Annotated in this window: 87 protein-coding genes, 3 pseudogenes and 2 riboswitches (1 of these 92 only partly in view); of the genes and pseudogenes, 26 read left to right on the forward strand and 64 right to left on the reverse strand. The window is 38.1% G+C overall.

The annotated features are described in order from the left end of the window. A protein-coding gene (cysI, locus tag ACIQXU_RS12210) for an assimilatory sulfite reductase (NADPH) hemoprotein subunit (RefSeq protein ID WP_402989602.1) crosses the window boundary here: on the reverse strand, positions 1 to 1622 show its 5' portion. Its footprint begins 109 nt before the window's first position; the window shows 1622 of its 1731 coding nt (coding positions 1-1622); its start codon is at positions 1620 to 1622; the stop codon falls past the left edge of the window. A gap of 27 nt (positions 1623 to 1649) precedes the next feature. Further along, the gene (locus ACIQXU_RS12215; RefSeq protein WP_402989605.1) at positions 1650 to 3461 is read right to left on the reverse strand and encodes an assimilatory sulfite reductase (NADPH) flavoprotein subunit; all 1812 of its coding nucleotides are present in this window, start codon (positions 3459 to 3461) and stop codon (positions 1650 to 1652) included. A 235-nt stretch (positions 3462 to 3696) separates the two neighbouring features. On the opposite strand from ACIQXU_RS12215, the gene ACIQXU_RS12220 reads away from it, so the two are divergent. Then, entirely contained in the window at positions 3697 to 4590 is an 894-nt protein-coding gene (locus tag ACIQXU_RS12220; RefSeq protein ID WP_402989607.1) for a LysR family transcriptional regulator, read from the forward strand. Between the two features lie 154 nt (positions 4591 to 4744). Then, positions 4745 to 5935: an oxalate decarboxylase family bicupin gene (locus tag ACIQXU_RS12225; protein WP_402872514.1), complete on the forward strand. Its 1191-nt coding sequence runs from the start codon at positions 4745 to 4747 to the stop codon at positions 5933 to 5935. A gap of 249 nt (positions 5936 to 6184) precedes the next feature. On the opposite strand, the gene ACIQXU_RS12230 is transcribed toward ACIQXU_RS12225, so the two are convergent. Further along, positions 6185 to 6844: a YybS family protein gene (locus ACIQXU_RS12230; protein WP_402989610.1), complete on the reverse strand. Its 660-nt coding sequence runs from the start codon at positions 6842 to 6844 to the stop codon at positions 6185 to 6187. 236 nt (positions 6845 to 7080) lie between these two features. Here ACIQXU_RS12230 and ACIQXU_RS12235 point away from each other — a divergent pair, with 236 nt between their 5' ends. Then, positions 7081 to 8496 (forward strand): PQQ-dependent sugar dehydrogenase, encoded by a 1416-nt coding sequence (locus tag ACIQXU_RS12235; protein WP_402989612.1) that lies wholly within the window; start codon positions 7081 to 7083, stop codon positions 8494 to 8496. An 84-nt stretch (positions 8497 to 8580) separates the two neighbouring features. After that, positions 8581 to 9061, forward strand: a pseudogene (locus ACIQXU_RS12240) (DinB family protein). Positions 9062 to 9458: 397 nt separating this feature from the next. Here ACIQXU_RS12240 and ACIQXU_RS12245 read toward each other — a convergent pair. Next, positions 9459 to 9791 carry a winged helix-turn-helix transcriptional regulator gene (locus tag ACIQXU_RS12245; RefSeq protein ID WP_402989615.1) on the reverse strand — a complete coding sequence of 111 codons (333 nt, stop codon included), beginning with the start codon at positions 9789 to 9791 and terminating at the stop codon, positions 9459 to 9461. 262 nt (positions 9792 to 10053) lie between these two features. Here ACIQXU_RS12245 and ACIQXU_RS12250 point away from each other — a divergent pair, with 262 nt between their 5' ends. Continuing rightward, the gene (locus tag ACIQXU_RS12250; RefSeq protein WP_402989818.1) at positions 10054 to 10488 is read left to right on the forward strand and encodes an SDR family NAD(P)-dependent oxidoreductase; all 435 of its coding nucleotides are present in this window, start codon (positions 10054 to 10056) and stop codon (positions 10486 to 10488) included. Between the two features lie 471 nt (positions 10489 to 10959). On the opposite strand, the gene ACIQXU_RS12255 is transcribed toward ACIQXU_RS12250, so the two are convergent. The 5 genes from ACIQXU_RS12255 to ACIQXU_RS12275 all read right to left on the reverse strand — a co-directional run bounded on the left by ACIQXU_RS12255 (position 10960) and on the right by ACIQXU_RS12275 (position 17763). Then, a complete protein-coding gene (locus ACIQXU_RS12255; RefSeq protein WP_402989618.1) occupies positions 10960 to 13284 on the reverse strand; it encodes a histidine kinase in 2325 nt (774 codons plus the stop codon). 61 nt (positions 13285 to 13345) lie between these two features. Further along, on the reverse strand, positions 13346 to 13903 hold the full coding sequence (gene kdpC, locus ACIQXU_RS12260) for a potassium-transporting ATPase subunit KdpC (RefSeq protein WP_402989621.1): 558 nt from the start codon (positions 13901 to 13903) through the stop codon (positions 13346 to 13348). 24 nt (positions 13904 to 13927) lie between these two features. After that, on the reverse strand, positions 13928 to 15967 hold the full coding sequence (kdpB, locus tag ACIQXU_RS12265) for a potassium-transporting ATPase subunit KdpB (protein ID WP_402989624.1): 2040 nt from the start codon (positions 15965 to 15967) through the stop codon (positions 13928 to 13930). A 22-nt stretch (positions 15968 to 15989) separates the two neighbouring features. After that, positions 15990 to 17663 carry a potassium-transporting ATPase subunit KdpA gene (kdpA, locus tag ACIQXU_RS12270; RefSeq protein ID WP_402989627.1) on the reverse strand — a complete coding sequence of 558 codons (1674 nt, stop codon included), beginning with the start codon at positions 17661 to 17663 and terminating at the stop codon, positions 15990 to 15992. Between the two features lie 25 nt (positions 17664 to 17688). Further along, positions 17689 to 17763 carry a potassium-transporting ATPase subunit F gene (locus ACIQXU_RS12275; RefSeq protein WP_402873169.1) on the reverse strand — a complete coding sequence of 25 codons (75 nt, stop codon included), beginning with the start codon at positions 17761 to 17763 and terminating at the stop codon, positions 17689 to 17691. 493 nt (positions 17764 to 18256) lie between these two features. Beyond that, positions 18257 to 18397, reverse strand: a riboswitch (cyclic di-AMP (ydaO/yuaA leader). Positions 18398 to 18643: 246 nt separating this feature from the next. On the opposite strand from ACIQXU_RS12275, the gene ACIQXU_RS12280 reads away from it, so the two are divergent. After that, positions 18644 to 19021: a Na-translocating system protein MpsC family protein gene (locus ACIQXU_RS12280; protein ID WP_402989630.1), complete on the forward strand. Its 378-nt coding sequence runs from the start codon at positions 18644 to 18646 to the stop codon at positions 19019 to 19021. 290 nt (positions 19022 to 19311) lie between these two features. On the opposite strand, the gene ACIQXU_RS12285 is transcribed toward ACIQXU_RS12280, so the two are convergent. After that, positions 19312 to 20505: a NupC/NupG family nucleoside CNT transporter gene (locus ACIQXU_RS12285; RefSeq protein WP_402989635.1), complete on the reverse strand. Its 1194-nt coding sequence runs from the start codon at positions 20503 to 20505 to the stop codon at positions 19312 to 19314. 188 nt (positions 20506 to 20693) lie between these two features. Beyond that, positions 20694 to 20795: riboswitch (purine riboswitch) on the reverse strand. Between the two features lie 471 nt (positions 20796 to 21266). Here ACIQXU_RS12285 and ACIQXU_RS12290 point away from each other — a divergent pair. Beyond that, positions 21267 to 22451: a C40 family peptidase gene (locus ACIQXU_RS12290; RefSeq protein WP_402989639.1), complete on the forward strand. Its 1185-nt coding sequence runs from the start codon at positions 21267 to 21269 to the stop codon at positions 22449 to 22451. Positions 22452 to 22753: 302 nt separating this feature from the next. Next, positions 22754 to 23674, forward strand: a complete 921-nt coding sequence (locus ACIQXU_RS12295; RefSeq protein ID WP_402989642.1) for an HNH endonuclease — start codon at positions 22754 to 22756, stop codon at positions 23672 to 23674. Between the two features lie 346 nt (positions 23675 to 24020). On the opposite strand, the gene ACIQXU_RS12300 is transcribed toward ACIQXU_RS12295, so the two are convergent. The 12 genes from ACIQXU_RS12300 to ACIQXU_RS12355 form a co-directional block, all read right to left on the reverse strand. Further along, positions 24021 to 24911, reverse strand: coding sequence for a R2-like ligand-binding oxidase (locus ACIQXU_RS12300; protein WP_402989645.1), 891 nt, complete (start codon positions 24909 to 24911; stop codon positions 24021 to 24023). 28 nt (positions 24912 to 24939) lie between these two features. After that, positions 24940 to 26478 carry a class I adenylate-forming enzyme family protein gene (locus tag ACIQXU_RS12305; protein ID WP_402989647.1) on the reverse strand — a complete coding sequence of 513 codons (1539 nt, stop codon included), beginning with the start codon at positions 26476 to 26478 and terminating at the stop codon, positions 24940 to 24942. Positions 26479 to 27014: 536 nt separating this feature from the next. Continuing rightward, positions 27015 to 27923 carry a DMT family transporter gene (locus tag ACIQXU_RS12310; protein ID WP_402989650.1) on the reverse strand — a complete coding sequence of 303 codons (909 nt, stop codon included), beginning with the start codon at positions 27921 to 27923 and terminating at the stop codon, positions 27015 to 27017. Between the two features lie 38 nt (positions 27924 to 27961). Beyond that, the gene (locus ACIQXU_RS12315; protein WP_402989653.1) at positions 27962 to 28717 is read right to left on the reverse strand and encodes an IclR family transcriptional regulator; all 756 of its coding nucleotides are present in this window, start codon (positions 28715 to 28717) and stop codon (positions 27962 to 27964) included. Positions 28718 to 28885: 168 nt separating this feature from the next. Beyond that, positions 28886 to 29872 carry a 5-oxoprolinase subunit C family protein gene (locus tag ACIQXU_RS12320; protein ID WP_402989656.1) on the reverse strand — a complete coding sequence of 329 codons (987 nt, stop codon included), beginning with the start codon at positions 29870 to 29872 and terminating at the stop codon, positions 28886 to 28888. Then, complete coding sequence (gene pxpB / locus ACIQXU_RS12325; RefSeq protein WP_402989659.1) at positions 29869 to 30627, reverse strand: 5-oxoprolinase subunit PxpB; 759 nt, start codon at positions 30625 to 30627, stop codon at positions 29869 to 29871. The genes ACIQXU_RS12320 and pxpB overlap by 4 nt, the downstream gene beginning before the upstream one ends. A 22-nt stretch (positions 30628 to 30649) precedes the next feature. Continuing rightward, positions 30650 to 31441, reverse strand: coding sequence for a putative hydro-lyase (locus ACIQXU_RS12330; RefSeq protein WP_402989662.1), 792 nt, complete (start codon positions 31439 to 31441; stop codon positions 30650 to 30652). Positions 31442 to 31489: 48 nt separating this feature from the next. After that, positions 31490 to 32629, reverse strand: a complete 1140-nt coding sequence (locus tag ACIQXU_RS12335) for an NRAMP family divalent metal transporter (RefSeq protein WP_402873167.1) — start codon at positions 32627 to 32629, stop codon at positions 31490 to 31492. Between the two features lie 114 nt (positions 32630 to 32743). After that, entirely contained in the window at positions 32744 to 33502 is a 759-nt protein-coding gene (pxpA, locus tag ACIQXU_RS12340) for a 5-oxoprolinase subunit PxpA (RefSeq protein WP_402989665.1), read from the reverse strand. 508 nt (positions 33503 to 34010) lie between these two features. Beyond that, positions 34011 to 34799 (reverse strand): ABC transporter permease, encoded by a 789-nt coding sequence (locus ACIQXU_RS12345; RefSeq protein WP_402989667.1) that lies wholly within the window; start codon positions 34797 to 34799, stop codon positions 34011 to 34013. Then, entirely contained in the window at positions 34796 to 35701 is a 906-nt protein-coding gene (locus tag ACIQXU_RS12350) for an ABC transporter ATP-binding protein (protein ID WP_402989668.1), read from the reverse strand. Before ACIQXU_RS12350 ends, ACIQXU_RS12345 begins: the two co-directional genes overlap by 4 nt. Beyond that, the gene (locus ACIQXU_RS12355) at positions 35698 to 35937 is read right to left on the reverse strand and encodes a PLD nuclease N-terminal domain-containing protein (protein WP_402989670.1); all 240 of its coding nucleotides are present in this window, start codon (positions 35935 to 35937) and stop codon (positions 35698 to 35700) included. Before ACIQXU_RS12355 ends, ACIQXU_RS12350 begins: the two co-directional genes overlap by 4 nt. Before the next feature lie 146 nt (positions 35938 to 36083). Here ACIQXU_RS12355 and ACIQXU_RS12360 point away from each other — a divergent pair, with 146 nt between their 5' ends. After that, positions 36084 to 36623 (forward strand): helix-turn-helix domain-containing protein, encoded by a 540-nt coding sequence (locus ACIQXU_RS12360; protein ID WP_402959681.1) that lies wholly within the window; start codon positions 36084 to 36086, stop codon positions 36621 to 36623. Positions 36624 to 36781: 158 nt separating this feature from the next. On the opposite strand, the gene mscL is transcribed toward ACIQXU_RS12360, so the two are convergent. Together mscL and ACIQXU_RS12370 are read right to left on the reverse strand one after the other, a co-directional pair. Next, entirely contained in the window at positions 36782 to 37174 is a 393-nt protein-coding gene (gene mscL, locus ACIQXU_RS12365) for a large conductance mechanosensitive channel protein MscL (protein ID WP_402959683.1), read from the reverse strand. Between the two features lie 137 nt (positions 37175 to 37311). Beyond that, positions 37312 to 38781, reverse strand: coding sequence for an MFS transporter (locus ACIQXU_RS12370; RefSeq protein WP_402989672.1), 1470 nt, complete (start codon positions 38779 to 38781; stop codon positions 37312 to 37314). Positions 38782 to 39104: 323 nt separating this feature from the next. On the opposite strand from ACIQXU_RS12370, the gene ACIQXU_RS12375 reads away from it, so the two are divergent. Beyond that, on the forward strand, positions 39105 to 39449 hold the full coding sequence (locus ACIQXU_RS12375; RefSeq protein WP_402989674.1) for a DUF6176 family protein: 345 nt from the start codon (positions 39105 to 39107) through the stop codon (positions 39447 to 39449). Positions 39450 to 39716: 267 nt separating this feature from the next. Then, entirely contained in the window at positions 39717 to 41144 is a 1428-nt protein-coding gene (locus tag ACIQXU_RS12380) for an aldehyde dehydrogenase family protein (RefSeq protein WP_402989677.1), read from the forward strand. A 524-nt stretch (positions 41145 to 41668) separates the two neighbouring features. Here ACIQXU_RS12380 and ACIQXU_RS12385 read toward each other — a convergent pair. Next, on the reverse strand, positions 41669 to 42499 hold the full coding sequence (locus ACIQXU_RS12385; protein ID WP_402872444.1) for a DUF2935 domain-containing protein: 831 nt from the start codon (positions 42497 to 42499) through the stop codon (positions 41669 to 41671). A gap of 294 nt (positions 42500 to 42793) precedes the next feature. Further along, positions 42794 to 43003: a hypothetical protein gene (locus ACIQXU_RS12390; protein WP_402872441.1), complete on the reverse strand. Its 210-nt coding sequence runs from the start codon at positions 43001 to 43003 to the stop codon at positions 42794 to 42796. 443 nt (positions 43004 to 43446) lie between these two features. On the opposite strand from ACIQXU_RS12390, the gene ACIQXU_RS12395 reads away from it, so the two are divergent. Continuing rightward, positions 43447 to 43764 carry an iron-sulfur cluster biosynthesis family protein gene (locus ACIQXU_RS12395; protein WP_402989680.1) on the forward strand — a complete coding sequence of 106 codons (318 nt, stop codon included), beginning with the start codon at positions 43447 to 43449 and terminating at the stop codon, positions 43762 to 43764. 67 nt (positions 43765 to 43831) lie between these two features. On the opposite strand, the gene truA is transcribed toward ACIQXU_RS12395, so the two are convergent. Both truA and ACIQXU_RS12405 read right to left on the reverse strand, forming a co-directional pair. Further along, a complete protein-coding gene (gene truA / locus ACIQXU_RS12400) occupies positions 43832 to 44569 on the reverse strand; it encodes a tRNA pseudouridine(38-40) synthase TruA (RefSeq protein ID WP_402989683.1) in 738 nt (245 codons plus the stop codon). Positions 44570 to 45007: 438 nt separating this feature from the next. After that, positions 45008 to 45289, reverse strand: a pseudogene (locus ACIQXU_RS12405) (transposase); the annotation flags it as partial. A gap of 321 nt (positions 45290 to 45610) precedes the next feature. Here ACIQXU_RS12405 and ACIQXU_RS12410 point away from each other — a divergent pair. Further along, positions 45611 to 46117: a C39 family peptidase gene (locus tag ACIQXU_RS12410; RefSeq protein WP_402989820.1), complete on the forward strand. Its 507-nt coding sequence runs from the start codon at positions 45611 to 45613 to the stop codon at positions 46115 to 46117. A gap of 277 nt (positions 46118 to 46394) precedes the next feature. Here ACIQXU_RS12410 and ACIQXU_RS12415 read toward each other — a convergent pair whose 3' ends face one another. Both ACIQXU_RS12415 and ACIQXU_RS12420 read right to left on the reverse strand, forming a co-directional pair. Beyond that, positions 46395 to 46856: a hypothetical protein gene (locus tag ACIQXU_RS12415; protein WP_402989688.1), complete on the reverse strand. Its 462-nt coding sequence runs from the start codon at positions 46854 to 46856 to the stop codon at positions 46395 to 46397. 20 nt (positions 46857 to 46876) lie between these two features. Next, positions 46877 to 47293 (reverse strand): hypothetical protein, encoded by a 417-nt coding sequence (locus tag ACIQXU_RS12420; RefSeq protein ID WP_402989691.1) that lies wholly within the window; start codon positions 47291 to 47293, stop codon positions 46877 to 46879. A gap of 187 nt (positions 47294 to 47480) precedes the next feature. On the opposite strand from ACIQXU_RS12420, the gene ACIQXU_RS12425 reads away from it, so the two are divergent. Both ACIQXU_RS12425 and ACIQXU_RS12430 read left to right on the forward strand, forming a co-directional pair. After that, entirely contained in the window at positions 47481 to 47714 is a 234-nt protein-coding gene (locus tag ACIQXU_RS12425) for a hypothetical protein (RefSeq protein WP_402989693.1), read from the forward strand. A gap of 197 nt (positions 47715 to 47911) precedes the next feature. Then, entirely contained in the window at positions 47912 to 48157 is a 246-nt protein-coding gene (locus ACIQXU_RS12430; RefSeq protein WP_402989696.1) for a hypothetical protein, read from the forward strand. A 377-nt stretch (positions 48158 to 48534) separates the two neighbouring features. On the opposite strand, the gene ACIQXU_RS12435 is transcribed toward ACIQXU_RS12430, so the two are convergent. From ACIQXU_RS12435 to ACIQXU_RS12475, 9 genes are all read right to left on the reverse strand, one after another. Further along, a complete protein-coding gene (locus tag ACIQXU_RS12435; RefSeq protein WP_402989698.1) occupies positions 48535 to 49350 on the reverse strand; it encodes a hypothetical protein in 816 nt (271 codons plus the stop codon). 192 nt (positions 49351 to 49542) lie between these two features. Further along, positions 49543 to 50475, reverse strand: coding sequence for a hypothetical protein (locus ACIQXU_RS12440; protein ID WP_402989700.1), 933 nt, complete (start codon positions 50473 to 50475; stop codon positions 49543 to 49545). 47 nt (positions 50476 to 50522) lie between these two features. After that, complete coding sequence (locus ACIQXU_RS12445; protein WP_402989703.1) at positions 50523 to 51122, reverse strand: SCO family protein; 600 nt, start codon at positions 51120 to 51122, stop codon at positions 50523 to 50525. Positions 51123 to 51543: 421 nt separating this feature from the next. Then, entirely contained in the window at positions 51544 to 51762 is a 219-nt protein-coding gene (locus ACIQXU_RS12450) for a hypothetical protein (RefSeq protein ID WP_402989706.1), read from the reverse strand. 377 nt (positions 51763 to 52139) lie between these two features. Beyond that, a complete protein-coding gene (locus ACIQXU_RS12455) occupies positions 52140 to 55790 on the reverse strand; it encodes a copper oxidase (RefSeq protein ID WP_402989709.1) in 3651 nt (1216 codons plus the stop codon). A 22-nt stretch (positions 55791 to 55812) separates the two neighbouring features. Further along, a complete protein-coding gene (locus tag ACIQXU_RS12460) occupies positions 55813 to 56109 on the reverse strand; it encodes a hypothetical protein (RefSeq protein ID WP_402989712.1) in 297 nt (98 codons plus the stop codon). Between the two features lie 34 nt (positions 56110 to 56143). Next, positions 56144 to 56560: a hypothetical protein gene (locus ACIQXU_RS12465; RefSeq protein WP_402989715.1), complete on the reverse strand. Its 417-nt coding sequence runs from the start codon at positions 56558 to 56560 to the stop codon at positions 56144 to 56146. Positions 56561 to 56631: 71 nt separating this feature from the next. Further along, entirely contained in the window at positions 56632 to 57150 is a 519-nt protein-coding gene (locus ACIQXU_RS12470; RefSeq protein WP_402989718.1) for a hypothetical protein, read from the reverse strand. A 14-nt stretch (positions 57151 to 57164) separates the two neighbouring features. Then, positions 57165 to 57389, reverse strand: coding sequence for a hypothetical protein (locus ACIQXU_RS12475; protein WP_402989721.1), 225 nt, complete (start codon positions 57387 to 57389; stop codon positions 57165 to 57167). A 518-nt stretch (positions 57390 to 57907) separates the two neighbouring features. On the opposite strand from ACIQXU_RS12475, the pseudogene ACIQXU_RS12480 reads away from it, so the two are divergent. Continuing rightward, positions 57908 to 58318 (forward strand): annotated as a pseudogene (locus ACIQXU_RS12480) (amidohydrolase family protein); the annotation flags it as partial. Positions 58319 to 58533: 215 nt separating this feature from the next. Here the strand turns inward: ACIQXU_RS12480 and ACIQXU_RS12485 are convergent. The 21 genes from ACIQXU_RS12485 to ACIQXU_RS12585 form a co-directional block, all read right to left on the reverse strand. Further along, positions 58534 to 59376 (reverse strand): aspartate/glutamate racemase family protein, encoded by an 843-nt coding sequence (locus tag ACIQXU_RS12485; protein WP_402989723.1) that lies wholly within the window; start codon positions 59374 to 59376, stop codon positions 58534 to 58536. A gap of 84 nt (positions 59377 to 59460) precedes the next feature. Then, positions 59461 to 60768, reverse strand: a complete 1308-nt coding sequence (locus ACIQXU_RS12490; RefSeq protein WP_402989726.1) for an MFS transporter — start codon at positions 60766 to 60768, stop codon at positions 59461 to 59463. A gap of 139 nt (positions 60769 to 60907) precedes the next feature. Next, complete coding sequence (locus ACIQXU_RS12495; RefSeq protein WP_402989729.1) at positions 60908 to 62287, reverse strand: FAD-dependent oxidoreductase; 1380 nt, start codon at positions 62285 to 62287, stop codon at positions 60908 to 60910. A 4-nt stretch (positions 62288 to 62291) separates the two neighbouring features. Next, a complete protein-coding gene (locus ACIQXU_RS12500) occupies positions 62292 to 62738 on the reverse strand; it encodes a GlcG/HbpS family heme-binding protein (RefSeq protein WP_402872423.1) in 447 nt (148 codons plus the stop codon). Between the two features lie 19 nt (positions 62739 to 62757). Further along, positions 62758 to 63492, reverse strand: coding sequence for an SDR family NAD(P)-dependent oxidoreductase (locus ACIQXU_RS12505; protein WP_402989732.1), 735 nt, complete (start codon positions 63490 to 63492; stop codon positions 62758 to 62760). An 18-nt stretch (positions 63493 to 63510) separates the two neighbouring features. Then, a complete protein-coding gene (locus tag ACIQXU_RS12510; RefSeq protein WP_402989735.1) occupies positions 63511 to 64923 on the reverse strand; it encodes an FAD-dependent oxidoreductase in 1413 nt (470 codons plus the stop codon). A 17-nt stretch (positions 64924 to 64940) separates the two neighbouring features. Beyond that, entirely contained in the window at positions 64941 to 65810 is an 870-nt protein-coding gene (locus ACIQXU_RS12515; protein ID WP_402989738.1) for an isocitrate lyase/PEP mutase family protein, read from the reverse strand. Positions 65811 to 65822: 12 nt separating this feature from the next. After that, positions 65823 to 66605: an FAD synthase gene (locus ACIQXU_RS12520; protein ID WP_402989823.1), complete on the reverse strand. Its 783-nt coding sequence runs from the start codon at positions 66603 to 66605 to the stop codon at positions 65823 to 65825. A 23-nt stretch (positions 66606 to 66628) separates the two neighbouring features. Then, a complete protein-coding gene (locus ACIQXU_RS12525) occupies positions 66629 to 67579 on the reverse strand; it encodes a VOC family protein (protein WP_402989741.1) in 951 nt (316 codons plus the stop codon). A gap of 115 nt (positions 67580 to 67694) precedes the next feature. After that, on the reverse strand, positions 67695 to 68660 hold the full coding sequence (locus tag ACIQXU_RS12530; protein ID WP_402989744.1) for an SMP-30/gluconolactonase/LRE family protein: 966 nt from the start codon (positions 68658 to 68660) through the stop codon (positions 67695 to 67697). 166 nt (positions 68661 to 68826) lie between these two features. After that, on the reverse strand, positions 68827 to 69828 hold the full coding sequence (gene dmpG, locus ACIQXU_RS12535; protein ID WP_402989747.1) for a 4-hydroxy-2-oxovalerate aldolase: 1002 nt from the start codon (positions 69826 to 69828) through the stop codon (positions 68827 to 68829). Beyond that, positions 69825 to 70712 carry an acetaldehyde dehydrogenase (acetylating) gene (locus ACIQXU_RS12540; RefSeq protein ID WP_402989750.1) on the reverse strand — a complete coding sequence of 296 codons (888 nt, stop codon included), beginning with the start codon at positions 70710 to 70712 and terminating at the stop codon, positions 69825 to 69827. Before ACIQXU_RS12540 ends, dmpG begins: the two co-directional genes overlap by 4 nt. 9 nt (positions 70713 to 70721) lie before the next feature. Then, the gene (locus tag ACIQXU_RS12545) at positions 70722 to 71492 is read right to left on the reverse strand and encodes a 2-keto-4-pentenoate hydratase (RefSeq protein WP_402989753.1); all 771 of its coding nucleotides are present in this window, start codon (positions 71490 to 71492) and stop codon (positions 70722 to 70724) included. Between the two features lie 9 nt (positions 71493 to 71501). Further along, positions 71502 to 71969, reverse strand: a complete 468-nt coding sequence (locus tag ACIQXU_RS12550; RefSeq protein WP_402989756.1) for a flavin reductase family protein — start codon at positions 71967 to 71969, stop codon at positions 71502 to 71504. 15 nt (positions 71970 to 71984) lie between these two features. Then, a complete protein-coding gene (locus tag ACIQXU_RS12555; protein WP_402872389.1) occupies positions 71985 to 72938 on the reverse strand; it encodes a VOC family protein in 954 nt (317 codons plus the stop codon). A gap of 21 nt (positions 72939 to 72959) precedes the next feature. Then, positions 72960 to 74168: an acyl-CoA dehydrogenase family protein gene (locus tag ACIQXU_RS12560; RefSeq protein WP_402872387.1), complete on the reverse strand. Its 1209-nt coding sequence runs from the start codon at positions 74166 to 74168 to the stop codon at positions 72960 to 72962. Between the two features lie 22 nt (positions 74169 to 74190). Beyond that, positions 74191 to 75048 (reverse strand): alpha/beta fold hydrolase, encoded by an 858-nt coding sequence (locus ACIQXU_RS12565; RefSeq protein WP_402989760.1) that lies wholly within the window; start codon positions 75046 to 75048, stop codon positions 74191 to 74193. 11 nt (positions 75049 to 75059) lie between these two features. Then, entirely contained in the window at positions 75060 to 76556 is a 1497-nt protein-coding gene (gene tcuA / locus ACIQXU_RS12570) for an FAD-dependent tricarballylate dehydrogenase TcuA (protein ID WP_402989764.1), read from the reverse strand. 49 nt (positions 76557 to 76605) lie between these two features. Then, positions 76606 to 77457: an alpha/beta fold hydrolase gene (locus ACIQXU_RS12575; RefSeq protein WP_402873160.1), complete on the reverse strand. Its 852-nt coding sequence runs from the start codon at positions 77455 to 77457 to the stop codon at positions 76606 to 76608. A 20-nt stretch (positions 77458 to 77477) separates the two neighbouring features. Next, positions 77478 to 78428 (reverse strand): VOC family protein, encoded by a 951-nt coding sequence (locus ACIQXU_RS12580; protein ID WP_402989767.1) that lies wholly within the window; start codon positions 78426 to 78428, stop codon positions 77478 to 77480. Between the two features lie 88 nt (positions 78429 to 78516). Next, positions 78517 to 79716: an acyl-CoA dehydrogenase family protein gene (locus ACIQXU_RS12585; protein ID WP_402989772.1), complete on the reverse strand. Its 1200-nt coding sequence runs from the start codon at positions 79714 to 79716 to the stop codon at positions 78517 to 78519. 321 nt (positions 79717 to 80037) lie between these two features. On the opposite strand from ACIQXU_RS12585, the gene ACIQXU_RS12590 reads away from it, so the two are divergent. From ACIQXU_RS12590 to ACIQXU_RS12600, 3 genes are all read left to right on the forward strand, one after another. Next, positions 80038 to 81864, forward strand: a complete 1827-nt coding sequence (locus tag ACIQXU_RS12590; protein WP_402989775.1) for a helix-turn-helix domain-containing protein — start codon at positions 80038 to 80040, stop codon at positions 81862 to 81864. A 285-nt stretch (positions 81865 to 82149) separates the two neighbouring features. Beyond that, positions 82150 to 83367: an MFS transporter gene (locus ACIQXU_RS12595; RefSeq protein ID WP_402989778.1), complete on the forward strand. Its 1218-nt coding sequence runs from the start codon at positions 82150 to 82152 to the stop codon at positions 83365 to 83367. Between the two features lie 297 nt (positions 83368 to 83664). Beyond that, a complete protein-coding gene (locus ACIQXU_RS12600) occupies positions 83665 to 84627 on the forward strand; it encodes a fumarylacetoacetate hydrolase family protein (RefSeq protein WP_402989781.1) in 963 nt (320 codons plus the stop codon). A gap of 493 nt (positions 84628 to 85120) precedes the next feature. Here the strand turns inward: ACIQXU_RS12600 and ACIQXU_RS12605 are convergent, their stop codons facing one another. After that, the gene (locus ACIQXU_RS12605) at positions 85121 to 86005 is read right to left on the reverse strand and encodes a LysR family transcriptional regulator (RefSeq protein ID WP_402956479.1); all 885 of its coding nucleotides are present in this window, start codon (positions 86003 to 86005) and stop codon (positions 85121 to 85123) included. 142 nt (positions 86006 to 86147) lie between these two features. Here ACIQXU_RS12605 and ACIQXU_RS12610 point away from each other — a divergent pair, with 142 nt between their 5' ends. The 4 genes from ACIQXU_RS12610 (at position 86148) to ACIQXU_RS12625 (ending at position 90112) form a co-directional block, all read left to right on the forward strand. After that, entirely contained in the window at positions 86148 to 86885 is a 738-nt protein-coding gene (locus tag ACIQXU_RS12610; protein WP_402989784.1) for an SDR family NAD(P)-dependent oxidoreductase, read from the forward strand. 88 nt (positions 86886 to 86973) lie between these two features. Continuing rightward, positions 86974 to 88224, forward strand: coding sequence for an MFS transporter (locus ACIQXU_RS12615; RefSeq protein WP_402989787.1), 1251 nt, complete (start codon positions 86974 to 86976; stop codon positions 88222 to 88224). A 266-nt stretch (positions 88225 to 88490) separates the two neighbouring features. Continuing rightward, a complete protein-coding gene (locus tag ACIQXU_RS12620; protein ID WP_402989790.1) occupies positions 88491 to 89402 on the forward strand; it encodes a DMT family transporter in 912 nt (303 codons plus the stop codon). 431 nt (positions 89403 to 89833) lie between these two features. Further along, positions 89834 to 90112, forward strand: coding sequence for an RNA polymerase sigma factor (locus ACIQXU_RS12625; RefSeq protein ID WP_402876092.1), 279 nt, complete (start codon positions 89834 to 89836; stop codon positions 90110 to 90112). Between the two features lie 501 nt (positions 90113 to 90613). Here the strand turns inward: ACIQXU_RS12625 and ACIQXU_RS12630 are convergent. Beyond that, complete coding sequence (locus ACIQXU_RS12630; protein WP_402876091.1) at positions 90614 to 91357, reverse strand: SDR family NAD(P)-dependent oxidoreductase; 744 nt, start codon at positions 91355 to 91357, stop codon at positions 90614 to 90616. A 450-nt stretch (positions 91358 to 91807) separates the two neighbouring features. Between ACIQXU_RS12630 and cyoE the strand changes: the two genes are divergently transcribed. After that, complete coding sequence (cyoE, locus tag ACIQXU_RS12635; RefSeq protein ID WP_402989795.1) at positions 91808 to 92704, forward strand: heme o synthase; 897 nt, start codon at positions 91808 to 91810, stop codon at positions 92702 to 92704. 171 nt (positions 92705 to 92875) lie between these two features. Here the strand turns inward: cyoE and ACIQXU_RS12640 are convergent, their stop codons facing one another. Further along, a complete protein-coding gene (locus ACIQXU_RS12640) occupies positions 92876 to 93793 on the reverse strand; it encodes a DNA/RNA non-specific endonuclease (RefSeq protein WP_402989826.1) in 918 nt (305 codons plus the stop codon). A 683-nt stretch (positions 93794 to 94476) separates the two neighbouring features. Here ACIQXU_RS12640 and ACIQXU_RS12645 point away from each other — a divergent pair. Together ACIQXU_RS12645 and ACIQXU_RS12650 are read left to right on the forward strand one after the other, a co-directional pair. Continuing rightward, entirely contained in the window at positions 94477 to 95106 is a 630-nt protein-coding gene (locus ACIQXU_RS12645; RefSeq protein ID WP_402876088.1) for a nitroreductase family protein, read from the forward strand. A 252-nt stretch (positions 95107 to 95358) separates the two neighbouring features. After that, entirely contained in the window at positions 95359 to 95787 is a 429-nt protein-coding gene (locus ACIQXU_RS12650) for a MarR family winged helix-turn-helix transcriptional regulator (RefSeq protein ID WP_402966978.1), read from the forward strand. Between the two features lie 424 nt (positions 95788 to 96211). On the opposite strand, the gene ACIQXU_RS12655 is transcribed toward ACIQXU_RS12650, so the two are convergent. Next, the gene (locus ACIQXU_RS12655; protein ID WP_402989797.1) at positions 96212 to 97867 is read right to left on the reverse strand and encodes a M28 family peptidase; all 1656 of its coding nucleotides are present in this window, start codon (positions 97865 to 97867) and stop codon (positions 96212 to 96214) included. Between the last annotated feature and the right edge of the window lie 1471 nt (positions 97868 to 99338).

Genomic DNA, 99338 nt, shown 5'->3' on the forward strand with positions numbered 1-99338 from the left:
AGTACACGCAATTCGCTTAATATTTCTTCTTCACCAATATTTTCGCGATACATTTTACTGAGTCGGCTGCCATCAAAGGCCGCTCCGAGATACATATTGTATTTGCCGGGGGCTTTCCCGATAAAGCCTATTTCTGCGAGGGCTGGACGGGCACAACTGTTAGGACAGCCCGTCATACGGATGGTAATCTCTTTATCCCGCAGACCATTTTCATCAACAATGCTCTCGATTTTCTCAAGTAAATCCGGTAAATAACGCTCAGCTTCCGCCATCGCCAATCCGCATGTGGGAAGAGCGACGCATGCAAGTGAGCTGCGACGGAGTGCTGAATAATGCTTGCCATCCGTCAAACCGTATTGTTCCATAAGTTCATTGATTTCTTTCTTTTTTTGACTAGAGACGTTGGCAATAATCAAATTTTGATTGGCTGTTAACCGGATATCCCCTGTATGGACTTTCGCGATTTCACGCAAGCCTGTCATCAGCTTGTAATCATCAAAATCGGCAATACGACCACTTTGGACAAACAGGGTATAATGCCACTTGCCTTGCACGCCTTTCACCCAGCCATAGCGGTCCCCATTATGATCGAAATGGTATTCCTTCGCTTCAGCCAGGTTCCAGCCAAGTCGGTTTTCCAGTTCAGCCTTGACCGTTTCAACCCCAAGTCGATCAACCGTATACTTGAAGCGGGCATTTTTTCGGATGGAACGGTTCCCATAATCCCGTTGAATCGTAATGACCTTTTCCGCCACATCCAAAATTTGGTCTGGTGTACAAAAGCCGATTACCTTGGCAAGCTGAGGATATGTCGCAGTGTCGCCATGAGTCATGCCCATGCCCCCGCCTATCGCTACATTGAATCCTACAAGTTTAGTATCTTCAACGATTGCTATGAAGCCTAAATCTTGTGAATATACATCGATGTCATTCGATGGCGGAACAGCGATTCCAATTTTGAACTTCCGTGGTAAATAAAGCGGTCCGTACATCGGTTCCACTTCTTCTACTTCCGGTGTTCCGACCACTTTCTCTTCATCAAGCCAAATTTCATGATAGGCCCTTGTTCGAGGCAATAGATAGTCACTCAACCTTTTTGACCATTCATATACTTCCGTATGTATCTCTGATTGATAGGGATTTGAGTTGCACATGACGTTTCGGTTCACATCACCGCATGCTGCAATCGTATCAAGCATGGACGCATGAATATCCTGTATCGTCTTTTTCATATTCCATTTTAAAATGCCATGCATTTGAAACGTTTCACGTGTTGTCAGCTTTAACGTGCCGTTTCCATATTTTTGGGCAAGTTCATCCATGACAAGCCACTGAGCTGGCTGGGCCACACCTCCAGGCATGCGTACACGGAGCATGAATTGATAAGCTGGTTCAAGCTTTTGTTTTTGTCGTTCATTTCGAAGATCCCGATCATCCTGCAAGTAACTGCCGTGATGCTTCATCAAACGATTATCATCATCGGGAATACCGGCACTTATTCGGTCTTGCATCACTTCCATGAGCGTTCCACGCAAGTAATTACTTCTTTCTTTTATCTCCTCGACGTCACTAGGCGGGCCGTCTGGTGCTTTTAGTATTGATTTTAATAAAGGATCCACCATATTATTTTATCTCCTTTCCGTCCGAAATCAGTATACATCTCGCTGATAGCGTTTTTCTTTTTGCATGTTGCTAAGATAGCTTACCGCTTCCTCATGGCTCATGCTGCCTTCTTTTTGGATAATTCCTATAAGGGTTTCATGGACATCATGTGCCATATTTTTCTCATCACCGCAAATATAAACAGCAGCACCCTCTTGCAACCAATTGAATAGCTCGCCACTATGTTCAAGCATGCGGTTCTGTACATATACTTTTTCGTCGGTGTCACGCGAAAACGCAACATCCATCTTAGATAACACACCTGATTTCAGCCACTTTTGCCATTCGGTCTGATAAAGGAAATCCGTCACGAAATGCTGATCCCCGAAAAACATCCACGATTTACCTTGTATTCCCGCTTCCTCACGTTCTTGCATAAACGAACGGAATGGAGCAACACCTGTACCTGGTCCTACCATAATGATTGGGGTGTCTGGATTACTCGGCAGCTTGAAATTTTGGTTAGATTGAATGTAGATTGGCAAGGTGTCACCTGGTTGTAACCGTTCCGCACATAATATAGAACAAACTCCATTTCGTTCACGTCCATACGTATTGTACCGCACTGTTCCGATTGTTAAATGGACTTCATCTGGATTCGCGGATAAAGAGCTCGCAATCGAATAAAGACGGGCCGGCATTTTCCGAAGAGTGGAGACGAACTCCTGTGCCGATTCCCCCCATTGACCAAAGTCGCGGATTAAATCAAGCAAATCTCTTCCTTGACGGTAGGCTTTTAGTTTTTCTTCATTTCCTGGTGACACTAGCTCCCGTAATTTTTCATTGCTTGAAAGCTGTGCCGCCTGTTCAAGAAGCGATTTAGTCAAAACAGTTATCTCCAAATGGGAGCTGAGTGCTTCTTTAAGCGAAAGAACATCTCCCTGTTTGTTTACGGTCACCTTTTCTTCAGGCTCCCACTCGATCTCTTCAAGAATAAGGTCTACAAGTGCAGGATCATTTTCTGGATATACACCAAGACTATCACCAGGCTCAAATGTGAGTCCAGAGCCTTCTAGCGACAACTCCAGATGACATGTTTCTTTATTTGAACCTCGGCCATTCAAATTCAAGTTTTCCAGAACTTCGGCTTTGAATGGATTTTTTCTTGAATATACGGATTCACCAACAACTGATTGCTCAGCAGGAGCAACAATAGCCGCTTCCCCGGCCTCACTTAAGCTCGCAATAACACCTTCTAGCCACTCCGTTGCAGGTTCATCATAATCCAAATCGCAATCAACGCGAGGATAAAGCCTTTTGCCACCAAGCTCTTCCAAACGCTCATCGAAGTCCTTGCCCGTTTGGCAGAAAAACTCATACGAGCTATCACCAAGCGACAACACGGAAAAATGGAGATCATCCAGTTTCGGTGCACGTCTTCCATTCACAAATTCATGAAACGTCAAAGCATTATCCGGCGGGTCACCTTCACCATGTGTACTAACTGCAATAAGAAGGTTTTTGACTTTCTTCAACTGATTCGGCTTGAAATCACTCATGGAGGAAACGGCTACTTGAAAGCCTTTTTCCTCTAACTTCTTAGCCGCGTTCTCCGCAATCCTTTGGGCGTTGCCTGTCTGGGATCCGTAGAGAATGGTCACTTCTTTTGATATTGTCTTTTCTTGTTGTTTAACAAGAAGTTCTTGCAGTGGTGCCTCTGTTATCGCAGAAAAAGACTGCGTCGCAGACAAATAACCGTTCAGCCAAACTTTTTGCGTTTCTGTCAAAGTTGGCAAAAGACGATTAAGAAGTTCTACTTGTTCTTGGTTAAACGGACTGTTCATTACCTGAAGTTGCAACGATTTCCACCTCGCAAAAGAATAATAACTATCATTTTATGTATAACGAATATTCAAATAATTATCGTTATAGTCGCATAACCTTTTATTCTAGTATACAAGCATAACAATAATGAAACGACATTTTTTCAATTCTATATATTTCTAGTTAAACTTTACCAGATGTAAAATCATTAGTAAAATATATATATGTTATTTAAACTATTAGGAATACTAATGATTAGGTGGGATATATTTGTATTACGATGCATTAAAAACGTTTGTAACCCTTGTCGAAGTCAAAAATTTCACAAAAACTGCCGATAGACTTCTAATGTCACAGCCCAATGTTAGTTTACATATAAAAAAACTGGAACAAGAGTTTCAGACAAAATTGCTTCTGCGATCGCCAAAATATATAAAAATCACCCCAACCGGAGAAATTTTATACGAGCGGGCAAAGCAGATGATCACGATTTACGAACAAACGAGACGAGACATCGAGGAGCGTCACAACACGATAAAAGGAGAATTAAAGATTGGTGCTAGTTTTACAATTGGCGAGTATATACTCCCCTCTTTACTCATCGATCTGCAAAATGACTATCCCGAACTCGAGCTTCAAGTCATGATAGGAAATACGGAAGAAATCGTTCAATCCGTCCAGTTATACAAAGTGGATATAGGCTTGATTGAAGGCCAGACCAATGAAAAGGAGCTTTCCGTGCACTCCTTCATGCAAGATGAATTATTTATCGTTTCCTCCAACAAACATGAACTAGCTAATAAAAAAGATCTAACGATATCCGACCTGCAAAATCAGGCATGGGTCACTCGAGAAGTAGGATCGGGTACCCGTGAATACCTGAACCACCTTATCCGTTCAAACGGGCTGAAAGTCAAGTCGCTCCTGACCATCAGTAGTAACCAAGGAATTAAAGAAACACTTATAAAAAATGGAATGGGTCTCTCTCTCCTGTCCCGTAGTGTCATAGAAAGAGATGTACAGCATCATATCCTTTCTATCTTACAGGTGAAAAATGAGACGTTTCCACGTACGCTTTCCTATGTTTACTCTCCTATTATGAAAGATAAGAAAAACGTTCAAACTTTTATAAGTTCGTTAAAACAAAAATGGCCAACACAATAAGAATCAAACGAAATATAAAGGGAGGAAACGTCATATAAGTATTAACTTCCAAATGCAACCTGTTCTTACTGGCATTGAAAAGTAATGTGAGTAATATACATCATGTAGTACTGTTTAATTTCAATTAAACGGGATGGATTAAGGAGGTAAATCATTGACGAAGCCGATTGATTTTACAGTGTATGCGGATAGAATACCTGAACCGATTCGAGCTGACGGTGCTGGTGCAACAGATCTCGGACCACGTGATATTTTACGAGCATTGGAAAATCCGGATATGCTTGTGCCCCCAGTGACGGATGAGGGAACTGTTCCGAATTTACGGTTTTCCTTCTCCGACACGAATATGGTTTTAAAGCACGGTGGATGGTCAAGACAGATTACAATACGTGAATTGCCGGTCGCCACGACACTTGCAGGAGTTAATATGCGTTTAACGCCAGGTGGCGTAAGGGAACTGCATTGGCATAAAGAAGTCGAATGGAGTTTTATGCTTGCAGGCAGAGCGAGGATAACCGCTGTAGACCAGAATGGGAAAAACTTCATTGCAGACGTTGGTGTTGGCGACCTATGGTATTTCCCACCTGGCATCCCCCACTCGATTCAAGGTTTGGAGGAAGGGTGTGAGTTTTTATTGGTGTTTGATAACGGGGCTTTCTCGGATTTAGACACCTTCGCAATCTCAGATTGGTTCGCCCATACCCCTAAAGAAGTTCTATCTGCTAATTTTGGTGTACCGGAAAGTGCATTTAAAGATATCCCGAAACAGGAAAAGTACATTTATCAAGGGGAAGTTCCCGGTCCAATCGATCAAGTAGCGATTCCAGATCCTTTCGGTACCCGGAATTTTACGCATAGCCTCCTTGGTCAAGAACCTGTTACATCTCCAGGGGGATCGGTCCGTGTGGCGGATTCCACCAATTTCCCCGTGTCGGAAAATATATCTGTAGCTCTTGTCGAAGTCTTGCCGGGAGCCATGAGGGAATTACACTGGCATCCGAATAATGATGAATGGCAATACTTCCTGACTGGCCAAGGACGGATGACCGGGTATGCAGCTGATGGAACAGCTCGTACGTTTGATGTAAGAGCAGGAGATGTTGGGTACATGCCGTTCTGCTTTGGACATTATATCCAAAATACAGGCAGCGAGACGCTTACGTACCTAGAAGTATTCAAAAGCCCCAAATATGCCGATATTTCATTAACACAGTGGATGGCATTGGTTCCTAAAGAAATTGTGGAAAGTAATTTAAATGTGGGATCTGAAGTGTTGGACGCATTAAGGAAAAAGAAATGGGAAGTGGTCAAATTCCCGGGATATACGTACAATGATTTCGAATAATGATTAGGAACCTTTCAACTAACAAATACGATTACTTCTTCGAACTGGGTCCCTTTAATAAAGGAACCCTGTTTCTTCTTGTTAGAACGCTCTGTTTCTCTCGAACGCCTGGTGATTTACTTTCTCACTATACTTGTAGGTGGATCTGTTGCTTCGTTAAATGAAGTACTCCAGGAGTCTATTCTCGATAGCCAAACCATTTTTCTTAAGTTTCACAGGAAATAGAGCCCAAGCAGGTTCGCTACGGCTCTATTTTTTCACTTTTACATTTTTTCTGGATTTCCTGTCCTGAACATCATTCACCCGCTTGATCACTCTATCAGGCAGGGTTTGAGCCAATCGCTTCAGAACAAACGAACAAGCTTCTGCTGCTATCCATGCATACAGAATACTGAAAACCGCTATGAGAAATAAGGATGGAAAATGAAAAGACGTACCAAAGCCTGGGCCTAACACAGGAAAGCGGAAAATGAAAAGAATCGCTATGATTCCCATAAATAAGGTAACTCCCGACAAGAAAACAACCATTAGCCTTGTTTTCGACTTATAGAAGGAAACACCAAGTACCCATCCTAGAATACCCGTTGTGAAGGAAAAAATAAGTAGTTCGCTAGGCTGGATAAACAATACCAGAAGGATTGTCACAGAATAAGAAAGAAATCCGTATCTGACCGATACAATCGTTGCTAAACATATAGGTAATGTCGTCATCGCACTTACGACAAAACCAATGCCGGGCATATATCCCCCTGCTGATTGAAATATGGCTGCAAACGAACTTAATATCGCGGTGAGTATTAGTTTAGTGGTAGGTAACCATTCCGTAAAGTCACGTTTGATTTCAAAAAAAGGATGCTGCCAATACTGTACGGCTATACTTTTTACCCTCTTCAGAAATCCCACCTCCATCAAATAGTAACCTAACCTTATACTATTCACTGTTTTATCTAAAAATCACTGGATATCTATCCAACTTAACGATAGATAACTGATTTATGAAGGCATAGTACATTATGACAACCTCTTTTTCTAGCTGGCTACGAAAAGATGGTCAACTCCTAGTTCGCTCCTTCATTATTTGGTATTAATAAAACAGGTCTAATCATATCTTAATAAAAGAAAAACGAAGAAGGAGTGTAAATTTATTGAAAAGAGTGAAGGTTGGTTTACGGCCCATTGTAAGTAAGATAAATTTACCGACTGTTTTGAAAACAGCGATACTCCCGGGTGACTCAAAAGAAACAATATTCATCGCAACCCAAGTAGGGGAAATTTTTTATATAAGAGACGGAGTTATACGGACGTTTATTGATATTCGCCTGCGTATCGTAAAACTAGGTGCTTCTAGAGGTGGATATGATGAACGCGGTTTGCTAGGACTAGCTTTTCATCCCCAATTTTATGATAACGGTCTGTTTTACCTTCATTATTCAGTAGCTGGAGCACAGGGCCCTGGTGCTCTTCCTGATTCTTTTTCACCTAACCCGTGCGATTTAAGGACGTTAAACCTAAAGTGGGACGATAGAGAAACTCAATATGACCATATTGATACTTTGGAAGAATGGGTTTTACCTTCGAATGGTGAACCTCAACAACGACGTACATTACTAAACATAAGAAGACCATTTTCTAATCATAATGGTGTAAATAGCTTAAACTTTTCACCTGAAACAGGAAAACTCGTTTTAACCACAGGGGATGGTGGATCAGGCTTTGATCCATTCAATTTAAGCCAGAACGACATGGAAATCGCCGGTAAAATAATTGAAATTGATGTAGGTAAGAATACATTCATCCGAAATGCCCCCATCGTCACACGGTTCAATGAACTTCCCCTACCTATTCAGGAAACACTTACGATGATTGTTAAAGGCGTACGGAATATACCTGGCATTTCATTTCAAAGATTTAATAATCAGTACATCAAATATGCGGGAAATGTCGGACAGGATGTGGTAGAGTCCATTTTTTCATTCGGTCCGTATAAACCAATACCGGTTACCCATCTTGCTCGAGCTTTCCTCATGAAATCTGAAGCGGGCCAAGAAGGATTGATTAACTTTGGCTGGCGAGCGTGGGAAGGTATCCTCCCTACTCCAATTGTAAAGGGTTGCTCTGCGAATCCAACTTTGGAAGAGAAAACAATGGCTTATTATGATGAGGCACTAAAAGTTTCAGGAAATCGTCTTGAACCTGTGACTAGTTATTTTCATAAAGATCCCCGACCCGATAAATTTGGAGGAACTGCACTGACAGGAGTGCAACCCTATATGGGGGATAAAATCCCCGCCTTAGCAGGAAATGTTCTGTTTACTGATCTTGCCCGGAAGGAAGAAAGTCAATCTCCGGCTAGAGGGGTTTTAGCTTACACTAGTATAAGGGAAGATTGTAAACGAAATGATTATAACGTGATTCAAACCGATTATAATTTTGGTTCCCGATCAGCTTATTATGTGAGCTTGGGAACGAATCTTGATCAAACTACACTATATTTAGGGGTTTATGGTTCGATGAAAGTGAATGATTATAACCAAGGTACTATTTTTGAAATTATTCCGTGACGAACTTATCAAAGCAAAAACACCCTGAAGCCATTGAGGGCTTGTGAAATCAGTTTATTATTTTCTTATTGTGGAGGGTTTTTATTGAAAACACTTTTCAGATATAACTGGATGGTAAGAAAAGACTGGTATCGTTGGTGTGAAGAGTTAAGTGAAGAAGAGCTTTTGCAAAACCGAACAGGTGGAATGGGAAGTATATTACATACACTTTTCCATATTATTGATGTCGAGTGGAGCTGGATACGTCTCTTACAGGGGAAAACTGATTTTCAGGAGAGTTTCCATAATTATAAAAGCTTGAATAAGGTTCGACAATTGGACGCAGAATTTCATTTAGAAGTGGAGGACTTTGTGAATAACTGGGATGTAAGTATGGAAAATCAATTATTTTATGATACCCTGCCAGATGGAAGAATTGTAACGGATACTTGGGGGGAAGTTATGAGACATACCATTGTTCATGCATCATATAGGACAACTATCCATTTGGGCAAGAGAATTGGGAAGAAAGCCTGTTTCTGCAAACCTTATCGGACGAGGTCTTTCTTCTAATTCTAAAAAATAATCCAAATAGATAATAGTTTATTTTTCTGGTTTATTAGCGGAAACGATGCTCTAAAGTGCATCACCTTTATTGTTTACTGACGGGACTTTTTTTTGTGGAGCAAAAAGTATTTGTGAAGCATTATAATTAAACAAACAGGGACATTAGTTGAATACTCGAGTAGGAGGAGACGCCTAGCCTCCGACCTCTCACACCAGTCAGTACCGTTCTCTATACGGCGGTTCAGGTTATGTCCGACGTAGTTTTGTATATTGTTCATATGAACTTTCTTACCCCTTATTATCAAGGGGTTTTATGGGGTGTTACATCATGCCGCCCATGCTTCCATTTAATCCACCCAATGCATTCGAATAAGTCATGAACGACCGACTACAAACGTAATGTGGCCTGGTTTCGGTTATCTTTCAACACTCTTGCAATTATCGATATACTTGCTTCCCCATTCTGTGAGCTCATTAATCGTTGGAAAGAGCTTTTCCCCCAAATCGGTTAGGGAGTATTCCACTTTTGGCGGAACTTGATGATAGACCTCACGGTGAATAAGCTGAAAGTTTTCCAGTTGTTTAGTCAGTGACGAGTGCGTTAAGCCGTCAAATTTCCTTAACAGTTCGTTGAATCGTATGGGTCCGTCCTTTAGATGAAAGATAATTACGAGGGACCATTTACCCGATAATACTTTCTGAGCTGTAGTGAACGGGCAAGTTAAGTCAGCACTTGTTAATTCAATCATGGAACTCCACCTCTTCCTTTACTCTACGTTCCTATAACCTCTATCCGTCACCATAAAAAACAAGCCTGCATTTAATGGCTGTTCGCCTTTCTTGATAACCCATTTAATCGTAACGATACAAAAATATCGTACTATTCAGAATGATTATAATCTTTTAGTATGGATTATGCATTCAATTTATCTTTAAAGGAGTAGATGATATGTCGACGAATAAAGGAAAATTCAATGGTAAAGTGGCATTGGTTACAGGGCAAGTCGTGGGATAGGGGCGTTTGAAGATGTCATGAATGTTAACCTTAAAGCTCCGTACTTCATTACTCAAGCAGCTAGCCCATTTATTCGGAACGGTGGACGAATCATTAACATTTTTTCTGGCTTTACTCGTGTGGCTGGTCCCATGCATACCATTTATTCTGCTTCCAAGGGAGCCATAGACACACTTACTTTGGCCTTAGCTCCCCATTTTGCATCCAAAGGCATTACTGTGAATGCAGTGGCCCCGGGAATTACGGCTACTGATATGAACGAGGATATGCTCGCCACCCCAGAAGGACGGGCCGGAGCGGAGGCATTTTCTGCATTCTCTAGAGTGGGCACCACTGAAGATGTTGCCGATATCGTTGCATTTGTAGCATCTGAGGAAGCACGATGGATCACGGGGCAAGTTATTGATGCCTCTGGTGGAAGCAGGCTTTAAAAGCAAAAACGGATATAAACTAGAGGATATGGATTTTATGCGAGTTAATAATAGACGGATGATTGCTATTGGTCCATTTAATTAGAAAAGAGAAGAGAAACCTGCATTGTTTGGGGTTTCTCTATACTTCGTTCTTGTGGATATTTATCATTAAATCAAAATATGAATCCTTCTCAAAATAATATTCTGCCATGTTTATGACATCAGAAGACTCATATATTACAGAAAGCTGCCTCGTAGTTACCTAAGCAGATAATTTTCAGTCGTTTAAATACAAATGAAGCTCTATATACATTCCCTATAACTCAATATTTTGACATAAATCAGTTAGAGTTAATTGGAGCGATATTCATTCAAACACAAGCAATCAGAAAGAAAGTGTCTGGGAACACACCGCCTGTTGAATGTTCATTAGGTTTCATTAATGCAGGAACTTCATTCTATGAATATACATCACTCGTGAACGTCCATTCAATCCGCCACAATTAAAACATCGAGGTGTCTTGCTTCTCTTAAAAGTTGTGCGACAATCGAACCTTGAATGATTTCTTGCCACCTTTCTTTTGCTGAATGTCCAATGATGACTTGTGTAGCTTTTTTGTCTTGTAATTGTTTAGTGATTTCACTTACCACCATTCGCCTGTTGGTTGTTGAATACATTTCGAAAGTACCACCTAATCGTTTCGTAAGGTTCTTTATTTTATCCAATATAATTTGCTTGTCATTAGGTAATGTTCGTTGATCCTTCACATACACTACATACCACTTTGCTTTAAGTCGATAGGCTATCCGAAAGCCCCTCCTAATCAAACGCTCAGAGTCTGGTTTAAGGTTAACGCAAACAAAGATTACTTCTGCTTTTCTCCAAGGGCCCCTTACCCCTTCTTTTCGCTTGAATGATTCTAACCTATCGTCTACATCATCTGCTAATTCACGGAGTGCAAGTTCTCTCAAGGCGATAAGATTTCGAGTCTTAAAAAAATTATTCAAGGACTGCTCCACTTTATCCATGGTATAAATATTCCCTTCTTGCATTCGCTGCCTAAGCGCCTTTGGGGAGACATCAATTAATTCAAGCTCATCGGCCAATTGTAGAATCCTGTCAGGAACCGTTTCACGTACGCGAACCCCTGTAATTTGCTCTACACTATCATTCAAGCTTTCTACATGTTGAATATTCATAGTAGAAATAACGGATATCCCAGACTCCAATATGTTCAAAACGTCTTGATAACGTTTTTGGTTCTTACTTCCTGGCACATTTGTATGAGCCAATTCATCTACCAGCACAACTTCAGGATTACGGATGATGATTCTGTCAAGATCCATTTCCTCTAACACGACGTTCTTATACGGAACCTGTTTCCGGGGTATTGTTTCTAACGTGTCAACTTGGGATGCCGTTTCTTTACGACCATGTGTCTCCAATAATCCAATCACAATATCAATTTCACTTTTCTTTAATTGATTGGCCTCCCTCAGCATGGTATATGTTTTCCCTACGCCAGGAGCAGAACCAATATACACCTTTAATGTTCCTCTTTTCACTCCCTGTATTTTTTCTTTTATTTCTTCAGGCGAGAGTCTACGGTATGGATTCTTTTTCTTTTTTTTTGACTGAACGGCAGGCAATACCCTTTCCCCTTCTCCTTTTGTCCTATCCGCTACAACACATACATCAATGTTTTTCGTTTGGCCCAATATCTTATTGACTATAGAACCATGGATGATTTCTTCCCATCTCGTCCTTTTGGATTGACCCAGAATAATCCGGGTTATATAGTGCTTCATGGCATATCCAACGATTTCTTTTGCAATATCACCCCCATTTATGACTCTTTCTTCAAACTTCCCATTTAGCTTTACGATAAGTTTTTGTATAGAACTTTTAAATAACGACTCCTCTTTAGATAGCTCTTTCTGACTTGGAATAAAGCTAACCACCACTAAATCTCCGCTTAATCGTTTGGCTATTTGATCGCCTCTTCGAATTAAAATGGAGCCATTCCAATGGTATTGTACACATACCAAGATTCGTTCAGAAGCACCTGATGGTCCCATTAACCCTTCCTGTTCTCTATGTTCAGTAAGATCTTCTTCTACTTCTCCAGCCAAAAAACGGAGTGACAGCTCCCTAAGAACCGCTAAGTTATCTCGATTATATAGTTTCATATCGGCTTCTGTTTTCTTGTTGTTTTCCATGATTTTTCCTTCTTGCAGACGTTTAAGTATTGCTTCGGGTGTCACATCCAAGAGGCGTACTTCGTCAGCCAGCGTCAACGTATTCTCGGGTAGGATCTCACTTACATGAAGCGGGAGATTCAGTAGGTGTTCAGCAACTTTCTTTACTCCTTTCAATTCATAAATATTTATTGTTGTGATAACGCTGATATCACTTTTTATTAATTCCATAACATCTTCTAATCTAGTCGGATTTTTAGCAGACGGCCGGTTTTTGTGAGCTAACTGGTCAACTAAAACCACTTCAGGATTTCTTTTTTGAATTTCAGCTACATGTAAATCTTTCCTGATAAGTCCATTACTCTTCCATTCAATTGTGGGGACTGCCTCTAGGCAACCTACTTGCTCCATTGTCATTTGGTTACACCCATCACTAATAATCCCGATAACTACGTCAATACCACGCCCTTTCAACTCATTTCCTTCCATAAGCAAATGATAGGTTTTTCCGGACCCACTAACAGATCCGAGTATAATCTTCAGTCTGCCTTTTTTGATGTCGGAAATAGATTGTAGAATTTCATCTGGTGTTTTCCTTCGAAAGTGTTCGTTCATATAACTACCCCCAGATTCCTTTCTAGATTAATAGGAGAAAATAGAACTCTCCTAAACTCGATCATTTTAGATCATCCAAAGCAATATTTAATTTCAACACATTAATATGAGGTTCGCCGAAAAGTCCAAATGAACGATTTTCCGTATTTTCTTCGACTAGATTATATAAACTTTGTTCAGATATATCCCTCTCTTTTGCGATACGCGGAACCTGAACAAGTGCTCCTCTTGGAGAAATATTTGGATCAAGACCTGACCCAGAGTTTGTCATCAAGTCAGAAGGTATTTCCTCTTTTTTAATAGAAGGATTCGCTTTTAGAAATTCAGACATTTCACTTTTGGTTCGTTTGATCATTTCTTCATTAGATGGTGAATAGTTTGGCGACCCTGAACCTGCAGCGTCGTATTCTATAGAAGAAACCCGGCCATGAAAATAGCCAGCCTCTTCAAAAGATTGACCAATTAATTCTGACCCGATGATTTTCCCTTTTTCATTTTTAATTAAGCTGCCTTCAGCTTGTGCAGGCATCATCACTTGTGAAAGTCCCGTTATGAGTAACGGATAAGCCATACCACATATCATGAATAGCACAAAAACTACACGTATATTTTTCAACATCTATTCTCACCCTTATATTTGATTTTAAGCTACTTTAAACAGTTCAAGTATTAGGTCTATACATTTAATGCCAATGAAAGGAACGACCACGCCACCTAATCCATAAAGAAACAAATTCTTAGTCAATAATCTTGAAGCGCTCATTGGAACATATTTTACACCCTTCATGGCTAACGGGATCAGGAGCGGGATAATAATGGCATTGAATATCAATGCTGATAATATCGCACTTTGCGGTGTGGCTAATCCCATTATATTTAAGGCATTCATTTGCGGGATAGCCAGCATGAACATAGCTGGTATGATCGCAAAGTATTTAGCCACATCATTGGCAATGCTGAACGTTGTTAATGCTCCACGTGTCATGAGTAACTGTTTTCCAATCGCCACTACTTCAATAATTTTTGTAGGATCTGAATCCAGATCCACCATGTTTGCTGCTTCTTTGGCTGCATTTGTTCCTGTATTCATTGCTAGCCCCACATCTGCCTGTGCCAATGCAGGGGCATCGTTCGTGCCATCCCCGGTCATCGCGACAAGTTTGCCTTCCGCTTGTTCACGCTTAATTACGGCAATTTTATCTTCCGGCTTTGCCTCTGCAATGTAATCGTCTACCCCGGCTTCTTTCGCGATTGTGGCGGCCGTTAAAGGATTATCTCCGGTACACATGACGGTTTTGATGCCCATTTTCCTCAATTCATCAAATCGCTCTTTCATACCTGCTTTAACGGTATCTTTCAAATAAATGACACCTAGGATCCGATTTCCTTCTGCGACTACTAAGGGCGTTCCCCCTTGGCTTGCTACTTCATCACTAATGTCTTGCAAATCGCTGGGAATGTTTCCGCCTTCTTGCTTTATATAGTTCTTTATTGAATCGACGGCACCTTTTCTGACGATTCTTCCATCGGAAAAATCTGTCCCGCTCATCCTCGTTTCTGCCGTAAAGTCAATGCCTTCCGAGTCACTTTTTTCCAATTCTTTTTCAAGTAATCCTGATCTTTTGGCAAATTCGACAACAGAGCGGCCTTCCGGTGTCTCATCATGTAAGGATGAATAGGCTGCGAATGTAGTAAGTTCCTTCTGATTCACACCCTGTACTGGCAGCAAGGCATGAGCCATCCGGTTACCATGTGTGATCGTGCCTGTTTTATCGAGAATGATAGTATTGATGTCTCCTGCAGCTTCTACCGATTTGCCCGATTTGGCAATCACATTGAATTGTGTCACTCTGTCCATTCCAGCTATGCCTATCGCTGAAAGAAGACCCCCTATGGTTGTTGGGATTAAACATACCAATAATGCCACCAAAGTTGCGATTGGCAATGTCACTTTAATATAGGAAGCAATAGGTACGAGTGTCACGCAAACAAGCAAAAAGATAAGCGTCAAACTCACAAGGAGTGTACTAAGTGCAATTTCATTCGGTGTTTTTTGCCGTTTAGCTCCTTCTACCAAGTCAATCATTCGATCCAGGAATGACTCCCCCGGATCACTACTAACTTTTATTTTTATATAGTCACTCATTACTTTTGTTCCTCCAGTAACAGAACTGAAGTCTCCACCCGGTTCTTTTATGACATTCGCGGATTCACCAGTTATGGCCGATTCGTCAACAGCAGCCACCCCTTCAATGACATCTCCATCACTAGGAATTAAATCATTGGCCTCCACTAAAACCATGTCACCTTTTTGCAGTTCCGTGGCAACGATTATCTTTACAGATCCATCTTTTTGGATTAACTTTGCTTTTGAATCAAGCTTTGTCTTTTTCAGACTATCCGCTTGTGCTTTACCACGACCTTCCGCTAATGCTTCAGCAAAGTTGGCAAACAGGATGGTTAGGAGCAAAATGAAAGTCACTGCACTGGTATATCCCCTATCTGATATTCCACCAAATAAATCGGGAAATATAGTCAGAAAAAGGGTCAAGACAAATCCTATTTCCACCACAAACATGACTGGATTTCGTGCCATGGCTCTGGGATTCATTTTTTTGAAAGCATCTTTTATTGCTTCAAAAAGCATTTCATTATTTACTTTTCCATTACGCATCGTATTCATCTGTACTACTCCTTTTCATCGTTTATCTAATCGTTAACCATTCTGCGACAGGTCCTAGGGTAATCACTGGGAAGAAAGTCAAAGCTCCAATAATTAAAACCGTACATAAAAGAATGACAAGGAATGTAGGATTATCTGTTTTAAATGTACCCATCGTCTCTGGAACACGTTTTTTAGCAAGTAATGACCCAGCAACAGCAATCATGGCTATCATGGAAAAATAACGGCCAAACAACATGACCAAGCCAGTGGAAATGTTCCAAAAAGGTGTATTATCCCCTAAGCCCTCGAAACCAGAACCGTTATTGGCTGCAGCTGAAGTAAACTCATATACAATTTGAGAGAGCCCATGGAAACCTGGATTTGAAATGGCCGATGTCCCCATCTGTGCCGTTAGTGCAATAGCAGATGGTACCAAAATGATTAACGGATGTAGAAGGATCGTCATGGCTATTAATTTCATTTCCGGCCCTTCAATTTTCTTACCTAAAAACTCTGGTGTACGCCCGACCATCAGTCCAGCAATGAATACAGCCAATATGGAATACATAAGAATGTTCATCGTGCCTACCCCATCACCACCAAATACACAGTTCAGCATCATCATGGCCAGTGGCGCTATACTCCCGAGCGGCGTCAGCGTATCATGCATATTATTAACTGAACCTGTAGTGGCAGCTGTAGTCACCGTTGTAAATAGGGCACTCTGAGCCATCCCAAATCGCACTTCTTTCCCCTCTAAGTTTCCACTCTCTTGTGAAAGGCCTATTGCCTCCAATCGGGGATTGCCATTTTGTTCACTAGCGTAATTCACACTTAGGAAGACAAGCATCATGAGTCCCATTGCTGAAAATAAGATCCATCCTTGTTTGTTATTTTTCGCCATATATCCAAATGTTAATGGAAGGGCAGCAGGAATGAGAAACATCGATAAAATCTCTAATACATTCGTAAATCCATTAGGATTCTCAAATGGATGTGCCGAGTTGACACCGAAGAATCCACCGCCGTTTGTGCCAAGGTGCTTTATTGACTCCAGTGCAGCCACAGGCCCTCTTGCGATATGTTGGGTGGCTCCCTCTAAAGTCGTAGCGATTACCGTAGGATCAAGGGTTTGGGGAACCCCCTGGGATACCAGAACCAAACTGACAAAAATGGAGAGAGGCAGTAGCACCCGAGTGATTGAACGAATTAAATCTACATAAAAGTTCCCTAAACTCCTCTGACCGGTCAAACCCCTGAAAAAAGCGATGCATAAGGAAAGACCGGTTGCTGGTGTCGTGAACATCAAGAAGATGATGACAATCATTTGTGATAAATACGAAAGTCCGGATTCTCCGCTATAGTGCTGTAAATTGGTATTAGTAAGAAAACTTGCTGCCGTATTGAATGCCAATAACGGATCCATGTTGGCTATCCCACTTGGATTACCCGGTAAAACTCCCTGAAGCCGTACAATCATGTATGAGATGACAAACATGACTAAGTTACTTAGGAGTAATGCCTGTGCATATTGCTTCCAATTCATATCAAATGTCTTAATACCAGATATTTTAAAAATGCCTCGTTCTAACCACCCGAACATACGATCTTGCCTTGTGGTTTCAAGGGAATATACTGCCGCTAAATATTGGGCCAATGGTATGGCTAGGACCACTACCAAAAACAACACCACACTGATTTGTAAAAAATCCATTTACATTTCCTCCGTTATCGTTCTATTAATATTTCTCTGGGTATAATAAAGCGTGAATTAAATACACGGTAACCGCTGGGACAATAAGAATGAATAACATGTTCTACTCCTCTCCTTTTTTCGTTATAACTTTGTTACAAAAATGAATGAATCCATAGAAAAGTAAAAAGGGTGTACCCATTAGAAAGATAGTTATAGCATCCATCCGAACCTTCCTTTCACTTTTTTAAAAAACTTTACAATTTACCTCCTTCACGATTAGTGGAGAAATTGGTGCCAAAAGAACACAAAAAATAGACCAATGCTTACCCCTTCTCCAATAGTCCGCATTGCATGGCTATCCTAGTTTCAATAGTGAAAAAAATGATTCACAATCCAAACAAGAATATTTGCAAAAGCAAACAGTATTAGTGGAGAAAAAGTACTCATTGGTCTACTTATCGCCCAGCAAGCTTTTCAGCGCTCTTTGCGATCTGTCTTCCAAGAAACCTTTTCATGTAATTATAGGCATAATAAAAAGACCTACTGAAATGACAGGTTGCTATTTTGCTACAAACACAACAAAAAAGCCTCCTGAATCAAGGTGGTCTTATGACCTCCTTCGCTTTAGCCGACGAAGTTAGCTGACGGGTAGGATGGCGAAAGAGTTCACATCCCTTCTGCAAATGCAGAATTAACCCCATAAATAGTGGGTCCTCCGTTCTCAATTACTTGAGATTTGGCCGATATCAAATTGTTATTGATGAGCATATTCTACGCTCATCAGCAAACCTTTGTAAACCTCATTAAAGTTCCATATATTCGCAAATAGATTCATATTTGACCATATACTTCCGTTATTATAATTAAAAGTATTATTTACTCATTAATCCTATATATTTCTAATATTTTAATATATATACAAACTTGTATTGACAAAAACTTGAATCCGGCATTATGATGAATCCCATATACGATCGATGAAAAAAATCGGAGGCATTATGTTAAACCAAAAAAAGAAAATTGAAGCCGAAATTAGTGCAGCATTCATTAAATTCCAGCGTGATTTAATAGGCAGAGGACCACAAGAAGTTAAAACCTACATTATTAATGACATGCTGATCACTCGTTTTAAAGGAGTCTTGACTGTCGAAGAAAAACACCTCGTCAGTCAGGATTCTGGAAAGAAGCTTGTAAAAAAAATGCGCTCTCTTCTACGTGAAATGTACAGTCAGGATTATGAAAAAATTGTCGAGGATCTAACAGGTTGTAAAGTCCTTTCTTCACATAGTGACATTAGTACCAAAACGGGAGAACGGATTGAAGTTTTCATAGTTGATAAGGATTTGGAGAAATACCTAGAAAATAATCTAAAATAATTAGAGTGAATTTAGCCGAAATCGACTCAATTGGAAGAGCAGAAACATGGACAAAATTTCTGCTCTTCATGCTTTTATTATGACAACTCTATTGTATTTCACGCCTTCACCTTATCGGAAACGTGACTATTGGTTTCTCTTTATACTCAAGTAAAAAAAGCAATCCCTTAATCTTACCGATTAAGGGATTAACATCATTTATACCTAAAAATCACTTGGCTAATTTGTTCTTCATTCACGTATTAAAGCCACAATATTTAAGGTGATCTAGTAAACTATAAGACAAAGCGTTACCAAACAAACAATCCAACAATCATGGCACTTAGCATGGAGACTGCCATTCCACTAAGCAATAGCTTCCACACATTTCTTCCAATGATACTCGATTTTTCCTCGTCTAGAATCGAATTGAACGTTCCGTAAATCATGCCGACTGTACTAAAGTTCGCAAATGAGGTCAGGTACGTAACGGCCACAGCTACTGTATGCGGGGCCAAACCGCTGATCTGTGTTTTCAAGTCGAGCAAGGCAACGAATTCATTCGTTGCCAGTTTGATTCCCATTAATTGAGCAACATACATCGTATCATCCCAGTTTAATCCAAACAAGAAAGCGAATGGGCTAAAGATGACAGAAAAGATTTTTTGGATTGTTAACCCATCTACCGCAAGCCCTAAAATACCGTTAAGGCTAGCCGTTAATGCGACATAGCCGATTACCATGGCCATAATGACGATCACCATCTTGACTCCAACTAGCATACTGTTTGAAATGGTTGAAAAGAAGTCTTTACGTTCCTCTTTTGTAGGAATATATACGACATCTTCCTCTTTACTGACAGTAACAGGATTTAACATATTGGCTATAAGTAAGGCATTTAAACAATTCAATGGAATAGCGACGAATACAAATTCAGCCGGAACCATGGATAAATACGCACCTATAATCGAACCGCTTATACTGCTCATACTCATAATTCCAAAGGTCAGCAAACGCTGATCCTTTAAAGAACTTAATTGCATCCTGATAACAGCGAGAGCCTCCGTATTTCCAAGAAACATCATCTGAATAGAAAAGAAGCTCTCCAGTTTCGGTAAACCGGACACTTTCGAAATGAGCCAACCGACTTTATCTATTATCCAGGTCAGGATGCCGAAATACGATAGAATATCAAAAAACGTAATAATGAAGATGATCGGCATCAACGCACTGAAAAAGAAATCCACTTGTTCGTTTGCCATAACAGAAGGAAAAACGAAAGAGATTCCTTCATTAGCACATGCAATCAACCAGGTGAAGAAAGTAGCAATCTGTTTAATGACCCATGTTCCGATGGTAGTCGACAACATGAACCATGTAATAACCAATTCAATGCCAAGCAACGTAAGAATGATTTTCCACTTCACGTTTTTTCTATTAGGTGAGCACAAGTATACGATACCCATGACAACCAATACCCCTAGAATATTCAATAAGAAATACATACGGCACCCTCTTCCTTTATCTTTTACTGTTGAATGCATACATAAAAAAGCCCTTATTTTTCATGCTTTCGGCCACTGGACAGAAAGCATGAAAAATAAGAGCCTCTTCAAAAAAACAAAGTAATAGTGGGACCTTCTGCAAGAATCACAAAGTGACTTACAAAATGCTACCTATAACTGTTTCATCTCTTTTATTCATGCTTCCCTGTAGTCCGGCTTTTTATGGCAGCCAGGTAGAAACTATCAGACCTTATCACTGATATTATACAAGGATATTTATATGATGATGATTCGTAGTAATGGGTATTATTCTAAATGAAAGTATTAACTATTACAATATGCTTTAAAATAGTCGGAATCATTCTACTACTATACTCTTTTCAGACAATTTATGCGAAGTATATCGTTTAAAATATATAAGGCCATCTTGTAGATTGTGTTACATTTTACCTTTTCAAAATTGCAATGTAGCAATCAATCCATTTAAGGGTACCTTTAACAAAAATAAATCATTGACTTGCAATATATATATTTTCTAAATTATTGAAACCTTATAGGTAATAGGGTTCACCCTTCACTTGCTCATATCAACATTCCGACACTTCGTAACATCCCTGTAATATAAGCAATGATAATTTAATGTTTAAATCAGAATTTTTTTCTATTTTTAATATTTTATTGGGTTAATTGCCTTATAATATTATTGCGCTATAAAAATAGTGCAATAATATTATAGAATATCAGGAGGAATCTTCCTTTTTATGAATAGTTCAAAAAAATCTTTCATTATCGCGGGTTCTATCATAGGTACCCTATTTGCCAGCAATTCAGCTTATGCTAGTACATACCATGTTAAGTCTGGTGATAGTCTATATAAAATCGCTAAAGCAAATCATACAACTGTTCAAAAATTAAAATCGCAAAATAAACTTTCTAATAACCTTATTTTCCCTGGACAAGTGTTAAAGATAAATGAATCCACGGTGAAAAGTACAACTTCAACAAAGAAACATGTGGTTAAACTTGGGGATACGTTAAGTGGAATTGCTAAAAAATATAATCTTTCGCTAAATGCATTATTGAAGTTGAACCCTACCATATCCAATTCGGACCGAATTCGTATTGGACAATCTATCATTGTTTCTGGAAAAGCTACTTCAACTAGTGCTACAGCTGCAAAAAGCAGTTCAACCAGTACATATAAGGTTAAGTCAGGAGACAGTCTCTCCAAAATTGCAAGCAAAAATAAAACGACTGTCAAAGCTTTGCTAGCATTAAATCCTAGCATCAAAAATGCTAATACTTTACGTATTGGACAGTCCATAAAACTTTCTGGAAAAGCCACTACATCTAGTGCAACCAGTACAGCAAACAAATCGGGCAGTACATATAAAGTTAAGTCTGGGGACAGTCTCTCCAAAATTGCAAGTAAAAATAAAACGACCGTCAAAGCTATACTTTCATTAAATCCTAGCATCAAAAATGCTAATACTTTACGTATTGGACAGACTATTAAACTTTCTGGAAAGGCAACTACAGCTGCTACAAAGACTGTGTCTTCTGCCTCTTCTGAAGTGGACCGCGTTTTAAACGCCGCTAAAAAATACTTAGGGGCCAAGTATCAATATGCTGCAAGCACATCGCGCACTGATGCCTTTGATTGCTCATCATTTACCATGAAAGCATTCCAAGCAGCAGGGATCTCCTTGCCTCGCACATCAACTGGCCAAGCTCAAATGGGAGTACCTGTTTCTTCATATTCATTGAAAAAGGGTGATTTGGTGTTTTATGATACTAATCATGATGGAGTGATTAATCACGTAGGAATTTATGCGGGGAATAATCAAATGATTAATGCTTCAACTTCCAAAGGTGTATCGTATGCAAACATCAACGGTTCATACTGGAAACCTCTTTTCGTAAAAGCCGTTCGAATTCTTAACTAATGATTTGAATGCCATTAAGCGCATTACAGAAAACCAACTAGAGTAAGCATCAAACACTGTAACTGTTTGATGCTTACTCTTTTTTTACTTCAGATTAGTATATCCCCGCTCTATACATTACATTAGAATGGGTTTCCCAGGATGAGTTCTTTCACCCCGCATACATACTTCGTCATTTGACACGTTATCGTTACATTTCTAAAATAATTAAGGTATGATAAGTTACATAGAATATGTCCAAAGAGTAAGCAAACCAGCTCTTTCATTTAAATCGCATATCGTAGCAAGTAGGAGGAAAGACGTTGAATAGTTTTATTGTCATGCAAGGTACTACCTATCAAGAAGAAAAACATTTAGGGATCATCTGGTCTCCTCAAATCGATAAATCCGGTTTAGTACCTCACTCATCTAAACTGATGCAAGAAGTTAAAAGTGGAGATCGGATTTTCCATTATGTAAAGGGATCGATTGTCGCGATAAGTATTGTAAAAAAGGGATGTCAAGAAGATAATAAACCTCAAAAAATTCGAAATTATACTAGATGGACAGATAATGGTTATCTAGTTGAAACCGAGTATCGTGAATTGGAGGTCCCCCTGAATATACGTGAATACTTTGACGGTATTGCTCCATATCTTCCTATTAAATATTCAGCATTCCAGGAGGATGCAACCGGCAATTCAGGATATCTATATCCTTGTAATGAAGAACTTACACTAAAAATTTTAGAATATATGAGTATGCTTAACATCTTCAATTCGGACGAAGATCAATTAGAACTCTCTGTCGATGAAGTCATTGCTAAAGAGCGGAATCCTCTACAAGCACTTCTTGCTGAAACAGAATCGGAAGCCAAAATGAACATTCGCTGTGGCCAACAAAAATTCAGAAAATCGGTTATGCCTCTTTGGAATCATAAATGCCCGCTATGCGGAATAGAAATGGATGCCCTGCTAAAGAGTAGTCACTCTAAACCATGGAAGGACAGCACCGATGATGAGCGCCTTAACCCGTATAATGGATTATTATTATGCTTCAATCATGATGCCTTGTACGAAAAAGGCCTTATCTCCTTTGACGGTCAAGGCAGACTACATATTTCTAATCAGATTCCTGAAGAAGAATATGAGACGTACCAGCTAAGAAAGGGCATAAAAATCCCCCTTCATCCTGATAATAAACCATACTTTAAATGGCATAAGAGAAATGTATTCGTTGATTGAATACACTATTATAAGTTAACCACAGGAAAAGCCCTGTAAAATAAGCCACTCTTATTTACAGGGCTTTTTTTAATAATATTCTACCGAGATGTATGGAACAATAAGACGTTTAAGTCATTCATCCTCCTTAGTCCGTTTGTTCCTTCTTTTTCATATCTGCTTCATTTCTCTATCCTATCTTAGAAACACTTACATTAGGCTAACTATTACTACTGCCACCATAGATTGGGACTTACCTATATTTAGATTGCACCCAAGCCAGGCCGCACAAAAAAGCCCAGCCATTCCTTGAAATGGTTGAGCTTTTCTTATGAACCCATATCGACCCTAACATTTGTTTTACTTATCAATAAACACCAACATCACTTTCAGTCGTTTTGTAAATGTCTTCGATTTTCTTCCCTCTAGCCCGTGACAAAATTTCCATTCTGACTTTTAGCTGCTTCATGGCAAAATTCACGAATTCATCAGGCTCATTATCGAAGGCTTCCAGGTCAGGTTCTTGAAACCCTTCATCTATAATCTTGAATGCCAAAGGAGTGAGTTCTTCCATTCGTTTCATGACGACATCATCATATATATGGGGATGTTCGCAAATCAATCGTTGCAACAGAAATGTTCCATACCCTATATGGCGAGATTCGTCTCTTTTCAAGTTACCGACTCCCTCAAGCAAACCAGGCATTAATTTCGATTTTTCCAGAGACTTATAGAAAGAAAAATAACCAGTTTCAGCAAGAACCCCTTCTACAAACATGTTATATACAGTGGCTGCATCGGCAATGGCCTCTGGTGACTGATCTGTAATCAGACGCTCCATGGCAGTAGGTAATATAACATGGAAAACTTGCTTGTACGTGTCAGTTAACAAAGGGTTCAGTTCACCTTTTTCACCTATAGCATCCAAAACCGTCCTGAAGAATTCTGTATGTTTCGCTTCTTCAAATAGGAAAGTGGTCAGATACATCTCCTCTTCAATCCGTCCATCTTTTGCTATTGCCATGATGAGCGGTAATAAATCGAGGGTAACGGCTTCTTCTCCGGCCTGAAATTGCGAAAGTAGTCGAAGGATGCTATTTTTTTGTCCTATCGATAAAATCCCCCAGTCCTCAGCATCCTTTGTATAATCAATGGTAGCGGGATTCCATGTTCCCACCTTTTTTGCTTTTTGATATAAGCGATATGGAAATGAATCTATCATTAAGCCTCTTGAAGTTGCGGTAATGGTTTTTCTCATCATTGAAAACCCCTCTCAAGATTGGAAATCATCCTTTTTTAGAATCTGTTAAATCCGTCACATTTACCATTTTTCTTAAATGGGTCTTTAAAATCTTTCCTACTCCATTTCGTGGCAAACTATCTAAAAATATGATTCTCTTTGGCGTTTTATGTTTGGCAAGGTTGTCCTGACAATAAAGAATCAATTCTTCTTCCAATACGCACGAGGACGGGTCTTTCACAACACAGGCAACTAATTCCTCACCCATTCTCTCGTCTGGTACACCAACAACCGCAACTTCTGAAATGCCTGAATGCTTACTAAGGATTTCTTCCAAATCTCTAGAATAAATATTAAATCCTCCCCGAATGATAAGATCTTTTTTTCTATCGACAATGTATAGATATCCTTCATCATCCAAGCGTCCTAGATCTCCGGTATATAACCAGCCTTCCTTTACAGTACGATCGGTTTCTTCATCATTCCGGAAATAGCCAGGTGTCACATTATCTCCACTGACAAGTAATTCACCGATCTCTCCTCTTGGAACCTCTTCGTTCTTTTCATTCACAATCTTTATTGTTACCCCTGGTATCGGAATCCCCACGGATCCTGGTTTAATCGGGCGATTTTTAGTATGTGCCGTTACGATAGGAGCCGCTTCAGATAATCCGTATCCTTCAAACACCTTAGCACCGAATTTTTGTTCAAATGCATTCAGTAATGCTATAGGCAAGGGTGCAGATCCAGAACTTACTGATTCCAAACTGCTTGTATCATAGTTACCGGCTGTGGGGAAAGCTACCAAAGCATGAATCATGGCAGGGACTACAGAAAACGCTCTTACTTTATGGGTTTCAATCGCTGCCAATACTTCTTTCGGTTCGAAGCGCGGGAATACTACAATGGAACTTCCCACTATGTAGCATGTATGAGAAATGGTAAGCCCAAACACATGTGCAAGCGGAAGAATTCCAAGTGTCGTTCCACGTTCTACATTAGAGTGTTTTACTGAGTTTTCTGCATTGGAACATAGATTTCTATGAGTAAGCTTGACTCCTTTTGGATTCCCGGTTGTTCCTGACGTGTAAAGGATGACAGCCGTATCCTCAGGCATCACTTCAATCAACTTCGCATCATAATCAGGTGATGGGGACAGATAATCATAGAAATTCTGGGCTTGTTCGGTAGTAGGTGCATCAACTACAAGTATCGATGGCCGCTTATCCATTAACTCAATCGCCTGTCCAATATTATCAAGAAGTAAAGAAGAGGTAATAATCAACTTGGCTCCGCAATTATCGGCAATAAAGGCGATTTCCTTTGGATGTAAAGTATACATGACAGGTACAATCACCGCTCCCGCCCTTGTGATTCCCTGATAGGCAAATAACACTTCCGGGGAATTCGGCATAATGACGATTACCCGTTCTCCGTTATCCACTCCATGATCTCGCAATCCATTGGCGAGCTGATTGGCATAGTTCATGGTTTCTACATTTGTATACTGTTTGCCCCCGGAGAATATAAAAGGATACTCACCGAACTCTCGAATGTTCTTATCAAGTAATTTTGAAAGCTTCATACCTGCACCCCCTGCAATGATTTTGAGACCAAGCGATTCTCGGTGCTTTTTCATTCTAGATGTACTGTATAGCCCAGTCAGTCAAGATAACCATGAAGTCAGGAAAAAAGAATTTAACCTTCTCCCTATGTTATGGCAGCAATTTGTGACAAATGCCCTCGATATCACTTTATTCGGTAAAATCTCTTTTACTATAGAAATCATCCATAGTCTTTAATTGGTTGGGATAACGCTCATAATTTCTCACACTTAAAATTTTCAAAAAAGGAAGCGTTTACATTATGTTGCGACTAGAATAGCACGTTTCCGAATCATGCCCACATTTGAACATTCATGATTTTTCCCTATGAATCTTTTTCTTTTATCTAAACTAACCATAAAATAAAAGGTATATTTTTACAATAGGTAAAATCATTTATAATTTGGTTTTTAGATGAAATAGGGTAAACGAGGTGGATAAAGCAGGTTTGACCATAACGCCCTTTATACCTACATTAACTAGTCCCCTAACGCAAAAGTAAAAGGCAGAAATGTTGTTAAACCACATTTTTGCCTTTCACTTTAGCAACTTTCGATGCACCTTTTCGATTAATTAAATAGATGCTAAGTAAGATGAGGACCATGCCTTCAAGGAGGGATACAGTAAATGGTTCACCTAAGAATATGGTTCCTATCCCAACGGCTATTAAAGGAACAAGAAATGTAAAAGATCCAACTTTGCTTGCTTCGCCAGAACTCATTAACTTGAAATACACTGCGGTAGCTAATGCCATACTAAAGATTGATCCGAAAATCAAACAGGATATGTACGTTGAATTCCACTCAATATTCGATGCATTTTCTACTGCCAAACCACTGCCTGTCAGAAACAAACCACCAATGATGCTTTGCATCGCCACCAGCCAAAGTCCATGCACTTGTGTACTGGTCTTCTTTACATAGACCACACCGAATGCCCATCCAGTTGCAGTAATAAGTGCTAGTATAATACCAACATAAGAGATTTTACCGGAAATTCCATCCAGACATACAAGCACCACCCCAGTAAAACCAATCATTAACCCCATGATTTTAATGGCGGATAATGATTCTTTCAACCATTTCCAAGCTATTAACACGACTAAAACGGGCTGAAGATAAACGATGACCGAAAACAACCCCGAAGGTAAATATTGAAGGCCAATCGTTTGGACACCATTGAATATGATTGTATTGAAAAATGCAACGATTACATAGATGTACCAATTTTTCTTCCACTGAATCTTCTTCCATTGGGGAAGAAGAGTTAAGGCTAATAACAGTCCGCCTAATAATGTACGCATTCCTGCATAAAGCAGTGGTGGTGAATAATCGAGTGCCACTTTATAGACCGGCCAACATAGTCCCCATATGATTACAACGAAAGCGATGCTTATCGCTGTTACTGGTCGAGAGAGTGATTTCATTCTCTATTCCCCCTACTGAAGGTCTTGGCTACATGAAACTATGAAGTTTTAAATCCCAATTTCCAAGAAATCTGTTTAGCTGCATTCGTTACTTTTTCAATTAATTCTGGTAAACGATCTTCTTTAAATCGTGCTTCGATACCCGCTACACTAATACCGGCGACAATTTGATTATCCCCATTAAGTATGGGTGCACTAACGGATTTTGTATAATTTTCAAGTTCAGAAGAAGTGATCGTATACCCGTTTTTCTTCGCCTCATCCAAAACCTGACGAAGGATTGTTTTATCATTGATCGTTCCTATCGCCATTGACTTTAATTCTACCTTTTCTATATACGCTTCCCGCTCTTCTTCAGGTAAATAGGCAAGGATGATTCTAGAATCCCCTGCATAAAGTGGTGAGCGCCTACCAATGGAGGTATAAAGGCGTACAGGCTGCTTCGTATCAACTTTTTCTATATACATCGCTTCGTCTGCATCCCTGATAATGAGATTCACAGCCTCTTCAACGTCATCCCGAAGTTCTTTCATAATGGGGTAGGCGATTTTCCTAATATCTAAACGTTCACTTACTAGTTGACCAAGCTGTAAGAAAATAAGGCCTAATGAATAATAGCCATCATCATCTTTTGTTAAAAATCCCATTTCTTCTAATGACACAACCATACGATGCAATGAAGTTTTCGGTAGGTTGGAATAATCCATCATTTCGTTAAATGACAGTTTGGGATGATTCAGGAAAAGGGTAAGAATTTGCATGGATTTGACTACCGTTTTATTATGAGCTTGCATACAATGTCCCCATTCTTATTTTAAGTATCCATTTATTTATTGGAAGAGCTTTGTTCACCTCTCCCATATTTCATTATAAGTTATGGAAAAAATAAGTAGAGCCCCATTCCCGAAAGAATGTCTTAAGTAAGGCGTTTATGGAAATTGAACCCTACCTATTTTAATGCTTCATTTAAACCCCTTCAGGGCTAATGCAATCGAAGTCTTCAATTCTTTTAGAAGTTGTTCCTTTTTAAGATATGACTGTTCCGCATCTCTTAAAGTAACCTTAGCAAATTGGATGGAATCCCCTGGTTTGACTTGTCCGATAAATGGGATATCAGCCGTAATGACTTGAGCAATTTTAGGGTATCCCCCGGTTGTTTGGCTATCCGCTAATAAGATGATAGGATTGCCATCCGGTGGAACTTGAATCGAACCATTTGTTACCGCCTCTGACAACAGCTCCCGCTTTTCTTTTAATTCAAGCGAAGGCCCTGAAATTCGATACCCCATCCTGTCAGACTGGTTGGATACTTTAAATGACCCTTGTTCGAATTGAACTTTACTGGACTCCGTAAAAAATCCGTATTGGCTTCCATTTGTAACTCGGATAACCGGCTTATTTTCGGGCATAAAATCCTTTGCGTTAACAAACCATTTGACTGTTGAGAATACGTTTACCCCGTACTTCGCATGATGAGGAGAAGCTTCATTAAAATCTAGCACATCATCCACTTGTAAGGCCCTTCCCTTATATCCGCCCATTCCTGCCCTTAAATATGTACTTTTACTATTCATGATGGAGGGAATGGAGTATCCACCCGCAACAGACAAATATGCGCGACAGCCTGATCGACATCCCGAGAATGCAAGAACCACTCCTTTTTTCACAAAAATAGGTCTCCACATCGGCACGGCTTCTCCATTAATGGTCGGTGATAAATTGCCACCCGTTATTGCAATTAAACAATCTTTTTCTATTATAAGAGTCGGTCCCAATAAGGTGATTTCCAGGGCGGCCTCTCCTTCTTCATTGCCAACCAACATATTGGCAATGCGAAGAGAGTAAGGATCCATAGCTCCGCTTACGATCACTCCGTGCTGCTGAAACCCTTTTCTTCCAAGGTCCTGGATGCTTGTTAACAATCCTGGTTTCATGACACGCATACTCATTTCAACTCCTCCTTACGAGCAATTTCTTTATACTCCACAGAAGAAATGGGAATGAATTTCACCTTATCTCCTGCTTGTATTAAGCTCGGCGGTGATTCATTAGGTAGAAATAATGTAGATGGTGTTTGGCCAATTAATTGCCATCCTCCAGGTGTTGAGATGGGATATACACCCGTTTGCATTCCTGCAATTCCAACGGCACCTTTTGGTATGTTCATCCTAGGTGACCGCCTTCTAGGCGTTGCGATTTTTTCAGAAAGCCCACCCAAAAATGGAAAACCAGGTGCAAAACCAATCATATAGGCTAAGTATTCTCCACTGGAATGGATATGAATGACTTCATCTGTGGTTAAATGATTGAAGCGAGCAACATGCTCCAGATCCGGTCCAAATTCCCCTCCATAACAAACAGGCAGACTGATCGTCCGTTGGTCCAGGGCTTTATCCTTCTTCACCTGCTGTAATTTTGCTTCGATGATTGTCTGGACGAATTCATATGGGGAAATGCTTGCCTCTTTAATTTTTTGCTTTTGTTCGTTATAAATCATCAACGCATCATAATAGACCGTCAAGTTTGTAAAAGCCGGTACACATTCTATGAAACCTATAAATGGTTCTTCTTCAAGCATGTCCTTGAATATTTTTATTTTTTTATGAACGTTACCCTTCATTTCATTTCCAAATGTAATCACGATTGCGGAATCGCCTAATGGAGATAGTACAACATTTGTATTACTTGAAAGCTTTTCCGGCATAGAACTCATCTCTTTCCTTTTATTATAAAACACCCAACTTTTCATCCCGGATATCTGTTATGAACATATGTCCTGGTGCATGCGTAATCATAATGGCTGGTTTTGTTTCCATCGCGATGGATTGAGGCGTCACGCCACATGCCCAGAAAACCGGAACTTCCCCTTCATGAATGGTTACCACATCGCCAAAATCCGGTTGATCAATAGAGGCGATGCCAATCGCCTCTGGGTTTCCAATATGGATTGGTCCACCATGTACGGCAGGAAATCGTGAGGTAACCTGAGCAGCTCGAACGACATCCTTTTGAGGAATCGGACGCATGCTTACTACCATTTCCCCATGGAAAATCCCTGCTTCTATACAAGGAATGTTCGTTTTATACATAGGAACATTGCAGTCTTCCTCAATATGACGAATCGAAATATCATTGTTCAACAAAGCATGTTCGAAAGTGAAGCTGCAACCGATTAGGAATCCCACCATATCATCTTCCCAATAATCCGAAATATCCGTCACTTCTTCTACCCATTCACCGTATTTATAAATGCGATATTTAGGGATATCTGTCCGGATATCTCCTGCTTGAGCAGCGAACTTAGGAACAGGAGAACCTATTTCAGTTACATCCAGTAATGGACAAGACTTAGGGTTACGTTGACAAAATAACAAAAAATCGAATGCATGCTCCTTTTTTAAGATAGCTAGGTTTGCTTGGGCATAACCATTTGCCATCCCAGCAGTCGGTTTGGTCCATTCATTATTACGGATCATGGAGCGTAACTCTGCAGGGCTCGCTTTGGAAAAATCAATCATATTAGACATCTCCTATGTAATTGGATTTTGCTCTTTTATTGAATGCTATTAAAATAGTGATGGTAGTTGGGTAATTAATGTATACCCACCCATTAATGCCATAACAACGACAACGAACACACCGGAAATCGTTAGCCACAATGGATGTTTATAGTCACCTACAATATTCTTCCTATAAGCGGCGATTAATAGTGTTCCAAGAGCTATCGGTAAAATGAGGCCGTTAATTGCCCCTACCACAAGGAGTACTTTAACCGGTTTACCTATTAATAAAAAGCAAATGGTGGAAAGAAGGATAAAGCCAATAATAATCCAATTCGCTTTTTTCTCTATCCTTTGGCTGAATGTTCTGATAAATGAAACGGAGGTATAAGCAGCACCTACTACTGATGTTATGGCAGCTCCCCACATAACAACACCAAAAATTTTATAGCCAGCATTTCCAGCGGCAAGTTGAAATACGGATGCTGCGGGGTTTTCAGAATCAATTTGTAAACCTTTTGAAACAACGCCCAAGACAGCTAGAAATAAAGCAATTCTCATAACGGTGGTAATTAAAATGCCTACTACGGAACTTTTCGTAACTTCTGGAAGGGCACCGACACCTTTGACTCCCGCATCTAATAGACGATGTCCACCTGCAAATGTAATATAACCACCCACAGATCCCCCAACTAACGTAACGATTGCAATAATATCTATCTTATCGGGAGCAAATGTCTTCACTACCGCTTCCCCTACTGGAGGAGAGGTTGTCCATGCTACGTAAACCATCAAACAGATCATTACAAAGCCAGCAATCTGTGTAAATCGGTCCATGGCTTTTCCTGCTTCTTTCACCACAAAAATTAAAACAGCAATGACAGCGCTAATGGCTGCTCCAGTTGTTGGAGACATCCCTGTCATCGCGTTTAAACCAAGTCCAGCTCCAGCGATATTCCCTATATTAAATGCAAGACCTCCCAGAACGATGAGAGCCGCTAAAACGTAACCTAGCCCAGGAAGAACCATGTTAGCAATCTCTTGTCCTCTTTTTTCAGATACAGCAATAATTCGCCACACATTAGTTTGAGCAAAAATATCGAGAATAACAGAAATAAGAATCACGAATCCAAAACTTGCTGCCAGACTTTGAGTATAAACCGTTGTTTGCATTAAAAATCCTGGTCCAATAGCTGACGTTGCCATAAGAAATGCTGCACCCAACAATAAAGTCTTATTGGTCTTTGGCTTATTTGGAATTTTATGTACCGATGTATTTTTGATTGGCTCCAATAGAATCTACCTCCTAGATGTTTGTTATTAAGCGAACGAACTAACTGTAATTTCAGACAACTTCAACGATTTTTTAACATGACTCGCAAAACTTAATGCGTGAGTTCCATCTCCATGTATACAAATCGTATCTGCCTTTATTGCTACTTCCGTTCCTTGCTGGGACAAGACCTTTCCTTCCTTAACCATTTTAATCACTTGAGCTACAGCTTCATCGTCGCTTTCAATTAATGCATTCTTTTCCCTTCGAGATGTCAATGAGCCATCATCTTGATACGTACGATCGGCAAACACTTCACTAGCAGTCTGTAAACCAATAGATTGACCAGCGCGAATCAATTCACTTCCCGACAAACCGAATAATATAAATTCGGGATTAATTTTATATACGGCTTCTGCAATGGCAAGTGACAAATTTTTGTTTTGAGCCGCCATATTATAGAGTGCCCCGTGTGGTTTGACATGTTGCATCCGGCCTCCTTCGGATTGTAAGAAACCATTCAATGCACCTATTTGATACACCACAATATCATAAGCTTCCTGGGGGGAAATATTAATATTCCGTCGCCCAAATCCCATTAAATCTTGTAAACCAGGATGGGCACCAATTTTCACATCTTTTTCTAAAGCTAGCTGAACTGTTTTTCTCATAACTGATGGGTCACCAGCATGAAAACCGCACGCAACATTCACTGAAGTAACGTAATTTAAAATTTCTTCATCATTTCCCATTCGATAAGCTCCAAAGCTTTCTCCTAAATCACAATTCAAATCAACTGTATGCATGATTATTCCTCCATTTCAACGATAATTCCATTACGCTTCTCATAGATTGATAGTTTGTAAGCCAATTAATGTAATTCCGAAATTTGGAATACCAGTTTCACATTTCGGAATTTTCTAAATTGTATCATTTGTTTTTCAATTACACAATATACTTGTTAGATTACCTAACATTATGAAATGTTGAGATATGGAAAACATCACCCATTTTAATAGGTAGTTTTTCCTGAACGTTTAAATCCTGAATGACCCCGTTCTCATAAATGATTCTTGGTATGAGCTATCCGTTACTTCTTCACCCTTCTGACTTTGATCCTATCTATACACCTGAATAATTCCATAGTACTATTAAAAATAATTTTTTTTATTTCAAAAAAGAACAAATTAAAAAACTCCAGGAAAACAACTCCCAGAGTATTAGGTATTAAAAAAACAGAGATAGAACGTATATAGGATGTTACTTTAAGAACCTTTCATTATTAGTCAATCTTCATTGCAGATTATACCGTATTTATTCATGATTAAACTTTTTTTTGTCAATCCAATAAATCATGACAAAGAGTATCAGGAAAATCCAAAGTAGAGTAACAAGCAGATTTCCTAGCAAGTTAGAATTTACTGATTCCACGATTAGCGTTTCCATGGCATGTATACTCATACTAGCAGGATTAAACTGGTCGATTAGTGGACTCAAACCGACGATCAATCTACAACCTATTAGGACTACAATAGAAATCAATGCAATTATCCCTTGACTCGAAAAAATTGTACTAATCATGGTGGTAAAGGCAACAATGAAAAGAATCCAAACAAGGTAAAATAATAATCCACTTATCATCTGTGAAAATGGAACATCTGTAAACAGAAAATTCACGTATAAAAATGAAGTGAGGTATCCAATGGCTACACTAAAAGCCGCTATCAGATAATAGGAAGCAAGCTTTCCAGTGATATATGAAATAACAGACACAGGCCGTGTTAAAATAAAGGATAGCATCCCATTTTCCTTGTCTGATTGAATAATTCCCATCATTGAAATGACAAGTACCATAAGCCCAAGTTGATCAAATTGAGATCCTAACGTACTAGCTAATACTTCCCCTCCTTTTTGATTGGTCAGGTTCGGGTCAATGGTAATTCCCTGACCACCTCCAATTGCTTCCAAAATGGATGGCAAGTAATAAGTGATCACCGGCTGTGTAGCTCCAAGGAAAATAAAGACAATCGGTAGCCAAACCACTTTATACTCGCGGATCATTTGAACAAATTCCTTTTTTACCAATACAAGAAAGTTATTCATTTCTGTACCACCAGTTTCAAGAAGATTTCTTCTAATGTATCATGATGGATTTCGAATTTAACGATGTCCACATCATGCGCGATTGCATTCTCCAGTATCATCTTTTTGTTTTCCTCTATATTTTCAACGTTTATTTTCACTTTATGTCCGATGACCTCTACTCCATTCACATAGGGTAATTTCTTTACAACATCAATCCACATTTGATCTTTTGCTGCAATTTCGATATAGACCTTATTTTCACTGTGGCGGTTTATTAATTCGGTATTTGTCGTATCTTCAATTTTTGTGCCATTTTTTATAATGACAAATCGTTCGCATATTTCTTCCGCGTCACTCAAAATATGGGTTGATAATAAAATTGTTGTCTCCTTTTTGATTTCCTCAATCAGGTTTAACACTTCTCTTCGGCCGATCGGATCTAATGCGGATACCGGTTCATCCATGACAATAAGCGAAGGCTTGTGCAGTAATGCTTGTGCGATCCCAAGTCGTTGTTTCATTCCTCCTGAGAATGTACCAACCTTTGAGTTTCCTTCGCCAATTAGGCCGACTTTCCCCAAAATATCCGGTATCGCATGTGATAATTCTTTTTTATTCAAACCTGAAAGTTTTCCCATAAACGTAAGGGTCTCATTCGCTGACATCCAATTAAAAAAGTTAGGGTACTGTGGTAAGTAACCAATCTTCTTTTTCATTTTTGATATTTTTATACCATTCAACAAGACTTCACCTTTATTTGGATCGATAATATCAGAAATCACTTTAATCAAAGTTGATTTACCAGCACCATTAGGCCCGATTAACCCGACACATTCCCCCGATTGCAATTCCATCGAAAAATGATTTACAGCGATTTTTCCTTTAAATGCTTTCGTCACATTCTTGATTTCTAATTTCATGGTTTCTCCATATCCTTTCGTCCTAATACAAAGTACAAAATGGGTCCAAATGTATTAACAAACAAAATAATCAATGTCCAAATGAGTACGTTCTCTCTTGTCTTTCTATGTTTATATAAATCAAGTAATGCAATCGAAACTAATAGGATACCTATTGCGATAACCGGTAATATGATGGGCAGAATGGCCATGATATCAATCTCTTTAAAATCATCTAATCCATAATGCAATTTCATTTCCAACACTCCTTTCAATTTTCCAATCTCATTATCGTTAATGATAATGACAATGCTAACCTCAAAAGGAATAAATTGCAATACTCATTCTCATTATTTATAATAAGAATTAGATAATTCATAAGTTAATATACAAGGAGAATATAATGATTGATAAAGTAGACGTTTTAATGCATCCCGTAAGAATGAAAATTGCACAGGTGTTGATGAGGAATAAAGACAATGGATTAACCCCATTGGAAATGGTCAAGATCATTAAAAACGTTCCACAAGCGACCCTATATAGACATATACAGACCATGCTAGATTCTGATGTTATCCGAGTGATTAAAGAAAAGAAGGTTAAATCCGTTTCCGAAAAATATTATGCGCTCAATGAAATCGAGGCCAGACTTAGTGTGGAAGAATGGAAAAATGTTTCTAGTGAGAAGAAGCTTGATTATTTTTCCTATTATCAATTATCATTGCTGACTCAATATCAAAGTTATCTTAAAAAACTAGAAGAAAAAAAACAACTAGAGGATGGCGCTACCTTTTCTTTAGTAGAATTAAAGATGGATGAGGAAAACTTTACGCTATTTCAAAATGAATTAAATGAATTAATAACTAAATACTATCAGGTTGTAAGCGATGGAATAGATGCTCCCGTTCGGGCAATCGCCGTAACGATTATTCCTGATGCTTAATAATCAGACCAGAAGATTGAAGGTCTATAATTTCTTAAACCCGAAACCTCTATGAACACAAATAAAGAACATGTCTGGAACGAGACTGTTCCAGACATGTTCTTTATCATTCTATTTATTTTCTATATAACCTTACCGTGCTCAGAAAATGAAGAGATTCATCTCCTGTCATCCTCGCGTACATTTTTTTGCAAAAGGTCACGGATATCCTTTAAATATTGTTCAGTTGCTGGTGCTTCCACCACGACCTCTTCTTGCTCTTTTTTTCTAAAAATAGAATTTGCCAACTTCATAAATATGAAAATAGCAAACGCAATAATCAAGAAATCAATCACGGCTTGAATAAACGATCCATATTGAATGACCGCACTTCCCACCGTTATGGACAGTGAAGAAAGATTGATTCCCCCTAGTAAAATCCCAACAATCGGCATGATAATATTTTCAACTAGTGACGAAACGATTTTTCCAAATGCCGCCCCCATCACTACTGCAATAGCCAGATCCAGTACGTTGCCTTTAGCAATAAACTCCCTAAATTCCTTAATCATAATACCTACACCTTTCAATCTATAAGTGCTACAAGTTTATCAGATTTACACGAAAAAATGAACAAGTCTAGAAGCATCAATAGAAAAAAGGCATAAGCTAAAGTACGTAAAACAATCCTGCATTCCTTTTTCATTAATCATTTCATACTAAAATCAGAAATTTTCTTGCTCTTTACCCTTTTTCGAATATCGAAAAGGACAACTATAAAAAATCCTGTGAGCACTACACCCGTGAGCATAAACCCTCCAGCGATACCAATCCGTAAAAAACCAAGAACCGATGAACCGACAACCACACCGATAGAGAAAAATGCATAAAAATATCCATAAGCCTGTCCACGTGTTTCAGGCGTCGTGGATTGTATCAAGAGTGTATTAATAGACGGGAATAAACTTGAGAATCCAATCCCGTATAGAATCATTACAAGATATAATGTCAACGTCGTCGTCATTTGCCCAATCAGCATTTGGCTAATGGCTAAAACAGCCACACCAATAAGCATTGTATACACAGGATCTACCCGGTTAAACACTCGATTTGTCGGTAAAATAAATAGGAAAACCGCTACAATTCCAAACATGCTCATTAGTGTACCGGACATCCGGGAACTATAGCCAAGTGCTTCTACATGCAAAGGCAGCAAATAAGCCAATGCCCCTTGGGAAAACATCAAAAAGAACGCACCCATAAATGCTTTTTGTACATCCCGGTTCCACTTGAATGAGACATGCGACGCTTCTCTCTCTTGCTTCTTGACGTGTACTTGACGTAATAAAAAAGAGCAAACAAGTAATAAGACACCGAGTGCGCCTATTACGGTGAAGACATTCGGAACGGATGTTTTACTCGCCATTATTCCACTGAAAGCTGGTCCTATAATGGCAGCAATCCCCACGAATGATCCAGTTACCGCACTCTTACTCCCCTGTTTATCATGCGCAGTTGTATTCGCTAGGAGCGTAAATGCAGCGGGTACAATTAGGCCACCAAAAAAGCCGTGTAGAGATCGAACAATAAGCAAAGTCAGAGGGTCATCAACGAAATGATAAGAAAATAATGATGCACTCGTAGCGGCCAGTCCAAATAACATCATCGAGAGTGGACCAATTTTATCCGTTAATATTCCCGATGTGATATTGCCAAATGAGTTCGTAAAAGAATATAAACCGACCACAATGCCTGCAATAAATGCACTCGCCCCTACTGACTTCGCAAATGTACTCATGACCGGAAGCTGAGCAAATAAGTCTATAAATGAAAAGAATATAATGCTATAGATAATCCATGACATTCGGAAAGGCTTAACAGGGTAGCGATCTTTCACTTTTTTTAAATAAACGTCAAAGATAAAATTCCCAAATGGAATAAAAGCGACAAATACAGCGGCAAGTGACCAACTAATCGACCACTGGATGCGAATAGCTGCATATAGAATGCTTCCAATATACAAGAGGAAAATACCCCCGTGTATACTACCATTAATCGTCACTGCAAGCGGTAAATCAGCAAAATATTTTAGTGGCATAGCAATAAGTAATAACGTCAGTAATGAAATACCATCCAAGATTCCTGCTATGCGTAAATAATCTATAGGTGAACGACGCATTTTAGCTCTCCTTATCATTAAAATAGTTTCTTTTCTTAATTTATACAGGTATACAGTAATTTTACTATAATCATATCTTAATTAGATTAATATTTGAATAAGAGTGCTTATAGGTTCTATAAAGATACATTTAAAACGAAACTACGTATTATTATATTATTAAAATGAAAGGAATCGGTTAAAACTTCAAATCACACTATATGGATAGATACTATCGTTCCTTATATATAATCATACACTGTAGAACTGAACATTGTTATTTATTTCAAAACTATATAAAATATGTAACGTAGATAAGTTATCAAATTTTATGGAGGATATGCATGAATGTAGAACTTACAAGATTTAGAGTGAAGGAAGGAAAATCAGAACAAGTAGATGAATGGTTAACGTTTCTTAATGAAAATATGAATGATGTGCTGATAACGCTTGAAGGTGAAAAGATGTATGTAGAAACGATATTTAGAGAGATTCTAAATGGTGAGGAATATCTATATTGGTACTCTGTCCAAGGTGATAATGGTCTCGAAGTGAACGATTCAGATCACTGGATAGATAAAAAACATGTAGAGTATTGGAAAGAATGTATCGATGAAACATTTAGGCCGGTCGATTTAAAAACCGAAGTAGTGATGATCCCTACTAATATAAGGGAAATTATGAAATGACCTCAATTTTTTGAGGTCTTTTTTGTATTTCACACCCCCTATTTTATTGGAAGCAGTAAAACTATCAAACCTTGCCTATCACCGCTTGAAAACATAATTTTAGGTTTATGAATTTTAAATTTAAATTTCCATATGATACATCATTTAAGATTAATTGGTACCTAAACCCATTTTCAACTATCCTATCCAGTTACAAGTAATTATAACGTTTACTCTTCATTATACAGGGAAAAAACCTAATATAAATGAAGAAAAGGAGCTGGAATAATGCATAACTATATACAACAATATATTAATGGTGAATGGGTGGATTCCACAAGTACAGAAACGATTGAAGTTATTAACCCAGCTACAGAAAAAGTCATCGGGAAAATTAGTGCTGGTTCTAAAGAGGATGTCGATCGTGCAGTTGAAGCAGCACGTGCTGCCTTCCCCTCCTTCTCTAGAATGGATATAGAAGACAGAATTAAACTTTTAGAGAATATTGCTAAAGAATATGAAAACCGGAAAGATGATCTTGTTAAAGTTATAACCGAAGAGTTAGGTTCTCCTATTACTCGTAGTGAACAGATTCAGTACGAGATGGGCTTACAGCATTTTAAAAAAGCGGCTGAACTCCTTAAAACCTTCGAGTTTACTGAACAAAGAGGAAACACCTTAATCAAAAAAGAAGCAATTGGCGTTGCCGGTCTTATTACCCCCTGGAATTTCCCGACAAATCAACCCTCTACCAAACTAGCAAGTGCATTTGCTGCAGGTAGCACGGTCGTACTAAAACCTGCCGCCATGACACCATTTGCGGCAATCATCCTAGCAGAGATTTTTGATAAAGCCGGATTACCTAAAGGGGTATTCAATTTAGTAAATGGGGCCGGCTCAACCATTGGGGACGCCATCAGTTCTCATCCAGGTATTGATTTCGTTTCCTTCACCGGTTCTGGTCCCGTGGGTGCGAAAATCATGGAAAATGCGGCTCAAGATATAAAGAAAGTATCACTTGAACTTGGAGGGAAATCTCCGTTAGTTGTTTTAAAAGACGCAAATGTTAAAGATGCGGCACGAACAGCCATTTTAAATGTTGCGATGAATACCGGACAAGTTTGTACAGCGGCAACACGGACCATCATTCCAAAATCGATGCATGATGAATTCATTGAAGCCGTCAAAGAAGCACTTCCTGATTTTTCCGTAGGCGATCCACAAGATAAAAATACCTTCATGGGACCACAAGTTTCTAAAGAGCAATGGGAAACTGTTCAGTCTTATATAAATAAAGGTACAGAAGAAGGAGCCACTCTTGTCGCTGGTGGGCCAGGAAAACCAGAAGGACTTGATAAAGGATATTTCTCACAAATCACCGTTTTCACTAATGTAAAAAACGACATGACCATTGCCCAAGAAGAAATCTTTGGACCTGTCATGTCCATACTGACTTATGAAACCATCGATGAAGCCATCGAAATAGCCAATGACACAAAATATGGTTTAGCCGGGTATGTATTCGGTCAAAATCCAGATGAATTGTTCAAAGTGGCTTCAAACATTCGGGCCGGCCAAATCACGGTCAACAATCCAAAAACAGACTTCTCTGCTCCATTCGGCGGTTTCAAACAGTCAGGAATCGGTCGTGAATGGGGTGATTATGGAATTGAGGAATTCCTAGAACCGAAAGCTATTATAGGTATGCCCTCTTAAGGGTTTATGTGGGTGTCCTTGTCGGGCACCCTTTAACTATGATGGAATTAAACATAATACTTCCTTATAAATGCCCACATCTCAACCAATTTATTTCCTATATCTATCCAGATAAATCTGATTTACTATAGTAGTAGCAATGAATGATTACACTTTGATGGCAATCTATACATTGGTTTCCCTACATCTACTTTCAACGATACCTGAAAGTTCGACCAAAAGGCATGTAATATTTTTGAATGCCCGACCAAGCTAATAGACTTCAATAAAAATCTTAATTATGCAAAAAAAGGGATAGCCTCTCAAAGTTGAGAGACTATCCCTTTTTAATATGAAGCCCTAGCCCTACGTGTCAAACTAATTTTATTTTAAATTAATTGGATTTAAGATTTTTGCTTTTTGATTTAGATAATTCAAAGATGGTTCCTTTAGTTAACATACTGTATTATTAATAATCAATGTTTGATCCAGCGCATTGACCTGTAACACTATAGCACTTGCTTCATCAATCTTTTCGCAGTTAATTACTTTGTAAGATGTGCTTCGAACATGTCAATAATTTCAAGAAATCTTTCAGCTTCACGGAAAACATGGTCTGCTAATAAAGGATGGATAATGCTCTTAATTTTACATTCCTCAATTAGATCCCGAGCTGTTTTCTTGAAATCTCGAAGCGAAACTACAGATACCCTATTCTGATCAAGAAACTGATCTAAAAGAGGACCGGTCTTTGATTGTGGTTTCATAGACTCTAAGTCTGTAGCCTGAAACAACAATTGATCAAAATCATTGCTAAACTCCCTTGCCATATCCACAAGCTTTCTTTCCGATGGATCAAGGAGATGTCCAATGAATTTGGCATGATCGGCCATAATTCTTAAGAAAAAAACATTCTCTTTGATTATTGCATCAGGAAGTGGTTTCAACTTCCCTTCATTTAATTCAATTAACCGTTTTCTAAAATAATTTGCTTCTCGACTTGTATGGTCCACTAAAAGCGGGAAATTGTTTGCTCCTGGTAATTGACCGGTTAGTATCAGTCCTAACACTTTCCTCTTAAAGGCAAATATACCTGTCGCAGCCTGTTGAACTTCCGAATTAAACCTTTTAATTTGTTCTGGATCGGTTTGATTTGTAAAAGAATGTGATTGTTGCTCAACTTTTTCAAACAATTGATAATACTGATTTGCTTCTTCAATTAACTGTGTATCGTCACATCTAAAACCCAATCTAAGAAATAAAGAGTGTTCCTTCATAATTCTAGACCAAAAGCGAATTTCATCTAAAGACCGTGCAACAAACATTCCTGTAGCTGTTCCCATATTTGAACCTTGTGAGTTTTCATTCCAATTCATACTATGCCCCCAATATCATGCATAAATAAAATACCTTTAATATTGTATTAGCAAGTGTTCATAAAAATACTGCCAGCCTGGATAAAATTTATGATTGTACATTCAAAAGGCCTCGAATTGGCAGCCCTATAATGGCCTGAATTCTACAAGATTTCGAATGAGAGGCTTGTATGTTCAACAGTCATAATTAATAAAAAAAGTCGCTCAACTACTGATTTCTCAGCATGTTGAACGACTTTTCCGATTTGGTTACGGCAGGATTTGAATATTCCTTAGTGATTTATTCCCTAAAATTCAACGTGAAGGTTTAGGAGCTGAACAATCTGAACAACTTCTCTGATTGCTCCCTTTAAATTTAGTGAAAGATTTTTCAAAGATATTTCCGCATGAACATTTAAACTGTAGTTTTTGAGAGTACCCAAGATATTCAGTAGAAAGTAATTCACTATCGGAATTCTTCGTGACATAGTCACGGATATTTTCAATAGTCCATTTTTTATTCATATTAACACACCTCCGATAGTGTTTCCGAATTAAACAAAGGAAGAAGTTTCGGATAATTCCCTTTCAATGTAGGTAAAAGGCTACCCAATCTACTTGAGTACCCTATTATAGCATTACTTTTATCATATAACACATAGCTCTTTCATATTTTAAAGTATATGAACCCCTTTCATTCTGAAGGTAGAAGGCTAACATCCTCCAAAGAGTAGAATTGTCAGCCTCTACTATTTTGCCACTTACTCTTTAGCCCTTTTTTTAATGGGTAACTAGGGGGATTTTATCTAGGCAGCTTTTACATAAGATATCTCTTCATTTAACATTTAATGGACACATTAGTTTATAAACAATTGGGTATATGAATGAATAGAATGTTTAACCAGTCGTTTATAATTTTCTTTGTATTGATATTCATGATAAATAATTTTTAACTGGAGTGTTGTTAAATGCATATTGAGCTTAAAAAGGAAGCAGTAGAACAATTAAGAAAAGTGGATTATAAAGAGAACGAAGGTATACGAATCGAAGCCATCTACCTTAGAAGCTGTTCTATTTATGTGGAACACGAACTGAAAATTGATAATCAAACAGAAGAAGATGAGAAATTCATAATCGATGGAGTGCCTATATTAATATCAAGTGAATCCAAAAAGCATTTACCGAATAAAGTATTTCTTAGCTACAGTGATAGTCTTGGATATAAACTATATTCAGACGAAGAAACTTTGAGATATAATCTCCAATTGAAGAGAGTAAATGAATAAATAACTCAAAAAAAACCAACTTCAATTTCAGTTGGTTTTTTGAGTTTAATCTTGTCGTTGGTCTGTTTTAAAACTCTACAGTTTCCAAGTACAACCCAGCTGGGTCTGCCATACGACCCGTTTGGATTCTTTCTTTCGATTCTATAATACTTGGTATATTCTTAGCATCTATTTCATCCAGCCCAACTTCTATTAACGTGCCGACAATCTTTCTAACCATATTATAAAGGAAACCGTTACCTCGCACTCTAACTTCGATGAAGCCTGCAATTTCTTCTATATCAATAGAATATATTTCACGCACCATGGATTTCTTCTTTGACTTTGCATTTGAATAAGCCGTAAAATCGTGGCTGCCTATAAAGTATTGACTACCTTCTATCATGCTTGGTATATTGAGGTTTTCCTCAACATGCATACTGTACTTTCGCATGAATGGATTTGTATATGGTTCGTTCCAGATCTTATACAAGTAGGTCTTATCCTTCACATTATAACGGGCATGAAAACGTTCAGGAACCAATGTAACCTCCACAATACTGATATCTCGTGGTAAATATCTATTCAAATAGTTCATGACATCAGATTCAGTCATATTTAAATTCATCTTAAAATTGGCTATTTGAGAAAGCGCATGTACACCGGAATCCGTTCTGCTGCATCCAATGATTTCAATCGGTTCCCCTACCATTTCCGTTAATACATTTTCTATTTTCCCCTGAATCGTATTTTCACTATCACCGAGTCGTTGCCATCCCTGGTAGCGCCCGCCATCATATTGAATGGTCAATTTATAATTATTCATTTTTTCCTCCTTATTTTATTACTAATAGATAATCTTCAAAGAAAATCCCAGATAAAATACAAGCCCCTCACGCAAATCTTGCAGCATGAGGGAACGAATGATTTTTCATTATTAGTAACACAGCAAATTGTTAATTGTAATGTTTTTGTACAACTCTAAAATATTTTCGAGAAAATTTTCCTGCTCCCCATTTTTATGTTTCGAGAGCTCCACACTGCTTACAAGTACTGATACATGATTTATGTAAAGGTCATACATCTAATTTATGCAATGCTATAATAAATCCCAGTAACTAAACTGAAAAGTACTTCTGGATAGTGTACCAAAGGGACTAACGCCATGCAAATAAACAGAATATTCAAAAAACATTATGTTGTAGCACGAACCAAAGAAATATAAATGAGAGTAGCTCACCCATAGTTTATTGTATTAAAAACATACCTCCAACATGGAAAGAACGAGTGCTTGATTACACCGGTCATATTTTTCAAAAACAGAAGGGAAAAAGTCTCCATTACGTGTTATGGGTACCTTCAATTTAATCTTGCCAATACTCATCGTAAAGTCACGTTCATAATAGCCATTCCGATAATCCTGACACTCGGTAGAGCGCTCATAAGATGATACTTGTAGATAGTTATCTCTCTCTTTCTCTATAGACTCATTTAAGATCAACACAACCGCTGATTTAATCACGGTATCAAGATTAGAATTCAAAATGGATACTTTTAAAAGATCGTCATCAAGGTAAAACTAAACTTTAACTGATTCATTTTATTCCTCTTTTTAATGTTATTTCGGGTAGAAACCATTGTTTCCAAGAGCGGATAAAATGACTCTCTTTTTTTACACAATTATACGGACTTAATCAAAGCTTCTAACATGAATGCTCCTTTTTACACTTTTATTTGGTTGTTCAGAGAAGCAACCACTGGATAAACAGCCTACATCTAGTGTGGAGATTAAGAATATTGAACAGCAACATACACAGCCAATTTAAGCTGTTTCAAAATCCAAAAAATCATTCTGGATGTACCATTAATATCACAAAACCCTGAACTTAAATACGGCTGTGAAGTTACAAGCTTAGCTATGTTTCTACAGTTTGCTGGAATAAAAGTTGATAAAATGCAATTAGCTGACAAAATCAAAAAAGATAACGAACCACTTTTTACGAATAAGGAGGGAGATATTGTCCGTTGGGGTGATCCTAATAAAGGATTTGTTGGAGATATTACTGGAAAAACTAAGGGATGTGCAATCTATGTTGAACCATTTCAAGATTTAATAAAACAATATCTACCACATCGCACAATGAATCTAACAGGAGAATCCTTCAATGATGTACTAAATCAAGTACAAATGAAAAAACCTATAGTGGTTGCGACTACAGGAGATTATAAAACACCCGATAGATGGGAGTCCTGGAGATGCGATAGCAAAGAAATCGTAACTCCACTATATTTCCATGCTGTAGCACTCGTTGGTTTTGAGGGTGATTATGTTTATATAAATGACCCTTTAAGCGGTAAAAAGCACAAAAGGTAAACAAAGAAATCTTCATCCATTATTAGGAAGCACTGGGTAAACAAACCTTATCATATCACTAATGAACTAACACTTCTTTTTTTGTATTTGAAATGAAGTCTTCTCTTATTGAATGCATATTTTTTCTTCTCCATCATCCAATCTAAGCATTTCAATTAATTAAGTAGGGTCCATATGAACTAGAACAATTATTGAAAACCAAGTCGGGACCTAAATACTAATCAGTGCCACACCCTTCATGTAGATATCTTAAACAACACTTCAACTTATATTGCATCTATACCCTTAAAGAAAAACATAATATTTTGAAAGTAATTGTCACAAGGACAAAGCTAAGTATTCCAAAAAACAAAAGAATATTTTGTTCATTTAACGATGAGTATGGAAGTCCACATATAGAAGGATCTAAGGCTACTGCCCCAATCATTGTTCCCATTATCCCTCCAACTCCCCCCTGAAAAAAACCAGCTATGAACGATTGCGTATTGAGCATCGCACCAAATGCCATTCCAATAGCTATTCCAATAAACATATTTATCACACTCATAACTACGAAGTTAGCAGGAAATAATAAAAAGAGATTAAGGGCGGTCACAAGTCCTAAGGCGGCACTGCCTGTAAACGCTACAATAAAACCGAATCGATCACTGAATAATAGCCTTGATTTGTTAAGAAATCGAAAACTTATGAAACCAATCAAACTATTAGTAATAAGAATAATGAGCAAAAAAAACTTCAATTGCAAACCTCCCCAATTCATTAAGCATATTTTGAGGACAACAGTAACATAGCAAATGATCCGATTATAAATAATTCGAGAAATAGTATAAAAATAATGCTATCTGAGGCAGCAGCTCCGATCATTGGAGCCATGATTCCCATTAATAGTCCATTAATATAACCGGTTAAAAGGGTTTGATAATCGAACAAACCTCCAAATAAACTACCAATGATCATACCAATTAATGTTGCTACAACGGTAATCTCCATGTAATGTAATGGGTATTGGCTAATTAAAATGACACCTGTGACAAAAGCCAATCCTCCTCCAGTAATCATAGCAATGTTCATTCCCAGATGAAATCCAATCAATTTACGCCGTTTATAAAGATACATATAAGCAATCAATGTAATAACGAAATTGCCATACAATAAAATACCAAACCATTGTGACATTTCATCACCTCTTTAATAACATATGATGAGCATTATGACATTTGCGCAAATAATAAAAATATTTTAAAAATATTTTAAAAATTATTTTTAATCCACTTCATTATACTTGACCACACCAAAATTCTATTCTTTTAATATATTATATTAATCCTACTAAAAGGATAATATTATAAAAGGTGGAGAAAATATGTCTGACAAAAATAAATTCAGTGATTTTTTCAAGGGAATTCCTGTTAACTACCCTATAGGGGTTGTTTATTTAAATGGTTTTCCAGTAGAAGTTGCTAACTTCTCAAATCTACAGTACGATACAGGATTAGCTTACTTTATCGATGCTGAAGGTCAACTTACAGTATTAGATACAGCAAAAATCGATGGTGTTTCTTTTGGTGAAGCTGCAGAAGCACCAGAAGAAGAATAGTAGCTTAAGCTCGAACAAAATCTCCTTATCGTGATGCAGCTGTATTTATTTTAGTAATACAGTCGAAGAACAAATAAATTGGACGGACAGTAATCATGTAATTCACTGTCCGTTTTCAATCGTATCTATATAAAAGTTCTAAATCGAATTCATCTATGTCTTACACTACGTAAGACTAAGAAAGAGGGTAAGTATTAATGAATAATAAATGTGATGCAAATAAATTAAAGAAATTGCTTATGAGTTTACCAGTTAACTATCCTATAGGACTTATTTATTTGAATGGATTACCTATAGAAATTAGCACATTTATATACCTAAATTGCGATACTGGGATAGCTAACTTTGTAGGAGCAGAAGGAAATGTTGTGTCATTAGACACTGCACAAATCAATGGTTTATCATTTAGACAAGCTGAAGAACCAGAAAAAGGGTGTTACTGATTATTCAAATTATAGGATTTCTAGATTCAATATAATTTGTCTTTTATAACTATAAAGACTAGGAACCCTTTACTTTTTATACTTTAAACATAGTGTAACCGCCAAGTAGAAATAAACACTTTCTTACCTGAAAATGCTGAATCAGGATGCACACCATTTTCCAGTAATGATGTTCACCTTATTTGGAGAGACGGGCATGATAGTCTATTTTAACTGAGCCTGATAAACCTTGGTTTATCTGGCTTCATGGCTCATATCTTACCCGTAGTGGCTCCATGTAAAGTGACATTGTGCATGTTCTAATTTCCGGTAAAGTGGCCACTCTAATTCAGCCAAAAGTGTTCAAAGTTATCTGACGAATCCTATAATACCAACTACTATTCATCTCCCCATACAATCCCATCTATAGTAGAACACTCGAAAGTTTTTACATTTTCATTATCAAGAAAAAAAACAAGTTTATCTTGATTGTTTAAACTTAAAAATTTTGTCACGCTCTCTTTTTTCCCATTTACATAAACACTTTGAAGAGGATAATTACTAGGCAACATTTTTAAAATTGATATAAAAGGATATTGAAACATCTCATTTCTTGTTGACAGCTCTTCTGATAGGATCGAATCGTACTTGGTAAACTGCCTTTTTATTTCTTGAAAACGCTCTAAGCACACATTAAGTTGCTTAGAGAACATAGGAATCGTTTTGTTATTATTATCCAATCCATCACTAAGCTCCTTTAGTTTTCTTTGGAATTCTATAACTTGCTCGGATAGAATAAAAATTATTTCATTATTACTCTCTAATTTATTATTAAGTTTTGTTTGGTTTCTTTGGAATTCTATAACTTGCTCGGATAGATTAGAAATTTCATTTTTACTTTCTAATTTATTATTAAGTTTTGTTTGGTTTCTTTGGAATTCTATAACTTGCTCGGATAGATTGGAAATCATTTCATTTTTACTTTCTAATTTATTATTAAGTTTTGTTTGGTTTCTTTGGAATTCTATAACTTGCTCGGATAGATTGGAAATTACTTCATCATTACTCTCTAATTTATTATTAAGTTTTGTTAGTTTTTTTTGAAATTCAGTATTATAATTTGAATGATAACATTGTTGATTCGAGGAATAAGACATCCCCATATCTAAATATAACTTAGGGGGAGAATTTCGTTTTACATATGAAGGTTTCACTACTTATTTCTCTCCTCTTGCCGTTTATTATAATATATGAGAAGACTATTTCAACGGGAACATAAAAGAAAGTAATATTTATATAAAATAAAGCCGGATATCACCATATTCCGGCTTTTTCACAGTATTATTTTTTGTGCAATTTTGGTATTCTCAGCTAATTCTTATCTAACAAGAAAATGACTTGTCGTACTATATGGTGATAAAACAGATGGAAGGGAAAGGTATGTCCATTTCTTTCTCATTACACAAAGAGATCAACATTGATTCATTCGTTACTTCCACTAAAGTCCCTTCAAATTCTTCATCATTAATCTTGATTTTCAAATTCTTATGCAAAACCGTTAATAAAAAAATAGCTAACGTGGTTTTGAAAAAGATATCGATCAATTCTGGTGAGCAGGAGACTGTTTCTCCAAAATTAAAGGTTAGTGACCTACGAAGGCAAGGGTCTATATCTAACAAATCTGGTTCATTCAAAGGTTGTACAATACGACTATCCGTTTTTAAAGAGATAATTTTTAATAATGGAATGATGATTTGTTCGTTGCTTTGTCTTAACACAACAAAATCCCGACCAACAAAGCAAACGACACCACAAATTTTTATATTATCCCTCTCAATTACTTTTTTCTTGTTTACGACTTCTTTCTTCTTTCTTTTAGAGACCTTTTTAATATTAGTCCTTTTTCCTACACGTGGTTTCTTTTGGATTTTACCTACCTTTTTTCTCCATCTCCATATTTTTTGATTCCTTTTCTCTACACCCTTAATGGCTTTAATCGAAGTCATTTTCAACGTCGGTTTACTTACCTCTATTTCTTCCTCTGCTTCTTCACAATCTAACTCAATTTCAACCAATTGTTCGATTAGGCCTTCAAGTGATCTCATCTTCCCTAATTTTGACTGTTCATTTGATAAACCAAAATTCAGAAGCAATTCATTTGCAGCATCAATCCGTCTATCAAGCTCCATAGTTTGCTCTTCGGGAAGACATGAAGTTGGGGAAGGATATTTAGGAGTATCTAAACGTAGGGGGCAACAATCTTCCGGAATACAAAAGTCATCACACGCACCTGGAGGAACAAATTCTGGACAACAAAATTCACTGTTATTATTAATCACTGTATCACCTCCCTTCAAGAGAAATAAGTTTTTCTATTAGTATTTTATTATTCAGTTAATTTTCTAATTGTTTCCATAATTTCTTCTTTATCTATAGCCTTTTTTGTATTTGCCATATCAAATATTCCACGAATTCTATTTTTCTCATCCATTAAATACATTACGGTATTATGAGAAATAAAGTCGCCACTTACTTTTTTATATTTCATTTTAAATATGCCTGCAACTTCTTTCGTCTCATCTGTGGACCCCCTCATAAACTTCCAGCCATCATCGTTTGCATCGAATGCTTTTGCATAGTCACTAATAACCTCATTGCTATCATTCTCTGGATCTAAAGTAATAGAAAGTAGTTCCACTTTCGTTCCGAATAACTCTTCCTTTTGAAGTTGAAGCTGTAAGTCTTTTAAATCATTCATAGTCATTGGACAGATATCAGGGCATTGTGTATAGAAAAAAGTTACTAATTTCACTTTATTATTATCTAAATTGTACTGTTCACCTGTAATAGTATTCATAACAAAAGGATCTACTTTATCCAAGACAGGTATTTCATTGTTATCTCGAAATATAAATAATAAAAAGAAAAAAACTAAAAGACTAATGAAACAAATAAAAATAGTTAACAATTTCAATTTATCTCTCATCTATCTACACCACCCTATTAACGGTTCGTCAATAAAAATATTATGTTTCTAATAAATCATTTTATGTTTCTGATTCCTAACGGTTACTAAAAAATAGGACAAACATACAATTTCAATCGGAAATTTTTTCAAAAAGGCTAATGCACATTTCAAATGTCACGGACAAGCATAAAATGGGAATACCTTCATGAAAGGAGATATATAAATGGCGAACCTTGAAGATTGTCATTGCTGTAATGAGGCAGTCCGCCAGGCTTTTATACAGCATCACTGCAAAAATAATTTCAGAAACCATAACAATTGCTCATGCCAATCCAGCTGCTGTTGTATCAAGAAACCTGTATTGTGCATTTTTGATGAGTTTTTTGAAATTCAGCCCAAGGAATCTTGCCCAATCAGAAAAGTTTGTTTACTAACTCCTTTAATTCAACGCTGTAATTAAAAAGAATATTAGAAAGGAAGAAAATAAATGAGTATACATCGCGAATGCAACTGCAATAAACGCAACTGTAAAAAATGTGACTGTCATAAGCACGACTGCGATAAGCACGACTGTCATAAGCACGACTGCGATAAGCACGACTGTCATAAGCACGACTGCGATAAGCACGACTGTCATAAGCACGACTGCGATAAACACGACTGCGATCACCATAACCATTGCGATTGTTGTGATAATCGGGAATGTTGCGATAAACGTTTTCGCATCAGATTAGGTGGATTAAAGAATGGATTAGCCTTTCGGTTAGATCAGTTAAGTGGTTGTAACATCAAGCTTTTTATTGAAGGTGAAACAAAGCCAGTAGAAGGAAAATTAATTCTGGTTGGTACAGATTTCGCAGAGCTTTTATTAAAAAATAATGTAGACAAAAAAAATAAAGGCGATCAATTTCTTATCGTTCCTTTTGAATCGATTAAACTTATAGAAAGCTAGATTATAAAGGAATCGAATATGTTTCATCTTAAGTCTTAGGTTTCACCCCACCTTTCAAACCAGGGGAATCATCCCCTGGTTTGTTAGATATTATCTAAACTTGGCAAATGAGTTTGAATTTTGTCATGGACACGGATGATTCCCCACATTCCTTGCTCAATATCCCAGCGAATATTTCCTGATCGGTACATATAATCTCCAGGGCAATTCAATATTCCACCTGCACCACCAATTAACAGTAAATCTTCCGCATGTCCTGGCACTATATGTCCGACATATGAATCAGATCGGGAATCCAATTCTCTAGGGTCAAATTTCCACTTATGTCCATGAATATGAAACGTATGAGCTCTTCTTCGTTCAGATGGATGTGTCAAACGGACAACAACACCCTCTCCCGGGTACGCTTCAAAAACAGGTGTAGCAGGATCGTCAAAAACTTTTGAACTAAATAAATCACTTAAAATCGGTCTTTCTCTAAAGCGGTTAATCAATCTTTCCGACCGGTAATTAAAACCTCGCGAACCATTATCGTACGTATCTACTTCCTCGTCAGGCTCTGCAACTGGTATCACACCCGCTAGCGGATCAACAATTAACTGCCCTTGTTTATCAACGAGTCGAACACCATCGTGCATAATTAGGACGAATTCTCGAGAATTACCCAATAGGGGATTAGAAAGAACTACACTAGCACCTGTGCATACTGGTTCAAGAGTCATCGGGTCTAGATAAGTCGTAAAGCGTGGTTCAGCGATAAAAGCTCCAAATGCACCGAATGAACGATGATTTCGTAAATCAGCCATATCAAACATGACACAGCTTCCAAGATTTTCACTGACATGCCAGCGATAGGTGATTTCTTCTCCAGGTCCAACAGTTTGATCTGGGTTAAAACCGACTGTATCACCACTAGATGTTTTAACATCATAATCAAGTAAACTAACATGTAGTGAAATCCTCAATGACGGAGGATAAAATGCTTGTTCTTTCACAGGTGGATATGGATGGATTCCATCTGGGAAAGGAAATAATTCAAATTTAAGCTGACTTGTTAGCGTAACCTCGACAAGATCTCCTACATTTCCTCTTAAAATGAGTGGCTCAGGGTTCTTCTTCCCGCACAGAATATCTTCAACATCTTCTTCAAGGGCAAAAATAATGCCAAATGGATCATGATCACCAAAGGAATTATAAATAATCGGTGTTTGAAATGCGACAACGCGATAACAACGAACTGGTGGATCATCTGCTATTTCAGGCGGTAATGTGCATAATGGATTCGCAAGGGTAGGCGGTTTTCCCGTCTTTACAGGCAATGGTTCTGTTCTTCGCGGGGGAAGCGGTTTATCTGGTAAAGGTATTAAGTCGTTTACTTCCTGATCAAATGCCCGTATTAAGCCCCACGTACCGTTCCAGACATCTTCTTCATCCTCAAATGCCCATAAATAATCACCTGGAAGCGGAAGATCCATTTCTAACGTAAACGATTCTGAAATCCCGATATGTCGTTGGGATAAAAGAGTTGTATCATTGCTAGGACGCTCCATCTTCCACTTTAATCCATGTAGATTAAAAGTGTGCGACTCCTCATGAGCGCCTTGTAATAAGCGAATGCGAATAGGATCTTCGCTATAAGCTCTTAATATTGGGGTTACAGGGTCTCCATTCACAAATGAACTAAAGGAATAGGCTGGATCACAATCTTTCCCAAGTCGAAACTGAAGCGGTTCATTCTTGTAATTAACCCCAAACACACCAGGATCTTCTTGTGAACCAGGGAATGGTGGCGGCGCAAGAGGATTTCCATTTTCATCAAATAATAAAGTGAAATCTTGGATAAATAAAGCAAAATCTCGATAATCAGGGATTAATGGATTTGTAATGGTTACTTGTGTTCCTACATCTACTTTCTCACCCGTACAAGAGTCGAGAGCTTGCGAGAAGCGAGGTTGAATAATTCCTGCGCCAAATACTCCATGTTGCTGGTGAGAAACTGCAAATAAATGATCGTGGAAGAAAAAGGCTTTCAATTCTGTATCCGCATAATACTCATAACGTATTGTCTCACCTGGTAGAACGGAACTGTCATAGTTCCAACCGACATTTGCACCATCCGCTACAAGAACATCAAACTTAACAAAGTGGATATGAAAACCAGCTTCATATGTTCTCGTTACAAGTTGGAAAGCATCACCATCCAAGACATGTGGCAGCCGATTCGTAAAGTTTAGCCTAATGCATGAACCTGCGTTAATGTGGAGAGCGAGTGGCTCTGGTTCTTTCTTACCCGATAGTACATCATCTAGATCCCGATCTAAAACGTATAACCTTCCTTTCGGATCATGCCATCCCTGTTTGTTGTAAACAAGGGGCATCTCGATTAGTGAGACATCAAATTCGACTACAACTGGATTTCCTAAACATGAATCTACAAAAACAGCACCAGGTCTCGCGTTTGGTACAGCTGCATTTTTTTCAAGATTTGTCATTTCGCGACCACCAACGATTCCAAGAGGCGGTCTTGGTGCTTTACAACCGACTTTTCCGGGAATGAAATTTGGAAAACCAGGCTTTTCTTTCGTCGGTCGAGGGGGACAAGGTCGATCAGGCAATGGCTGCAGAGCAGCAATTGGAACGCCATTAGGATAACATTGACTACCATCTTGAAGCGTATCAAAGATTCGATTAATTCCCCACATTCCTACTTCAAAATGTGGATATAAATGACAATGGATAATCACATCTCCAATTGCTCCATGTAAGCTTCCAAGACCGTATAATGGTATGACATTATAATGAGATTGTGGACTAATTGCCTGAGCATCAATAATTTCTGATTTCACATTCTTTGAATCTCTTAACCATTGATGGACATGGTAGTGAAACACATGTGTTTCTTTTGCACCACCGTGTATCATTCGGATAACCGCAGGATCTCCTTTATATCCACGTAAAATCGGTGTGGCAGGATCTCCAAAAACCCAGGAATCATGATGAACTTCTTCCCCATCGGCTTCAGGAGTTACAACGCCTTCATCTATCAACCTAATACGATTATGAAGTGGCTCATAGCGGTAATTTACGCCGTGAAAAGATTCTGTTTCTTGATTTGTACGAATATTAATAGCTCTATTTCCAGTTAAATCATCCACTTCCATTTCATCATTAAAAACCCAAGCGTACTCTCTAAACGAAGGTAGAAATGGATGATGAATATCAGCAAAAACACCACTATTCAGCTCTCCACCTGTCACCGGATCCGTCCACCAAGAACCTCTTGTTTGTACAAGTAACGAACCAAAGAGTCCTTGAATACTTGAGCCTTCTTCAGTACTAGATACATTACCAAGATCAGTGAAAAAATAAATGCCATCAACATCTGTTAAAATCCTATAAAGAATCTTTTCTCCACATTCAACTAACGAACTTGGGTTAAACCCAACATTCGCTCCGTCTGACGTTAACACATCATAACTGGCTTCCTGAAAATGCATACCAGTTGCAAACGGAAGTTGATTCTCAAAAAGGATTTCTACTGTATCACCAGCATTAGCCCTGATAGTAAGAGGCTGCACAAGTTCTACTGGTTTAAATGGATTTTTTTTAACAAGCTCTTTTACTTTCGCTTCATTTTCTTTTAATACATACATTCTTCCATCTGGATTATGATCACCAAAATTATTTACAACAATTCTGATAGGAATGGCCACCACATGATAGCGTCTGATCATGATATTCCCTCCTCTTGGTGCCTTACTTCATATCATCTAGTTCTGGAATTCTTGGTTTTCCAGGCCGCTCTATATAGAACACTTCAATGTTATGAATATGGACAAACCAATTTCGATTTTCCAACTGGGAAAATTGTGTTATTTCCACACAAATTTTAGCAACATCCTCAACAACATCAAGAATTTCTCCGATAAACATAAACGGATAAGATGGCGTTAATATGAGAGCTCGTAGGCCAATCCCATCTCTAAAATTATTAACAAGTGCCTCATCATGAATTGTATTAATCGACTGACAATCAAAATAATCATTATTCATTCAACTAAACCTCCTTTGCCGCAGAGTATCTCTATTAAACGAGTGGAAACCTTGTATCGCTATCAAAACCTGGTGTGAAATGAGCGATTTTTTCCAAAGGAATAGATAATGGTGTCGGAAATTTAAAGAAAGGTGCATTTAATATTTTTATAGTTACTGGAAATAGAGTAATATGACCTTCTTCCACTTCCACTAACGGACCAACAAAAATCGGTCTAAATGTCTGTCCTAACAGATTTAGTTGTGCTGTTTCTGTTACTACTAACAATTCCTCTCCAATAAATTCATTTAGCTCTCTAAAAAAATCGTCTTCACAACTTTCCTTACAACTTTCTTCCCTACTCTCCTTACAACTTTCTTCACTACTTTCCTTAGAGCAATCACAATCATTCGACTCTCTATCTAATTTGTCATCTTTGTTTTCGTCATTTCGATTTTTTTTTTCACTCATGCTACCCCTCCTCTTTTAAAGTAAGCACCATTCTTCAGGCGAACTATTCACAGATAAGAAAAAATTCTTATTTAAAACAGGCCAAATCGTTTCTTCCCTAAAAGCGATAAAAGATTAATGAACCGTATGCTTTGAATAATTGTAGTATGTGTTAAATCAACTTCGATTTTCTCATTAAATAAAAGAAGTATTAGTTTTTGTTGGGTTACACTCTGAATTTTCCCAAATACTATTTCTTTATCGGTTCGAATTTTCACCCACGTTTTTCGCCAAGATACCAAGTTTGTAGCTAAAGATTCCTCGAAAAATTGCTGAATTAATACATCTCTCTTAGACACCGTCTCACCAAAGTTATTTAGCAGCTTTCGTCTTAAATCGTTATCAAAAATAAAATACTGATGACTGCTTGAGAAATTCGGTATTCCTGTAGGAAGGTTAGCTGATTCAATGGCATGATAAGGTAGCCATATCCGCTCATTCAAGTTGGTTAGCATCACGAAATCGCGTCCAATAGCAGTCACCTTTCCAAGCATCTGAATGATTTTATCATCATTTTTCAAATTAATAACAACCTGTTGATTTCGTTTCATTTTGAAAAATTTCCTCAAAACAAGTATTTTTTTTTTTCTGGAGCCGCCTTAGTAATATTCATTAAATTCACTTGCTCCATATATTCATTAAAAATTCTAATTTCTTCAGTTGATGTGGCTCCAAGAGGTGAAGTTATACCTGTAGTTGTTTCATATATATCATTTTCTTTAATAACCTCCTGCTTTCTTTTTTCCGCTAAATCAGAGATGTAATCACTGAGTCGCATCTTAGTTTTCAAACAACCCCCTCCTCATTTCATTCATAACAATGTATGGGTGAAAACCCTTAAATATTCATTAATAAAATGGTTACTTTCATCAAATTAATTCCCTAATTACCAAAAACCACAGATACAATCCTTATCATTTATTGATAAGGACTAGATAGGGTTCTATTGTCTTGATGAATGACTACATACAATATCCAAGCAACGAAAACCAAAGAAACAGTAAAAAACGCAAAAACAGAGCATAAACTTTGTTTTTGCGTTTAGGTTACCTTGAAAAATAAACGATTCTCTTGTCTTGAAGATAAAATTAATACCTGTACTTTTGATTTACTTCTTAAGAAGTGCCGTCAATAATATCCATCAAAGTACATAAATTATAACCAATAAAATCAGATTCAGTATACAATCCAGAAATAATGTATTTATCGAATTCGATTCACCTGTTACATTAACTTTTACATAAAGAAGTGATGATTGTAAATTTCTTAAATCATGAATCCTCACTTTGCAATTATTTCCGAATAAGTGATGAGATTGACGATGAACAATCAAGATTTGTAGAGGCAGTAGCTGCCGAAGCTTATAAATTAGGAATGGGTGAGCTTGTAACAGCAAGCCATACAACCGCAATGAGCTCTTATAATGATGCCTGTGTATACAAACTTTTCAAGAAACTAAAACAATCAAATATTAATTTTGTAGCACTTCCGAAGGCTAATTTGCATTTACAAGAAAGATTTGACAGCTATCTTGAGCGAAGAGGAATAACAAGGCTAAAGGAACTTTTAGAAGCAGAAATTAATGTTTGTTTTGTACTAGATTCTATTATGGATCCATGGTATCCACTGGGAGATGGGAATTTAATCCGTGTTGTCGAAATGGGTCTACATGCTTGTCATATGACAGGATACAACGATATTGTCACAGCTCTGAAATTGGATTCGCACACTTGATGCATCTTGAACCTACGTCCTATACGTTAGCACTTTGATCATTGACCCTTTCCTGTCAACTTTTGATTTCTTTTAGAAATCCTATAAAATTGTCTAGCTCCTCTCTAGTATACTTAATTAAAAAGCTCTTCCATACGTTTTTAATTTATCTAAAAATACCTGAAGCTGGCTCTCTCCCTATGCCCCAACAACTACTAGATTCATCGTTTTCCTCTTACTGGGAGTCCATGGTCGTTTTTGTAATCCGGAACAGGAACCAATCCGTAAAGTTCACGAAGCCTTGCTACTGCTTCTACAGGTGGTTTTGAATTGTAAAACCCACGTCGAGTCATATAAACACCTGAATTCTTCCTAAGATCCACTAACGATTCACACATCTTTATCCCAGCTGCAAAAGAGTCGATCACTGGAACATCCCCAATCCTTGATATGCCATGGGTTGCCAGGAATACATTCATTGGTCCTTCTCCCGGTACGATTATATCTGCTCCCTCAGCAATGGCCTTTTCAGCAGCCTTTTTAAATGAAGCTATTACAGGTTCTGGATTCTCAAACCCGGCCAGTACTTCGTCAAAACCAACCTCTGTCTGAACAATCGGTCCGAGCTTCCCTCCTAAACCATACCGATCAGCATTTTGACGAAGCTCATCTGCTAGTGGAGCCAGGAAATTCACAACACCGATTCGATCGCCAAGCATGGAGGCGATATGGAAGGAGGCTTGGCCATATCCGATAACCGGTATATCTACCAATGTACGGGCTTCTAACAGACCCACATCTGGGATTGTACCGATGAACATGGCATCATATCCAGCATTTTCAGCCATTATTGCCGCGCGAACAAATTGTTCACGATGCAAGTTTTGTAGATAAGAATAAGTAATAAAGTGTCCAGGGTAATTCGTTGGGTAGGTTTCTTTTTCCATTCCGTGGAGCACAACCTCTACTCCCGGACGGGCTATACGATCAATATGTTTTAAAACAGCATCCCGATATGGAATGACTGATTCAATGCTGGTTAGACTTTGATGCCAGATTTTCATAAGTTACCTCCTATAATAGTAGTTAACGTGTGCAATTTACGAAAAAGGAATGTTACATTATTACTATCGAAGTCTATTATCGGTTTATACTTCCTCGCCAACATTCATCGTGAACTTTCTATGATGTTGATTTAAGGTAATGAGCGTCAGCAAACTAACAAGCATAAACCCTGTAATGACTAGCATACCTTGCTGTAAATTTAAGACACCTAATACCATCGGCCCAATAAAACCACCCAAGGATGACAGAGTACTTACGAGAGCGATTCCTACAGGTGCTGTAGATTCACTGAAGAAAAAGGTTAAATAAGCATAAAATGAACCCGAAATTCCATATAGTCCTGCGGAAGCTATTGAAAGCATTAAAATCATGAATGGTATGGTTGTAACAAATGCACAACCGATTAAGCCTACCATAGCAATCGATACACAAACAGCCAGATGTTGTTTATGCTTATTGGTTCTGTCCGCATTCCAACCAACAAATAAAATCGAAGGTATGGCAACCAATGGAGGTATCATTGCAAGCCAACCGACTTCCATGTTTGAAGTACCGGACGCAGAAAGATTCTTAATAATGGTCGGTATCCAGAAATTCAGACCGTTCACAGCTACAAATCCTGCAATATTAAATACTGACAGTTTCCAAACATTCGAATCTTTCAGCATACCCCTATGCGAGGTTTTATTATGTTTTGCAACTAACTTTCTTTCCGTTTCTAGTTCCCCTTCCAACCATGTCTTTTCTTCATTCGTTAACCATTTTGCATGGGCAGGGCGATTCGTCAAATAAAACAGCACAATTATACCTAACATTACAGCAGGGAGACCTTCGAGAATAAACATCCATCTCCAGCCAGATAACCCACCCCAAGCTATCTTATCGATAATCCAAGTTGAGAGTGGTGCACCAACTAATGCAGCTAATGGGAGGGCAACAAAAAACGCTGCAGTTGCTTTTCCACGTTCCCGGGCACGAAACCAATACGTTAAATATAAAATGATGCCAGGGGTAAATCCTGCCTCGGCGACACCTAACAAGAAGCGTAAGATATAAAGATGCACGGCCGATTGAACGAAACCAGTAAGTATGACTATGATTCCCCAAGTAATCATGATTCGAGCGATCCAAAACTTTGCCCCAACCTTTTGCAAAATCATATTACTAGGTACTTCAAATAGACAGTAACTGATATAAAAGAATCCTGATAGAAGTCCAAACATTTCGGCTGATAACGCCAGTTCAGCATTCATTTCTAACGCAGCATATCCCATATTAACCCGGTCAAGGAAAGCAACAATATACAAAACCAAAATAAAAGGCAAAATCCTTACCATTGTTTTCTTCAGTGTACTTTTTTCTATTTCCTGTATGTTGATATTCTGGCTCATATCTATTCCCTCCCACTGAATGGGTTTTCCAAAAGACTAATTGTCTCTATATAACTGAAACCAGTAAATGTCTTTCTCCTGTGAGGCTCTTCATCCAGACGTCCATTTTTTAAAAGAATGCTGAACAACTGCGTCCATTTTATTTTGTTAATGATTTTTTATCCCTCAACTTATTTATAGCTTGGTTCGCTGCCACTCTACCAAAAATGGCCGCTTTCCCTAAAGAACTCCCTGTCATGTACCCTGCTCCATGGAATCCACCAACCATCTCACCTGCCGCATACAAACCAGGAATCACTTCATTGAATGGATTGATGACTTCTGCTCTGGTATTAACCCGTACACCAGCGTATGTCGCTAGCATAGCCGCAACGGTTTCCATGGCATAATATGGTGCTTGTTGAATTGGCAACGGCGTTCCAAATGTATGAGTTAAAGTTCTTCTACCAAATACATCTTTTCCTGAAGCAATCCCATCATTATACGATGCGACGGTCTGGATTAAGCTTTCAGTAGGTAATTGAAGTATAAGAGCTAGCTCTTCTAAAGAATCTGCTTTCACTATTAAATTTTCTGAATATAAAAGATCAAAATCATATAGAGCATCGTTTTTTACACTTTCATTCATAACTGCTTGATCAAAGACTTGAAAGGTTTTTTGTTTTTGTTGTAATGCTGCATCGCCTAATAATTTGTAAGAAATCGATTCATTCACAAAACGGTTGCCTTCTTCATTTACAATGATGCCACCCTTATAGAATGTATGGGCTTGGCGCTTTCCCTCATTAGTCGATTTTGGATGAAAACCATATGTGCCTTTCAAATTCGGAAAATCTATTAACCATGCACCTGCAGAAGCGGCTAACTTTAATCCATCTCCTTGATTCCCGGTCCCTCCAAGGCGAATCGTCCCATCTAATTGAGGGGCATATAAATGTAGCATCTCTTCACTTTGAGAAAATCCACCAGTCGTTAAAATTACACCAGAATTGGCAAAGCATTCTTTTTTCTCACCTTTCTGTCCATATACCACACCTTTAACTGTATCTTCCTTGATGATCAATCGATTTACAGGACTATTCAAATACAAGATAGCTCCATTTTCCACTGCCTTATTCCTTAGCGTGTAAATTGCTTGCTCCGGTATGATTGTATGTCCTCTTGGATTAGAATGGCCACTCACTGCCTGACAATCTTGAAACTGAATACCATGTGCTACGAGCCAGTTATATGTTTCCAGTTGATGTTTTCCATACGCTTTTACTAGCGCCTCATCATTTTGATGCTGGCCAACCGTTAACATATCTTCTATTAAACTAGGAGTTGAGTCTTGGATGCCGAGACGTTTTTGAAAATCCGTTCCAGCAAAGGCCATAAAACAACCGCTTAAAAGGGAACTGCCCCCAATGGTATCTTGTTTTTCAAAGATAGCGACGCTTAATCCTTGCTCGGTAGCTTCCAGTGCGGCACATAGGCCAGCCATCCCAGCCCCGACAATAATCACATCTACTTGGTTCATTACCTTATACTTCCTTTGTTGCTGCTAACAAAACGCTTAGCCCGGCTTCACACACTTGCATATCATGCGTGTAATGCCCACCGCTAACACCAATCCCCCCAACGCACTCACCATCTACCTGGATTGGATATCCTCCACCAAATACCACAAGGCGATTTGTATGTACTAATCCAGCCATTAATGGTGGATCATCCTTCAAGCGATCATACCATTCATGTGTCGCACGATTATAAGCGGCTGCTGAAAATGCCTTATTTTGAGCGATTTCCAATGCCAAGACAGGCGTACCGTCCATAGCAGAAAACGCCTTTAAATTTCCCGCTTTATCCACGATAGAAATCGCAAAGTTCATGCCTAACTCTTTCCCTTTCTCTTCTGCCTTTTTAAGTATCTCCTTAGCCAAATCCAATGTAATTGTTTGTTGTGTGTAAACCTGTTTCAATTCTGTCATTATAAACTCCCCCATTTCATTATTTTGTAATTCCAACTGGCATTCCAGCACCAAATGCTTCTACAGAAGTTGCCGATATAGCCTTACTCTTTGGTAAAACTAAATCCACGATTACATAGGCTATATCGATGGGATGCAGCCATCCTGCCTTATTGATATTTCCGCCTAGTGCTGCGGTCATTTGCGTGTCGACAGGTCCCGGACATACTGCATTCACTCGCACGCCATAAGGTTTTAATTCTTCTCCCAATGCTTTCGAAAAACCGATTACAGCATGTTTTGAAGTGATATAAGCACTGCGATCCGGACCACCTTTAGTACCCCATATAGATGAAATGTTCACAATAACTCCATCATTTTTTTGCTTCATTTCCTTTACAACTTGTTTGCAGAAATAGTACGGGCCATGCACATTCACATCAAACATCCTTTGCCACTCATAAGTCGATGTTTCAGTAAAAGGTTTTAAAAGCATTGCTCCTGCATTATTAACTAAAATATCAACCTTCCCAAGTTGTTCCCTAACCTTCTCTACAACCGCCTCCACTTCCTCTTCATTCGCTACATCGCATGAAACGGCAATTGCTTCCGTGCCATAAGTGTTTTGAATAAACTCTGCCACGTTTTCACATTCCTGCAGATCTCGGGCGCAAATGGCCACCTTTGCTCCGTAGGAAGCCAGTAAAATGGCGGTTTCTTTCCCAATCCCCTTACTGGCACCTGTTATAAGTGCCACTTTTCCCTCTAGTTCCATTTAAGACCTCCTCCTTCATTAAATCGTTTGATAGCTATCTATATACGACACGGCATGTTTACCCGCACGACGTCCGAATACTAAGCAGCGCAATACGGATGTACCGCCTGGATATTTTCCATAATATATGCCTGACGTTTCACCAACAGCATATAAACCAGGAATCGGTACTGCATCACCTGTTAACACGCGACCTTCGACATCTGTTGCAAGCCCGCCGTTTGTAAATACATTGCAACAATGTATGGGATAAGCAATAAACGGCCCCTCATTAATAGGAATCGACCAATTCGATTTATTTAAAGCTAATGTCGTCGTCGCTAAACCATCTACTTTGTCATAAATGAATTCCCCAGTTGGACAATCAGCGTTAAAATTATCTACCGTTTGCACCAGGTTTTCACGATTTACATTGATTTTGTCGGCTAACTCTTCGATGGTATTCGCAACAATTGGTGGCCTATCGGTTTGTAAGGCCTCTTCATAATTTGGAATCGTATACATCTTTTGATCTGTAATCATATAGGCAACATGATTTTCGCATGTATAAAAGATTTTGCGTGCTACTTCTTCGTACTGCTCATCAATTGTTGATACACCTTCATCGGTAAAGCGTTCACCATTTTGATTCACCAAAATTGCGTATGGAAATAACATAACAGCCGCTTCCTCACGCTTACTCCTAGGGTCTACCGGCTCTGCATGAAAGGAATCGAATTGACCGTTTCCTGTTGCACCAATTCGCATCGCCATTCGAATAGCTTCTCCTTTATTAAACAAGCCACCTTCTGAAACCGGAGGGATTTTGTGTGCATCTCTCCCCACATATTGAGCCATCATTTCTTTATTGCCTTGAAATCCACCTGCCGCTAAAATTACGGCATTTGTTTTCAAGTAGATGCTACTGCCATCAGATACACGTACATGTAGTCCATTTACAGCTCCTGTATCATCAAGGGTTAAGTCCCAAGCTGTAGCCTCATATATAATTTCGACACCTAAAGCACGAGCGCGTAAACTTAACGTATCAACAATCGCTTTACCTCCCCCCACTGGTAATAAACGTGGCCGGGAAGCGGTTAAAAACATTGTAGGTAAGAAATCAAATTCAACCCCCTTGGATTCAACCCATCGTAACGTTGGCCCTGCCTCATTTTTCAATGTTTCAGCATATTCGAGATCAATTAAATTATCCGAAAAATCACGCATGTCACCTACCAAATTAGGTGCCGGTGTATCAATGTTTTCCATTCGCATATATGCAGCAGTCCAACGGGTATTCCCACCCCGTTTTTCAAATGGCGCACGTTCTAAAATTGCAATAGAGAGTGATTGGTTTTGAGCTTTTGCCTCTTCCGCTGCGGCTAAAGCAGCTGCTGTTCCAGCTGCTCCACAACCAACAATAACAAGATCATAATTTACTTCATCCATGTGCATTCACCACTTTCTCACTTTTCAGAATATTTTTCTTCCATTTTATTAATCTCATGTAATTTAAATAATTCTTGACGTTCTTCCCATGAGCAAATATATGGTGCTATATTTTTCTGTGACTGTTCTTGCTTTAAAACGTTCACTGCATCTTTTACTCCTTTAATGGCACCACGTAAAACCGTATTGGCACAAAGCATAACGCGATAACCCATTTCTTGTACTTCCGTTTGAGAAAATAGAGGGGTCTTTCCCCCTTCTACCAAGTTCAAAATAAGTGGAATGCCTGTGACTAATTTTGGAATTTCTACAATCTGTTCATATTCTTGTGGAGCTTCGATAAAAATGGCATGAGCACCAGCCTCTTTGTACGCATTAGCACGCTTGATTGCTTCATCAAAACCTAACACAGACAGTGCATCCGTCCGTGCAATGATTGCCAATCTTTCATCTTGACGCGCATCAAGAGCTGCATGTATTTTCCCTATCATTTCTTCTTGAGAAATCACTTCTTTACCATTAAAATGGCCACATTTCTTTGGCATGACTTGATCTTCAATTTGAATGGCAGCGGCCCCTGCCTTTTCTAATATTTTTATAGTTCGTTGCATATTAATAGAATTTCCAAATCCAGTATCTGCATCTACCACTAATGGAACCTTAGTGATATCGGACATCCATGAAACAACTTGTGCAATCTCTGTTAACGTCGTTAATCCCACATCCGCCCAGCCAAGTTGCGCATTGGCAATGCCTGCTCCTGTCACATAAATCGCTTCAAAACCTGCTTCTTCTAATATCCGAGCTGTCATACCGTCATATGCGCCTGGTAATAACAGTGTCTCTTGCTGCTGTAATAATTGATAAAATTTTTCTGTCTTAAGCATGTACTTCATCCTTTAACTAGTTACTTGTAAGTCATGTGCTACACTCTGATGAAAAATAATTGTAGATTCCTCAAAATGAAAGTTTTGATTGAATTGTATTCTTTGATCAAACACATGCACAACTTGGGAAATAACCCGCTTTCCAATCAACATGGAAACATAATAACTACCCTCATCAGGGAGAGTATAATGCTCTTTCAAACCCTCATGGAAATGGTACTGGACTTGATAAGGTCTTCCGAGTAGTGCAGTCATCGTTTCCACTTTTCCTTTTCGTAAAAGTTCTCGTAAATAAGTGGAACTTACCTTAGTACCATACATTTCATACTTTTCTACGGCATCCACGGATAGAAGTTGTTCACTGTGCTCTGCAATCGTTTTAATCGTTCCAGCACCCTTCGCTCCATACGTATAATCAAAACCAGCTACCACGTGTTTCACTAGTAAGTTGATTAAATATTCTTGCACAAATGTTTTCGGTGTTTGAGATGCAAATGTCTTTGTAAATTCCACAATGTAGAAAATATCTACACCCAGTGTCTTTAATTGTTGTACTTTTTGCTCCATTGGCATTAAATAATCGATTTCTTGATTTGAAAACACGGTTTTGGGATGTGGAAAAAAACTCATGACCGCTAAAGGAAGTCCTCTTAGCTTTGCTGATTTTTTAGCCTTTGTTATGACATGTTGGTGCCCCTTATGAACTCCGTCAAAAAACCCTAATGCCATTACGCTTGAACAACTATTAGATTGAACAAATGATAGATTTTGTTCATTTACAAGAATCACTTTCATCACTCTTGCCTACCTTCCATACATTAGCGAACTTCAATAGTAAAATTGTTCAGTTCCTTATCCTGCACAGTGTCACCCCAATACGTATTGCAGGAAGACCGTTCCTCTAATGTCCACTCAATCGGCTCCCAGTCCGGTTCAAAAATTTGATAACCACCTGAAAACAATTCCACACGACACCCACTTCCTGGGTCTATAACATATAGATAAATAGCTTGTGTTGCACCGTGCTTTCCTGGTCCGATAAATTGCAGTCCATTCTCTTTTAAAATATCCGCTGCTCGTAAGATATCTTGTGAATCATCCAACCAATATGAAATATGATGCAAACGAGCCGGAGTTGGTAATGTATCTTTCTTTAGTAAAGCAACATCATGAACCAAGGATGTTACACTTAACCAAGCTGCTAAAATACCATCATCACCACGCATATATTCACGCATGTTAAAGCCCAAAACATCCATTAAAAACTCGTATGAAGCGTTTACATCTGTAGACGTATGAATATTCACATGATCGAAGCGTCGAGGAGAAATACCCTTTCGCCATGATTGATATACCTGATTTTTTAATACCGATGCATTTCCATTTGTTGCTTTCGGCTTCTCAACATCATAATACAGCTCAAATGTATGGCCACTCGGCATCTTAAACCGGATTGAATCTCCTATTCCAACTGTTGTCCCTTTTGGATTTTCTTCAAAGGCCACTTCGTGTTTTTCCAATATTCCCTTGAAGCTTTCAACGCAATTTGCTGTTTTAGTACGCCAGCCAATATGTTTCACATAGCCTTCCTCTCCAGCTTCCAGGCTTAATGTGTGATGTTGAAAATCGCTATATGCACGCAAATAATGAACACCATTTACCTCCTCAGTTTCTTCCAAGCCGATCACTTCTTTGAAAAAGAATAGTGATTTATTTAAATCGCTCGTAACTAATGCAACATGTCCTAACTTCGCAATTTCTGGTTTCAATGCTCCTCTTCCTTCCTGTATGAAAACTCGATTAGCTTTGGTTCCATCTTACAAACTTTTTTTATTGAAAACTACGAATCATTTTTCTGAAATTCAATCAGTTTTCCATAAAGAACTACCTAATTTTCGCTTTATCCTCATTTGTCATAAACTGATAGTTTGCCACTCCTCGTTGTTCAATCGGAATAGCCAGTAAATATCCCGCAAGAGGTTCCCGCTTAACCTTGTCCTCTGGTAATGGTTCATATGCAGTCGTGACAAACAAGGTATCTAGGTTTTCACCACCGATTGTGCAAGAGGTCACGTGTGATAATGGCAGTTCAATTTCTTGAATGACTTCCATCTTTTTAGGACAGATACATACAATTCGCGTCGGTGTCTTTAAGCGAGCAGCTATGGTCCCACCTTTATATAAAGCTACCCATAGGTTTCCATCTGCATCGATTGCCATACCGTCAGGGAAACCTTCATCCATTTCAAAAGAGTAGATGATTTTTTCAAATTGGATTTCACCATTTTCTTTTAGCTGATATTGGAAAATCAGATGCTTAGAAGAGTCAATATGATAAAAATTATGGGTCTTGCGATTCCAATCCAATCCATTCGAAAATGTTATATTTTCCAGTTTCACAGAAATATTCCCACCAGCATCAACACTAAATAACTTGGAGTTTTCAAAAGGGTAATGTGACAATGCTGTATAAGGAGATTCTTTGAAGCGTTTAAAGAAACCGTCCGACAATCCTACCCAAATCTGTCCATCCGGGCCGCACTTGCCATCATTCAAATAATGAATATCATTGAGTCCATCTGGTAAGACAAAAGGGACTTTACTACCTTTTTTAAAATTCAAATAATACAAACCATCTTTATATATGCCAATAAACTGTCCATCCGCTGATGGCACAATAGATTTGATCCAACCTAGTGCATCATATACACTTTCTTGTTCCGTTTCCGGGTTGTACGTAATGATTTTCTTAGCCGTAATATCCAGCCAAATTAAACCATATCCTTCATGCCAAATCGGGCCATCTCCAAATTTCGCACGGTAGTTTCCACATTTTTTTATATTAATCACCCACTATTTCTATATCGTTCCACCCTGTCTTCCCTTCTGACATTTTAACTCGTTTTCACAAAGGTGAACTTGCATGGAAAACGGATAAAGTTCATAAAATCATTAGTGAATTGTAAAAAAAGAAAGAGTATTTATCTCTTCCTTTTCTTACGATATGAGAGGGTATTTACTTTGCGTGTTGCAATTGCTGTGCTACTTCATAAATCAAGTCTTCCTGACCCCCAACTGCCTTGCGCTTTCCTAGTTCTACTAAAATATCACGTTCATCTACCTGGAATTGTCTTGCAGCTTTTTCAGTGTGAAGTAGAAAACTCGAATATACTCCCGCATAGCCCATCATAAGGCTTGAACCCGATATTTCTTGTGGTCTCGGCAAGATTGGCGCTACAGTATTATTTGCCGTATCAATAATTTTGTATAAATCAATACCAGTTTGAATATGGAGACGATTTAAAACAGCAATCAATGCTTCTGTTTGAGTATTGCCACTACCTGCCCCAAGCGCACGTAGTGAACCATCAATATATGTAGCTCCTGCCTCAATAGCTGCTAGGGAATTCGCCATCGCTAAAGACATGTTATTATGTGCATGGAAGCCAATTTCACAGTGCACATGCTGCTTTAAGGCTTGGATGCGTTCCGTCACTTGATTCGGTAACAAATGCCCTGCCGAATCGGTCACGTAAATGATGTCCGCACCGTATTGCTCGAACAATTTCGCCTGTTCTACAATGACATCGACTTGTGCCATATGCGCCATCATTAGAAAACCTGCTGTTTTTAAACCTAATTCCTTACTCATGGCAATATGTTGTGCAGCTATATTCGCTTCCGTTACATGCGTTGCAATACGGGCCATTTTTGCCCCGACTTTAACCGCCTCTTTTATATCTTCCTTAATACCGATTCCTGGGATTAAAAGTACGGCTACTTCTGCCTGCTGACATTCATCGACAGCCGCTTCAATGAGTTTCAGTTCATCTACCAAGGAAAAACCGTATTGTAAACTGGAACCGCCAAGCCCATCTCCATGAGCTACCTCAAAATACTCCACTCCTGCCTGATCCAAACCTCTTGCAATATCTCTTACTTGCTGCTCGGTAAAAGCATGTTTCATTGAATGACTGCCATCCCGTAATGATACATCCAGCACATGAACATCCCTCATGAAACCGCTCCTCCCTGAGCCAACATACTCTTCGCCATTTCATTAGCCACACGCGCGGCCGCTGCGGTCATAATATCTAAATTCCCTGAGAAGGCTGGAAAGAAATCGCCTGCACCTTCAACCTCTAAGAATACAGAAATCTTATGATCTTCAAAAACAGGTTCTCCGCGTAAACGATAGCCTGGCACGTATTCCTGTACTTCTTGTACCATAGCTCGAATAGAGCTAATGATTGCTTCTTCCTTTCCCTTTTCTGAAACAAGGGCATGCACCGTATCTCGCATAATGATTGGTGGCTCAGCAGGATTAAGAATGATAATGGCCTTACCCTTTTTAGCACCGCCTACGACTTCGATTGCACGAGAAGTCGTACGTGTAAATTCATCGATGTTGGCGCGTGTGCCAGGGCCTGCACTTTTGCTCGCAACCGTGGCAACTATTTCGGCATAATCTACAGCTACTACACGATTGATAGCATGTACGATGGGAATTGTAGCTTGTCCACCACATGTCACCATGTTGACATTATCTTTATCAAAGTGCTCCGTTAAATTAACGGGTGGCACTGTGAAAGGTCCGATTGCTGCCGGTGTTAAATCAATCATCCTTTTACCCGCGGACTTGATTACCTCGTAATTTTCAGCATGTGCGTAGGCGCTTGTTGCGTCAAAAACGATATCAACAAGATCCAGCTGATTTTTCAACCCTTCTATCCCATTTTCAATCGTATGATAACCTCGATCTCTAGCTCGTTTTAAGCCTTCTGAATTCTTATCGATACCGATCATGACCGACATTTCTAATGCATCGCAACGTTCAATTTTATACATTAAATCGGTTCCAATATTTCCGGAACCGATAATTCCCACTTTTAGTTTTTCCATATTGTCACCTCAGTCTGAAAAAGTTACCTTCATATGGCCGTATGGGCCATAATCTATTTCAAATACATCTCCCGATTCAAACGGTACAGCCGCAGTGATTGCACCGGAAAGAATAAATTGTCCTGCTTTTAATGTAATATCATAGGCTTCTAACATGTTCGCAAGCCATGCCACGGCCTTTGCTGGGTTCTCCATGACAGCATTGCTAATTCCTTCATCAAAAACCGAACCATTTTTCATCGCTATAATCTTAATGTTTGCTAATTCATCCATTGTTGGTTGGGAAAGGACATCGCCTAGTATGGCACCGGCCGATGAACCATTATCAGCAACCGTATCCTCAAAACGGAATTTCCAATCTCTAATTCGGCTATCGATTATTTCAATTGCCGGTACCACCGCTTCGGTTGCCTTTAAAACATGTTCCGCCGTAATGTTCGGGCCTTGTAAATCCTCCCTTAATATGAAAGCGATTTCAAATTCTACCTTTGGACTGATAAAATTTGAAACGGATACTACACTATTATTCTCGAAAACCATATTGTTCAAAATATGTCCAAAATCCGGTGAATCAACACCAAACATGTCCTGCATGACCTTACTTGTCAAACCAATCTTCATGCCTACTAAATTAGCATTTTCTAATTTCTTTTGGATCTGCAGCAGTTGAATATGATATGCATCATCTACCGAGATTTTAGTTGTGGATGTAAAAGGTTCAATAGGTATCTTGTTTTTTTCAGCATCTAGTAATGCTTGGCTTGCTGATTGAATGTTCATACCTTCCCCCTAGACGACAGTTTGCAGTGAGTAATACTTTCCTGAATAGAATAATAATGGTTCTTTTTCTTCCAGGAGAATATCCTGAACTTTACCGATAAATAATGTATGATCCCCTTCGACATATGAAGAAACCACTTCGCAACTAATTTGAGCTAAAGCACCTGGTAGCACCGGAACCCCAGCCAATGTATCAAATTCAATATCCATTTCACCCTTCTTCTGTCCAGCAAATATCATCGAATATTCTTGCTGATCTTCGGCTAATATATTGACTCCAAATTGACCACTTTCTCGAATTTTGTTAAGACAGCGAGCATTTTCACCAATTGAAATAACAACTAATTTGGGATTAAGGGAAACGGACATGAAAGCATTTGCTGTCATCCCGTGCACCTTGCCATCATGCTTTGTTGTGATCACGGTCACGCCTGTCGAAAATTTCCCCATTGTATCTCGAAATAAACGATCGTCCATACAGATTCCCCTCCTTTATGCTTTAATGGTTGGATTATTTTCTGTATTCGCATCCATTTGATCTCCCCAATATGTGAAACCGATATCCATTTCATCAACCGTCCAACGAATTGGTTCCCAGTCTGGTTCAAAAATTAAATAGCCGTTTGTAAAAATCTCCAATCTTACACCACTACCCGGATCAATCGCATATATATACATGGCTTGTGAGATACCATGCTTTCCAGGTCCTTTAAAGAAGATTCCATTTTCTTTTAAAATATCTGCTGCTCTCAATAAATCTTGTGCATTATCTAACCAGTAAGCGATATGATGGACTTCATGTGTTGACGGTGAATTGGGATCGAAGCTAAAGGCAATGTCATGGACCAGTGGAGTGACACTCATCCAAGCGCCTACATACGTACCATCCGGTGCCTCTACATATTCACGGAGATTAAAACCTAGGTGTTCTTGCATGAAGTCTACCAATTCATTCGCAGGCAATGAACTTAATAGATTTACATGGTCAATTCTGCGCGGAGACACACCTTTGTTCCAAGATTTATGTGTTTGATTTTTTAGCACAGAACGTGTTTCTGGAGAAGCTAATGTTTTTTCCATATCGTAATAGATTTCAAAAGTATGACCGCTTGGTAGTTTGAAACGGAATGCCTTTCCTTGTCCTTTTTCGGTTCCTTCTTCTACCCATTTGATGGCTATGCCGCTATTTTCGAGTTGTTCAGCAAATAAATCGACATCTTCACGACGCTTTGTACGCCAGGCAATGTGATCTAAGTAAGCTTCCTCTCCAGCACGTATCGACAATGTATGGTGCTCGAAGTCACCCCATGCACGAAGATAATGGACGCCATTCACTACATCAGTTTCCTCTAATCCAACCACTTCTTTAAAGAACCAAAGTGATTTTTCTAAATCCGTACTCACTAACCCAAAATGACCCAATTTTGAAATTTCTGCTTTACTCATACCATTTCCCCCTTATCTAATTTATGCAAAGTATGTGTTTGCCTCTAAATCACACATAACCCGGCCATATGTCTCCAATAAACTTGACGGTGTAATGAAACCATGTAAATGCATGGTGATGAAATCACGATAAAATGTTTGGAATACATTGTTGTTATAAGCGAATATGGATCCTGATCCAGCTAACATCAAATCAAATGCTTCCTTACATAATTGATTAGCATAGCCAAACTGCGCTTTTATCCGGATACTTTCTTTCTGTGTAAAAACTTGCCCTTTTGTCGAATGGCCATCTAAATTCCCAATGGCATTTTCCAGTAACATTCGTGCACATTCCAGTTTCATATCAATTTCAGAAATTTGCAGATGCGTCACTGCCGCTTCATCCATTTTGTTGTAGAAGGTATTACCGATTCCCGCTTTTGCCACGCGCTCCATATGCAAATCAAAGCCACCAAGCGCGATTCCCAAAGCCGGAGCCACGATGGACAACGTTAACGATGGTACAAACGGTGTGCGATAAAGCGGATTATCCTTAAGTTCATCGATAACATAATGTCCTTGCTGCGCAAGACGATCCAATGACGTACGATGTTCCGGAATGAACACATCCTTCACGATAACACTGTTACTACCAGATCCCCGAAGACCCACAACGTCCCAGTCATCTAAAACCGTGACATCTTCTTTTGGAATAACCAGGATTGCCATCTCAACGCCGCCATTGCCATCATCAATTGGTGCACCAAAGTAAAACCAATCCGCGTATGGTGAACCGGAGACAAATGGCCATTTAGCATCTTTAATCATGTAGCCGCCATCTACTTTTTCAATATCAATGTGAATGGGTTTGAAATTCCCAGCTAAGACAACATCCCTATCTTGATTAGGTCCAAAAATATCCATCAGTGCTTTTCGACCAAACGCATACGAAATCATGTAATCCCGAATATTACTAAGCGAAACAAACCATCCAGCTGAAGCATTGCCACGACTAATTTCTGTTACAACATCAAAGTACGTGCGCATGTCCGTTTCATACCCCTTGAACATTTTCGGACGCAGAATTTTCAAAAGTCCTTTATCACGTATAGAATCAACGATCTTCGTAGATAATGTACTCGTTTGATCTATTTCTAGAGTAGCATCGCGTAATTCCTTTCGTAGTGATCGTGCGTTTTCAATAAGCATCTCACTGACGTTTTCTATATTCACTATGGCTTCACTCATCGTAATTCCTCCTTTCAATCATTTAGATTTTCATTTGAACTTTATCTTCGGTAAAGAAATGCTTCGTCTCATGCAAAAATTCTTCTCGTTGTTCAATCATTACCCAGTGTCCACATTTTTTGAAGACGCGCAATTCCACATTGGGCAAATGGTCAAGTGCATATAGACTACTTTGTAATGGTACGAAACGATCGTAGTAACCATGAATCAATAAAAACTCATTCTCCATCCGTTCAAGTGCAGTTTGTGGAATAAGCATTTCTGTCAACGAAGACTTGGTGAAGTTCTCTCGATATGAACGAAGAATTTCAGGACGCTGGAACATTGCAAAACGCTCATCTACTACCTGATCCACAAAATCCTTCATGCGATTCAAATCATGAACAAACCAGCTTAATAAGTTCCTTAAATTTTCTTTTGTCGGGTCTAGATGGAAACCGGAAAGTTTCATCAGTTCTGGAGTAGGCTCTTTTAAAAGGACCCCCGCTCCCATTAATACGATTTTCCCAAAGCGTTCCGGTGCCTGCATGTTCAAGTACATGGATACTACGCCGCCAAGAGAATTCCCTATTAAATTGGCTTTTTTAACTTGCAATGCATCCATCAAATCTAAAATTTGCTGAACTCGCATCGACATCCATTGCACACCATTTTCCGGATAAATTTCAGGATGATCCGTATCGCCGAAGCCGATTAAGTCTGGTGCAATAACATGGAAATCTTGTGCATATTCTTCTAAGACAAATTGCCAGTTGGCTTTTGCATTAGCTCCTGGGCCTGACCCATGAATGAAAATAACCGTTTCTTCATGTTCCTTACCACCCTCATGAAAATACGTTTCAAATTCACCCGTTTTAACTTTATTTTGTTTGATCGTCATATCTATACCTCCTAATTATTTTTAATTTCATGCCTTTTTAAGCTTTGAATATATTGCCCGGCAAGTTCTCCAGCCATTTTTCCAAATACAGCCCCGGAAGTTAAGCCGGCACCACCAGGATAGTTATCATAATACAACCCACCTACGATTTCACCAGCTGCGTATAACCCTGCAATGGGAGTGAAGTCGTTGTGTATCACTTGTGCCTGTTTATTGATTTTCAAACCTCCGTATGTGAACGTGATTCCGCAAGCTACTTCATAGGCCTCAAATGGTCCTTCATCTAATTTGTTGGCCCAATTCGATTTTGGTACAGCCAATCCTACGGCACTCTTGCCATCTAGTACATTGGGATTGAAAGCTACACTTTCAGAAACGGATTCGTTGAAAGTTTCCACTTCTTTTAAAAATCCATTTTTATTGATGCCATCCAGTTTGTCAGCTAATTCTTCTAATGTATTGGCCGTCACTTTGGTAATATGGCGACCATTGTATTCCTCTCGGATAAAAGGTTTAACCTTTGCATCAAAGATTTGCCATGCAACTTGTCCCGGTTGCTTTAAAATTTCTCTACCGACTTTCGCATAAATATAGTTACGGAAATTTTCCCCTTCATCAAAGAAACGCCGGCCTTGTTGATTAACCATAATGCCAAAAGGGAAACTTAACTTTTGAAAACCTTCCTTATAATCTTGAAGATATCGATCTCCACATACTGCATGTGCCCCTGACCAATTGCCAGTCGTACGCGCCCCAAGTGACATTGCCATCCGTAGACCATCACCAACATTATATTTACAACCTCTTGTATGAACCGTATCCCATCCGGGTCCTAAATACTGTGTCCTCATCGCCACATTGGCATGGAATCCACCAGATGCTAAGATGACAGCTTTACAGGAAATTATCCGTTCTTGGTCACCGTTGCGCACTATAACTCCTTCAATTGTGCGGTTTGCGGTTACGAGGTCGATTGCTGCTGTATCATAGTGAATTTTCACACCCAGTCGTAATGCTTCTCGGTGGAGAGCATCGACCAATCCTTTACCTCCACCAACGGCCTCAATGACCATTCCTCCCCAAAAATTAAACTTATTTTCCATTTTATAAGCCTGCCGACCGTAGATTGGAATCCAGTTAACATGATGTTCAGTGAGCCAACGAACGGTATCATAACTCATTTTTGTCATGATCGAAGCCAAATCATAATCCGTTCGATAGTTCGACATCACGGCAAGGTCATCAAAAAATTGCTCTTTCGTATAAGTACCAAAGTCAATTGTATTAAACTCCTCATCCGTCATGTCCGGTAATAGAGTACGGACTTGTTCACCATTTTCATAGGCGAATCGAATGGAGCCATGTGTATAGGCTGTGTTACCGCCTTTTTCTTCCGCGGATGATATTTCTAAAATCGTGACAGTCACGCCTTCTTCAGCTGCTGCAATGGCAGCACATAATGCAGCATTTCCCGCTCCAATGACCACGATATCCGTTATTTCCGACATTCTTTTCACTCCTATAATCTACCTATTTTATAAGCCTTTTAATAAGAGGTTATAAATGCCTATTAAAGAATTCTTGTATAAGATGATTGAATTGTTCTTTCTTTTCGATTTGCGTCCAGTGTCCACATTGACTGAAAACATGTAATTGCGCATCATCAAGATAGTCCATTAAATAATAGCTAGATTCAATCGAACACACTTTGTCATCTCTACCATGAACAAGAAGAATGGGATTTTTAATGCGACCTAGCGCCACTGTTGGAATCGGTACAGCTGCCGTTGAAAAAATGGAATTGTTAGAACGACGTACCTCTTCACGCATCGCATTTTCAAACCGATCATCTGTCAAGCCATCTATAACTGGCTGCATCTTTTCTTTATCGTATACAAACCACCCCATGATTTGCTGTAATCTTTTTTTGGAAGGGCTATCGTAAAATGACTTAGCACGCGCTAATTCTAGGCTTAATTTGGTATTAGGTGTACCACCGGGTCCCATTAAAACAATGCGGTCAAATCGCTCAGGGTATTCTAACAATAGCTCTAGCGCAATAGAACAACCAAGTGAATTCCCGACTAGATGAACTTTTTCTAATTCATAGTAATCGAGAATTTCCATCACTTGTTCGATCCAGCAGTCCATCCAAGCTTGACGATTCTTCAATGGCTCTGCTGGATGGTCGCTTTTGGCAAACCCATATAAATCTGGTGCCAAGCAGTGGAATGTATCGGCACAATCGGCTAAAGCATAGCTCCAATTCGCAATGGATGTTACGCCTGGACCTGAACCGTGTAAAAAAAGGATCGTTTCATCATTTTTTTTGCCCGTTTCATTCATCCAAGTCGTATATTCCCCTGTATTAATGTGCTTCGAAGTAATTAATTTCTCTTCCCTTGTCATTTTCACACTTCATTCCTCCTTTAAGCTTCTATCGTTGGTACTATAAGTGCATTTCCCGTAATACTGTCACCCCAATACGTGTTACCAAATGCCCTTTCCTCAGGTCGCCAAACAACCGTTTCCCAGTCTGGTTCGAAGATCAGGTAGCCTCCCGTGAATAGCTCCACCCGACATCCACTTCCAGGGTCAATGACATATAAATAAATAGCTTGTGAAACACTGTGTTTTCCAGGACCAATGAATTGAAGTCCATTTTCTTTCAATATATCTGCCGCTCTCATCAAATCTCCTGAACTATCTAACCAATAAGAGATATGATGGAAGCGGGCTTTCGTTTCCAATGAATCATGTGCTACAAGTGCAACGTCATGTACTAGAGGTGTCACGCTCATCCATCCAGCTAACAGCTTACCTTCTACTGTTTCAATGCACTCATTGATACGGAAGCCCAATTCTTCTACAAAGAAATCGAAAGCGCTATTTCCTGGGGCACATGTATGGATATTCACGTGATCAAGACGACGAGGAGAAGCTCCCTTTGCCCAAGACTTATATGTTTGATTTTTCAATACAGATCGCCGATGATCGTCCACTTCTCCTTTTTCAACATCGTAATATAGCTCTAGCCTGTGACCTGATGGGGCAACAAATTGAAAGGCCTCTCCAATTCCTGGTGTCGTTCCCGCTGCTACATGCTCTATGCTATAACCTTTCGTTTCTAGTTGTTCTTTGAATAAGTACAAATCTTCTGAACTTTTCGCGCGTAAGGCGATGTATGTCACTTTTCCCATCTCACCTGGTGAAATAGATAGAGTATGATGTTGAAAATCGCCCCAAGCTCTAAAATAATACGTATCTTGTACTTTTTCTGTTAACTCTAGTCCAATAACATCTTGGAAAAAGGTAACCGACTTTTCGATGTCTGAAGACTCTAAAGCTACATAACCTAACTTTGCAATTTGTGGTTTCACACCTAAACCCTCCTTACGGTTTTCATGTTAGAAAAATGAAAACCATTCACTACCCTATATCGTCTCCTCTATTTTTCAAAAGATAAATTTAATAGCGGACTTGATTTGGTTCTAATCCTGATAAGTGACGACCAAAATTCTCAAGAGTGATTACTGGCGACAATGAACGATGTGAATGCAAAGTAATGAAATCGCGAATTAAACGTTGCATCGGATTGCCATCATATACAAACCCTGATCCACCGATGGATAAAAGTTCTTGCATCGCTTCGTTCAATAGACGATTACTATAACCGATATCGGCAAGTATCTTTAGACGTTCTGATTTTGGCATGATTGTTAGCTTATTCGCCCATTCATCAATGCTCTTTGCTATATTCATTAAATAGATTTCGGCAGTTTCTACCTTTAATGTTGCTTCGGCAAGGATGCTATGAGTACTTGCTGCATCCTTAATCATTTTGACGCCCATATGTTGCGCGGTTCGATAAGGTAAACTTTGATGGAACAAACGTAGCATTTCTTGCATCACACCTAATCCCGGTAATGCTAAAGATAATATGAGACAAGGGAATAATGCCGAACTATATAGTGGATTATCTCGCAGATGCTCCGATTGGAAATGTCCATCCAATACATTGACAAAAGACGTACACCGATGTTCCGGTATGAATACATTCTTCATGTGAACCGCGTTACTGCCCGTACCACGTAATCCAAGAGTGAACCAATCATCTTCCACTTCTAACTCTTCGAATGGCAATGTCATCAAAAGTTGCTCTTGAATATTTCCGAGATCATCTTTTAAATACATGCCGAAGTAACCCCAAGTAGCATGCAGTGAGCCCGAACAGAACATCCAATGCCCTTCTTCCACTATGTAACCGCCTTCAACTTTCTTAACAGTACATGAACGGGGCTCATACACTCCTGCAAACAACACGTCATCCGGATCCCCACTGAAAATTTCCAGATGTGTTTTTTCGCTGAAGGATTCAGCAACCATCATTTCACGAATCGCACATAAAGAAGCAACCCAACCTGTAGAAGCGCATGCTTTTGATATTTCTAAAATAACTTGGCTATAAGTTTGGATATTAACTTCTAACCCACCATACCTGGCTGGACGCAGCATCTTGAAAATGCCATGATCTTTTAATTGTTGGATTGTAGAGTTTGGAATGCGACGGAGAGTTTCAGTTTCCTTTACTCGATCGCGAATATCGTTAGCTATTTGCTTAGCATTATGAATCGTTTCTAATTCTTTTTCATTCAAGGTGATTGTCATATATCCAACTCCTTTGTTTAATTAATATTTAATATATCAAACTGCAAGCTATTAAACTTTAGTGAAATGTCTTGAATTTTCATGATGAATTCTAATAAAAACTGCTTAATTTTATTTAATTGCATTTCTCCTATGAAAGTTATTAACCCAATCACATGGGAAATCAACCTATTTAACGGTATTGGAAAACCGAAAAAACCAGTTTCATAATAAATGGGTTATAATTCCTACAAAGTTTACATTTTCCATTTATTTCTGTTAGAATGTTTTTTGTAAGCGCTTTATTTTTGTAGATCCGTAAACTTATGGGGGGATTCTATGATGGCAAATTCAGGATATGTCGATAAAGAATTATTTTCTACATCAGGTACATTTGGTCTACTACGCAAAGAGTTGATTGAATATCTCGGCTTGGAATATGCTAAAGTCTTTTTAAGACGTTATGGCTGGAATATCGGTGTCGTTCATGCAAAAGAAGTCGAACAGAGACCACTTAGTTTACGTGAAAAATTAGATTGTGCCTCTGGTTATCATTTGAATTCTGGCCAGATTACTGATGTTATATCTGATAGAATTTTAGAACTTAATCCTGACGATACGGTTAAATATATGTATGCAAAGGGAATCTGGATCAATTCTTATGAAATATATGAACATACGAATCATTTTGGCAAAAGTGATTCATGTATTTGTCATACCCTAGCAGGGTATGCAAGTGGTTATACTTCCTATTTAACCAAGAGAGAAATTTATATTGTTGAAATTACTTGTAGAGCTAAAGGTGATGATGACTGCGCTTTTGAAATGAGAATGATAGAACATTGGGATGAAAAAACGAAGGAAGAATTACAAAAAACACATCAAGCACCAATGATTGATGTGTTGAATCAAACCTATGAACAACTTTTTCTCGAAAAAAAACAAACCGAAAAAGTTTCCTCTTTCCATAACGATTTAACAATTGGTATTTCTCAAGGAATGACAATTGAACAAATATTAGAAACAATATATGAAAATTTAAATGTTCCTGTCATCATTCAGGATTTAAATTTTAATACACTGCATTCGATTGGAATGACAGAACCAGAATTAGAAGCTGTAGCTACTGATTTTGCTAATCAAATGCCGCAGACTAAATCAGGGAAGATTTTAATGAAACACATTGAACCTTTACATTCAATTCAAATTGATTGCACAGAACACATTCGCTTAATCAGTCCAATAACGGTTCAAAAACAAATCATTGGCTATATTTCTTTTCTTTACTCATGTGAAGAAGGACCGCGAAAGGATGAAATGAACTTTTTACAACGATCAGCTACTGGGATAGCCTTATGTTATTTAAATGAAAAATCAAGCTTAGAAGCTATAGAAAATATGAAGGCTTATTTTTTTGAGCAACTATTACAGAAGCAATATATATCGAAAAGTAACATGATATCTCGCAGTTATTTGTTGCAAATCGATTTAAACGAAGACTTCTATATTGGAAATTTACGCATTACAAAAAAAGGAATCATCATTAAGGATTCCACCTTGATGAATAAAATTATTCAATCCTTTACAACCTATTTGGAAATGCACCAAGTTCAAATTTTCATTACGGAGTTTCAACAAGAAATCACTTTTTTGTTTCCAAAGAAAGAAAAGACACATGAACTTCTAACAAATATTTTAAAACATTTACATCGAACATTTAAAAGTTATGAATTTCGTGTTGGTTTAAGTCGTTCCCTTCATACCATCGAAGATATACCTGAAGCCAATCAACAGGCAATGACATCATTAAATATCGATAAGAAATCCAACCTTATTTACTATGAAAATACGAGTATTATGGGATCCATCATTAATCCCGTCAATATGAATACAATTATCCAACTTGCGGAAAAAGAACTCTCACCCATTCTTGCATTAAAGGCAAATAAAAAGGATGAATTTTTAAAGACGCTCTATGCATTTTTAAACAACAACGGCAACTTACAACAGACCATGCTTGATTTAAACTTATCAATGAGTGGGCTGGTCTATCGAATACAAAAAATTGAAGAAATACTCAATAAAGATTTAAGAAGTTCTACTCATTCATTTGAACTTATGCTACTTTTGAAATCCCTAATTATCTTAGGAAAAATTGAAATGGATTGACCTAAAACAAATATATTTTATTGAATTCACCATCAAATCAAATTATTTCCGACATTAAAAGTTATAGTTTTATATAAAAAAGGCTCTCATATTTTTTGATTATTCTGAATAAATAAGTGATTTTTTCGTAAAATGGCTCTACTTTTGATTAAAAACCATCGATATTGTATGTGAGATTCTATGCTATCATCTTGAGTAACTATTAAGAAGGGAGTCACACTCAGTATCTAAGCCATTGCACGGCATTTATTTAAAATTGAATAAAAAATTTGGGGGTCTTTATTTATGGCAAAGACAAAAAACGTTACTTTTTTAAAGTTTTTAATCGTTCTAATCGCATTCCAGGATGTTGCCGCAGGTGTAGCAGGTTCCATTATGGCCGATCTTATCGTGGCCTTTCCTGAATTCCCCCCTTCCGTCGTGATGCTCATTGCTACAATCCCTGGTTTTTTTCAGATTTTCCCTTCCTTGTTCTATGGGAAATTAGCGAATGCGTTTTCAAAAAGGACCCTTCTTTTTACCGGTCTCCTCCTGTTCATTATTGGGGGAATTATGCCATTCTTCATAGATAATCTATTTATAATAATTGCATTCCGCGGTTTATTGGGTCTTGGTGTCGGCATTACACTACCATTATCCATTGATATCATATCAAGCTTCTTTAATGGTCGTGAAAGAGATACTTTAATTGGTCTCGGCACATCAACTGTTGCTTGTATTGGTGCAGTATTCTTTCAAGTAGCAGGTGGTATGCTGGCTGATGCCTACAACTGGCAATTCGGATTCTTAGTCTACCTTTTTCCTATTTGGATTTTGGCGATTACATTCTTATATTTACCAGAGCCCAAAAAGCTACAAGTGGAGAATGCCTCTCTTAAAGAAATTTTATTTTCAGCATCAAAAACTGTTTATGGCTTTACACTAGGACAAGTTTTTTATACAGCCTTGGTATTTGGCTATGTGACAAACATCTCGATCATTATTCAAGCCGAAAAACTTGGTAGCGCAACAGAAGCCGGCCTTGCTATTTCACTTTTCACACTCGGGACATTATTAGTAGGTTTTTTCTTTGGACGGCTTCGCCAACTTTGGCCTCATTTCAACATTCCATTTGGAATTCTATTGACTGCAATCGGTATCCTGTGGTGTTTCTACGCTAGGGACTTAACATTCATATTCATTGCTAGTTTAGTTGGAGGAATGGGCTTAGGAATCGTGATTCCCGGTGTATTGGCACGTATTTCGGATCTTTCAAATTTAGCAAAGGGCATTTCTTTCGTTGGATTTGCAGCTGCCGCACAAGGTCTTGGCGCTATCATTAGCCCTTTCATGTATCAACTAACTTTAAATTCATTTGGGCAAGAAGGTGGTCGTTTTACACTATTTCTTGCTGCCATTGGTTTATTAGCTCTAGCCATTATTTGGGTGGTGATTACATCACTCGCTAAAAGAGTATCCGCCCAAACAGATTACGAGCCTTCTAATTCCACAGACGTCATCTAATAAAAATAATTCAGTAGGTTAATAATTTACCGGGTTATTTCTTGCAGATTTATTTATCAAATTTTCACACTGACAATACTTGATCAATTATTGGTATACAGGAGCCTCTAAATATGAAGACCTGATTGAGCTGATTTTTCCGTGAATGTTAAATATTACTTTGTATTTGAAAAACATGTCAAGACCAAATTTCATTTTTAAATTTAATTTCACTCTAGATTTCAATAAATCTTATTCTAGTACCATGTAAAGCTTAACCATTACAATAAGTGTAATAACTTTAAGGAGGATATTAATATGGGCATAAAATTATTACGTTTTGAATATGAATCTCAAGTACATTGGGGTGTTTTAGAAGAAGCCATTCGAATCATTGAACATGAGGCCGAATCATTAAACAAATTATTAACTAACGGGTATGAAGCCATTCAACATGCAAAAACAAATGGAAAAATCGTTACTAATGAAGAAATCACTTTACTTTCACCAGTCACTGAAGATGCTAATATCTTTTGTCAAGGAACCAACTACAGCGTACACCGCGAAGAAGCAGGTTTTACAAAACAAAAGCCTCCGTACAATTTATTGTTCACAAAAGCGTCTAGCACATTAACATCCGCAACGGCTGATATACACTGTCCTGCACATGTGAAATTATTGGACTATGAGATTGAGCTTGGTCTGATCATAAATAAAGACATCACAGAACAAACCACGATTACAGGGGATAATCTGAAAGACTACATTGCTGGCCTTGTTATCGCCAATGATATGTCTGCACGAGACGTGCAAATTGTAGAACAACAATGGTTCAAAGGAAAAAGCTATCGAGGTTTTTGTCCAGTAGGGCCGTACATTTATTTATTAGAAGAAGATGAGATTCAATACCTAGATCAACTTGTTCTTCACTTAGAAGTAAACGGGGAAACCCGCCAACATGTAATAACGGATCAATTACTTTTCAAACCAACAGAAACATTAAGTGAAATGTCCGAAATCTTCAATTTGAAAACAGGAGACCTCGTGCTTACAGGAACGCCCGGTGGTGTATGCTTACGTCTAAATGCTGTTATCATCCAATATATTTCTGATAATGCAATCCCTCATGAAGAGAAACTCTCTTATTTTATCGATACGCAAAAAGACAATGGATACTTGCAAGATGGCGATGTTTTACGTCTTTCCATCAAAAGCACAGACAATGTAATGGACTTAGGCATGCAAGAAAATAAAATTTCACATACAATACCTGTAAAATAAAGGGCTGATTCTACGATTCCAGTTTTCTGGCTAGATTAATATTTCCATGTATGAATTTACCTGCCAACCTATTCCTACCATGAAGATTGTTGGCTAGGATAAAGGTAACGACAGTTTGCTATCAGTTGAAAAATGGACAATGGATAGATCAAATAAGTATTGGCCACTTTAAAATTCGTTTAATCTATAAAATTTGAAAACGGTTTCCTTTTAAATCCAATTACTTTCTACTTTATAATGGAAACTGTACACTATTGAAAAACCAAAAATTGAGGTAAAAATGAAGACTAGGTTCGGTTCCTAGACGTATCTAGTCTTCTCTTTTCTCTCTGACATTCAAGAATCGCTATTAACATTTCCATATTTGGATTTTACTACTTAAATTCTTCTACTAAACCCACTTCACCACTTCAATATATATTGATATTCCATCTAAATCCCTATCTCGCCGAATCTTCGCTACGAATAATTCCCCATTTAAAACTAATCTCATTTAATCTTTTTTATATTCTTGAAAATAGCGATGACAGTGGGCAATGAAAGCCTCTGAAATTTTTGTAGGATATAAATATCGATGCTTTAATAAGCCAATGGTACGGGTAAACTTCTTATTTTCAATTTTCAAGTGCTTAAGTTTACTTTCATATAAATTAACAGCTGTTTCAGGTGTAAAGGCTGCACCATGTCCATTTTTCACAAGCTGTAAAATGGTTGTTGCTTCTTCCACTTCAACTTGATAAGTCGGTGTATATCCTATTGATTTACAAAATCTGTCGGTAAATTGACGAAAGGTGTACTTATTGGTTAAACCGATAAAAGGTAGTTCGTCAAATTCCAACAAATTAATTGTTCCTTCTTTCTTCTCTTTATATGATTTTGGTACAGTTAGAAAAATTTCCTCTTCAAATAATGGGACCCATTCTACATTTGGATGTTCGATTTGCTCAGTGGTAATACATACATCATATTTTCCATTTTCCGTGAATTGTTGTAAATTTTCTTTTGATAACGGTACTTGTTGATATTTAACATTGGAATAATTATTGAAAAACTGATCTAAGATATTCGTGAAAGTATATGGTAATGTCGTCACAATCGACAAGTTCCCACTTCCCTCGCCTCGTCTTTCCTCTAATCCACGCTCTAAATGATGTACCTCAGAGAAAACGCGCTCCGCACGTTTGAATAAAAACCTTCCATTTTCATTTAATGAAATGCGCTTGCCACTACGGAAAAACAAATCCATCCCTAACTCTGCTTCAAGATTAGTGATCGCCTTACTTAAAGCTGGTTGCGAAATCGATAGTTCTTTAGCTGCAAGTGACACGTTTTCTAATTGTGCGGTTGTATAAAAGTATCGCAACTTTACTAGGTCCATAATTTTCCTCCCACCCTTAATAACCTGAAGTTATAAGGAAATAGTTAATTGGTATTTTTCATTATATCAAAATACGTTTAAAATGTAATTGTCACTGATATATGAACAAATTGTGAACAAAAAATATATGGGGGTTTTCAATATGAGATTAAAAGAAAAAGTAGCGATCATTACAGGAGCAGCATCCGGTATGGGGCAAGGAGAAGCTATCCGTTTTGCAAAAGAAGGCGCAAAAGTAGTTGTAGCTGACTTGAATTTAGAAGGGGCAAAAGCTGTTGCTGAAGAAATTAAAGCGTTTGGCGGAGAAGCTATCGCTGTATCTGTGAACGTTATGAAAACCGAGGATATCCAAAATTGTGTCAAAGTAACAGAAGACACTTTCGGTCCAGTTGATGTCTTAGTAAATAATGCAGGTGTATTTGATAAATATGCTAAATCATTAGATACGACATTAGATCAATGGAACTTCTTCTTAAATATTAACTTAACAAGTGTATTCGAATTCTCGAATGCTGTTTTACCTAGCATGATTGAGCGTGGTACTGGTTCCATCGTAAATATTGCTTCTGTTGCTGGTTTGGTTGCAGGTAAAGGTGGAGCTGCTTATACCGCTACTAAGCATGGAGTAATTGGGTATACCAAGCATTTATCTTCTGAATATGCACGCCATGGTATTAAAATTAACGCTATTTGCCCAGGAACCATCGAAACACCTTTAGTTAAGGATGTTTTAGCTGGAATTCCTAAGGATTTAGTACCGACTCGTACATTTGGCCAAGTAGAAGAAGTAGCTGATTTAGCTGTATTTTTAGCATCAGATGAAGCGAAATTCATAAGTGGTGCCGCTGTACCAATCGATGGCGGATTTACCATTCAATAAATATACAAATTTTTAACTGCTTAATTTATAAAATAATACAAAGTGGAGAAGCAACGTACTTGTTTCTCCACTTTTACGAGGTGACATCATGAAAAAACAAGGGAAAATCCACTATGCTTGGTGGATTATGGTGGCAAGTGCTGCAATTTACGCCGCAAGTGTCGGAATTATCGTAAGCTGTGCAGGTTTACTATACCGTGCAGTAGCAGAAGATCTTCAAGTTGGGGTTTCTGAAATTAGCTTGTATACATCGCTAATGTATTTAACTGTCACCATTTTACTACCATTTGCAGGAAAGATATTGAACAAGTTTGACATCCGCTATATTTTGACGATTGCTGGTATTATAAATGCGCTAGCATTTGGATTAATGGGTACCTATCATTCTGTCTTCCCTTTCTATATTTCAGGGATTGCATTAGGAATTGGTAGTACATTCTTAATTTACGGGTCCATTCCTTTAATCATGAATAACTGGTTTAAAGCAAAAGTTGGTACCTCTTTAGGTTTTGCTATGGCATTCATGGGGGTTGGTGGTGCGGTCTTCGCTCAAATCACCGGTGCCTTGATTGAATCGATTGGCTGGCGCTCAACATATATGACATTAGGTGTTATTGTAGCCATTCTTATTTTACCATTCTCTCTATTCGTTATTCGTTCAAAACCAGAACAACTAAATATGACTGCTTATGGTGCCGATGAAGTCGACACCGATACTACTAATACGCAACAAAAACCTGAATCAGGTGTCTTGAAAGGTGTTGCAATGAAATCCCCAGCATTCTATTTGGTTGTTTTATTCACAGGGCTTTTCGGACTGGCTTCAACCGTTAGCTTCCATGTACCAAACTTTGTACAATCCGTAGGCTTTAGTGCTACAATGGCTGCTACAGGTGTAACTTGTGTAACGATTGGTCAAACAGGCGGTAAATTCCTGCTTGGTGCCATAAACGACAAAATGGGAATTAAAGTAGCTCTATTTGTTGGTATTGGCGGGGGTATGCTCGGTGTTGTCGCACTACTTATTTCGGATTCATTCGGAATTGGCATGCTATATACTGGTGCCTTACTATTTGGTATAGGATTCTCAGGGTCTACCCTACTTCCCCCAGTCGTAATTCGCGAAGTATTCGGTGGGCGAGATTACGCATCGATCTATACAACAATCATGTCGGCTTCTACGTTAGGTGTGGCATTTGGTACAACATTATTCAGTTACATTTTTGATTCAACAGGTTCTTACTATACAGTATTCATTATTGTAATTGTACTCTTTATCATTACGATTTCTTCAAGTTTAATCTCTTTAAAATGGAAGAAAAAATTAAATTTTAACTAATGAAAAAGCCTACAAGATCCTATGAGATCTTGTAGGCTTTTTTATAGCCACTCTTCAAACTGAAGAATCATTTCACCTACACCCAAACTAATACGATGTGAAGTATAGGGACTAACATCCATTTCAAAGTAGTCACTACAAATTATTGGCATAAATAATTTACTCATGCTCAGTTTTTAAAAACTATCTCTTTTAGTTTTGGTATTTTCTTGAAAAAGGTTGTATAATAGGTCAATTGTTGAATAAGTTTGAAAGGTTGTTTTTGTATGAGCTATTTTAAAACTTACATGTTGCTTATTGGAATCATGATTATTTGGGGTTTCAACGTTTCTGTTATAAAAATTTTAGTTGAACACATTCAACCTGTGACCATAACTTCTCTAAGAATTTTTACGGCTTCTTTGATAGTCTTTTTAATTTTGGGAATGCTTGGCCTCATTCGTCTTCCAAAAAAATCTGAACTTTTTTACATTTTTGGGGGAGCCCTTTTGAGCGTAGTCTTTCACCATTATTTTTTAGCAGAAGGGTTAACAAAAACTTCAGCTACGAATACTGGATTGATTTTGGGGATGGGACCTTTATTGACAGCCATCTTTTCTATGGTGATTTTTCGCAAAAAACTTACATTCATTCGAGTTCTTGGGTTTATTTGTGGGGCTCTTGGCGTGAGTGTTACCGTTTTGGCCGGAAGTGGTGGCATCCATTCTATTAATCTAGGAGATTTTGATATTTTACTCTCCATTCTTTCACAAGCGCTAAGTTTTATCCTGATTTATAAAGCTTCGAAAACGATGGACCCGCGGCTATTAACGGGTTACATGATGCTAATTGGATCATTTATTTTATTTGCCATAAGTCTTTGGAAGGAACCACATGGTTTAGCTTCAATCTCATCTGCTTCGTTTTCTATCTGGGTAGCTTTCTTTTTCTCAGCTATTTTTGCTACAGGAATAGGTCATATGACTTATAATTACATCATTGGAAAGGTTGGAGCCGCAGAATCCTCTATCTTCTTAAACTTCAACACCTTTTTTTCATTAGTCGGTGCGGCTATTCTTTTGAACGAAGCAATCGTTCCAGCACATTTTTTTGGTCTTATCTTCATTGTTTCAGGAGTATTACTTGGATCGGGAGCAATAGAACTATTGTTGCTTCGTCGAAAAAATAAAGCTATGTAGTTTCTAGCTACTATTCATAAATTTGATTGCTGTCTCATATTCGACCCTAAATTGGAGTGTACATCACTTGTTTGTCTGGTAAAAAAAGAATTAATTCATAGGTAAAAAAAGAAAAGATTATTCCACCTAGTCGTTCCGCAACAATCTTTTAGAAAAGGTAAACGTACATAACTATTCCTTTATAATTTCTCCTTTCAAACTGTCTGTACTAGTTTAATCTTTTTTTAATCCCTAAAAAATGAAATGAAACTTAATTATAACTAAGAAAAAGCCTACATGACTCTATGAGATCATGTAGGCTTTTTAGCTGCAAATATCATAAATTCTACAACCTTGTTCTATATAAAGTTCTGCTTCTCATGATTTCAAGTTTTCCTTCAGTAAAAACAGGGTACATATTACCTATAGCAACACAGAAATGAGGTGTAATATTGGATACGAAAAATGAAATTGTTACTCATATATTAGATAAAGATACCGAGTATTTTAGTAAGTTATACTCTAATCATGAAGAAATGCTAAAGAGTATTGCCTTAAAATTAACTGGATCTAAGATCTATTCAGAAAACTTAATTTCAGAAGTTTTTAAAGAGTTATGGGACTCTCCTCAATACTTTAAGGATTCTAACGACACGAAGATATCTACCTTTCTCATGAAAAGGATCGTTTATAATCATGTATATTATAAACGTTATCTTAAAAAAGATTAATAATCATACAAACCTTACTATTAAATCGTCTCCTCTACTTCACCATATTCTCTTCCATCCAGGAATTAAAATTGATTCTATGTTAAAAAAGGAACTTGAACTTATAGTCATAAGAAATACAGAACTTTTTCCGTAATAAACTAGATGAATGAGATTTCGAAGATTTCCCAAGAATTAATTTTTCATCATCTATCTAGAAAACATAATTGTGTAATATAACATTTCACTTAGAAATTAACCCATCATACACGACGTTTAATTTGAAGGTAAAAGGGTTCGGAAGTATTTAATTCCGAGCCCTTTTGAATTTTTATTAAAATCTGTCGTGATAATTTGTTTGTCATCATATATTCTTTTCTCTAACTCGACAAGCTACATGCCATTTTTAGATCTATAATCATAAGAAAGCACAATCCCACTACAGAATTGCGCCAATAATAGTAATAATTAGTAAAATATAAAGACTGCATTTGAAAATTTCCTCATAACCATTCCCTCTTTTTATAGGTCAGAGATCATTCCGCCATCTACTACGAATTGACTTCCAGTCGAATAGCTAGAATCATCGGATGCAAGGTACATAACTAAATTAGAAACTTCCTTTACTTCTGCTCTTCTTCTTAGGGGAATATCTTGTTCAAGTTGCTTTAGATATTCTTCAACATCTGGTTGGTCAGCCATAGGTGTTTTGATGATTCCAGGATGTACGGAATTCACACGGATATTATAGGGTCCAAGCTCTGCAGCAGCCCCTTTTGTCATACCGGTGACAGCATGTTTAGAAGCACTATAAGCAATGGCCGTTGGCGCACTTACTAAACCATCTACTGATGAAATGTTAACAATTGAACCTACGCCAGCTTTTTTCATAGAAGGAAGTACTTTTTGCATTCCCAAGAATACTCCCAGTTCATCTACTTTAAATGTTAATTCGAAGTCTTTTACGGTTAATTCTTCTAAAGTTTTGAAAATACCAATGCCTGCGTTGTTTACTAAAACATTGATTGGACCAAATGTTTCTTCTGTTTTTCCTACCACTTCTACCCAGTTCTCTTCACTAGCAACATCTAATTTAAGAGCGATTGTATTTTCTCCCAATTCATTGGCTAGTTTTTGTACACCTTCAAAGTTTAGATCCGTAATTGCTACTTTTGCGCCTTCTTCCACGAATTTGCGAACATGCATGGCACCCATCCCTTGTGCTGCCCCTGTAATGATAGCTACTTTACCATCCAATTTACCCATGATATTCCTCCAATGTAAAATAAAATTCCCGCTTACTTCTCACAATTATTATTTGTCAAAGGAATGTATTTATCCATTCAATTTTGGATATTCAGAGCCACTCAATATTTTCCAAGCAGAAGAATATGGTTGAGTCATGAGTCATTATAATCTCCTTATTTCGTACACTTCTTTCGAGAAGTCCATTGCATGTTTCAGTAGCTGTACACAAAAGCAATGATTTTTCATGTTGGATCAACTAACCCATATCATTTCCATCCCACTATCCCCTAGCAAGCAATCAATGCTGTAAAACAAAGAAATGGATAAAGTTCATCTATATTTTTATCTCATTAGATATAGACATGATATAATTAAAAATGATTGTAGAAAAGCAATATTATGATGGAATTTAGCTAACCTTATAGGTTATATTAGTTCTTGTGAAAAAAAGAGGAGCTACAAAATACAATGAAAAAGCAATCACAGATGACCTTATGGGCTCAAGTAGTTAAAACAGGAATTATCAAGTCAAATCTTATTCCAATGATCGCAGGATTAATGCTCGCTTTATATACGTATCAATACAGTTTTGTAGATAACGTTTGGAATGTAGTTTTTGCATTTTTAGGAACAGCAGCCGTTATAGCCGCAGCCGGTGCGTTCAATAACATTTATGATCGAGATATTGATGCCATTATGGCTCGTACAAAGGTTCGCCCTACAGTTACAGGTGCTATATCGATTAAAAAAGTTTCAGTAGCTGCCATTTTATTACTAGTGATCGGGTTAGTTTTATTATATTTAACCTCTCCATTAGCATCTTTACTTGGATTTTTAGGGGTATTTTTCTACGTTGTCCCTTATACAATGTGGACTAAACGCCATACTATTTGGAATACGGAAGTTGGGAGTATTTCTGGTGCCATGCCTCCTTTAATCGGTTGGGCATCAGTCGCTCCAGATATTTGGCATCCCGCTTGCTGGGCATTGTTTTTAATCATGGTGATTTGGCAAATGCCTCACTTTTATGCGATTGCCATCCGTAAGGAAAAAGATTATGCTGCAGCGAATATTCCAATGCTTCCCGTTGTCAAAAGTAGGAAACGGACATATATTCAAACCAACTTCTATTTGATTTTATTGGTGCTATCCAGCTTTTTATTTCTACCACTAAGCTTAGGTCTCACCTTAATTTCACTTATCTTAGGCCTAATTTGGTTAGGGCTCAGCTTATTCGGACAACGTAAAAACGAACTGAAGGTTTGGGCAAATAAAATGTTTGTATTTTCCTTAGTACACATGATGGTCATCTACTTTACGGTAATTATCTACGCTTCAATCGGGTTAATTTTAAACGCATTATAATGAACGTACTTAACCAGCATACTTCTATAAGCTCAAATACAGCCAATTAGGCAAAATAAAAAACGGGGCTGTCCCAAAAGTCTGGCAAATGACTTTTAGGACAACCCCGTTTATTATAAAATTAATGCAAAAATCTGTTAGTGAATAATCTTTATTTTACCTTAAAGGCTCTTACTCACCTACCATACCGTCATTATCGGTGTCACGCATATAAGGGTATAACCAATGTTCACTCGTTATGGGCATACTGAAACCTGCTTCTTTTGCTTCTTTAATCGTAACTTGTCCATTTCCGTTAGTATCAACACTAGAAATATCACCGTTTTTATTGGAACTCGTTGAATTTTTATTTGATCTATCTGAATTAGAAGGTTTGCTGCCTGTTAAACCGAGTGCTGCATTTACTTCATCAGGGTTTCCATTGTCAAATGAATCCACAATCTTGTTGCCTTTTAAAGTATAGGTATATTGATAATGTGAAGGAATCTGCGTATTCGAATTTGGATATGTAATAATCGACTCAAAATTAGTGGCTCCACCTGCACTACGTATCGCGTTCTCCATATAAGCTTGGTCACCATGGCGGTTAAGTGTACTATCTTGCGGGGTAATATTATATGCATTCGATACCCCTCCGAGAGAATCAGCGATGATATGTCCTTCATCTAGAACATCGCTTTCGACACCTGGAACTTTCGCCTCATCAGAATAGTATCTTCCAGACGATGTGACAGGTTCGTTACGGTCATCTTGTAAAGTGATTTCATCAGCAATGACACGTACTAGTTGCCCATATTCATTAGTAAATGCCCAATATTCACGGTCCCCATATCCAATGTCAACAACGACGTTGGGTTCACGATATCCAGACAAATCACCACCATCAATTTCAATACGTTTGTAACCTGAGAACTTTTCATCATTTGGTTCGGTTGTTGTTTCTTCAACTATTGATCCGTCAAGATCCGTATTGTTAGTCTCTTCCTTTTTACTATTTTCATTAGTATTGACTGTGGTTACTTCTTGTGAATTTGTTTCCCCATCTGTAATGGTTGCATTTTCTTCGTTCGTGCAACCAACCATAAACATAATCGTTAAAAGTAATGCTAAATAACTTGTTATCCTTTTCACTTTTAGGACTCCTTATAATAGTATAATAACTTTACTAACTTAATAACCTTAAAAACATTTAAGTGTATCTTATCACATAATGTTATTCTATTTTTCTTTTCCTCTGTACAATTCACACGATAACTCACGTACAAATTCACATACTCAGCTAAAATTATTTCCGTCAGTGTGATCTAGGATAAGTTTCCATGTAAAAAAATACATAGCAGAACCTAATGACAGGTGCTTCCATGTATTAGTACCTAAGCAATTTAATTTATATCATCGTGGTAATCCCTATTCAGTGCCATGGCTCACGCAAACCGTTTCTATCTTTTTGGCTTCTCTGGCGTTAATTTTATCTATATTATAATTACCTCTTTAACCGCTTAACGATACCATTTGGTAATCTCTACTATTTAAGGGAATTTAACTAATATCATGTAAATAATAACAGAAAAAGACTAAAGCTTTTGATATATCAAGGATTCTGGCCTACCAATCAGATGACCTGTAAGGGATTCGAACCCCTGATCCCTTCCGTGCCAATTGTCGAATCATTCTCCTATCAAAAATCCTAAATTGATAAATGACTTGTCAACTGTTGACTAATCAACTATAATAAAAGCCGATTCAAATTCCAACAAAAAAGGGTGAAAAATATGATACAACAAAAAACAGCTTTAGAAAAATTAATGGATGAACGTAAATCGGTGCGTAAATATGAGCCTGGTGTTACTATTCCTCGTGAGCAAATTCAACATATTTTAGAACAAGCAACATCAGCTCCATCATCAAGTAACTTACAGCCTTGGCGCTTCCTTGTTATTGATGATCAAGAGCAAAAGAAAGAACTACGCATTGCTGGATTTAATCAGGAACAAATCGAAACATCATCAGCGATTATTGCGGTATTAGGCGATAATGAAATGTATAAAAACGCTAAACAAATTAATGATTTAAATGTTGAGCTAGGTTATATGCCACGTGATATTGCTGATATGATGATTGCCAATTCTGAATCTGCATATAGTAATTTTTCTGAAATTGAACGAACAAATATTGCACATTTAGATGTTGGTTTAATTTCTATGCAAGTAGTACTTTTAGCGAAGGACATGGGCTATGAAACAGTAATAATGGGCGGTTTTGATAAAGCAGCATTCGCTAAAAAGTATGAGCTACCTGCCAATGAGTTACCGATGATTTTAATTGCTATCGGAAAGCCTGCTATGCCAGCACGTAATTCATCACGTTTACCGTTTGAACAAATTATTCGTTTTTCAAGCTAAGTGAATTGATCCGTATCGCTAAAGCATTAATCATATCTTGATTCACGTAAGTTTGAAATTTGTTATACTTAATCCAAATGAACGGAAATGCTATCATATAGGGATCGCAAAGCGTCCAAAAGCTCAATGTAACAAAGAGCAGTTTTTGGCGTACATCATTAGATAACTAAATTGCTTTTATAATAGGGCCGAATTCGAACACAAGTTTTAGTGAGCGCAAAACGACGAGCAACCAATGTGAGGAGGAATAGTATGGAAGTTTGTTTGGATGATAAGAAACAAATGATTATGATGTTGAAAAGGTTAGACCGTCACGTCACTCAAATTTTTGAAAAAAGAACAGAAGTTAGTTTGACTAGATATGAAATTTTAGTTTCTTTAGTTAAAAAGGATAGTGTTACACAAAAGGTACTACAACAATCCTTAGCTATCGATCAATCGGCCATTACGCGCCATTTAAAGTTGCTTGAAGAACAGCAATATGTCGAACGCAAACGTAATGAAAAAAACAATCGCGAAGTACTTGTAACGATTTCAGATAAAGGACGAGCATTATTAGAAGGCTGTACAATGTTTAAAGATCAATTTATGAATGATCTCTATGATGATTTTTCAGATAGCGAATTACAGGAGCTCAAGCAATTTCTCACGCGCTTAAATCGCAATATAGAGAAGCTTTAATTTTTGCTCTTCATTGTAAAAATCTATTGTATTAAAACAGACTAAGAGTAGCAGCTAGTGATTCTTCAAATACTTGGTTTTCAGCCGAAGCAGACGTAAGGATTTTTTCTTCTTCTGTAAATGCAGCCCTCAGTTGTTCATTTCCCTCTGCATAGCCTTGATATTTCGCAACTAATCCTGTTTAACTATAATTCATATCTACAAAAGATAAGCTGTGCCGAAATCCACTCAAACCTGGATTTTTGACACAGCTATTTTTCGCTTATTAAACTAATTCCAATTCCGCGACAGCTTCGCAATGTGGTGAGTGTATCAAACATTCCCTTAGGCTTCCCAAGGAAAAGTTTGATATTTTTGGTTACTGCCTGGAAGTTCCTTGCGAAATCAAGCTGTTCTCCAGGCATTCATCTGTTTAACTATGAATCTATGAAGCATCCTTTAGTGATGCCTCTTCATTATTACCACCATTTTCCTGGAAACCAATTAAATCAGAAATAGCTTTAAAAACTACATCCCCCGTAAGTTGTACTCTTTCAGGGCTTACATGCTCTATTTTATCCTCTAACGAGTGATAATAAGGCTCAATATTAGCTCCCCCAGGTGGTGTTCCAGGTTCCATCCATATGAATAGTGCTGATGGTACCCCTTTCTCGTGGAATGGAACATGATCAGACCTACTCAACATATGAACAGGCAATAAATCCTTATTAATATCTAGTTTTTCAGCAGCCTGGTGTGTTGATTGAGAAACAAGATTCGATTTCCCATCTACAGTATTAATAAAAAGTTGCGAGGCAGGTACCCAAGCCGTACCAGTCATATCCATCTGAAACTGAACTTTTGTTCTTTTAACTTCATCTTCTGACAAATTACCGATATGGTATTTCGAGCCGACAAATCCAAGTTCTTCGCCCCCAAATGCAGCGAAGCGTAATTCTTTGTCGCCATCATAGTCCTTAAAAATCCTTGCCAACTCCATTAGTGTAGACGTCCCGGAGGCATCATCATTGGCCCCTGGCGCGAATGCAACACTGTCCAAATGTGAGCCGATGTAATAAATTTCAGGATTTTCAATGCCTTTTGGTTTTTTTACAGCGATTACATTGACTGTTTTTTGATTCGTCAGTGTTTTAATTGAAAGTTGGACTTCTATATTTCCTTTGGAAAGTTGAGAAACAAATGCTTCCCCATCCTTCTTGGTAATTGTCGCAACCGGAATGTTAGGGCGTACGCTGCCTAGGGAAACAGATGGAAGGGTAAAGCGATCCTGGTTGTCATATATAAGGACACCTATCGCACCTGCAGCCATTGCGTTTTGCACCTTGGCCCCGGCAGTGATTCCACCATTTTGTATTAAGGCGACTTTGCCCCTTGCAGCCGCAGTGAAATCACTCGGTTGGCCAGCACCCGCATGATAAATATTCCCTGTGATACCGTCCCCAGTCGTTTGAGGGGCTCCGCTAACGGCCCTCAATGGAAGTTTTTTGTTATTGTCGGAGAGCACCTTAAGTATCAATTCAACTCGATTGCTCCTGGGCGCTTCCTCGATTTTGGTCTCATAGCCGTAACTTTTCAACACACTTTCAATGTATTCAGCACCTGCTCTCTCTCCTTCGCTGCCTGCCTCCCTTGGCCCAATATCAACACTTAGGTGTTTGATATGCTTCATAACATTATCGGAGTTAAATGAACCATTAATTTTTCCAATCGCGTATTGCGTGTACGTATTCAGGACATCATGCGCTATTCCGGAAATGCCCCCGCTGCTTTTCTGATTATCAAGCAGGCGTTTAAAACTCTGCATTTGTTTAATTACCTTATCGGTCTGTCCTTGTTTTTGAAAAAGAGCTACTCCGCTAATGTGCATTTTCAATGTACGGACCGCGATATCACTCCGAATATTCCCATCTTCTTTAAAATAATCAATTTGTTTTTCCATGTCTGCGAAAACGTTTCCTGTATGTGGCATATCATTGAAAATTCGATTTTCCGCAGCCGTAGAACTCATTTGGTTCGCACCAAGTAGAAATGCAATTATTATCGCTATTGAAAAAACTTTTTTCAGACCAAACCTTTTCATCATATTCCTCCCCTGTATATATGTTGTAGTACCAACGGTTTTAACTTTTGGTAGAGTGTCAAAAAGTTTTTTTGACAAAGTCTCTTATAGTATCTTAATATTCTGTGAAACTATTGAAACATATGGGTACGCTGTGCTTTCACTACTAGATAATTATGGAAAGTAGTGATAGGGATTTAAGCACTGCAGAATGGATTATTAAATGCCTATGTTGACGTCCCTTCCTGATTCTTTAGGCATCAGTGTGCCTACATCCCTTCGTTAAATCCAGTCATAAGGAAAAGACAGTCCAAGCAATCTTAGGGACGCGAGGTAGAATAGAAAAAATAGTGACAGCTTCTCCGTGTTATCCTGTTGTCTAGGTCTAATAAAGGGATGTAGGAACTTATGTAGCCTCTATGAGACTAGTAATAACTCTCATCATTCGATTCTAACGCGAAGTTCAGCCTCCATACCTTCATAATACGTGGGTAACTGAAGCCCCATCTTTTACAAGGCCAGTATTTACTAATGCTTCTTTACTGTTATGTTTGTCTCGCCACGATTTGACACCCCGTCATACCAAATGGGAGCTTCTAAAAATGAATGCTCCCTTTTTTCTTTTTCAATCTAATCCTTGATTTTTTTAACATTCCACGCCTTTACTTTGAAAACATTAGTAGCGTAGCTTGGCAAACTATCCGCTCTTCCCAAATTCTTAATAGGACCCTTAAGGCAGACATCCCCATAGCATTTGACATTTAACAAATTGAGGAATACAAGAGCCTTTATTTAACCTCAATTCTTATGCAACTTAAGGGATTACCTCTTAAGCACCCTAATAGGAGAGCGCCTGCAAATCACCTCCCATCAATTTTTTTTTGATACATTTTCCTCCGTCCCCTTCTAAAAATTCAAGGGTGGTGTAATCATTCCATAAGAATAGCCTGATACTTTATAATGACAAACACTTTCGTTATGATAATTAACTATGTAATTGATGTAAGGTTCTACGATATTAATACCAACTACTAATGGATGAAATGGGTACAATTGTCCCTATGTGATATTTCTATAGTCCGTTTTAACGTGTACCTTGCCCGGCGCAGGAGAAGTAAAAATAACAAGGATAAAATGGCTAAAACTGATCAATTTCATCAATTATCTTAATTCCTACTTTTCATAACTTTCCAGAGTCATTGTCGCTGACTGATCAGACTTGAATTTACCCATCAAATAAAAAGCTTAATAAGCTTTAAAATGCCTCCGATATTTTACTGGGTATTGTAAAAATGTAACTATATAGGGCAAAGTTCAGGCAGCAAATAAATGCCAATTTGGTTTCTCAATTCTAAACTTTCTTAAATGAGACGGGACAGTTCTCCAACTGTCCCATTCATTCTATTGGTTTTTTCCTATGAATCTCATAAATGCGAAAATCTATAATTAAGTTTGATAGAGAAGTGTCCCAATCAAAATAAGTAAACAGCCA

This window comes from Peribacillus sp. NPDC097284, from assembly GCF_044761765.1.
Classification (GTDB): Bacteria; Bacillota; Bacilli; order Bacillales; family DSM-1321; genus Peribacillus.

What these genes read in the sequence shown, in the direction of transcription:
- ACIQXU_RS12495 (WP_402989729.1), bottom strand. Translation starts at nt 62,287, where the DNA reads ATGAACCAAGTAGATGTGATTATTGTCGGGGCTGGGATGGCTGGCCTA.
- dmpG (WP_402989747.1), bottom strand. Translation starts at nt 69,828, where the DNA reads ATGAGGGATGTTCATGTGCTGGATGTATCATTACGGGATGGCAGTCAT.
- ACIQXU_RS12465 (WP_402989715.1), bottom strand. Translation starts at nt 56,560, where the DNA reads ATGAGTGAAAAAAAAAATCGAAATGACGAAAACAAAGATGACAAATTA.
- ACIQXU_RS12230 (WP_402989610.1), bottom strand. Translation starts at nt 6,844, where the DNA reads ATGGAGGTGGGATTTCTGAAGAGGGTAAAAAGTATAGCCGTACAGTAT.
- ACIQXU_RS12520 (WP_402989823.1), bottom strand. Translation starts at nt 66,605, where the DNA reads ATGAAAGTGATTCTTGTAAATGAACAAAATCTATCATTTGTTCAATCT.
- pxpB (WP_402989659.1), bottom strand. Translation starts at nt 30,627, where the DNA reads ATGCCGGAAAAGCTTTCAAGTAATACAAATGTTGTACTATCTCCATTA.
- ACIQXU_RS12380 (WP_402989677.1), top strand. Translation starts at nt 39,717, where the DNA reads ATGCATAACTATATACAACAATATATTAATGGTGAATGGGTGGATTCC.
- tcuA (WP_402989764.1), bottom strand. Translation starts at nt 76,556, where the DNA reads ATGTCGGAAATAACGGATATCGTGGTCATTGGAGCGGGAAATGCTGCA.
- ACIQXU_RS12420 (WP_402989691.1), bottom strand. Translation starts at nt 47,293, where the DNA reads ATGTCACAATGGTTTGGTATTTTATTGTATGGCAATTTCGTTATTACA.
- ACIQXU_RS12305 (WP_402989647.1), bottom strand. Translation starts at nt 26,478, where the DNA reads ATGAAGCTTTCAAAATTACTTGATAAGAACATTCGAGAGTTCGGTGAG.
- ACIQXU_RS12585 (WP_402989772.1), bottom strand. Translation starts at nt 79,716, where the DNA reads ATGACAATCACCTTGAATGAAAAAGAATTAGAAACGATTCATAATGCT.
- ACIQXU_RS12610 (WP_402989784.1), top strand. Translation starts at nt 86,148, where the DNA reads ATGAGATTAAAAGAAAAAGTAGCGATCATTACAGGAGCAGCATCCGGT.
- ACIQXU_RS12395 (WP_402989680.1), top strand. Translation starts at nt 43,447, where the DNA reads ATGCATATTGAGCTTAAAAAGGAAGCAGTAGAACAATTAAGAAAAGTG.
- ACIQXU_RS12425 (WP_402989693.1), top strand. Translation starts at nt 47,481, where the DNA reads ATGTCTGACAAAAATAAATTCAGTGATTTTTTCAAGGGAATTCCTGTT.
- ACIQXU_RS12255 (WP_402989618.1), bottom strand. Translation starts at nt 13,284, where the DNA reads ATGAACGAACACTTTCGAAGGAAAACACCAGATGAAATTCTACAATCT.
- ACIQXU_RS12330 (WP_402989662.1), bottom strand. Translation starts at nt 31,441, where the DNA reads ATGATTGATTTTTCCAAAGCGAGCCCTGCAGAGTTACGCTCCATGATC.
- ACIQXU_RS12490 (WP_402989726.1), bottom strand. Translation starts at nt 60,768, where the DNA reads ATGAGCCAGAATATCAACATACAGGAAATAGAAAAAAGTACACTGAAG.
- ACIQXU_RS12630 (WP_402876091.1), bottom strand. Translation starts at nt 91,357, where the DNA reads ATGGGTAAATTGGATGGTAAAGTAGCTATCATTACAGGGGCAGCACAA.
- truA (WP_402989683.1), bottom strand. Translation starts at nt 44,569, where the DNA reads ATGAATAATTATAAATTGACCATTCAATATGATGGCGGGCGCTACCAG.
- ACIQXU_RS12505 (WP_402989732.1), bottom strand. Translation starts at nt 63,492, where the DNA reads ATGGAACTAGAGGGAAAAGTGGCACTTATAACAGGTGCCAGTAAGGGG.
- ACIQXU_RS12500 (WP_402872423.1), bottom strand. Translation starts at nt 62,738, where the DNA reads ATGACAGAATTGAAACAGGTTTACACACAACAAACAATTACATTGGAT.
- ACIQXU_RS12545 (WP_402989753.1), bottom strand. Translation starts at nt 71,492, where the DNA reads ATGAACATTCAATCAGCAAGCCAAGCATTACTAGATGCTGAAAAAAAC.
- ACIQXU_RS12285 (WP_402989635.1), bottom strand. Translation starts at nt 20,505, where the DNA reads ATGTATTTCTTATTGAATATTCTAGGGGTATTGGTTGTCATGGGTATC.
- ACIQXU_RS12360 (WP_402959681.1), top strand. Translation starts at nt 36,084, where the DNA reads ATGATTGATAAAGTAGACGTTTTAATGCATCCCGTAAGAATGAAAATT.
- mscL (WP_402959683.1), bottom strand. Translation starts at nt 37,174, where the DNA reads ATGATTAAGGAATTTAGGGAGTTTATTGCTAAAGGCAACGTACTGGAT.
- ACIQXU_RS12640 (WP_402989826.1), bottom strand. Translation starts at nt 93,793, where the DNA reads ATGTTTATGGTTGGTTGCACGAACGAAGAAAATGCAACCATTACAGAT.
- ACIQXU_RS12590 (WP_402989775.1), top strand. Translation starts at nt 80,038, where the DNA reads ATGGCAAATTCAGGATATGTCGATAAAGAATTATTTTCTACATCAGGT.
- ACIQXU_RS12320 (WP_402989656.1), bottom strand. Translation starts at nt 29,872, where the DNA reads ATGAGTATGCGTGTCATGAAACCAGGATTGTTAACAAGCATCCAGGAC.
- ACIQXU_RS12460 (WP_402989712.1), bottom strand. Translation starts at nt 56,109, where the DNA reads ATGAATAATGATTATTTTGATTGTCAGTCGATTAATACAATTCATGAT.
- ACIQXU_RS12555 (WP_402872389.1), bottom strand. Translation starts at nt 72,938, where the DNA reads ATGAGTAAAGCAGAAATTTCAAAATTGGGTCATTTTGGGTTAGTGAGT.
- ACIQXU_RS12345 (WP_402989667.1), bottom strand. Translation starts at nt 34,799, where the DNA reads ATGAATAACTTTCTTGTATTGGTAAAAAAGGAATTTGTTCAAATGATC.
- ACIQXU_RS12430 (WP_402989696.1), top strand. Translation starts at nt 47,912, where the DNA reads ATGAATAATAAATGTGATGCAAATAAATTAAAGAAATTGCTTATGAGT.
- ACIQXU_RS12310 (WP_402989650.1), bottom strand. Translation starts at nt 27,923, where the DNA reads ATGAAATCACTCTCTCGACCAGTAACAGCGATAAGCATCGCTTTCGTT.
- ACIQXU_RS12370 (WP_402989672.1), bottom strand. Translation starts at nt 38,781, where the DNA reads ATGCGTCGTTCACCTATAGATTATTTACGCATAGCAGGAATCTTGGAT.
- cyoE (WP_402989795.1), top strand. Translation starts at nt 91,808, where the DNA reads ATGAAAAAGCAATCACAGATGACCTTATGGGCTCAAGTAGTTAAAACA.
- ACIQXU_RS12620 (WP_402989790.1), top strand. Translation starts at nt 88,491, where the DNA reads ATGAGCTATTTTAAAACTTACATGTTGCTTATTGGAATCATGATTATT.
- pxpA (WP_402989665.1), bottom strand. Translation starts at nt 33,502, where the DNA reads ATGCATACAGTTGATTTGAATTGTGATTTAGGAGAAAGCTTTGGAGCT.
- kdpB (WP_402989624.1), bottom strand. Translation starts at nt 15,967, where the DNA reads ATGAATACGATGCGTAATGGAAAAGTAAATAATGAAATGCTTTTTGAA.
- ACIQXU_RS12300 (WP_402989645.1), bottom strand. Translation starts at nt 24,911, where the DNA reads ATGAGAAAAACCATTACCGCAACTTCAAGAGGCTTAATGATAGATTCA.
- ACIQXU_RS12375 (WP_402989674.1), top strand. Translation starts at nt 39,105, where the DNA reads ATGAATGTAGAACTTACAAGATTTAGAGTGAAGGAAGGAAAATCAGAA.
- ACIQXU_RS12335 (WP_402873167.1), bottom strand. Translation starts at nt 32,629, where the DNA reads ATGGCAACGTCAGCTATTGGACCAGGATTTTTAATGCAAACAACGGTT.
- ACIQXU_RS12575 (WP_402873160.1), bottom strand. Translation starts at nt 77,457, where the DNA reads ATGACAAGGGAAGAGAAATTAATTACTTCGAAGCACATTAATACAGGG.
- ACIQXU_RS12445 (WP_402989703.1), bottom strand. Translation starts at nt 51,122, where the DNA reads ATGAGAGATAAATTGAAATTGTTAACTATTTTTATTTGTTTCATTAGT.
- ACIQXU_RS12485 (WP_402989723.1), bottom strand. Translation starts at nt 59,376, where the DNA reads ATGAAAATCTGGCATCAAAGTCTAACCAGCATTGAATCAGTCATTCCA.
- kdpC (WP_402989621.1), bottom strand. Translation starts at nt 13,903, where the DNA reads ATGTTGAAAAATATACGTGTAGTTTTTGTGCTATTCATGATATGTGGT.
- ACIQXU_RS12650 (WP_402966978.1), top strand. Translation starts at nt 95,359, where the DNA reads ATGGAAGTTTGTTTGGATGATAAGAAACAAATGATTATGATGTTGAAA.
- ACIQXU_RS12565 (WP_402989760.1), bottom strand. Translation starts at nt 75,048, where the DNA reads ATGACGATCAAACAAAATAAAGTTAAAACGGGTGAATTTGAAACGTAT.
- ACIQXU_RS12290 (WP_402989639.1), top strand. Translation starts at nt 21,267, where the DNA reads ATGAATAGTTCAAAAAAATCTTTCATTATCGCGGGTTCTATCATAGGT.
- kdpA (WP_402989627.1), bottom strand. Translation starts at nt 17,663, where the DNA reads ATGGATTTTTTACAAATCAGTGTGGTGTTGTTTTTGGTAGTGGTCCTA.
- ACIQXU_RS12550 (WP_402989756.1), bottom strand. Translation starts at nt 71,969, where the DNA reads ATGGACGATCGTTTATTTCGAGATACAATGGGGAAATTTTCGACAGGC.
- ACIQXU_RS12645 (WP_402876088.1), top strand. Translation starts at nt 94,477, where the DNA reads ATGATACAACAAAAAACAGCTTTAGAAAAATTAATGGATGAACGTAAA.
- ACIQXU_RS12355 (WP_402989670.1), bottom strand. Translation starts at nt 35,937, where the DNA reads ATGAAATTGCATTATGGATTAGATGATTTTAAAGAGATTGATATCATG.
- ACIQXU_RS12655 (WP_402989797.1), bottom strand. Translation starts at nt 97,867, where the DNA reads ATGAAAAGGTTTGGTCTGAAAAAAGTTTTTTCAATAGCGATAATAATT.
- ACIQXU_RS12280 (WP_402989630.1), top strand. Translation starts at nt 18,644, where the DNA reads ATGTTAAACCAAAAAAAGAAAATTGAAGCCGAAATTAGTGCAGCATTC.
- ACIQXU_RS12615 (WP_402989787.1), top strand. Translation starts at nt 86,974, where the DNA reads ATGAAAAAACAAGGGAAAATCCACTATGCTTGGTGGATTATGGTGGCA.
- ACIQXU_RS12600 (WP_402989781.1), top strand. Translation starts at nt 83,665, where the DNA reads ATGGGCATAAAATTATTACGTTTTGAATATGAATCTCAAGTACATTGG.
- ACIQXU_RS12540 (WP_402989750.1), bottom strand. Translation starts at nt 70,712, where the DNA reads ATGGAAAAACTAAAAGTGGGAATTATCGGTTCCGGAAATATTGGAACC.
- ACIQXU_RS12385 (WP_402872444.1), bottom strand. Translation starts at nt 42,499, where the DNA reads ATGAATTGGAATGAAAACTCACAAGGTTCAAATATGGGAACAGCTACA.
- ACIQXU_RS12595 (WP_402989778.1), top strand. Translation starts at nt 82,150, where the DNA reads ATGGCAAAGACAAAAAACGTTACTTTTTTAAAGTTTTTAATCGTTCTA.
- ACIQXU_RS12470 (WP_402989718.1), bottom strand. Translation starts at nt 57,150, where the DNA reads ATGAAACGAAATCAACAGGTTGTTATTAATTTGAAAAATGATGATAAA.
- ACIQXU_RS12510 (WP_402989735.1), bottom strand. Translation starts at nt 64,923, where the DNA reads ATGGATGAAGTAAATTATGATCTTGTTATTGTTGGTTGTGGAGCAGCT.
- ACIQXU_RS12315 (WP_402989653.1), bottom strand. Translation starts at nt 28,717, where the DNA reads ATGCAAGCTCATAATAAAACGGTAGTCAAATCCATGCAAATTCTTACC.
- ACIQXU_RS12390 (WP_402872441.1), bottom strand. Translation starts at nt 43,003, where the DNA reads ATGAATAAAAAATGGACTATTGAAAATATCCGTGACTATGTCACGAAG.
- ACIQXU_RS12245 (WP_402989615.1), bottom strand. Translation starts at nt 9,791, where the DNA reads ATGATTGAATTAACAAGTGCTGACTTAACTTGCCCGTTCACTACAGCT.
- ACIQXU_RS12515 (WP_402989738.1), bottom strand. Translation starts at nt 65,810, where the DNA reads ATGCTTAAGACAGAAAAATTTTATCAATTATTACAGCAGCAAGAGACA.
- ACIQXU_RS12350 (WP_402989668.1), bottom strand. Translation starts at nt 35,701, where the DNA reads ATGAAATTAGAAATCAAGAATGTGACGAAAGCATTTAAAGGAAAAATC.
- ACIQXU_RS12560 (WP_402872387.1), bottom strand. Translation starts at nt 74,168, where the DNA reads ATGAGTGAAGCCATAGTGAATATAGAAAACGTCAGTGAGATGCTTATT.
- ACIQXU_RS12605 (WP_402956479.1), bottom strand. Translation starts at nt 86,005, where the DNA reads ATGGACCTAGTAAAGTTGCGATACTTTTATACAACCGCACAATTAGAA.
- ACIQXU_RS12455 (WP_402989709.1), bottom strand. Translation starts at nt 55,790, where the DNA reads ATGATCAGACGCTATCATGTGGTGGCCATTCCTATCAGAATTGTTGTA.